At 45.8% G+C, this 115,343-nt stretch carries 95 protein-coding genes, 2 tRNA genes, 1 pseudogene and 1 riboswitch (2 of these 99 cut by a window edge); of the genes and pseudogenes, 68 read left to right on the top strand and 30 right to left on the bottom strand.

Going from position 1 to position 115,343, the window contains the following annotated elements; genetic code table 11:
• The 10 genes and pseudogenes from ABN764_RS24265 to ABN764_RS24215 form a co-directional block, all read left to right on the top strand.
• On the top strand, positions 1-581 hold part of the coding region annotated (locus tag ABN764_RS24265) for an RHS repeat domain-containing protein (protein ID WP_446673341.1) (this coding region is incomplete at its 5' end). The annotated region extends 1,417 nt beyond the left edge of the window; 581 of 1,998 annotated nt are visible.
• A 17-nt stretch (positions 582-598) separates the two neighbouring features.
• A complete protein-coding gene (locus ABN764_RS24260; RefSeq protein WP_090512273.1) occupies positions 599-910 on the top strand; it encodes a hypothetical protein in 312 nt (103 codons plus the stop codon).
• 367 nt (positions 911-1,277) lie between these two features.
• Positions 1,278-1,796 carry a hypothetical protein gene (locus tag ABN764_RS24255; RefSeq protein WP_446673340.1) on the top strand — a complete coding sequence of 173 codons (519 nt, stop codon included), beginning with the start codon at positions 1,278-1,280 and terminating at the stop codon, positions 1,794-1,796.
• 15 nt (positions 1,797-1,811) lie between these two features.
• Entirely contained in the window at positions 1,812-2,078 is a 267-nt protein-coding gene (locus ABN764_RS24250) for a hypothetical protein (RefSeq protein WP_446673339.1), read from the top strand.
• A 337-nt stretch (positions 2,079-2,415) separates the two neighbouring features.
• Positions 2,416-3,627: pseudogene (locus tag ABN764_RS24245) on the top strand (polymorphic toxin-type HINT domain-containing protein); the annotation flags it as partial.
• Positions 3,628-4,201: 574 nt separating this feature from the next.
• Entirely contained in the window at positions 4,202-4,567 is a 366-nt protein-coding gene (locus ABN764_RS24240) for a dihydroorotate dehydrogenase (quinone) (protein WP_174808206.1), read from the top strand.
• Between the two features lie 355 nt (positions 4,568-4,922).
• Positions 4,923-5,252 carry a hypothetical protein gene (locus ABN764_RS24235; RefSeq protein ID WP_174808207.1) on the top strand — a complete coding sequence of 110 codons (330 nt, stop codon included), beginning with the start codon at positions 4,923-4,925 and terminating at the stop codon, positions 5,250-5,252.
• Between the two features lie 785 nt (positions 5,253-6,037).
• On the top strand, positions 6,038-6,643 hold the full coding sequence (locus tag ABN764_RS24230; RefSeq protein ID WP_446673338.1) for a M91 family zinc metallopeptidase: 606 nt from the start codon (positions 6,038-6,040) through the stop codon (positions 6,641-6,643).
• Between the two features lie 4 nt (positions 6,644-6,647).
• Positions 6,648-7,136 (top strand): hypothetical protein, encoded by a 489-nt coding sequence (locus ABN764_RS24225; RefSeq protein ID WP_446673337.1) that lies wholly within the window; start codon positions 6,648-6,650, stop codon positions 7,134-7,136.
• Positions 7,137-7,700: 564 nt separating this feature from the next.
• Positions 7,701-8,708 (top strand): carbon-nitrogen hydrolase family protein, encoded by a 1,008-nt coding sequence (locus ABN764_RS24215; protein ID WP_446673343.1) that lies wholly within the window; start codon positions 7,701-7,703, stop codon positions 8,706-8,708.
• A gap of 771 nt (positions 8,709-9,479) precedes the next feature.
• Here ABN764_RS24215 and ABN764_RS24210 read toward each other — a convergent pair.
• The 4 genes from ABN764_RS24210 to ABN764_RS24195 all read right to left on the bottom strand — a co-directional run bounded on the left by ABN764_RS24210 (position 9,480) and on the right by ABN764_RS24195 (position 13,588).
• A complete protein-coding gene (locus tag ABN764_RS24210) occupies positions 9,480-10,778 on the bottom strand; it encodes a helix-turn-helix domain-containing protein (protein WP_446673342.1) in 1,299 nt (432 codons plus the stop codon).
• 195 nt (positions 10,779-10,973) lie between these two features.
• Complete coding sequence (gene cydS, locus ABN764_RS24205; RefSeq protein ID WP_394358340.1) at positions 10,974-11,078, bottom strand: cytochrome bd oxidase small subunit CydS family protein; 105 nt, start codon at positions 11,076-11,078, stop codon at positions 10,974-10,976.
• Positions 11,079-11,177: 99 nt separating this feature from the next.
• Complete coding sequence (locus tag ABN764_RS24200; protein WP_446673336.1) at positions 11,178-12,230, bottom strand: cytochrome d ubiquinol oxidase subunit II; 1,053 nt, start codon at positions 12,228-12,230, stop codon at positions 11,178-11,180.
• Positions 12,227-13,588, bottom strand: a complete 1,362-nt coding sequence (locus ABN764_RS24195) for a cytochrome ubiquinol oxidase subunit I (protein WP_174808212.1) — start codon at positions 13,586-13,588, stop codon at positions 12,227-12,229. Before ABN764_RS24195 ends, ABN764_RS24200 begins: the two co-directional genes overlap by 4 nt.
• A 408-nt stretch (positions 13,589-13,996) precedes the next feature.
• Here ABN764_RS24195 and ABN764_RS24190 point away from each other — a divergent pair, with 408 nt between their 5' ends.
• The 11 genes from ABN764_RS24190 to ABN764_RS24140 all read left to right on the top strand — a co-directional run bounded on the left by ABN764_RS24190 (position 13,997) and on the right by ABN764_RS24140 (position 25,553).
• Complete coding sequence (locus tag ABN764_RS24190; protein WP_072731437.1) at positions 13,997-15,124, top strand: methyl-accepting chemotaxis protein; 1,128 nt, start codon at positions 13,997-13,999, stop codon at positions 15,122-15,124.
• A 130-nt stretch (positions 15,125-15,254) separates the two neighbouring features.
• Positions 15,255-16,259 carry a PstS family phosphate ABC transporter substrate-binding protein gene (locus ABN764_RS24185; RefSeq protein ID WP_028533816.1) on the top strand — a complete coding sequence of 335 codons (1,005 nt, stop codon included), beginning with the start codon at positions 15,255-15,257 and terminating at the stop codon, positions 16,257-16,259.
• A gap of 148 nt (positions 16,260-16,407) precedes the next feature.
• Entirely contained in the window at positions 16,408-17,334 is a 927-nt protein-coding gene (gene pstC / locus ABN764_RS24180; RefSeq protein ID WP_446673335.1) for a phosphate ABC transporter permease subunit PstC, read from the top strand.
• Between the two features lie 4 nt (positions 17,335-17,338).
• Entirely contained in the window at positions 17,339-18,214 is an 876-nt protein-coding gene (gene pstA / locus ABN764_RS24175; RefSeq protein WP_028533817.1) for a phosphate ABC transporter permease PstA, read from the top strand.
• Between the two features lie 12 nt (positions 18,215-18,226).
• A complete protein-coding gene (gene pstB / locus ABN764_RS24170; protein ID WP_072731436.1) occupies positions 18,227-19,000 on the top strand; it encodes a phosphate ABC transporter ATP-binding protein PstB in 774 nt (257 codons plus the stop codon).
• A gap of 33 nt (positions 19,001-19,033) precedes the next feature.
• Positions 19,034-19,693: a phosphate signaling complex protein PhoU gene (gene phoU, locus ABN764_RS24165; protein WP_072731434.1), complete on the top strand. Its 660-nt coding sequence runs from the start codon at positions 19,034-19,036 to the stop codon at positions 19,691-19,693.
• 160 nt (positions 19,694-19,853) lie between these two features.
• On the top strand, positions 19,854-22,526 hold the full coding sequence (gene polA / locus ABN764_RS24160) for a DNA polymerase I (protein ID WP_446673334.1): 2,673 nt from the start codon (positions 19,854-19,856) through the stop codon (positions 22,524-22,526).
• A 99-nt stretch (positions 22,527-22,625) separates the two neighbouring features.
• A complete protein-coding gene (gene mutM / locus ABN764_RS24155; protein WP_446673333.1) occupies positions 22,626-23,459 on the top strand; it encodes a DNA-formamidopyrimidine glycosylase in 834 nt (277 codons plus the stop codon).
• Between the two features lie 143 nt (positions 23,460-23,602).
• Positions 23,603-24,343 carry an MntP/YtaF family protein gene (locus ABN764_RS24150; protein ID WP_446673332.1) on the top strand — a complete coding sequence of 247 codons (741 nt, stop codon included), beginning with the start codon at positions 23,603-23,605 and terminating at the stop codon, positions 24,341-24,343.
• 29 nt (positions 24,344-24,372) lie between these two features.
• On the top strand, positions 24,373-24,969 hold the full coding sequence (gene coaE / locus ABN764_RS24145) for a dephospho-CoA kinase (RefSeq protein ID WP_446673331.1): 597 nt from the start codon (positions 24,373-24,375) through the stop codon (positions 24,967-24,969).
• Positions 24,966-25,553 carry a lytic transglycosylase domain-containing protein gene (locus ABN764_RS24140; protein ID WP_446673330.1) on the top strand — a complete coding sequence of 196 codons (588 nt, stop codon included), beginning with the start codon at positions 24,966-24,968 and terminating at the stop codon, positions 25,551-25,553. Before coaE ends, ABN764_RS24140 begins: the two co-directional genes overlap by 4 nt.
• A 67-nt stretch (positions 25,554-25,620) precedes the next feature.
• Here ABN764_RS24140 and ABN764_RS24135 read toward each other — a convergent pair whose 3' ends face one another.
• Positions 25,621-25,842 carry an alpha/beta-type small acid-soluble spore protein gene (locus ABN764_RS24135; protein ID WP_021252111.1) on the bottom strand — a complete coding sequence of 74 codons (222 nt, stop codon included), beginning with the start codon at positions 25,840-25,842 and terminating at the stop codon, positions 25,621-25,623.
• Between the two features lie 128 nt (positions 25,843-25,970).
• Between ABN764_RS24135 and nrdR the strand changes: the two genes are divergently transcribed.
• Positions 25,971-26,450, top strand: a complete 480-nt coding sequence (gene nrdR / locus ABN764_RS24130; protein ID WP_005551582.1) for a transcriptional regulator NrdR — start codon at positions 25,971-25,973, stop codon at positions 26,448-26,450.
• A 231-nt stretch (positions 26,451-26,681) separates the two neighbouring features.
• Here nrdR and ABN764_RS24125 read toward each other — a convergent pair whose 3' ends face one another.
• From ABN764_RS24125 to ABN764_RS24075, 11 genes are all read right to left on the bottom strand, one after another.
• A complete protein-coding gene (locus tag ABN764_RS24125; protein ID WP_021252109.1) occupies positions 26,682-26,969 on the bottom strand; it encodes a hypothetical protein in 288 nt (95 codons plus the stop codon).
• 86 nt (positions 26,970-27,055) lie between these two features.
• Positions 27,056-27,841 carry an energy-coupling factor transporter transmembrane component T family protein gene (locus ABN764_RS24120; RefSeq protein WP_142544317.1) on the bottom strand — a complete coding sequence of 262 codons (786 nt, stop codon included), beginning with the start codon at positions 27,839-27,841 and terminating at the stop codon, positions 27,056-27,058.
• Positions 27,828-29,705, bottom strand: a complete 1,878-nt coding sequence (locus tag ABN764_RS24115; RefSeq protein WP_446673329.1) for an ABC transporter ATP-binding protein — start codon at positions 29,703-29,705, stop codon at positions 27,828-27,830. The genes ABN764_RS24120 and ABN764_RS24115 overlap by 14 nt, the downstream gene beginning before the upstream one ends.
• A 1-nt stretch (position 29,706) precedes the next feature.
• Positions 29,707-30,282: an ECF transporter S component gene (locus tag ABN764_RS24110; protein ID WP_446673328.1), complete on the bottom strand. Its 576-nt coding sequence runs from the start codon at positions 30,280-30,282 to the stop codon at positions 29,707-29,709.
• Between the two features lie 85 nt (positions 30,283-30,367).
• A complete protein-coding gene (locus ABN764_RS24105) occupies positions 30,368-30,955 on the bottom strand; it encodes a YkoF family thiamine/hydroxymethylpyrimidine-binding protein (RefSeq protein ID WP_446673327.1) in 588 nt (195 codons plus the stop codon).
• Between the two features lie 145 nt (positions 30,956-31,100).
• Positions 31,101-31,207, bottom strand: a riboswitch (TPP riboswitch).
• 194 nt (positions 31,208-31,401) lie between these two features.
• A complete protein-coding gene (locus ABN764_RS24100) occupies positions 31,402-32,784 on the bottom strand; it encodes a HAMP domain-containing sensor histidine kinase (RefSeq protein ID WP_446673326.1) in 1,383 nt (460 codons plus the stop codon).
• Positions 32,768-33,463, bottom strand: coding sequence for a response regulator transcription factor (locus tag ABN764_RS24095; RefSeq protein ID WP_446673325.1), 696 nt, complete (start codon positions 33,461-33,463; stop codon positions 32,768-32,770). The genes ABN764_RS24100 and ABN764_RS24095 overlap by 17 nt, the downstream gene beginning before the upstream one ends.
• A 90-nt stretch (positions 33,464-33,553) precedes the next feature.
• Positions 33,554-35,560 (bottom strand): serine hydrolase domain-containing protein, encoded by a 2,007-nt coding sequence (locus ABN764_RS24090; RefSeq protein ID WP_446673324.1) that lies wholly within the window; start codon positions 35,558-35,560, stop codon positions 33,554-33,556.
• Between the two features lie 177 nt (positions 35,561-35,737).
• A tRNA-Lys gene (locus ABN764_RS24085) sits at positions 35,738-35,813 on the bottom strand.
• Positions 35,814-36,137: 324 nt separating this feature from the next.
• Positions 36,138-36,953 carry an ABC transporter permease gene (locus ABN764_RS24080; protein ID WP_021252101.1) on the bottom strand — a complete coding sequence of 272 codons (816 nt, stop codon included), beginning with the start codon at positions 36,951-36,953 and terminating at the stop codon, positions 36,138-36,140.
• Complete coding sequence (locus tag ABN764_RS24075; RefSeq protein ID WP_446673323.1) at positions 36,950-37,993, bottom strand: ATP-binding cassette domain-containing protein; 1,044 nt, start codon at positions 37,991-37,993, stop codon at positions 36,950-36,952. Before ABN764_RS24075 ends, ABN764_RS24080 begins: the two co-directional genes overlap by 4 nt.
• A gap of 739 nt (positions 37,994-38,732) precedes the next feature.
• On the opposite strand from ABN764_RS24075, the gene ABN764_RS24070 reads away from it, so the two are divergent.
• The 5 genes from ABN764_RS24070 to ABN764_RS24050 all read left to right on the top strand — a co-directional run bounded on the left by ABN764_RS24070 (position 38,733) and on the right by ABN764_RS24050 (position 43,450).
• Positions 38,733-38,808: transfer RNA gene (locus ABN764_RS24070), tRNA-Ala, on the top strand.
• A 639-nt stretch (positions 38,809-39,447) separates the two neighbouring features.
• The gene (locus tag ABN764_RS24065; protein WP_446673322.1) at positions 39,448-40,518 is read left to right on the top strand and encodes a DUF3810 domain-containing protein; all 1,071 of its coding nucleotides are present in this window, start codon (positions 39,448-39,450) and stop codon (positions 40,516-40,518) included.
• Positions 40,519-40,751: 233 nt separating this feature from the next.
• Positions 40,752-41,465 carry a copper amine oxidase N-terminal domain-containing protein gene (locus ABN764_RS24060; protein ID WP_446673321.1) on the top strand — a complete coding sequence of 238 codons (714 nt, stop codon included), beginning with the start codon at positions 40,752-40,754 and terminating at the stop codon, positions 41,463-41,465.
• Between the two features lie 723 nt (positions 41,466-42,188).
• Positions 42,189-43,304, top strand: coding sequence for a P1 family peptidase (locus ABN764_RS24055; RefSeq protein ID WP_446673320.1), 1,116 nt, complete (start codon positions 42,189-42,191; stop codon positions 43,302-43,304).
• Complete coding sequence (locus tag ABN764_RS24050) at positions 43,265-43,450, top strand: hypothetical protein (RefSeq protein WP_446673319.1); 186 nt, start codon at positions 43,265-43,267, stop codon at positions 43,448-43,450. The genes ABN764_RS24055 and ABN764_RS24050 overlap by 40 nt, the downstream gene beginning before the upstream one ends.
• Before the next feature lie 176 nt (positions 43,451-43,626).
• Here the strand turns inward: ABN764_RS24050 and ABN764_RS24045 are convergent, their stop codons facing one another.
• The 3 genes from ABN764_RS24045 to ABN764_RS24035 form a co-directional block, all read right to left on the bottom strand.
• Positions 43,627-43,839, bottom strand: a complete 213-nt coding sequence (locus ABN764_RS24045) for a hypothetical protein (RefSeq protein WP_021253301.1) — start codon at positions 43,837-43,839, stop codon at positions 43,627-43,629.
• Between the two features lie 151 nt (positions 43,840-43,990).
• A complete protein-coding gene (locus ABN764_RS24040) occupies positions 43,991-45,352 on the bottom strand; it encodes a hypothetical protein (protein WP_446673318.1) in 1,362 nt (453 codons plus the stop codon).
• 52 nt (positions 45,353-45,404) lie between these two features.
• Positions 45,405-45,935 carry a tetratricopeptide repeat protein gene (locus tag ABN764_RS24035; RefSeq protein WP_174808484.1) on the bottom strand — a complete coding sequence of 177 codons (531 nt, stop codon included), beginning with the start codon at positions 45,933-45,935 and terminating at the stop codon, positions 45,405-45,407.
• Between the two features lie 292 nt (positions 45,936-46,227).
• Here ABN764_RS24035 and ABN764_RS24030 point away from each other — a divergent pair, with 292 nt between their 5' ends.
• The 5 genes from ABN764_RS24030 (at position 46,228) to ABN764_RS24010 (ending at position 50,991) form a co-directional block, all read left to right on the top strand.
• A complete protein-coding gene (locus ABN764_RS24030; protein ID WP_446673317.1) occupies positions 46,228-47,571 on the top strand; it encodes a phenylacetate--CoA ligase family protein in 1,344 nt (447 codons plus the stop codon).
• Positions 47,572-47,648: 77 nt separating this feature from the next.
• The gene (locus ABN764_RS24025) at positions 47,649-48,890 is read left to right on the top strand and encodes a phenylacetate--CoA ligase family protein (protein WP_446673316.1); all 1,242 of its coding nucleotides are present in this window, start codon (positions 47,649-47,651) and stop codon (positions 48,888-48,890) included.
• 52 nt (positions 48,891-48,942) lie between these two features.
• Positions 48,943-49,965: a bifunctional 3-deoxy-7-phosphoheptulonate synthase/chorismate mutase gene (locus ABN764_RS24020; RefSeq protein ID WP_446673315.1), complete on the top strand. Its 1,023-nt coding sequence runs from the start codon at positions 48,943-48,945 to the stop codon at positions 49,963-49,965.
• Positions 49,966-50,046: 81 nt separating this feature from the next.
• Complete coding sequence (locus ABN764_RS24015) at positions 50,047-50,649, top strand: 4-hydroxybenzoate synthetase (RefSeq protein ID WP_446673314.1); 603 nt, start codon at positions 50,047-50,049, stop codon at positions 50,647-50,649.
• 3 nt (positions 50,650-50,652) lie between these two features.
• Positions 50,653-50,991 (top strand): hypothetical protein, encoded by a 339-nt coding sequence (locus ABN764_RS24010; RefSeq protein ID WP_268626450.1) that lies wholly within the window; start codon positions 50,653-50,655, stop codon positions 50,989-50,991.
• Positions 50,992-51,201: 210 nt separating this feature from the next.
• Here the strand turns inward: ABN764_RS24010 and ABN764_RS24005 are convergent, their stop codons facing one another.
• Both ABN764_RS24005 and ABN764_RS24000 read right to left on the bottom strand, forming a co-directional pair.
• Positions 51,202-51,492: a hypothetical protein gene (locus ABN764_RS24005; RefSeq protein ID WP_446673313.1), complete on the bottom strand. Its 291-nt coding sequence runs from the start codon at positions 51,490-51,492 to the stop codon at positions 51,202-51,204.
• 26 nt (positions 51,493-51,518) lie between these two features.
• Positions 51,519-51,791 carry a hypothetical protein gene (locus tag ABN764_RS24000; RefSeq protein ID WP_065293616.1) on the bottom strand — a complete coding sequence of 91 codons (273 nt, stop codon included), beginning with the start codon at positions 51,789-51,791 and terminating at the stop codon, positions 51,519-51,521.
• Positions 51,792-51,911: 120 nt separating this feature from the next.
• Between ABN764_RS24000 and ABN764_RS23995 the strand changes: the two genes are divergently transcribed.
• The gene (locus ABN764_RS23995) at positions 51,912-52,697 is read left to right on the top strand and encodes a CPBP family intramembrane glutamic endopeptidase (RefSeq protein WP_446673312.1); all 786 of its coding nucleotides are present in this window, start codon (positions 51,912-51,914) and stop codon (positions 52,695-52,697) included.
• A gap of 251 nt (positions 52,698-52,948) precedes the next feature.
• Here ABN764_RS23995 and ABN764_RS23990 read toward each other — a convergent pair whose 3' ends face one another.
• A complete protein-coding gene (locus ABN764_RS23990) occupies positions 52,949-53,203 on the bottom strand; it encodes a hypothetical protein (protein WP_021253290.1) in 255 nt (84 codons plus the stop codon).
• Positions 53,204-53,392: 189 nt separating this feature from the next.
• Here ABN764_RS23990 and ABN764_RS23985 point away from each other — a divergent pair, with 189 nt between their 5' ends.
• From ABN764_RS23985 to ABN764_RS23955, 7 genes are all read left to right on the top strand, one after another.
• Positions 53,393-53,557, top strand: a complete 165-nt coding sequence (locus tag ABN764_RS23985) for a hypothetical protein (protein WP_155987360.1) — start codon at positions 53,393-53,395, stop codon at positions 53,555-53,557.
• A gap of 70 nt (positions 53,558-53,627) precedes the next feature.
• The gene (locus tag ABN764_RS23980; RefSeq protein WP_446673311.1) at positions 53,628-54,524 is read left to right on the top strand and encodes a helix-turn-helix transcriptional regulator; all 897 of its coding nucleotides are present in this window, start codon (positions 53,628-53,630) and stop codon (positions 54,522-54,524) included.
• Between the two features lie 191 nt (positions 54,525-54,715).
• Entirely contained in the window at positions 54,716-55,093 is a 378-nt protein-coding gene (locus ABN764_RS23975) for a cupredoxin domain-containing protein (protein WP_021253288.1), read from the top strand.
• 179 nt (positions 55,094-55,272) lie between these two features.
• Complete coding sequence (locus ABN764_RS23970; RefSeq protein WP_065293619.1) at positions 55,273-55,701, top strand: DUF86 domain-containing protein; 429 nt, start codon at positions 55,273-55,275, stop codon at positions 55,699-55,701.
• Positions 55,702-55,793: 92 nt separating this feature from the next.
• The gene (locus tag ABN764_RS23965) at positions 55,794-56,441 is read left to right on the top strand and encodes a helix-turn-helix transcriptional regulator (RefSeq protein WP_028533838.1); all 648 of its coding nucleotides are present in this window, start codon (positions 55,794-55,796) and stop codon (positions 56,439-56,441) included.
• Positions 56,442-56,659: 218 nt separating this feature from the next.
• Positions 56,660-57,100 (top strand): DUF948 domain-containing protein, encoded by a 441-nt coding sequence (locus tag ABN764_RS23960; RefSeq protein ID WP_446673310.1) that lies wholly within the window; start codon positions 56,660-56,662, stop codon positions 57,098-57,100.
• Positions 57,101-57,132: 32 nt separating this feature from the next.
• Positions 57,133-57,516: a YtxH domain-containing protein gene (locus ABN764_RS23955; RefSeq protein ID WP_036667669.1), complete on the top strand. Its 384-nt coding sequence runs from the start codon at positions 57,133-57,135 to the stop codon at positions 57,514-57,516.
• A gap of 109 nt (positions 57,517-57,625) precedes the next feature.
• Here the strand turns inward: ABN764_RS23955 and ABN764_RS23950 are convergent, their stop codons facing one another.
• On the bottom strand, positions 57,626-58,798 hold the full coding sequence (locus ABN764_RS23950; RefSeq protein ID WP_021253283.1) for a phosphodiester glycosidase family protein: 1,173 nt from the start codon (positions 58,796-58,798) through the stop codon (positions 57,626-57,628).
• A 197-nt stretch (positions 58,799-58,995) separates the two neighbouring features.
• Here ABN764_RS23950 and racE point away from each other — a divergent pair, with 197 nt between their 5' ends.
• The 6 genes from racE to ABN764_RS23920 all read left to right on the top strand — a co-directional run bounded on the left by racE (position 58,996) and on the right by ABN764_RS23920 (position 63,964).
• Positions 58,996-59,808 carry a glutamate racemase gene (racE, locus tag ABN764_RS23945; RefSeq protein WP_021253282.1) on the top strand — a complete coding sequence of 271 codons (813 nt, stop codon included), beginning with the start codon at positions 58,996-58,998 and terminating at the stop codon, positions 59,806-59,808.
• A gap of 194 nt (positions 59,809-60,002) precedes the next feature.
• Positions 60,003-61,205 carry a M14 family zinc carboxypeptidase gene (locus tag ABN764_RS23940; protein ID WP_446673309.1) on the top strand — a complete coding sequence of 401 codons (1,203 nt, stop codon included), beginning with the start codon at positions 60,003-60,005 and terminating at the stop codon, positions 61,203-61,205.
• 99 nt (positions 61,206-61,304) lie between these two features.
• Positions 61,305-61,583 carry a YkvA family protein gene (locus ABN764_RS23935; protein ID WP_446673308.1) on the top strand — a complete coding sequence of 93 codons (279 nt, stop codon included), beginning with the start codon at positions 61,305-61,307 and terminating at the stop codon, positions 61,581-61,583.
• A 125-nt stretch (positions 61,584-61,708) separates the two neighbouring features.
• The gene (locus ABN764_RS23930; RefSeq protein ID WP_021253279.1) at positions 61,709-61,930 is read left to right on the top strand and encodes a YuzB family protein; all 222 of its coding nucleotides are present in this window, start codon (positions 61,709-61,711) and stop codon (positions 61,928-61,930) included.
• Positions 61,931-62,036: 106 nt separating this feature from the next.
• Entirely contained in the window at positions 62,037-62,318 is a 282-nt protein-coding gene (locus ABN764_RS23925) for a hypothetical protein (RefSeq protein WP_021253278.1), read from the top strand.
• A 116-nt stretch (positions 62,319-62,434) separates the two neighbouring features.
• A complete protein-coding gene (locus ABN764_RS23920; RefSeq protein WP_446673307.1) occupies positions 62,435-63,964 on the top strand; it encodes a glycine betaine uptake BCCT transporter in 1,530 nt (509 codons plus the stop codon).
• 101 nt (positions 63,965-64,065) lie between these two features.
• Here ABN764_RS23920 and ABN764_RS23915 read toward each other — a convergent pair whose 3' ends face one another.
• Positions 64,066-66,048: an LTA synthase family protein gene (locus ABN764_RS23915; RefSeq protein WP_174808466.1), complete on the bottom strand. Its 1,983-nt coding sequence runs from the start codon at positions 66,046-66,048 to the stop codon at positions 64,066-64,068.
• A gap of 245 nt (positions 66,049-66,293) precedes the next feature.
• Positions 66,294-67,454 carry a THUMP domain-containing class I SAM-dependent RNA methyltransferase gene (locus ABN764_RS23910; protein ID WP_174808467.1) on the bottom strand — a complete coding sequence of 387 codons (1,161 nt, stop codon included), beginning with the start codon at positions 67,452-67,454 and terminating at the stop codon, positions 66,294-66,296.
• A gap of 82 nt (positions 67,455-67,536) precedes the next feature.
• Between ABN764_RS23910 and ABN764_RS23905 the strand changes: the two genes are divergently transcribed.
• The 3 genes from ABN764_RS23905 (at position 67,537) to ABN764_RS23895 (ending at position 71,049) form a co-directional block, all read left to right on the top strand.
• Positions 67,537-68,172 carry an O-methyltransferase gene (locus ABN764_RS23905; protein WP_174808468.1) on the top strand — a complete coding sequence of 212 codons (636 nt, stop codon included), beginning with the start codon at positions 67,537-67,539 and terminating at the stop codon, positions 68,170-68,172.
• 113 nt (positions 68,173-68,285) lie between these two features.
• Positions 68,286-69,632: a sodium-dependent transporter gene (locus tag ABN764_RS23900; RefSeq protein WP_446673306.1), complete on the top strand. Its 1,347-nt coding sequence runs from the start codon at positions 68,286-68,288 to the stop codon at positions 69,630-69,632.
• 76 nt (positions 69,633-69,708) lie between these two features.
• Positions 69,709-71,049, top strand: coding sequence for a sodium-dependent transporter (locus ABN764_RS23895; protein ID WP_021260146.1), 1,341 nt, complete (start codon positions 69,709-69,711; stop codon positions 71,047-71,049).
• Between the two features lie 72 nt (positions 71,050-71,121).
• Here ABN764_RS23895 and ABN764_RS23890 read toward each other — a convergent pair whose 3' ends face one another.
• Positions 71,122-71,895 (bottom strand): Cof-type HAD-IIB family hydrolase, encoded by a 774-nt coding sequence (locus ABN764_RS23890; protein ID WP_446673305.1) that lies wholly within the window; start codon positions 71,893-71,895, stop codon positions 71,122-71,124.
• A 243-nt stretch (positions 71,896-72,138) separates the two neighbouring features.
• Between ABN764_RS23890 and ABN764_RS23885 the strand changes: the two genes are divergently transcribed.
• The gene (locus tag ABN764_RS23885) at positions 72,139-73,128 is read left to right on the top strand and encodes a LacI family DNA-binding transcriptional regulator (RefSeq protein ID WP_446673304.1); all 990 of its coding nucleotides are present in this window, start codon (positions 72,139-72,141) and stop codon (positions 73,126-73,128) included.
• 141 nt (positions 73,129-73,269) lie between these two features.
• On the opposite strand, the gene ABN764_RS23880 is transcribed toward ABN764_RS23885, so the two are convergent.
• From ABN764_RS23880 to ABN764_RS23865, 4 genes are all read right to left on the bottom strand, one after another.
• A complete protein-coding gene (locus tag ABN764_RS23880) occupies positions 73,270-74,481 on the bottom strand; it encodes an MFS transporter (RefSeq protein WP_021253269.1) in 1,212 nt (403 codons plus the stop codon).
• Positions 74,482-74,600: 119 nt separating this feature from the next.
• Entirely contained in the window at positions 74,601-75,680 is a 1,080-nt protein-coding gene (locus ABN764_RS23875; RefSeq protein WP_446673303.1) for a Ger(x)C family spore germination protein, read from the bottom strand.
• A 15-nt stretch (positions 75,681-75,695) separates the two neighbouring features.
• A complete protein-coding gene (locus ABN764_RS23870) occupies positions 75,696-76,820 on the bottom strand; it encodes a GerAB/ArcD/ProY family transporter (protein ID WP_174808472.1) in 1,125 nt (374 codons plus the stop codon).
• Positions 76,790-78,235 carry a spore germination protein gene (locus ABN764_RS23865; protein ID WP_446673302.1) on the bottom strand — a complete coding sequence of 482 codons (1,446 nt, stop codon included), beginning with the start codon at positions 78,233-78,235 and terminating at the stop codon, positions 76,790-76,792. Before ABN764_RS23865 ends, ABN764_RS23870 begins: the two co-directional genes overlap by 31 nt.
• Before the next feature lie 319 nt (positions 78,236-78,554).
• On the opposite strand from ABN764_RS23865, the gene hemE reads away from it, so the two are divergent.
• The 18 genes from hemE to ABN764_RS23775 form a co-directional block, all read left to right on the top strand.
• Positions 78,555-79,604 (top strand): uroporphyrinogen decarboxylase, encoded by a 1,050-nt coding sequence (hemE, locus tag ABN764_RS23860; protein ID WP_021253265.1) that lies wholly within the window; start codon positions 78,555-78,557, stop codon positions 79,602-79,604.
• A gap of 32 nt (positions 79,605-79,636) precedes the next feature.
• Positions 79,637-80,581, top strand: coding sequence for a ferrochelatase (gene hemH, locus ABN764_RS23855; protein WP_446673301.1), 945 nt, complete (start codon positions 79,637-79,639; stop codon positions 80,579-80,581).
• Positions 80,582-80,607: 26 nt separating this feature from the next.
• A complete protein-coding gene (hemG, locus tag ABN764_RS23850; protein WP_446673300.1) occupies positions 80,608-82,086 on the top strand; it encodes a protoporphyrinogen oxidase in 1,479 nt (492 codons plus the stop codon).
• 459 nt (positions 82,087-82,545) lie between these two features.
• Positions 82,546-83,799 carry a CapA family protein gene (locus ABN764_RS23845; RefSeq protein WP_446673299.1) on the top strand — a complete coding sequence of 418 codons (1,254 nt, stop codon included), beginning with the start codon at positions 82,546-82,548 and terminating at the stop codon, positions 83,797-83,799.
• Between the two features lie 67 nt (positions 83,800-83,866).
• Entirely contained in the window at positions 83,867-84,550 is a 684-nt protein-coding gene (locus ABN764_RS23840; protein ID WP_446673298.1) for a fumarylacetoacetate hydrolase family protein, read from the top strand.
• Between the two features lie 442 nt (positions 84,551-84,992).
• The gene (gene loaP, locus ABN764_RS23835; protein WP_268626481.1) at positions 84,993-85,532 is read left to right on the top strand and encodes an antiterminator LoaP; all 540 of its coding nucleotides are present in this window, start codon (positions 84,993-84,995) and stop codon (positions 85,530-85,532) included.
• Positions 85,533-85,882: 350 nt separating this feature from the next.
• A complete protein-coding gene (locus ABN764_RS23830) occupies positions 85,883-86,662 on the top strand; it encodes a 4'-phosphopantetheinyl transferase family protein (protein ID WP_446673297.1) in 780 nt (259 codons plus the stop codon).
• On the top strand, positions 86,662-87,339 hold the full coding sequence (locus ABN764_RS23825; protein WP_446673296.1) for an MBL fold metallo-hydrolase: 678 nt from the start codon (positions 86,662-86,664) through the stop codon (positions 87,337-87,339). The genes ABN764_RS23830 and ABN764_RS23825 overlap by 1 nt, the downstream gene beginning before the upstream one ends.
• Before the next feature lie 55 nt (positions 87,340-87,394).
• A complete protein-coding gene (locus tag ABN764_RS23820; protein WP_446673295.1) occupies positions 87,395-88,363 on the top strand; it encodes an acyltransferase domain-containing protein in 969 nt (322 codons plus the stop codon).
• Positions 88,364-88,384: 21 nt separating this feature from the next.
• Positions 88,385-90,697 carry an ACP S-malonyltransferase gene (gene fabD / locus ABN764_RS23815; protein ID WP_446673294.1) on the top strand — a complete coding sequence of 771 codons (2,313 nt, stop codon included), beginning with the start codon at positions 88,385-88,387 and terminating at the stop codon, positions 90,695-90,697.
• A 24-nt stretch (positions 90,698-90,721) separates the two neighbouring features.
• Positions 90,722-90,961: an acyl carrier protein gene (locus ABN764_RS23810; RefSeq protein ID WP_268626484.1), complete on the top strand. Its 240-nt coding sequence runs from the start codon at positions 90,722-90,724 to the stop codon at positions 90,959-90,961.
• Between the two features lie 5 nt (positions 90,962-90,966).
• Complete coding sequence (locus ABN764_RS23805) at positions 90,967-92,232, top strand: beta-ketoacyl synthase N-terminal-like domain-containing protein (protein ID WP_446673293.1); 1,266 nt, start codon at positions 90,967-90,969, stop codon at positions 92,230-92,232.
• Entirely contained in the window at positions 92,229-93,461 is a 1,233-nt protein-coding gene (locus tag ABN764_RS23800) for a hydroxymethylglutaryl-CoA synthase family protein (RefSeq protein WP_268626486.1), read from the top strand. The genes ABN764_RS23805 and ABN764_RS23800 overlap by 4 nt, the downstream gene beginning before the upstream one ends.
• 2 nt (positions 93,462-93,463) lie before the next feature.
• Positions 93,464-94,258, top strand: a complete 795-nt coding sequence (locus ABN764_RS23795; protein ID WP_268626487.1) for an enoyl-CoA hydratase-related protein — start codon at positions 93,464-93,466, stop codon at positions 94,256-94,258.
• Positions 94,259-94,274: 16 nt separating this feature from the next.
• Entirely contained in the window at positions 94,275-98,903 is a 4,629-nt protein-coding gene (locus ABN764_RS23790) for a beta-ketoacyl synthase N-terminal-like domain-containing protein (protein ID WP_446673292.1), read from the top strand.
• Between the two features lie 2 nt (positions 98,904-98,905).
• A complete protein-coding gene (locus tag ABN764_RS23785) occupies positions 98,906-100,348 on the top strand; it encodes a type I polyketide synthase (protein WP_446673291.1) in 1,443 nt (480 codons plus the stop codon).
• A gap of 46 nt (positions 100,349-100,394) precedes the next feature.
• Positions 100,395-113,384, top strand: coding sequence for an SDR family NAD(P)-dependent oxidoreductase (locus ABN764_RS23780; RefSeq protein WP_446673290.1), 12,990 nt, complete (start codon positions 100,395-100,397; stop codon positions 113,382-113,384).
• Between the two features lie 26 nt (positions 113,385-113,410).
• Positions 113,411-115,343 carry the start of an SDR family NAD(P)-dependent oxidoreductase gene (locus ABN764_RS23775; protein ID WP_446673289.1) on the top strand. The gene runs 3,647 nt beyond the window's last position, so only the first 1,933 of its 5,580 coding nucleotides appear in the window; the start codon lies at positions 113,411-113,413; its stop codon lies beyond the right edge, outside the window.

Raw genomic sequence — 115,343 nt, 5'->3', positions numbered from 1 at the left:
CTTCTACCGAAAGTAGAGCATATTCATACGCTTATAACTTGTTAAGTCAAGAGTTCGCAGATGTGTATGATAATAATCGTTTTAATTATTTGTTTGGTTTATTAACGCAAACAAGTGCATACAAGAATAGTGCAGGAAATGCGGACTGGGCAAGAGCGGAGTTAGCCAAGGATTACAGTAAATGGCATCAGGAAATCTCCTTTGCGGAAGCTTTGGCTTCATTGGGACCAATAATCGGGGGCATAGGAAAAGCTAGAGAAGTTGGTGGAAAGGGAAGAGCGGCTGGTGGATACACCAGTATTAAGAATAAAGGATTTAACAAATCATACGATAAACTTTCTAAAAATATACAAGGAAAAGCAGATGCGGCTTTTAAGCAATTCAAGGAGGATCCGGATCATCCAAGTTTGAATTTCGAGTATCTAAATGGTGCTCCAGATGGTAGAAAGTATGTGTCTGCTAGAGTTGATGGTTCTTATCGGGCTTATGGAATAATTCGAAAAAACGGTGTAATTGAATGGGTTGGAATAAACAACCACGACTATAAGGCCGTCATTAGGGAATTAAATACCGCTTATTGAGTGTAAGGAGAAGTCATATGGGATGGAAACATATTGTTCTAGAGGCGAATTGTTTCTATGAAGACAACGAAGAGAATCATGATTCAAAATGCTGTAAGGGGAATATAGGTGTTCATTGTTTAACTTACAACCAAGATGGTCATCAAATTTGTCCCAATTTGGTTTTCGGCAAAAGTAGGACATCTGTTATTGCAACCGATAAAGATGGTAATGCTGTGGACTCTTCTACGTTCTGGACGGACGAAAAATTAAGTTCTGAAGAATGGGTGAGAAGAGAAGAAGAATGGTTAGATGAGAAGAGAAGGCAAATGAATATGAATAGTAAGTAATATTTGGGTATGGGAAAGACCTAGAGAGTATAATGATATGGCTCCTACTTGAAGTAAACAGTTTTATTATTTCGACTGTCCACCGCAAGGCATATCAGAAAACCTCAAGGTCTTTTTTTACCCCATTCCTTGCCGTATGAATCGGGCGGAATGTCTAGAAAGAACCTAATGCTCATCAATGCTGTAGCTGAGATTGAATCTATATACGTATGTACAGAACAATCCGCTGAAATATATTGATCCTAGTGGAAACAGATATATACCCTCAGATATGAATTCCATTCTCGAAGCGACTATGAAGATAACTTCTACCGAAAGTAGAGCATATTCATACGCTTATAACTTGTTAAGTCAAGAGTTCGCAGATGTGTATGATAATAATCGTTTTAATTATTTGTTTGGTTTATTAACGCAAACAAGTGCATACAAGAATAGTGCAGGAAATGCGGACTGGGCAAAAGCGGAGTTAGCCAAGGATTACAGTAAATGGCATCAGGATATCTCTTTTGCGGAAGCTTTGGCTTCATTGGGACCAATAATCGGGGGCATAAGAAAAGGTAAAGAAGTTGGTGGAAAGGCAGTAAAAAATATTAATGGTTTAGATGATATCCTGAATGACCCAAGTAAACTAAAAGGGATTAAACCAGATGAGCTTCATAAGTATCTAAAGGATAACGGGTATAATCCAACAGCGCTAAATAAGAGTGAAAAATATAAAGGAATACCTTTTGAAGAAGGAGGAGGTTTTAGAGTTCACTGGGGAGGAGATAGAATATTACAATATCATCCGGGAAGTAGACATCATGGTGATATTCCTTACTATAAACTATCCTCAGGTAAGTCAGGAACAAAGAGATATGATATGAATGGCCATCTAATTGAATAAATGGCGAGGTGTGAAATGAATTCAATTGAGAAAAAAATTGAGGGGTTATTTAGAGAATTACAATTTGAGAAGGAAATACTCAACAACACAAATGTTTTTGTACATGATGGGAAATACTGTAGAGTAACCTTCATTAAAACACTAGAATCATACGTAATTGAGTATGCGGATAGTTTTGATGAAGCAGAAAAAAATCTATTTGAAGATGGGGATTTGTTCCCATTATCATTAGGTGAGGATGAGCTGATTAATAGAATGAGGTATGAAATAGCTGATTCATAATGTGATCGAACAATATTTGAATGTAATCAATAACATAGAGGAAGATCGTACAATACAACAACTTGACAAACTCTTTCAAAGGCTTATTCCTACTTGAATGATAAGGAGGAATAAGCCTACTTTTGCATTCCTAAATCAAAAGAGGATAAGAAAAATGGAAAAGCATGTACAGGAAGTAGAGAGAACAGCAGGTTTAATTTTACAAGTTCAAGTATAGTATGAATCGGTTAGAGAACAGATAGTTGAGTGTTATTAGCTCGATAGAGAAATAAGAAACAAAGCTGAAAGTGGAAACAGTCAGGACGAACCGACGCACAGGTGCTAAGAAGCATTCGCGAACTACAGCTATGCCTATGATAACAACCGCAACATTGTAGCGAGGAACGACAATGGAGCGGCGTATCAATTTAGCTATGATCCGTTAAATCGGATCAAGACCTCAAGCCAGTTCAATGAGGCATACACATACGATAATCGGGATAACCGCAGAACCCTGCAAAGCGATCAGGTACCGAACATCAAGGGAGCCAGCTACGCGTACGACAGCCGCAACCGTCTGACCCAAGTGACAACGGAAGACGGCAAAGCCGTCAGCTACCGCTATAACGGCGACAACCTTATGGTAGAACGCACCGAAGGGGGCGTCACGACCCGTTTCTACTATGATGATCGGGCAAAGATTGTGGCTGAAGGCAAGTTGGATGGGGACGGCAGCATCACGATTACAGCGTCCTATGTCCATGACGATTACGGCAAGCTGCTGGCTCGTCAGGTTCCAGGACAAGGTATGCAATACTACGTATCCAACGGACACGGAGACATTACCGAAATCCGGGATGCGCAAGGCAATGTCCTGAACCGCTATACGTACGATATCTGGGGCAATCCACTGGTTCAGGAGGAGCGAGTCCCGAACATTTTCCGCTACTCGGGCGAGTATTGGGACGCAGCAACGAATCTGCAATATTTGCGCGCAAGATGGTATGATCCAAGTGTAGGGCGATTTATTAATGAGGATACGTATGAAGGGGAAATCAAGAATCCGCTGAGTTTGAACTTGTATACGTATGTGGAGAATAATCCGTTGACGAAGGTCGATCCGAGCGGAAACAGTGCTACTAATTTATGTATGTACTCGTTCGAGTTCAACTGCTTCTCAGCTGGAACGAAAGTGCAGACGGATGAAGGACTGAAGCCGATTGAAGAAATCCAGGTGGGAGATAAAGTCCAGACACGGGATGAAGAAACCGGGGAGACTGCATACAATCTGGTCGAAGAATTGTTCCAAAGAGAAACAGATGAAACGTATCATGTAAGCGTCAACGGAACCACGATCGTAACAACGGCGGAGCATCCATTCTGGGTATCGGGAGAAGGCTGGGTGGAAGCGCGAGATTTGAAGAAAGGAGATATGCTGGTAGACCTCGACGAAAATGAAGTGCCGATCGAGGAGATCAAAATCAAAAAAGAGCGAACGACGGTATATAATTTTAGAGTACAGAGCGTACACAATTATTTCGTCACGGATTTAAAAATCTGGACGCATAATTGCGGAGGATCATATGGTGGAATGTCCGGAGCGCGGTTATCTTCTTCCTCAAATGGCGCTAGAGTTGGAGGCGTAGGGGGAGGCTATTCGCGTCCAGCGAATGTGAGCCGTGGCACGACCGGCATCCGAATAGAAGTAACGAAAAAAAGCGCAGATCAATTCTATAAGTCCATCATGGATAAGGCATTTAAGCCTAAGGGGACGGGAAATCTTATTGATTCAAGTCCAATAAAGATCCCTGGTAATGCTGTTAAGGTAGAACAGGCTAAGAATGGGTATGATCAAATAAAATATAATTGGTCTGATGGAACTTATAAGTATGAAGCACGTTGGCATACAAGAACTCCTGGTGCACCTGCAGATCAAGGGAATACTTGGGTTGTTACAAGAACAACTCCAGGAAGCCAAACAACAAGAAAGCAACAACATATTTTGACGGGCGATAATCAATGGACATCTATGAAACAGTGGCAGGATGCGGTAAGTGCGAGACAAAATGGAGTAGCGACGCCTGAACAACAAGCGCTCTTAGGTTCAGGTCATTGGTCAGCTCCATAAGTATGGGAGGTGTCAAATGGAAATAATTAAAGACTTTTATACCGGATTTGAGGGTGAACCGGAGATCATCTTCTATTTTGAGAATTCCGAGAATCAAAAAGTTCAGCTTAAGGCTTGGATTGGTTATTTTGATTCAATTATGGCAGCTATACAACCTAATGAAAACGGGTGGAGTGGGCTCTCATATTACTATCATACGGATACCGCTTGGTTTGAAGAGTCGCCATGGAGAATACCTGATTTAGGCGATGCGTTGAACAATCTTCAAAGTGCCAATAAAACAGAATTAGATCAAGAGACACTAACTGTCTATCAAAGCATATTTGAACTATTTCATGAAGCCCAATCCATAGATGGAGAAGTATGGATTGCGTATGACTAAGCCTTGTTGATTACGAAAGACCTTGATTGGTTTCGTGCCTTTCAAGGTTTTTTCTTTGGTGGGGCTACCTAGTGTCGATTTAGCCTATCATTCAACCAATAACACATATTGCCCATGTAATACCCGTATGAAGAATTCGTCACTTCGTTTGTTAAAAGCACCTATCTCAGCAGACTAAGACGGATGTAATAATTGCGGTTTACTTTTTGTTAGCAGGATCGTACAATACAATCAACAAACCAAACACTAAACAACTTGTCAACCACTTAATAAACTTTCAAAAGCTCTTTCCAACTTGAACTATGAGTAGGAATGGGCTTTTTTGCATGCCCAAATTCAAAGGGGGAAAAGGAAAATGGCAAAACAGGCACAGGAAGTAGAGGAGACATTGGGTTTAATTGCTCAGGAACAAGCAGAGTATGAGAGGATAATGGAGGAAGTAAGAGGATACTGTCAGAAAGCACGAGAGTTACTGCAACAGGCGGACGAGTTGAGATGCTCTGGCAGTACAAATCCACAAGTGCCAACAGAGATAAGCAAGCTAATGGAACAGGCTAACTATTTTAAGCATCTAGCAGATCAGAAAGATGGATACCCTAGACTGGAAATACTTCGCCGTATAGGTAGCTTGGAACGTGAAGCATCTGGATTACGGGATTCAATACAGTACAACGAAAACTATTAACTCGTCAATAAATAGAACTAGAAGAAGCAGAACAAGAAGCTGTGTTAATGGTACAACGAGCAAAGGAACAAATACGGAATAGCTATTGGAATCCCAAAACTGGAAAAATCGAGGGGAACGGAGTTGATAGGAAGTTGATAAAAGGATTTGAACTACAAGAAGAGATTATTGAGTTGGAAATCGAAGATGGATTTATTGAGACACGACCTCAAGCTAGTTTGTTTTTGTTGAGACCCATATGATACGTACAATCTACGGCAACAGAACCCTGCAAAGCGATCAGGTACCGAATATCAAGGGAGCCAGCTACACGTATGACAGGCTGCAATCGACTGACCCAAGACACCACAGAAGACGGAAAAGCCGTCAGCTACCGCTACAACGGGGATAACCTATGGTAGAAAGCACCGAAAACGGTGTTACGACCCGCGTTACTACTACGATGATCGGGCAAAGATTGTAGCAGAAGGCAAGGTAGAAGCGAATGGCAGCGTCACGATTACCGCATCCTATGTCCATGACGACTTCGGCAAGCTGCTGCTCGTCAGGTTCCAGGACAAGGTATGCAATATTACGTATCTAACGGACACGGCGACATTACGGAGATTCGGGATGCACAAGGCAATGTATTGAAGCGCTATACGTACGATATCTGGGGCAATCCATTGGTACAATAGGAACAGGTTCCGAACATTTTCCGTTACTCGGGCGAATATTGGGACGCAGCAACGAATCTGCAATATTTGCGTGCAAGATGGTATGATCCAAGTGGTCATATAATAAGGGTGTCTGGATCTGAAAATGATCAGCAAATTATATTAGTACACTTACAACAATTAACTGACCATAAACTAACGATTAAAGATGGTCAAGTTTGGATTGGCGTACTAGGAGATATGGGTAATCTCCGTTATGAACAAGGTAATAAGCTGCTTGATGACAATACGACTACAATAGTGGTTCAAACAAAAGAAGGGAACTATGAGGTAAACGATAATAATAAGAATGCCACAAATGGAGTAGGAAGTGATGCAACAGTCTATTTTAATCCTAAATCTAATCCCACTATACAAACTACAGACCCTGAAACCGGAAATGTTAGTGGGCAAAAACGACCTTCTTATGTTGGTTTAGCTCATGAATTGATTCATGCTGATAGAGCAATGCGTGGAGCGCAATACGATTATAAAAAGATGGGTACTTATATTTATCAGATTGATAAAAAAGCAGGTAGTTTTTTGGGCATGAAATATACGGATACTTGGAGGAAAAGACAGACGATACGGAAAGAGGAATTAGCCACTACCGGGTTAAGATATGTAAGAAATGGTGATATAACTGAAAACAAAATAAGAGCAGAGCATAGATTACCTTTGAGAGGAGCATATTAGTCTAGTGAAAAAGAATATGCTTTTTGGGTTAGTTTTGATTATCGTATGTCTTTTGATAGGATTATATTTTTTAAGGAATACTTCGAAAGATGTTGACGATAATATAATAATGAAAATTTCAATATATCCTACAGCAGCACTCGATGAAACATACTTGTTTGAAGTAAGGTCAGATAAAATGCTCGAGGTATCAAAAGGTGTTCGGAAGCATCAAACGTTTGATTTTCACTTAAGAAAAGTTATAGATATAAAAAGAAGGAAACTGACTGCTGAAGAATCAAAGGTTCTACTCGACGCAGCAAACAGAATCGAAGAAACGAGCGATAATATCACAAAAAAATTAATTGCAGATGGGTGGGATGTGTCCATCTATTACAAAGGAAAAATAATGGATTTGAACTACTATGGTAATGAGTCAGAGGATTTAGATGTATTAGTTAATCAACTAATTTTATTGTCACCAATTACCGTAGATCTGCATGGGTGGTCGTAATTCTCACAGCTCAGTATCTCCTTCAATATTTAAACATTAACTACAGATGATTAAATATGTACTTATTTCTCTTACCACATGCGAGTGTAACTATGAACTGTAACCCGTAAGAGGTCACTTACGGGTTACAAGTTCAACAACTCCATGTGGTTTTCCTTTTTTTGATTGTGATCCACACCCAGTGACGAATGAATCGGTCGTCACGCTCCGAAAGAACTTAACCTTTATTCCCCTCAACCATATGAAAATTTTCTAAAATGGCTGTATGGACTGTCAACACCAAACTAGACAACTTTTTTTAGGGTCAATTTTTTTAATCAACGGGGCTCATATAGCCTAGTGTTCCATGGCTTCGGTGTCTATTGTGCCCGTTCACATAATCATTAACTCCAGTTTCTGCTGAAGGCTATTTGTATTTCTCTTTGATCAATTTAACAAAAATGGAAAGTGGATGGTCAAGGCTATAAATAGTGGATGGTTACAAATGGAATCTTAAGTGTTAATTTGTAGTTAAATAATTATTTGAACTTAAATAATTATAAATAATTACAAAAGGAGAAATTTATTGTGGGAAATTATCCTAAATATCGCGCAGCAGCTGTCCAGGCTGCACCTGTATACTTGGATTTAGATGCAACAGTTGAAAAATCTTGCAAATTGATTGCTGAAGCAGCATCTAATGATGCAAAATTAGTTGCTTTTCCCGAAGCTTTTCTTCCCGGTTATCCTTGGTTTGCATTTATTGGTCATCCAGAATATACAAGAAAATTCTATCATGATCTCTACAAAAATGCAGTTGAGATTCCTAGCTTAGCTATTCAAAAAATAAGTGAAGCAGCTAGAAAACACGAAACTTACGTATGTATTTCTTGTAGTGAAAAAGATGGTGGATCTTTATATTTAACTCAACTATGGTTTAATCCCAAGGGGGATTTAATCGGAAAACATCGAAAAATGAGAGCGTCTGTTGCTGAAAGACTTATATGGGGAGACGGAAGTGGAAGCTTGATGCCAGTATTTAAAACGGAGCTTGGTAATTTGGGTGGACTGATGTGCTGGGAACACCAGGTTCCTTTAAATCTGCTTGCAATGAATTCACAAAATGAACAAGTACATGTAGCCTCCTGGCCAGGGTACTTTGATGATGAAATCTCAAGTCGATACTATGCTATTTCAACTCAAACCTTTGTTTTAATGACATCATCTATATATTCGGAAGAAATGAAAAGTATGATTTGTTTAACACCTGAACAAAAAGAATACTTCGATACATTTAAGAGTGGACATACTTGTATTTATGGACCTGATGGAGAACCAATTAGCGAAATGATCCCTGCAGAAACAGAAGGAATCGCTTATGCTGATATAGATATAGAGAAAATAATTGATTATAAATATTACATCGATCCTGCGGGTCACTATTCTAACCAAAGCTTAAGTATGAATTTTAATCAAAATCCTACACCTGTTGTTCGTAAGTTTGGAGATAACGAGACTAAGAAAATTACTTATGAGGAAATCAATCTGCAGATTGGCAGTCGAAACTTTTCAGGCGAAAATGCTTCCTTTTAATTTTGTCACACTCCCAAAGCAAAGAAGAGCATTAATCTAATAAAGTGAGATGACATGAGAAAGCGTCTTGAACATCCGTCAGATAATGTTCAAGACGCTTCTATTTTCATGCACGTGGCATGGGCAAAAGGGCATGTGGTTATAAATCTCATAATTTTCTGATCGGCCCGCTCATTAGCTGTGGCAGAACCAGACAAGAGTATTGTGAAAATACGTAAAACCCGGCATCTGAACGACGCCGATTTGGCATTATCCTATTTTTCGAACTACTCTGCGATTTGTTCAAGGACAGGTATAATCGCAATTGGCGGAAGCTACTTCGTCATCGCTTTGTAATACACATTTAATTGGTCGCCAACTAAAGCCTTACCTATGCTTTTTTTTCATGCATCTCTTTTGATGTTCCAGTATGTAAATATCTAGAAGTTGGCTAATTTGGACGACTTCGTCATCGTCACGAGGCAGGTTAGTTCTTGCCTGAGTCCATCGATTTTATATAATAGATCATCACAGTATATAATAGTCCGTCACCTCGGATTAAGGGGAATAATGGGGCACCCCTTTCTTTACTATTAGTATACAGTGTGTCTATTGAATTCTAATAAAAGGGATTAAAGGGAAACTTTTTAAATAAAAAGAGTACCAAATCGGTACTCTTACCATACTACCATGGAGTAATTCCATCACTATTACCTAACAAAGCAAACATCGTAGCTTCGCCAATGACGACAGCGCTTAGAAGAGCAATATATGCTTTTGCCACGAAACGCTTCACTGTAATCCCTCCCAATCGGTATGTTTGTAGTAATCCGTTAGTTTTTCCAAAGTTGGTATGGGTATCGGAATATTTTGCGTCAAATGACTTTGCATGATTTGGTGAATGCATTGTTTTTCTTGACGAACGTCGTCCACTCTTGAAAAATGAAGCGCACCTTCGAGAAACCCAGATATGCTTTTCTCAAATTCACCAACAGTTATGAAATATTTTGCTCGATGGTAATAATATTCGGCTAGTTGTGAAATCATGTTGGGATTGCTATAAATGATGTGTTGTGGGTCGATGGGGTAGGAAAGTAAATCTTTGGCTTCTTCTAATCGATGCTCCTGCAAATAAATAATCATTAATTGATTCAAAGCTGACAGAGCTGTATTCTGATCACATTTTTCTAGTAAAGTGGTTAACTGAGCTACAGCTACATCGGTCTTGCCCTTCTTGGAATTAAGTAATGCGTTCATCAGCAGCGTATTTTCTTTGATGTAAGGGCCATCATACTGTGAGTAAAGGTGAGTGTAATATTCGGACTTGTCATAATTCCCGATCTGATAATATGCACCCCTCAATATAAAGAGTGCGTGAACGTAGTACTCATTGTCAGGCTCAGCTTCCTGAACGACATGAAGGGCAAGTTCGATGCTCTCTGGATATAGAAATAAATTATAAGCATGAATACCCAGCTTGTAATAGAACATGATGCGATCTTCCATGCTCAAAAAATGTGCGTACATTACGATATGATTTCCACTTTCATACACTGCTCGCATTCGAGTAAAATCATCTCGTTCAATGAGGTACACCTGGAGCAAGCCTTTAGCCAGAAAAGGCATAATACCGTGATCGCGTGAGTAGTCAACGATCAATTGGTACAAGGCCAATCGAATTTCCTTGTGTTCCACTGAAGCTGTGAAGCTATATAGGCGTTCGACTAAGGAGTGGCTGTCGTCGCTTGGTGATTCCAGAAATTTGGCTCCTACTGTTCGTGCCAGTTCGGCGGAGCCTGAATGTTGGATCACGTCCTGCAGTATATGCAGCCGCATTTCTGCTCGTTTGTCCACGCTTAAGTACAGTTCGACAACCGTATCCAACGGGATGTGCAGTGCTTCGACAAGCGGACGGAGCGTTGTATATTCCGGCCTCTTGACGTCTTCGTTTTCAATTTTGGATATTGTGCCTTTATGAACGCCGGATGTTTCTGATAATTGCGCTAAAGTCATGCCGCTATTACGCCTATAACTATGTATTAATTCGCCGATGGACAATATCTGTGCCATCCTGTATGCACCTACTCTCATTTTCAATCATAACCTCCTATATTTTACCATACAATATGTCGAACGGGAATGTTTGGATTGTCTAAATAGGATCAAAAGTTAAAAAATGTCGAAATGACGATATCTTGCGTAGGGAAACGAATCAGTTCCATTAATGAAAAGAACCTTGCCAGTACGGTGGCAAGGTTCTCCATGGAAGATGCGAGAGACAGCGATCTAAATATCATCCTCATTCATGTCTCGTGAGCCCCAATAAAATAGGGCAATGACGAAAGCAATAACAATAATGAACGGGGCATAAAAGATTAAAAATTGATTCATCTGCTCTGTGCTCCTTTATTTATTTAACATAGCACTGCGCGACATTCATATCTGCCGCTTCATCCGCTGCATGCATTGCATGAATGCCTTCTCATCCTCTTAGATGTGCTTCTTCCCTGTACGCCCGCCTTTTCCGCTTTTAATCCCCTTCACATAGTTCGCGTCGAACAGGAACAAGCGAAGAAGCAGGAAGAGGGAAGGCAGCAGAATGAGCAATCCAAGAACGAATACAACGATCAGCGCATAGGCCATGGCCGGATTCGTGACATGCTCATAGACATTGATGTATGGGTAGAGCACATAAGGCAAATGTGCCGAACCGTATCCGAACCATGCGAATCCGAATTGCAAGATGACACATAGAAACGCTAAGCCATAACGGCGTCTTCTCCATACATAATAGACGGCGATGACGAAGAACAGGAAGGACAGAACGAACATCCATGCCCGATCCAACATATTGGCAAAGTGCTCCGCATTATGACCCTGAATCGCGTAGAACACGAACAAGCTGGCTAGGATAGTGGGCGCGGACCACATCAGGGCGTATTTGCGCACGATGTTGAGTGCCCCTTCATCCTCAGCTTTGGATGCATAGTACGTCAGGAACATGGCGGAAATGTACAATACGCTGACCAGGGCGAGCACGATAACGGAATAGGGGTAGATGTTAGTGAACAGGCTCAGGAACTGGAAGGAAATGCTGCCGTCAGCCCCCTCCGAGATATACCCTCCTTCAGAAATCGCGAGCACGGTGGACAGCGCAGCGGGAATAAGCCATCCACTGACTCCATATAGAAACAGGTAGATACGATTACTCTTAATCCCATATGTGCTAAAGGCATAGTACGATCCTCGTATGGCAAGCAGAATGAGGGCTAGACTGCCTGGGACGAGCAGTGCTGTTCCATAGTAGTACGCGGAATCGGGGAAGAATCCGACCAAGCCGATATAGAAGAAGACTAAGAACACATTCGTCACTTCCCATACAGGGGACAGGTAACGCTCAATCACGTTATGGATAATATGGCGCTTGCCCGTTACCGAGCTGACATAACTGAAGAATCCTGCCCCAAAGTCGATGGACGCAACAAGCAGATAGCCGAACAGGAAGATCCATAGAACGGTGATGCCGACTAATTCGTAACTCATTTCTTCCCTCCTCCTTCCCAGCCAAGTGCCTTAATTTCGTCTTCAGCAGGGTTGTGCTTGAACATGCGAATGAGCACCCGAATGGCTGTCACTGTAATGACAAGATAGAGCAGCGTGAACAGCCACAGCATTGTATCCACGTGATTGGATGTTGTTGCGCCCTCGGCTACGGTCATGACTTTCCATAGAATCCAAGGCTGCCGTCCAATCTCAGCGAACATCCATCCGAATTCGATAGCCAACACCGAGAGCGGGGCGCCAAGCACAACGGCTCTTAGCAGCAGACGATTATGCGGCTTTTTCAGACTTTGCCGGCGATTGCGCATGAACCAGATGACATACCATAGGGACACGACTGTTAAATACATGCCGATAAACACCATGGAGTCGAAGAAGTAGTGGGATGCCTTAAGCGGAGGTCTCTCCTCCACGGGCACTTCGTTCAATCCCTTCACGACAGTATCAGGGGTGCCGCCCGCTAATATGCTCAAGGCAAATGGAATATGAAATCCGTATTTCACCTCATTATTTTCGGTAAGAATGCCGCCGAAGACGAGCTCAGCATGAGACTTCGTCTCGAAGTGCCATTCTGCTGCCGCCAGCTTCTCGGGCTGATATTCATGCAAATACTTGCCTGAGAAGTCGCCGATGACGGCTGTTGCGACAGAGAAGAGCAGGGCGGTCACCATCGACATGCGGAGCGCTTTTTTGTAATACGCGTGAGTGCGGCCGCGCAGCAGAGACATCGCTGAGATGGCTGCCATAATGAAGGCGCAAGTCACATAGGCGGTTGCGAGCACATGTCCAACTTTCGTCGGCATGGCTGGATTGAACATCGCTACGATGGGTTCAATATTCGTCATTTTCCCGTTCACCAAATCAAATCCGCGTGGTGCATTCATAAAGCCGTTAACAGCCGTAATGAAGAAGGCAGAGGCTGAGGAGCCTATAGCGACCGGAACGAGCAGAAGAAAATGATAGATGCGGTTCGGGAAGCGATCCCAGGTGTATAAATAGATGCCTAGAAAGATTGCTTCCACAAAGAACGCGAATGTCTCCATGAATAAAGGCAAAGCGATAGCCTGTCCTGCAACCCTCATAAAGTTCGGCCACAATAAGCTCAATTGTAGACCGATGCATGTCCCTGTTACGACGCCTACAGCTACAGTAACCGTGAACCCGCGAGCCCAGCGGCGCGCCATAAGCAGATAATAAGAGTCGCCTCGCTTAATGCCGATCCATTCCGCAAGTGCAATCATTAACGGCATTCCGACACCAATAGTGGCGTATACGATATGTACGAACAGTGTTAGCCCGGTAAGTATGCGGCTGAAAATAACCGGATCATAGGTGAGCATGTGAGGTCAACACTCCTTCAAATATAAGTTCCGATCGTTCAGAATAGCCTTCGCAAGAAGGACAGCAGCATGATCGCGCCAACAACAAAGCAGACGATGATAAGCATTTTTTCTTGCTTTCTTATTTTTTCAATATGGTTGTTATCAGATCCCATTCATAGTCCCTCCCTTTTATCCCGAGAGAACGATCCCCGAAAAATAGGTTTGCCCTTGAAAAAGCTCCTAGTGAAATGATGCCCGTTTTTTCGATGTCTATGATGAAATCGTGAAAGTTAGTCTTATCAAGATATGAAAATGAGGAAAAGTCGATTTACAAAATCTTAAAACACGCAATATGGCAGCATTAACATTACCGTGCTACATTGGGACTAAAGACCGATAACAGGACTAGAGTAGGAGTGGGAGCTTATGACGATGTTGCTAACGAAGATGGAAGTAAGACGAGAGGGAGCGAATCGACAATCCATAATGAAGAGAGAGTATGAGGATCTCATTCAATTCGCACCGATCATTCTTGCCAGCACCACCATTGAAGAAGCGGATCATCGATTTCGGGAGGATGGCTCGCTGCGCTGCCTTGTCATAGGAAATGAACATTCTGAACCGATTGGCATTGTGATGCGGGAGAGATTCCATGAAAAAATGAGCAAGCGATTCTCTCCTGCACTTTATTACGAAAAACCAATTGTACGCGTAATGGATAATGAGGCACTCATTGTCGAATGCGGTATTGAAACTGAACAACTATTGGATATGTCAGCGTCCCGTTCTGAGGAACGAATGTACGACAGTATTGTGGTCACACGTGGGGGTAAATATGTCGGAATACTCACCTCCAAGCAGCTGTCATCCTTATCCAATCAAATACGACTCGAAGCGAAGCAGAAGGAATCGGAGGTTATTACGTCCACGCGGGGAGCATTGCACAGCATATTAACAGAAACAGAGCATGTCCGCCAAGCTTCAGCAGATGGCAAATCGCACGCAGATCGGATGATCGACGAAACATTGACGGGAAAGACTGTGCTTGATCAGGTATCTTCAGCATTTCAACAGGTGTCAATACGTGTGGAGAGCCAGGCAAGACAAACAAAGAAATTGACAGAGCATACAACAGCGGTGGCGGATGCCGTCAGCGTTATTCGCTCATGGTCGGATTCTTGTCATATGCTGGCGCTCAATGCATCCATTGAAGCTGCGCGTGCAGGGGAGCATGGGCGCGGGTTCGAGGTGGTTGCGTCCGAGGTGCGCAAGTTGGCTTCGTTAACCAAGGCAGCCACGGAGCAAATCGATGAGACGCTCCATCAGATGATGGAAGCTTTAACGCTGACGATTACGACTGGCGATCAAGCTCATTCCGAAGTGAATACGACGCTTGAAGGCTTGAACGCTGCCTTGTCCAAGTTCGAGCAACTGTTCCGTGCCATAGCAGAAAATCGCAATCGATTGGATCAGGTAGATGCTTACGCAGCACGCATGGCTGTGACAGCGAATGAGGCAAATCGACAGTTACAGACAATGTCAGCGCAAGATTGATTTTTTTACATTCCGTTAACAAATAAACCAAACAGTCTTAACAAACAGCCATTAACATACTAGATGTGAGACAAACAACGAATACATTACAACACAACACATGGGAATCAATCAAAAGGAGTGGATTGTCTTGAAAAAATGGGGAAAACAAATCATGATGCTCACGCTCGTAGCAGCGTTGACAGTAGTATTGGCTGCTTGTGGAGGCAAGAAGGATGATGCTTCTGCAAATCAAGGAAACAACGCGGCAACAACGGAAACGAACAATTCGGCGAAGGAAACGACTAGCCCTGAGAAGTTGACAGGCACGATCGAAATAGATGGATCCAGCACAGTATATCCAATCGCAGAAGCGATTGCAGAAGAGTTCGGCAAAGAGAACGGCGAAGTACGCGTATCGGTTGGTACAGCAGGTACAGGCGGCGGTTTCAAACGCTTCATTAATAGTGAGACAGCAATCAGCAACGCTTCTCGTCCAATCAAAGAAAAAGAAGCAGCTGCTGCAAAAGAAAAAGGGATCGACTACTTGGAATTGTCTGTGGCCTATGATGGCTTGTCCATCGTAGTGAATAAGGACAACACTTGGGTGGATCACATTACAACAGATGAACTGAAGAAAATCTATGAGCCTAACTCGAAAGTAAAAACATGGGCTGACGTTCGTGCAGGATGGCCAGCAGAAGATATTAAAATCTATTCGCCGGATACAAACCACGGCACATTCGACTACTTCACTGAAGAAATCAACGGCAAAGCACAAGAGAGCCGCAATGACAAGCAAATCACATTCAGTGCCGATACGAATGCTATCGTGCAAGGGGTATCTGGTGATAAGAACGCTATGGGCTACTTCGGATTCTCTTACTACGAAGAGAACCAAGACAAGCTGAAGCTAATACCAGTTGACGGCGGCAAAGGCGCAATCGCTCCTTCTGAAGAGACAATTAAAGATGGAAGTTATGCACCACTGTCCCGCCCGCTCTTCATCTATGTGAACAAGAAGAAGCTGGAGCAGCCAGAAGTGAAAGCATTCGTTGATTACTATATGAAAAATGTAGGCAACATCGCGAAGGAAGTCGGATACGTTGCACTTCCACAAGAAAAATACGATGAGCAAATGAACTTGTTGAAATAAGAGAAGTACTGACTTCGATTTCGGTTATAGTCAGCATCATACTAGCAGTGAAATGTGATGTCTCTCCAAAAACAGATGTTTGAGGCATCACATTTTCACGAAGTCAATGTTAACGAATTGTAAAAGAACGCAAAGAGAGGTTAGGGCTATGCAGGGTAATCTCCCGCAGCGAGAGACGACGATATCATTCAAAAATGGCAAAGTACATTTAACCGATAAAATTGTTCCGATTTTATTATTTCTATGTGCCGCTTTGTCTGTAGCGACAACCATCGGGATTGTTTACACGCTCTTTTCTGAAACGTTCTCTTTCTTGAAGCAAGTCAAGATTACAGAATTCTTGTTCGGTACAACGTGGAGCCCGCTCATATCACCGAAGTCCTTCGGCATCCTGCCGCTGCTAGGTGGTACGTTAATGATTACGGTTATTGCTTGTCTGGTTGCGATACCGATTGGACTTGCAAGTGCAATCTACTTGAGCGAATATGCACCTACTCGTGTTCGCAAAATTGTGAAGCCGATTCTTGAAGTATTGGCTGGTATCCCAACGATTGTCTACGGTTATTTTGCTCTGACCTTCGTTACGCCATTATTGAAATTTATTTTCCCATCGACGGGAATGTTCAATGCGTTAAGCGCAGGTCTTGTTGTCGGGATTATGATTATTCCGATGGTCTCTTCCTTGTCTGAGGATGCGATGTCGGCAGTACCGCGCAGCTTGCGAAATGGGGCATATGCACTCGGGGCAACAAGATTTGAGGTTGCGTTGAAAATTGTGGTTCCAGCAGCTTTCTCGGGTATCGTATCATCCGCTGTACTTGCCTTCTCGCGCGCAATTGGCGAGACGATGATTGTAACGATTGCTGCAGGTGCAACACCGCATTTGACCTGGAATCCGCTGGAGAGCATCCAGACGATGACGGCTTATATTGTACAGGTCAGCATGGGAGATACACCGCATGGATCCATTGAGTATGGAACGATCTTTGCTGTTGGTATGACCTTGTTCGTGATTACGTTCCTGCTTAATATTTTGGCGCTGTGGGTGGCAAGACGCTTCAGGGAGGAGTACTAAGCTAATGAGTATGTTTCAAGATGCAAACCGCAAACAGATTGGTACCCGCCGGAAGGTAGACCTTGTGCTTCATATCCTGTTCCTAGTGGCAACTTCTATCGGTATTATTGCGCTAATGGCCTTGCTGATTCAGATAATGATGGATGGATTGTCTCGATTGAACCTTGATCTATTTACGAATTACCCTTCGCGAATGGCTGCGAAGGCTGGGATGAAATCAGCAATTGTCGGTTCCATTTACATGGTGCTTATTATGGCTCCTATCTCGTTCGTCCTCGGCGTAGGAGCGGCGATCTATCTTGAGGAATACGCGAAGAAGAATAGGCTAACACGGTTAATTCAACTGAATATTAGTACGTTGGCCGGGGTTCCATCCATTGTGTACGGGATATTGGGATTAACAATTTTCGTACGCGGATTGGCTCTGGAACGCAGCTTGCTCTCCGGAGCGCTTACGATGACGCTGCTCGTGCTGCCGATTATTATCGTGTCTGCACAGGAAGCCATCCGTGCAGTACCTAGGGCGCGCCGGGATGCTTCATTCGCTCTCGGTGCAACGAAATGGCAGACGGTATCCCGTTCTGTGCTTCCGTCTTCGATTTCCAGTATTATGACAGGCGTTATCTTGGCATTGTCCCGGGCAATCGGGGAGACAGCACCGCTCGTTATGATTGGGGCATTGACTTTCGTTGCGTTTCTGCCAGAGAGCATTATGGATCAGTTTACCGTTATGCCGATTCAAATCTTCAACTGGGTATCTAGACCGCAACTTGCATTCCATGAACTGGCTGCAGCAGGCATCATCGTGCTTCTGGCGCTGCTTATCATTATGAATATCTCAGCAGTTATTCTACGCAATAAATATCAGAAACATATTTAAGGAGACGATAGTATGAGCACAGCGACTGCCTTACAGACGTTAATCGACATTAAGAACTTAAACTTGTACTACGGTACGTATCATGCCTTGAAAAATGTCACTATGACGATTCCGGAGAAGGCAGTCACTGCGTTCATCGGGCCGTCCGGCTGCGGGAAATCCACGTTGCTTCGTACATTGAACCGCATGAACGACATGATCATAGGCACGCGTATTGAAGGCACAGTTGCGATTGGCGGGACAGATATCTACAGCAACGAAGTTGATGTAGAAACACTTCGCAAAAAAGTAGGTATGGTATTCCAGCAGCCGAACCCATTTCCGAAGTCGATTTATGACAACATTGCTTACGGCCCGCGTCTTCATGGCATTCGCAGCAAAGCGAAGCTGGATGAGATTGTTGAGCAGAGCTTGAAGCAAGCTGTGCTGTGGGATGAAGTAAAGGACTACTTGAAGCGCTCTGCCTTCGGCTTGTCTGGTGGTCAGCAGCAGCGTCTCTGTATCGCGCGCGCATTGGCAGTCAACCCTGACATTCTGCTGATGGACGAGGCAACTTCGGCCTTGGATCCAATCTCTACGCTGAAGATTGAAGAGCTTGTTCAAGAGCTGAAGCATAAGTACACGATTGTTATGGTTACGCACAATATGCATCAAGCTGCTCGTGTATCGGATCAGACGGTGTTCTTCTTGAACGGAGAAGTCGTTGAATTCGATAATACGGAGAAATTGTTCTCGAATCCTACTGATAAGCGGACAGAGGATTACATTACAGGTCGCTTCGGCTAAATTTGATAAGAAGGATAAGGAGTGTAGCTGCAAATGATCAAGCGGAGAGAGTTCGACTTGGCCTTAGAAGAACTAAGTACATTGCTTGAAGAGATGGGGACGCGAGTAGAGCGTGCCTTGTCGGAATCAATTGAAGCGTTGAAAAATATGGATGTCGAGCGTGCCAAGCGGATCATTTCCGAGGATGTTGAGCTGAATCGCATTGAGGAGAAAATTATCGATCTGGGATCGAAGTTGATTTTGACACAGCAGCCTGTTGCGAAGGATTTGCGCCGCATTCTCGTTTCCTTCCGCATCTCCAATGATCTGGAGCGGATGGGAGATCTGTCGATTGACGTAGCGAAGGTTGTGCTGCGCATGGAAGGCCAGACGCTCATGAAGCCGTTGATCGACTTGCCTCGCATGGCGGAGACGGTACAGCTCATGATCAGGGAGTCGATTCAAGCTTACATTAAGGAAGACGTGAATCTTGCTTACAAAATGGCGAAGGACGATGACCTCGTCGACCAGTTGTACAGCCAGATCTTCCGAGAGCTGTTGACGTACGTTGTGGAGAATCCGCAAAATGCATCTCAGGCGATGCTGCTTACCTTCGTCGGACGCTACATCGAACGGATTGCCGACCATGCGACTAACATCGGTGAGGCGGTCGTCTATCTGGTGACGAACCAACGCCCTGATTTGAATAATTAATCATACGGAATCATTGATGAATATGTCATCTTATTCTCCATCCTCCAACCGACCGCGGCTCACCCGGTCGGTTATTTTTTTCCCATAATATCATCATTTTCTTTTCTAGTACTGGCTATGCTATCATGAAGGTAGAGAATGGATTGAGGTGCATGAATCAATGGATAAATGGATCATTATTGACGGCAACAATATTATTTACCGCGCTTTCTTTGCAATGCCTCCTCTGACGAATGCTCAAGGATTACATACAAATGCTGTATACGGATTCACAACGATGCTTCTTCGCGTTATTGAAGAAGAGAAGCCGACCCACTTGCTGGTTGCATTTGATGCTGGCAAGGAGACATTCCGACATGGAGATTACAAGGACTATAAGGGCGGTCGGGAGAAGACGCCTTCTGAGCTGTCAGAGCAGTTCCCTGTCTTGAAGCAGCTCCTTGATGCGCTTGGTGTTCCTCATTCCGAGATGAGCGGATACGAGGCGGATGATATTATCGGTACCTTGACTCGCGAAGCAAATGAGCAAGGAATTGAGATGGCGGTTGTGAGCGGGGATAAGGACATGCTCCAGCTTGCTTCTGATCAGGTTACGATTCTGCTCACGCGCAAGGGTGTGACGGAGATTGAGAAATATACACCGGCAGCCTTGCAGGAGAAGTATGGCATTGAGCCATTACAAATTATTGATATGAAGGGCCTAATGGGCGATTCCTCGGACAATATTCCGGGTGTGCCGGGCATTGGCGAGAAGACGGCTCTTAAGCTGCTGCATCAATTCGGCAGCGTAGAGAGTGTGCTTGAGCATGTGGACGAGCTGAAGGGCAAGATGAAGGAGAACCTCATTAATCATGCTGAAGACGCACGCATGAGCAAGAAGCTTGCAACGATCTTCCGTGAGGTGCCGCTGGAGAAGAGCCATGAGGAGATGGCGTATCATGGCATTAAGGCGGACACGGCGATTCCGATGCTGCAGAAGCTCGAGTTCAAGTCGATTATTGAGCGTATGGAGAAGATCGGGCTGATCGAGGGCGGCACGGTTGCATCAGCACCTGCTGATGAAGAGCTGTCTGAGGATACATTGAACGTGCAGCTCGTGAATGGCGATTTCAGTGGATTGAAGCAGATAATCGACTCCGCGGATACAATCATCGTGGAAGCGCATGGAGACAATCCACATCAAGCAGAGCTTATTGGTGTGCTTATCGCGGAAGAGGAGTCCAACTGGTTCTTGACCCGTGAGGAGCTTCTATCTGACGAGGCACAGTTCGTACGGGAATGGATCGCGGATCAAGGGAAGCCGAAGAGCGGCTACGATATGCATTACGCGGAATTGGTGCTGCATTGGACAGGTGTTCCCTATGATGGCTCCGCATTCGATGCTCAGCTTGCTTCCTATGTGCTCAACCCGGATGATGCGGCACTGTCCCTTCAAGCGATTGCGGAGAAGTACGGCTTGTCGTCTAGCCCGACGGATGAAGAAGTGTACGGGAAGGGCGCCAAGTTCAAGGTTCCTGAACTTGAGACTGTTGCGCTGCACGCTGCTCGCAAGGGCAAGCTTGTACGCCAGCTGAAGCCTGTGATGGAGCAATTGCTCCAGGAGCAGGAAATGAACCGGCTTTATTTTGACCTGGAGCTTCCATTGTCTCGCGTACTGGCGCAGATGGAGAAGACCGGCATTCAAGTCGATACAGATGCGCTGAATCAATTAGGTACGCAGTTTACAGAACAAATTGAGACGACAATGAAGCGTATTTATGAGCTCGCGGGTACGGAGTTTAATGTTGGATCGCCGAAGCAGCTTGGTGAGATTCTATTCGATAAGCTCGGACTTCCTGTCATCAAGAAGACGAAGACCGGATATTCCACAGATGCGGAAGTATTGGAGAAGCTGGAGCCTTACCACGAGATCATTCCACTGATTCTGCATTACCGTCAAATGACGAAGCTCCAATCGACGTATATTGAAGGATTACTGAAGGAAGTGCGCAAGGAAACGGGCAATGTCCACACTTACTTCCGTCAGACCATTACAGCGACCGGACGGCTAAGCAGCCAATATCCGAACCTGCAGAATATTCCCGTTCGGCTTGAGGAAGGACGCAAGATTCGTCAGGCGTTTGTTCCTTCGGAGAAGGGATGGCATATCGTTGCTGCCGACTACTCTCAGATTGAGCTTCGTGTATTGGCTCATATCTCGGGAGACGAGAAGCTGAAGGAAGCTTTCCTGCATGACATGGACATTCATACGAAGACCGCGATGGACGTATTCGGTGTATCTCCTGAGCAGGTTGATGCGAATATGCGCCGTTCGGCGAAGGCGGTTAACTTCGGGATTGTATACGGGATTAGTGATTACGGATTGTCTCAGAACTTGAATATTACGCGCAAGGAAGCAGCGCAGTTTATCGAGCAGTATTTCGCTGTATTCCAAGGCGTTAAGCAGTATATGGAAGACATCGTGAAGCTCGCTCGCCAAGACGGCTATGTGAAGACAATGCTGGAGCGCAGACGGTACTTGAAGGATATTCATGCTTCCAACTTCAATCTGCGTTCATTCGCAGAGCGGACGGCGATGAATACTCCGATTCAAGGAACAGCCGCAGATATAATTAAACTCGCCATGGTTCAGATGGATGCTCGTATGCGCGAAGCGGGACTGAAGAGCCGCATGCTGCTGCAAGTACACGATGAATTGGTATTCGAGGTTCCAGATGAAGAGATGGAGACGATGTTGAAGCTTGTTCCTGAAGTAATGGAATCGGCTATTGAGCTCTGTGTTCCGCTGCGAGCAGATGTAAACAGCGGCGAGAATTGGTATGAAGCGAAGTAGAACGTAAGCCAAGGCGGTGAGCGAGATCGACGTAATAACCGCCAGCCTACATGAGAGCGGCTTTTTCGGTATAATGAATATATCAAGAGGTGATTGGACATGCCGGAATTGCCGGAAGTAGAAACAGTCAAACAAACATTAAATACATTAGTCGCTGGAAAGCGGATTGAGCGGGTAACGGTTACGCTGCCTCGTATTATCCAGCGGCCGTCAGAAATAGAGCAATTTTGTGATGCATTGAAGGGTCACACGATCGAACGGGTTGAGCGCAGGGGCAAGTTCTTGCGGATCCTGCTGGATGGGCTTGTTCTTGTATCCCATCTGCGTATGGAAGGACGCTACGGCGTATATGCTGCTAATGAGCCAGTTGAGAAGCATACGCATGTTATTTTCCATTTCGATGACGGTACCGAGCTGCGTTATAAGGATGTCCGCCAATTCGGCACGATGCATCTATTCGCAGCAGGTGAGGAATGGGAGCAGCCTCCACTTCATAAGCTGGGAGTAGAACCCTTGTCTCCGGAATTTACCGTCGAACGCTTCGCGGAAGCGATGAGAAGACGGCGCAGCTTTATTAAGCCAGTCCTGCTGAACCAGCACATCGTAGTAGGAATCGGAAATATTTATGTGGATGAAGCTCTGTTCAGAGCAGGCATTCACCCGAATCGTGCGGCAGATGAGCTTACGGATGAAGAGTACGCGCTTCTGCATCGCGCGATTATTGATACCCTTAAGGAAGCGGTTGAAGCTGGCGGCTCCTCTATCAAGTCATATGTGAATGGCCAAGGGGAAATGGGGATGTTCCAGCATCAGCTGCAAATGTATGGACGTCAAGGGCAACCTTGTGTTCAATGCGGCAGTATCATTGAGAAGACAGTAGTCGGCGGTCGGGGTACCCATTACTGCCCGGTATGCCAGCATCATTCTAAGTAATGGAAACCTAGGTAAACTGAAAAGTTGAATAAGCACTCTTATCCACTCTTGCCCATATGATATGGTAAATCGGGATTCCTAAGCTGTGAGTTGTACGCTAGTTTGCACTAGCTTGGGAACTGCCTAGCGGGAGGGAACGGTAGTTGCTTATTCATACAGTATCTTTGTTCATCCTGGCTTTTGCATTGAGTCTGGATAGCTTCGGAGTAGGAATGACCTACGGATTGCGCCGGCTCCGCATCCCTTGGACTTCAATTGCTGTCATTGCATGCTGCTCTGGACTGGTCATTCTACTGTCGATGCAAGTAGGAAACTTGCTTATTCAGTATGTATCTCCTGCTGTAGCTCAATGGATCGGATCACTTATTCTTGTCGGGATTGGCTGTTGGGCTATCCTGCAGCTGCTTCGCTCATCGCACGATGAGGATGCTCGGTTGGATCAGATAGCAAGCAGTGAACATGCGGCAGCAGATCAGATGCATGTATCAGCAGTTGTTCAATCCTCTTCAGTTCCATCTATTCCGATGGGGGATGAGCCGCGGCAAGTGGTGCACATTCAATTGAAGAGCCTTGGCGTTGTCATTCAAATATTGAAGACTCCAAGCGCTGCGGACATGGATCGTTCAGGCACCATTAGTGCAGTAGAGGCTGCATGGCTTGGAGTCGCGTTGTCGTTGGATGCATTTGGAGCGGGTATAGGGGCTGCGCTGTTAGGCTATCCTGCACTCATGACCGCGATTGTTATCGCCTTATTCAGCGGCATATTTCTGCGATTCGGCATTCATATTGGGATTGCATTCGCAGGCGCGCGATGGATTGGGAAGTTGTCATTTGTGCCAGGCCTGATGCTAATTATAATGGGGATTATTAAGCTGCTGACGTAAGCGGCATTATTATAGAATGAGGTGAAGGCATGAACATCGGGTTAACCGGAGGCATCGCTTCCGGCAAGAGCACCGTCTCCCGATTACTAGTGGAGCGAGGCGCTCTGCTGGTTGATGCTGATAAGATTGCCAGGGAAGTCGTTCTCCCTGGCAGTCCCGTGTTGGAACAAATTGCGGTGCATTTCGGATCGGACATGCTGCTTGCGGACGGAACGCTCAATCGGAAGCGATTAGGGGAGGTTGTCTTTGCAGATGAGACAAGTCGCAAAGCGTTAGAAAGCATCACCCACCCGGCTATCCGGAAGGAAATCCAGCGTCAAATGCATCAATATGAGATGGACTATCCAGAACGTCTTGTTGTCGTTGATATTCCGCTCCTGTATGAGTCAGGTCTAAGCGAGATGTTCGATTCGATATTGGTAGTGTATGTTCCAAAAAGTGTTCAATTACAGCGTCTAATGGAACGGGACGGTTGGAGCGAGCGCGAAGCTGAACAGAGGCTGAATGCTCAGTGGAGTATGGAGAAAAAGCGAGAGCTGGCGGACATTATTATCGACAATAGCGGTTCGCTGGAAGATACGATCAAGCAGCTCGACCATTTCTGGTCGGAGAAAGGCTTGCCATGAATCGTATGATGAAAATGCTCCGCAAAAAGAGAGTGCTATTGCTGTTGTTTTTGGGCATGCTGTTCTTGCTGTTCGTTCAGTCGCAATGGCTGGGGAGATGGATGTACCCGATTGCATATGAAGCCGAGATTCGCAAATATGCAGCTCAATATGATGTAGATCCTCTGCTTGTGGCTGCTATCATTCGAGTGGAGACGAACTTCCAAGCGGGGCGCGAATCTCGTAAGGGAGCGATTGGAGTCATGCAGCTGATGCCGGAAACGGCTACATGGGCGATGGAGCAGCTGAAGATGAATAATCGTTGGTCTTTGGACGAATTGAAAAATACGGCCGACCCGAATATTCTTATTGGCACATGGTATCTAAAATCGCTGCATAAGCAATTCAATGAGAATTGGATAGCGGCGATCGCCGCTTACAACGCGGGTCCTGGCAATGTGAACAAATGGATTCGCAACAAAGTATGGGACGGACGCTATGACACAGCCAAGCAGCAAATCCCATATGGGGAAACAAAGTTGTACGTACAGCGTGTTATCCATTATTATGATAAGTATAAAAACATCTACCCGAAAATGAAGTAGAACGAAGAAGAAGCATCGGACAAGCCGATACCGTTATCGCGCATGATGTCCGACGCTTCTTCCGTCATTATTTGTATTGACCTGCAAGAGATTGTTCAGCGATTTGGACAAGGCGCTTCGTGATGTAACCACCGATAGAACCCGTGTCACGAGTTGCCATGTTGCCATAGTATCCGTCAGATGGGATGGCAATGCCCAACTCTTGTGCGATCTCGAACTTCATTTGTTCAAGAGCTGCTGTCGCTTGAGGTACGACCAAGTTGTTGCTGGAACGATTGTTTTGGCTCATTTGATTCACCTCCTTGCGGTTGGTAATTGTATTGTGTGCATTCTTTCAAAGATCATTACAGGTAACCACTGGTAACTTTTTAAAAAGTGAATTGTGATAAACATCAAGAGTAGAACGGAGGAACGAAAATGAAGTGTCCTTATTGTGACCACTTAGGAACAAAGGTACTTGATTCTCGTCCAGCGAACGACAATAAGTCTATTCGCCGCAGGCGGGAGTGCGAGCTGTGTAGCAGACGCTTTACTACATTCGAGATGGTGGAGGAGACTCCGCTCATCGTTATTAAGAAGGATGGAAGCAGGGAAGAGTTCAGTAGGGATAAGATGCTGCGCGGACTTATTCGTGCCTGTGAGAAGCGTCCCGTATCTGTGGAACGGCTGGAGATGATTGCTTCGGAGGTCGAGAAGCAGCTGCGAGATACCGCCCATGCGGAGGTAGACAGCCGTGTCATCGGTGATTTCGTCATGGAGCAGCTCTATCCAGTAGATGAAGTTGCTTATGTGCGGTTCGCATCGGTCTATCGTCAGTTCAAGGATATCAGCATGTTTATGAAGGAACTGAATCATCTTCTGTCGAAGAACGCCCTTGGCGAACATCCAGATAAATAGTTTAAACAAGCTCGGAAAACCCCTCAAGCAGTAAACTGTTTGAGGGGTTCTTTGTATTTTATCGAGCAATCAAGTGTGGATTGATGGATAGGTGCAGATCCACATTGCAGACGACTTTCCATCGTAGCGGGCATTTTCCCCGATTTGAGGAGCCAGAGCGCTATCTTGATATAGTTAGTGAGTTTTTCGTGCAAATAAAAACTCCCTCAAACATTTGAGGGAGAATAGACGTTAAAAAATAATTCTTCTACGGGTATCAAGCAGCACGATAGCAAGGAGATCGAAGAGCACCAACGGCAAGATGAAAGGGAAAAATGAAGTGTGTACTTTTCCCGCATGCTTTACGGAGTTGACCTTTAAGTACACTCTCTTTTTATCTACTTTCACGATGGTGCCTGTATATATGTTACCGTTTTTGGCCTTTATCTTTACGAATTTTTTCAAGAACTTTACACTTTTGGAGTAATGGGGGGATAACGTCTTAGACGTAATCTTCTTAGGCGTGATTTTTTTAGGCATAGAAAGACCTCCTTTTCGCATAATAGCGGAACACACAATGTGCTTAGATATGTTATGCAGGATGTACGAAAAGGGTGTCATATGTGTCACAATTGTCCTTGATACCATTGTACGAACCCGAGTTTCCAGGATACGTAGTAGCATAACGCGATTCCGCCTAGCAGAAGGAAGAGTAAGGCCCAATCCTTCCATGTAACTCGAAGCTTCACATAATAAGCTCTTCCACGTCGGCCTGTGAATCCCTTCGATATCATGGCGGCAGCTACACGCTCCGACTTGCGGATAGCTGAAGCGAGCAGTGGAATTGCATAACGCTTCCATGCCCGCAGCTTGCTCTTCCAGCCACGCTCCCGTTCTATGCCTCGCATGCGGTGGGCATCCTGTATGATGCGCAGTTCTTCCTTGAAGAAGGGGAGGAAGCGATAGCCTGCCAGAATACCGTATGCCCACTTGGGCGACAGCTTGCATTGCTGCATCAGGCTCAGCATGAAGCGAACAGGATCTGTCGTCAAGATGAAGATGAGCGACAAGGCGGAGAAGATAAGCACTCTGAGTCCGAGTGATATTGCCTGCTGGAACGTGGCCTCCGTAATGATGAACGACCCCCACTGCCATAGAATGGCACTTGAAGCGGGATCGGCAGAACGCGGGAAGACGAGAGCCGTCCACACGTAGCCGATGCCCATAATGAGGAAGGGGCAGAAGCTAAGCAGCCATTTACGCCATGATATGTTCCCTAATAGGAATGTAAATAGAACGATGTAGACAAGTGCTGCAAGCGGTGTAACCGGATCGAACGTCAACGACAGCATAATAACCGCTATAATGATCGCAAGCCCCTTAATGCTTGGATTCCAATCACGGAGTATCAGGATGATCTCCTCCTTCGATACCTGTCGTCTGTGCAAGTAAGCGAAATGTCACCGCGAAGTTCATCGGCATACGCAGATGACACTTCTCCACGAGCTCAGGGTGCTCCTTCCACAGCTTGGAAGGGCTGCCGTCAAACTGTATGCAACCTTCATCTAGCACAATAATTCGGTCGGCATAGTTCTGAACCCACTCCATATCATGCGTGATCATCAGGACAGTTGCGCCTGCTTGGGTTCGTGCTTGCAGGGTGTCCATCAGCTGCTTGGATGTATAAGAATCTTGTCCATATGTCGGCTCATCGCATAACAATAGCTGTTGGCTGTCGGTAAGAACGGAAGCGACACTAAGTCTTCGCTTCTGTCCTTGGCTGATGGAGAAGGGATTGGCATTGGCAACCTTGTTCAAGCGGAAGCGTGTCAAGGCTTCTCCGACATGCTGCTGTACTTCTTCTTCGCTCAGAAGCTGCAAGCGCATCCCGAATGCAAGTTCATCGAACACGGTATCAGTAATGAACTGATGCTCTGGATTCTGGAATACATATCCGATGAAGGCTCTCAGCTCCCGCTCTGCATATCGATGAAGAGGCATGCCATTCAGAATGATTTGACCTTCATCCGGCTGTGTCAATCCAGATAAGAGGGAGGCGAGGGTAGATTTCCCAGCTCCGTTTGGACCAACAAGTGCTACCCATTCCCCTGAATGCAGAGTAAGGGACACGTGATCGAGGATTACTCTCCCTTTACGCCGATAGACAAGGTTGTTCGCTTGCAAGACTTCCTCAGGCTTTCGTGGGGAACCGTTCGATTGAGCTGATGTTAGGATGCGCATCACATCCTGCTGTGCTAATTTAGGGAGCGACAGCAGCAGGTTCAGCAGATCCTCGTCGGTTAGTGCGGGTTCTGCGGACTCGAGACGCTGATGAACGGACTGCTCATCATAATTGCTGAAATCGAAAATGTTACTACTATCGTCATCGTTGCTGCTATCGCTACTGTTGCTGCGATTAAACCACTCACGGATGAATTGCTGCAGTTCCAGCGCTTGCGGAAGCCAGATACCGCGTGACTTGGCTTCAGCTGCATGATGCTTGAAGTAGGAGACAGGAAGACCGTCAAAGACGAGGGCTCCATCCTCATCCATCACGAGCAGGCGATCCGTCATGCCGATCCAATCGTCCAATTGATGCTCAATGATGAGCAGAGCCATCCCTTCCCTGCGTGCCAGTTCTGAAATGAGTACAGCAAATTGATGTCTTGTATACGGATCGAGATTCGAGGTGGGCTCATCCAATACAAGCATGTGCACGCGATGGGCTAAAGCGCAGGCGAGGGCCAGCTTCTGCTTCATGCCTCCCGACAGCTCGTGGACATACGCATGACGCCATGCGAGCAATCCTACTTTTTCTAAGACCTCTTGAATCATGGATTCCATCTCAGTTCGAGGGCAATCCCGATTTTCTAGGCAAAAGGCTATTTCTTCTTCTACACGCAGCATACAGAACTGACTTTCGAAATCTTGAAATACAATTCCGATATGCTGGGCCGCTGCACCGGAATCGTACTGTTCAATTGGCTTGCCATACAAATGGACACTGCCATCGACGAGACTATCTATTGCATGTGGATACAGCCCGGCAAGGCAAAAGGCTAGCGAGCTCTTGCCGCATCCGCTTGGGCCTAACAGCAGCACGGTTTCTCCCTCATGCAGGGTGACATTGATGTTGGATAAGACGGGCTCGCCTTCGGTCTCGAAGGCGAGTGTCAGATCAGTGGCTTCCAGTGCAATAAGAGCTCCATGCTCGGCGTCACGTTGTAAGGTCGATTGTGCTGGGTGCTTGGAATTGAGAAGCGCTGGGCTTGCCATGTTACCGCTGCCCCTTTGCAATTGGGAAACTTCTAAGAACTCCTGTATTGGTCAAGGCGTCCGCAATCCATTTGCCAAGCAGACCTGAAATGAGTGCACCGCTTATACAGCGAACGATGAACATCGCGAGGATGAGACCAACAGAGTAGGCCGCATAACCGCTGCGGAAATACCCCCACGCGAAGCTGAATACAGCGGAGCCCACCCCAGCCAGCATGAGCACTTTGGTTGAATAATTCCGATATCTTGTAGCGGCAAATACGGCTTCGGCGCCTAAACCTTGAATAAGGGCGGATACAATCAAAATAGGCCCTACAGCGTTGCCGATTAATACCTCAACCAGTCCAGCGACTGTCTCTGAAATGACGGCAGCCCCCGGTTTGCGGATAATATAGGTGGCGATGATCGATACGATAAACCAAATGCCGAAGATGACTTCATATCCCATCGGCCCCATAAAGCCAACAAGCACATTGCCTATTTGCAAGAAGAGCAGATAAATGACGGCAAACACGACAGATAATGAACTGAGAACGACGATATCTTGTAATTTCCATTGGCTGTTTCGCGAATTCATGAACATTCCTCTTTTCTTAAAACGATGATCGGATGAGTCCGTTGGGTTTGTAGCTTGCATTTTGGAAATTCTTTATCTTCAGCTGCTACCTTGTGGAAGGGCTGTTTGCTGACATCGTAGTTGTCATCACCACATGGGACTTGTCTGATTTTCTCGCCCGATTAAACGCGTTCTCAAGTGTAGCAAATACTCGCTGTGCATCTCCTTCTAAGCGGCTTGCATAATGAGCGCTCTCATCGAAAGTGCCTTCTTCCTTAGCAAGGCCAATGATTTCATAGATCGTATCCATGTAATCTGCCGTTCCAAGCGGGTAGAGCGCAAAATGAGCAGCGACCTTAAGAGGAATCGCTTGTTCCGCATTCATTCGAATTTCGTCCGTATTCATGAAGGCATCTCCTTGTGTGTCACCTGGACAGCCAACAGAGAAGGTAGCATTCAGCGCAACATGCTCTCCACTTGCCGCGCTATGTAAAAAGATTGACTGAACGACATCGAATACATGTTCACTGCGCCCACGAACCCAGGTGCTGACATCATCGGTATGGCACCATACCTTGGACATGTCTGTGTCTCGCAACGCTCCCAAAATAAGTTCAACGAAGCGATTGCTCATCGGATAGATGGAAAATCGACAACCAACGATGCGGCTCGTACCGCAAGATAACTGACTCATAACTTATATCCTCCCTGACGAATCAATATGTGGCCAGCAGACAACAAAAAAACTGCACCGTGAGTCGGTGCAGTTACGCTTGAGGATACAAGGGTATAACATGGCTTCATGCAATGACGAACATGACGAAGCCGCAGCTTATATCAATCAGTCGACTACACTTCCCCACGCTAGTATTATCTAGTTCGGGTTATAAGGGTTAACAGCGTTGCCGCTGTCTCTCAGCTTGTTACAGCACCCCTAGTGTTCGAATTCACTATGCAGTTGTTCCATTGTTCATATGCTTGACAGCTTTCATTATACACGGGATGATCCGTTTGTAAAGGGTGTAACACCAAAAGGAATACTTCAAACTGGAGCTTATTATTGCAATGGGCTAGATCCGGGCATGCAAACGATCCGTGGTATCGAAGCCTGAAGGTGATGCCCGACATCGTGAAGGGACTCTAGTCCTCCGTAATTGTCAACGTGATTTGAAACAAGGTATGGTAACACTGATCCTGCATTAATTCAATCGTGCCATCATGGAGCGTTATGATTTTTTTGCAAATGGCGAGACCTAAGCCTGTACTGTCTTTAATCGGGCCATCGCCGCGGACGAATTCTTCGAAAATATGGTCCTTGATCGGCTCCTGAACGCCAATTCCGTCGTCTCCGATCCACAGTATAACGTTTCCTTCTTGTCGCGCACATGACACATAGAGCACCGTTCCCGCTGGATTATATCGCAGTGCATTGCTGATTAAGTTGGTGATGACGCGACTCATATGAATCTTGTCCATCTTGACATAGAGCGGTTCTTCCGGGATATGTGCTTCAAGCTCAAATCCCTTCTCTTCTATTTCCGGATAAAATTCGACCACGAGCTGTTGGAACCATTTCGTAACGTTCACTTTCTCTTTGCTCAATTCCGTATGCTTGTCATCCAGCTTCGCCAGTTCAAATAAGTCTTTAATCAAATTGGCCATATAAGCTGACTTATCGTAAATGTATTGAATATATTTGCGGGTATCCTTGTCTTCCAATGCCTGATTGTCCAACAGGAGCTGCGAATAACCGTAAATCGAAGTAATCGGCGTCTTCAAATCATGCGATAGATGCAGCAGCATGTTTCGCTTATTGTTCTCGGCAGCTTCCTTCTCGGCAGAAGTACGCTGCAGACGTTCAGCCATGCCGTTAAACGCATCTTGTATTTCCGCGAATTCCTGTTCGGCTGAGTAATGAAGCCGCTTCGTGTAATTGAAGTGCTCCATCTCTTTGATGCCTTCCAAGATTTGCCGCAGCGGCTTTTTCACTTGTCTAACCGAATAGCGGGCGTAAAAGTAAAGCAGGATAAACAATAAAATAGCTAATAATGCAGCAAAGATTGTTGTCGCGGTTGATAATTTCAACAAGCGCTCAGGAATTTTCCACAGCAATACATAAGATTCGCCGTTCGGCCCTTTTGCTTGATAAGCATGATAGGAGATTGCATCATCGTTGCGCTCTACATCCATTTTGGCATACATTTGGCCGTCTTCGTAATGCTTGATGTTGTCCTCTTTGTTTCCTTTGACAAAAATGATTTCGCCTGACTCATTCACGATTTCGAACCAGCCGCCATACTTGTCCAGCAAATGCCCACTGATGTTATGGAAAGGGTACCGATAAATATCCGTTCCATTAATTTGAGCAACGACCAGTTCATCGATATAACGCCTCATAAATAGGTTCGTGCTTAGGAGAGATACAATGATCGCTGCTATCATCAGGACGCAGATCACTGCATAATTTCGAAAAAATACCCGTTTTAAGGGACGTCGACCGGAGAGGTTATTTGCTTTTTTCAAAACGGTAGCCTAACCCCCTAATCGTAATGAGATGAACAGGCTTTCTCGGATTATCCTCAATTTTCTCGCGGATTTTGCTTATGTACACCATAATTAAATTTTCGTCTCCGGTGTATTCCTCGCCCCATACTTGCTCGTAAATATGGGCTTTGGTTAATACTCTGCCAGCCTCTCTCATAAGGAGCTCCACAATCTTGAACTCGTATGATGTCAATTCTTTTTGGATGCCGGACTTGAACAGTTGGCAGCTCCTTATATTCAGCCTCACATCTCCGATTTCGATAAATTCCTGCTCATGGTTATCCACCTTGGCAAAGGAGTCGATTCGTCTGAACAGCGCCTGAACGCGGCTGACGACTTCAAGTGGGTTGAAGGGCTTGCCCACGTAATCGTCCGCCCCGAGCTGCAAGCCGTAGATTTTGTCCATATCGTCTGATTTGGCAGAAATAAAGAGAAACGGAATTTGCGAATTCTGTCGCGTTTTTTTGAGTAATTCCAAGCCATCCATTTGTGGCATCATAATATCGGCTATGACCAAATCGATGGGGTTCTCCTGCAAGATGGTCATCGCTTCGGCACCGTTCCCGGCTGTAATCGCAGCATAGCCGTGATTGGTCAAATAGATGGTCAGCAGTTCCCGGATTTCGGCTTCATCATCAATGATAAGTATGGTTTTCATTTGTTGTTTCACCTCCATGTATGCAACAATAACTCCCGATTCACTTGCGACTAAGCGCAGATGGATCGGGAGTTTTACGAATTGTGCGAATTAGAATAAATTATCGGCGAACTTAGACAACATAGCTGCAGCTTCTTGCTTCAGCATTGGCTGCTTGGATCGGTAGTCGAACGCCCCGTCTTTTCCTTGGACAACTTCAGGCCCATATAATTGCTTGGCGATGATGAACTGAACACCATCCAGCGCCCAGGAATCGGTGTGATCCTGGAGGAAAACTTTTTTCGGCGTTGCTCTTAAATGTTCGACTGCCATACGCCATATAATAGTTGCTGCTTCCTGGCGGGTCAACAATTCCTGCGGATGAAATTTGCCGTTCTCTGGCTTCTGAATGACGCCAAACTCATACGCGGCTTGTATTTCTTTAGCAAACGCACTGTCGGATATATCTATGAAAGCAGGTTTGTTCTTGGATGGAGATACCCCGGCCCATCGAATAAACCAACCGATAAATTGTTCCCGGGTAATTGCTTGTGCAGGCTGAAAGCGGTTGTCTCCGCTTCTGTCATCAATGACTTTCAATTGGTGCAAGTGATAGATATACGGAGCATACGGATGGTCGTCACTAACATCCTGATAATGCTGCGGCGCTGATAATTTTTCGGTCCAACTATCTGATTTCAGGTCGTAATAAAATGCCTTTACCTCGCCGCTGTCATTTAACTTGAATGCAGCTTTTACGCCTTGTTCATCTTGGAAAAGCAGGGGCTCGATTTCACGGAGCACATGCTCTCCTAGCGGATCTTTCACGATAAGCTTGCCATCCTTGGCATGAACGCGAGAGGTCCACATCCGATTCCGCAAGTCACTGTACATGCCTTCAAATTTGTCCAATGATTGTGTCGCTTGCTCATAAGGAGCCTGTGCGCCATCTTTCTTGGGATAATAATGATCCATAAATGCTGCCAACAATTCCTTACGGAATTCAACATCTTTATTTACAGTGACGAAAAAGCCGACCTTTTCATCAGGAATCAACCACATATTGCTGTGATACCCGGCCATATCCCCGGCTTTCTCAATCATATAACGTCCGTTGTATAGCTGCTGATTGGCGTATTCGAAGCCGTATGCCATGTTCGGCAGCTTCTCATGTATGGCAAGCTGAGGCTTATGCATTTCTGCTGCTGATTCTTTCTTAAGAATCGTTGCATCTCCCAGCTTGCCGCCGTTAAGATGGGCGAGCATAAAGTTGGCCATATCAGCGCCAGTAGAGAGCATGCCACCGCCTGGAAGCTCTGTCGGAACCGTTGCGTAGGTGGGAATTGCTTCTCCCATCACGGTATATGGAACGGCCAGGTGCTTCGTGATGTCCGAGGTTAAGCGGAAATCGCTGTTTGTCATACCTAGCGGTTTAAAAATATGCTCCTGCACGTATGCGCCAAATGGCTGTTTGCTCACTTGCTCTACGATGTAACCTTGAATCGTAAAGCCTAGATTGTCATAGCGATAGTACTCGCCAGGCTTGCGGATCACCGTAGGCGTATTGTCCGATACATATTGCTTGATAGATACTTCTCGAGTTAAATCGTCCGTAGATAATTCGGAGCCGTCCCCGAATTCGAATCCGGTCGAATTCGTCATTAAATGCTTCGTGGTTAGGGGAGTGCCAGCCTTATTTGGGATATTAATATCTCCCAGGTATGCAGATACATCTTTGTTCAAATCGATTTTGCCCTGCTCTGCCAATTGCATCACGGCCGTAGCGGTGATCACCTTGGAAATTGAAGCAACGCGGAATACGGTTCGATTCGGATCGACCGGCAGTTTTTTATCCACATCTGCATAGCCGTAGCCTTTCTTCAACAGCACCTTGTCGCCCTTGACGACGACAAACGCAGCTCCTGCCATACTGTCCTTAATTTCTGGACGGCTAAAAAATTCATCGGCAAATTGCTCAACTTCTTTTGGGTCTTGTGGTCCTATGTTTACGGGTGCAGCTGCCGATACTTTCGATAATGTACCCGTACCGCTAAGCAAGCCGGTTACTACGGTGAAGGTCAGTGCGATGGCCGTCACGCGCTTGGAAAACATATTCATTGTTTGCTCTCTCCTCTGTATCATTTTCGTACATCATCAGAATATAGGAGCAAACTTAATCCAGATTCTATGTAACCTTAATGTAAAGTGAAATTTTCGATGAACAACAGCATCTTAGGGGAGGGGACATGGGATGCAACAAAAAAACGGCATTCTCTGCCGTTTTGATCACATAATTGGTGGGTTCTGAGGGGTTCGAACCCTCGACCTGATGATTAAGAGTCAACTGCTCTACCAACTGAGCTAAGAACCCATATGATAACTGGGTTCAAGGGGGATTGAAGCATCCCGATTGAACGAAGCTGTTGTGAATTGCCTTGTTCCTTAACACCCCTTAAGTATAGACCTCTACAGGCGATTCGTAAAATAGAATTAAGGGGGTTATCCGTGGATATTCAAGGATATTCCCTTCTCTGCTAAGGGTGTAGTGTTACTCTGTTAGGAATACTTCCATTTCCCGTATCATGCGATAAGGAGCAGGGATTTAGTTCTCTACTCCTTACCGTACATGTTTACATTTGGGTGTTAAGATGTTTTTTTCAGTTACCCAAATTGTTGAGTGCTGCGTATTTGAAATTTAGGTGCGGCGCATATAAGCCCGAACGGTGAGTGGAGCAAAGATGGCTACAATGACCATAGCGCACAGGAGAGTGAGACCAAATTCAATGCCGATCGTACCTTGATTGGCGAGCTCACGTACAGCACTTACTAAATGGGTGATTGGGTTTATATTCGCAAACCATTGAAGCCAATCTGGCATCGTATTGACCGGTACGTACGCATTAGAGAGAAAGGTGAGCGGGAACAGCACCATCATGGCAATCCCTTGTACGCTAGCGGCTGTACGAGCAATGACGCCGAAGAAGGCAAAAATCCAGCTGACTGCCCAGGAGCATGCAATGACAAGCAAGCCGGCGATTGCGACATAACCTAGGCCTCCGGCTGGGTGATAGCCCATTAAGTAGCCCATCACAAAGGTGAGTACGGTTGCAATGGCAAAGCGGATCGTATCTGCCAGAAGGGCTCCCGCCAAAGGCGCAATACGCGCGATCGGAAGTGACTTGAAGCGGTCGAATACGCCCTTATCCATATCTTCGCGCAATTGGACACCAGTGGCGACGGCGCTCGTGATGACCGTCTGAACAAGAATGCCGGGGATAATGATCGGTAAGTAATCATGTACATTTCCTGAGATTGCCCCGCCAAATATATAGGTGAACATGAGGGTAAACAAAATGGGCTGAATGGTTACATCGAACAATTGCTCGGGGGTACGCTTTATTTTGAGCAGCCCACGATAGGCCATTGTCATTGAATTACGTAGTGACTGACCGAAGCTGGCATAGTTTTTTAATTGCTGGTGGGGGCTCTTATTTACGGTTGCATTGCTCATACTCGTGCCTCCTCTCTAACGTTCATGCGTTCGGTATTGTGGATCGCGTTCGTGTTCTCTATAGCACCCGACGAGCTGTTCCCGGTGATGGTTAGAAATACTTCGTCAAGTGTAGGTTTTTGTACACTGATTTCGGCAAGTCGAATTTCTTGGTTGCGAAAAGCGATCAACAGGTCTGTTACTTGGTCGGCGTCGGCCATCGGTGCAGTAATCGTTCCAGCTTCGGCGGTTACATTGGAGCGGACTTGAAGTACTTGCTCTACGATTGTGCGCGCATCGGCGATATCTTTTTCATGTTGAAGTCTTACATGCAGCGACGACGTTCCAACGGAAGCCTTAAGTTCATCCACGGTGCCTTCTGCGACAACTTGGCCGCGGTCGATAACCGCGATACGATCTGCCAACTGATCGGCTTCATCGAGGTATTGTGTGGTGAGGAGCACGGTTGAGCCTGTGTCGACCAAACGGCGAATCGTATCCCACATCTGTGAGCGCGTACGCGGATCCAGCCCTGTTGTCGGTTCATCCAAAAAGATGAGCGGGGGCTGAGCAATGAGGCTTGCAGCCAAATCAAGTCTGCGTCGCATGCCTCCGGAGAAGTTCTTGAGTGGCCGCTTGGCTGCCTCTGACAAGCCAAACTCCTCTAACAAGTCAGCAGCCTTGCGCCGCGCTTCCGCACGACCTAGACCGAGCAGCCGCGAGAAGATAATGAGGTTCTCGGTAGCGCTTAGGGACTCGTCAACCGATGCGTATTGTCCTGTGACCCCAATTAATTGACGGACGATATGGGATTCCTTCACGACATCGTGTCCGAAGATCCGTGCCTCGCCAGCATCCTGACGCAATAATGTAGCTAACATGCGAATCGTCGTTGTCTTCCCTGCTCCATTCGGACCCAGGACTCCGTATATCGAACCAGCACGAACGTTCAAGTCTACGCCATCGACAGCGCGATTGTCTCCGAATGTTTTGACGAGCCCACGGGCTTGAACAGCCCATTCACTGCTGCTCGAACCTGCTATGTTGAAATTATTGTTCATTTCCATTTCTCCTTACTTCAAGATGGAATGTTTGCACTCGTTTTTTAGTCTATTTGCATTGTAAAAGTAATTTACAGCCTGATAAACCTTCTGTGGAATGGTTTTCCAGTCAGTCTGTAGACCGATAAACAACGGGGAAGATGAAGCCTTGTTATGAGCACAAAGAAACACGCCTAACCAACAGCGTGTTATCTAGGATAAATGTTATTCAATAAGGAGGTAGATAATGAATGGATTAGTGTGCTTGTGTTCGGTATATGCTCGATACGAGCGTATGTCCTAGAATGATGTTCGCAATGATGATGATATGATCATTTTGGAGGATGTATGTATAGACTTCGGGAAAATTGTCATTTGAGAGACTTAATCCAAGAAGTGCTCCTATACCTCCAAAGCATACAATTGGGATGACGATGATGTAGACGAAGTTATACACAAGGGTGTGCTTCGAGGGGGGGGAGAAAAGGGAATATCTTCGTTAGAGAATACAATGATATCCATTTCGAGTCAATTGATAATGAAATCGATGTAACAAAAAACACGACTCAACGGATTATCTACTTTGAACAGTTTAATGAAAAAGAAAGATAAATAGAGAAAAAAGAAGGAATGATGTCTAAGTGCTTCCTATTGCTATGAAATTGTTAAAAAGAAGAAGAAAATAACCTGCCAAGTCCGATAATAGGAATTTGCAGGAAATTGCACAGAGGTAGTATAATGGTTTGGCATACAAAAATATGGGGCCATAGCTCAGCTGGGAGAGCGCTTCGCTGGCAGCGAAGAGGTCAGGGGTTCGATCCCCCTTGGCTCCACCAAATGTATAAATCGTACACGATCCAATGGGTCGTGTTTTTTTGCATTGGTGGAGTATAAGAAGGGGGAGCGAACCCGGGTTCGTCCGCGCGCAGGGAACCGAAGGAGAGAGAGCACGGCGTCCCATTCTACCACTAAGGCAGTCATCGTCGAATCAGCTTCGATAGCAGAACAATCAGGAATGGGACATCCCGTAAAGGATGAAGCGAGCATTGCAAGCGTAATCACCTAGGCTCCACCAAATGTATAAATCGTACACGATCCAATGGGTTGTGTTTTTGCATTGGTGGTAAGAAGGGGGAGCGAACCCCGGGTTCGTCCGCGCGCAAGAGCCAAAGGCGAGAGAGCACGGCGTCCCATTCCACCTCTAAGGTAGTCTAACTACTTGAAGATAAAGAGAAGGAATGGTACTCTAGGATGAAAATCGCGATAATTATACATAGTATGTAGCAATGTACATCAAGATGGAAGGCGCTATTATGTATGAAATTTATTCGATTAACAAGTGCTGACGGCATGTTTTTTAGGGAAGCGATGGACTTATATGGGATGAGTTTTCCTCAGCACGAGCAGAGAATATTAGATGATCAAATTTGATAGGAGGATGTGTTATCAAAAAGCTTTTACTTAAGAGATTGCCATTGATCTCACTTGGAGTTATGGCTTATATACTGACAAAATACGCGCAGAACCATCAGGATTGGGCAGAAAAATATAGTAGGTCTGTATATCCGATATTGTCAAAAACAGTAGGATCTGTACCTTCTTGGGTCAAATTTTCTGTTAGTGAGTGGCTCGTAGTGTTGGTTGTGTTACTTTTGCTATTTTATATAGGTTATTATGTGCGCAAGGTTATCATGGGTAAAGGTACACGTAGGATGGTAGTTTATCGTGGTACTCTAGGAATAGTTGCAATCTTTAGCGTGATATATTTTTGCTATACTGTTTTGGGTGGAATAAACTATCACAGATATTCTTTTTTGTCCTATACCGAATATCAAGAGGGAAACTACAGCGAGGACGAACTAGTGAAATTGTGTAAGTCACTTGCTGTTGAAATGGAATTGGCAAGGGAAAAGTTAGAGGATACTGCTCTTTTGGCTCAAGTACCAGATAATTTTAATTATTATGCACAACACGCAGTGCTGTCGATGCAAATGTTATCAAAGAAATATCCTGTTTTGGAGCATTCTTTATATTCAACACCAAAACCAGTGGTGATGTCAAAACTAATGTCGCGTGCAGGGATACACGGTATTTTTGTCCCTTTTACTTTTGAATCCAATATTAATGTTAATGTGCCAGTTTTCTTAGTGCCTGCTACTATGGCACATGAATTGGCACATCAGAGTGGTTTTATGCATGAGGATGAGGCAAATTTTATAGCTTATCTGGCATGTAAGCAGCAGGATGATCCAATGATACTCTACAGTGGTTTTTTTCTAGCGTTTGATTATTCTATATCAGCACTAAAGAAAGTTGATTCAGATCAGGCGTCTGATATAATGTCCAGTCTGTCCAAGGCGGTGCAGCATGACATAGTACAAAATGAGCAGTATCGGGATAAGTATGAGGGTGTTATTTCGAGTATTTCAAGAATTGTAAATGACTTATATCTGAAGGCGAATAATCAGACAGACGGTTTGAATAGCTATAGTGGTATGGTAAATTTGTTGCTGGCAGAGCAGCGAGGAATAGAGAAGTATCATTAAATAAAGTATAGATATTATTAGGAGTGAAATAAACAAAATAAATCTTCTAAATGCTCTGCCATATTAGGATATTTTGCAGCTATTATACGAACTGAGACGGAGGAACTGGAGTACAAGGACTACGTTATAATAAACGTCCTGAAAACGATGATCGATAAAGATGTAATTTATCAATAAGTGTGATAAGATCATTCTGGGAATTCCGTCCAATAAAATATTTTAGGAGGTTTAAAATGAAGAAAAAGCAGGTCATTGTTTTATCACTTGTTTTTGCTCTTACCTCTTTGTTAATTGGGGGAGCATTTGCTAGTGGGAAAATTTCAATTGTTGTAAACGGTCGAACAGTACCTACTGACGTTTCGCCTCGCAATGTTGATGGAAGAGTCATGGTTCCTATTAGTACGATTTCTAAGGCATTAGGTGCTGATGTGACTTGGGATTCTAAAAAACAAACAGTAATTATTAATCAGAAAAGCGGAACTTCAGTTTCTACTCCTGATCTATGGAATGAAAAATTAAATCTGACTGGGGGAGAATGGGCAGACATCGTATCTTTAATTAATAAGTATTTCGTTACATATGATTCAAGGGATGAAGATGCTTGGAAAAAAACAATAGCCTCTAGTTACTTGAATAACGGTTCAATCGAACTACCAGGAGGAGGAGTATATCCTTCCATTTTAGAGTTGAAAATAGTTGATGCTAAAAAAATAGTAGATGCTAAAAGAAAAGGGGAAGGTAGGAGCGATGGAGATCAATACAAAGTACGTGTAAAAATAGTTCATTACATGAACTTATCCACACCATTTGTGGCTGAATGGGACTTTGATGTAGCTCCATATATGAGCAAGGGATACCTGATAGATTATGCAAACATAATCAGTGATACCCAATTAAAGAATTATACCGTTTTCCCTGGTTTAACATTCCAAGATGTTTCTGAATAAATATTATATTTATGATATGTAATGAAGCCCATAGCTTATCGGGGAATTTCCTATAAGCTATGGGTTTTCCTTTTTTTCAGCGTACTTTCGCTAGTTATTTCTGACAGATTTGGAGCATTTCGCCGCAATGTACAAACTAAAGATCTGCATCAATTTGCCCAAACGGATAAACCCTTGAATGAATAAGATATTACAGGGAGATGACTCTTTTCTTAATATCTAAATCAGCATCAACATAAAAATGCTAGAGTAAGAATCAAAGTGTTTGCATTAAACGGAAAGAAGAAATTGATTCATAACGTTGTATTTACTGTGAAACCGAATGCATCCACATTCAATAGCTTTTTTGTGGGAAATACGAAACAGTATGAAGTTCAATTTATTACAAATCAATCGAAAGTTCAATTTGCATCGTTTGGGATTAGTCCGAAAGATCGTTATGTTGCCGCGCATCGAGTAATTAACAGTGAATTAACAAGAATTGTATGAGGATGACTTCTCATAATTTCTATAAACTTCAATTTCAGCAGTCTCCTGCTAATGTCGCTATTAGTTGATTCGAAGCAGTATATTCGGGCCCGAAACTGAGCCAATCCACCTGACAAGGTGGATTTTTTGGTTTTATCAGAGCACGTTTGTCATCCCAAACATATTATTTATAGATGAATGTCATTAGATGAGGCTTTAAGCAGTACAATTCTGCATGAAATCGGAGTTGAAAAAATGGATAGAAAACAAACAAAATTGACCGCGAAAATCATAAAGCCAGAGGATGCAAGGTATGATGAGAAGCGCGGAAACGCAGACAAAGCTATTCGAAGGGCGAAATATTGGGGTTTTCCAGTTCGAATGAGGGATTCAGGGATTTATCGAGGCAAAGGGGTACCTGAAAAAAACAATAAAATTTTTTTCAATAATGAGAAGAATCCCGTAAAGAAAGTATATCAAGATGAACACAGCATACTTAATCATCCGATTGGACCGAATGCCAACCGATTAATTGGTCAGGGGACAAAAGTTTATGCCAAAGGGAGTATTACAGATGTTCCGGGTATCCTAGTGGGGCGCGCAGAGGATAGAAGCGGTCGTACTGGTTGCACGGTTATTTTGTACCCTGAAGGTGCAGTTCCCGGCGTGGATGTTAGAGGCGGTTATCCGGGTACGGAACAGACAGATGCGATTAAACCCGGAACTTCAACAGACCTTATACAGGGGGTTCTTCTTACGGGCGGCAGCAACTTCGGTCTTGCGGCAACAGCAGGTGTCGTGAACTGGCTTGCAGAGCATGGGTATGGTACCCCGACAGATGTTGGACCGCTTCCTACTGTGCCTGCGGCTGTTATTTTTGACCTTTATTATGCGAAAGGCTCCCGCAGGCCTGACGCACAGTTGGGCTACAAGGCAGCACAAGCTGCGAAGTCTGGTGCCGTGGCGCAAGGCAGTGTTGGTGCTGGGGCGGGTGCGACGGTAGGGAAAATCTACGGTACGCCGATGAAGGGCGGGGTTGGAACCGCCTCTTGGCAAATCCCGGGCGGTCCTATAGTAGCCGCTATTGTAGTCGTCAATGCACTTGGAGATATATGGAATAATGATCATATCATAGCCGGGGCGCTCGAGCCTGATGGTAAATTCGTTAACCAAACTAGGGCAATTCTTGAAGGAATACCACCAATGCCGATCTCGACCCGGAGCAGAAGCACAACCATCGCTGTCATCGCAACCACTGCAAAACTAGACAAAGCCGAGGCAGGGAGGGTTGCGACACTCGCCCATGACGGAATGGCGCGGGCGATTCCCCGGTGCATATTCAAGGTGATGGGGACACTGTATTCTGCATAGCTACTGGAACCGATACCAGCGGGCTTATTGGCAATGCGGCCGTAACCGCAGTCGGCACCGTAGCAGCGGTGGTGCTTGAGCAGGCTATCGTCAGAGGAGTAAAGGCAGCCCAAGCAGAAATTAAACATCAACAAAGTAAGAAGTGAAATGAGGTTTCGATTACTTCCAAACTATTCATTCAAACAGCAAAAATGGGCTGAGGACAAGATCCTCAACCCATTTTGTCAACAACCCCTTCTAGACATGGGACTATTTACGTAAAATTCCTATCACTCTTATCTATTAGTGCAACATTTAGGGAATTCCATGTGATTCAAGTTAACTACTTATCCTGATTAAGTTGAGCTCGCAACACGTCTTGGCCTGTTGCAATGGCACCGTCCCTAAGGGCAGTTACGATTCTCCCCAAAACAATATCAACAGGTTGGTTTTCGTCATTTACTGCATCTAGAAGATGTTTGCCGAAGTTGTTAGCGCCGCTTTTTAAAGCAGAATCAAGGAAACCCTTGAAAAATTCTTTGTGTTTATCAGACATGTATCTCACCCCCTTCCGATAATACGGGTATCCCCCTGAGGTATAGTCTGATGGGGATTCGACATCCTGCTAACGTCGACCAACTAACATCAGGAGTGGTTTAGAAGGAGAGATATTTCTTTTCTTTTTCTAAGGCCATTTCTTGCACCAGCTATTTGGCTTTTTCTTTCGCGCGTCTTTTTGCACGATCCTTCGCGCGTTCTTTCGCGCGTTCTTTCGCGCGTTCTTTCACACGATCCTTCGCACGTTCTTTCACACGTTTTTTCACGCGTTCTTTCACACGTTTTTTCACGCGTTCTTTCGCGCGTTCTTTCACACGATCCTTCGCACGTTCTTTCACACGTTTTTTCACGCGTTCTTTCACACGTTTTTTCACGCGTTCTTTCACACGTTTCTCCGCACGTTCCTTCGCACGTTCCTCCGCACGTACTTCCACATGCTCGTTCACACGTACTTCCACATGCTCATTCACACGTTCTTCCGCATGCTCATTCGCACGTTCTTCCACATGCTCATTCGCACGTTCTTCCACATGTTCCTTCGCATGCTCCTTCTCATGTTCCTTCGCGCGTTCTTCCGCGCGTTCTTTCGCGCGTTCTTCCGCGCGTTCTTTCGCCCGTTCTCTCGCCCGTTCTTCCGCACGCTCTTTCGCCCGTTCTTTTGCCCGTTCTTCTGCCCGTTCTTTCGCCCGTTTTTTCGCGCGTTCTTCCGCCTTTTCTTTCGCTTTTTCATACTCCTTATCATTACCAAACCAAGAAAGGAGGGCGTTGCCTACAGTTCGAGTAGCTTCAATCAAGATGGAAGAAGGGCCTTTGTTTGGTATTTTTTCAACTGCTGGTTTTCCTTCTAGCTCTTGCAGCTTTTGCTTGGATAGCTGCTTCCATGCCGAATTTTGTGTTTGACTCTCCAATTTTCTAAAATACGTAGCCGCGTCTTGGTTCTGGCCTATCTTAATGCAAGCCTCACCGAGTTCATAGATGAGTTCCAATTGTTTTTCAGTGTCAAGCGTGTCAGATGGTGTATTGAGGACGTGGGTGAAATCTTCAATCACCGTCTTCGTCCGATGGAAGTACTGCTCTGGGAGATTGTAAGAGGACTTGCCGCGAAGCAGTCGGATCGTACTGTCGTGTGGGTCGGCGGCTACCGCATTGTCGAGCATTTTCAATCCCTGTTTTGACCATTTCAATTTATCAGATGCCTCTGTTTTATCTCTTGCAATCAATATCATGGTGCTGCCATAGTAAGCACCAACAAGAGGATGATCTGGATCATCGGCGTGCAGCTGTACTAAAATCTGATGTGCTTCTTGAACAGCAGCCGCACTCCCAGCTACGCCATCCAGATAAAGTTGGATAGCTAGGGTAAGTCTTTCATTGAACGGGTCAGACGGAGTAGACACCTGATCTGACACGGAATTTAGAACAGATTCGGTCAATGAAGCATGATCATCGCTCGATGTTGAAGTCTCATTTAAGTCTGAGCCTTCCATATCGCTGGGATTAAGGTTTGTCACTCAATTCATCCTCTCTGTACTCATGCATGAACACATTATCGCTTGCATGATTCTAATCATCTTTTTTCTTTGGATACATGGAGGCAAGACGCTGTGAGACTTCATTCGCCTTGGCGGGATCGCCGCTATTTTGGTAGGCTTTGCTCAGCTTTCGAAGTACTCTTCTGACTTGTTTGTGGGTAAGGTAATTTGAATCTTGTTGATAACGGTCAAGGAGGAATGTGAAGTCCTCGATCGCTATTCTCGAAGAATAGAAATAAGACTCCGGCAGATGCAGGCAGACGCTTCCGCGTAAGAGGCGAATTTCTTTTTCGTTGGGATCCATTTCTACTGCTTGATTCAATACCTCCAAACTCTCGAGTGCTTTTTCTTCTTTCTCAACAAGTTTGACGGCATCACGTGATAAGAGGGCTAATGAACTACCGTAATAGGCTTCAATAAGCGCATGATGAGGCTGGGTCTCACGTAGCCTTAAAAGCTTCTCATGCGCTCTTTTCGCTGCCTGTTTGTCTCCATCAACTCCATCTTGAAGTAGCTTTTTTGCGATCTTGAATTGTTTTTCAGGAGTGCTGTCAGATGACATGTATGCCTAACCTCCAATTTGCTTCGCCATTCATTTGAAAGTCGAGTCCCTCTACGCCAACAACTCATGATTTCGAAGGTTATATAATTGCTACGATATGCGAGTCCCTACTGCATTGATTGGATGAAAAAATCAGTTTTCAGAAGATATACAGTTGTCCGAGTCAAGGGTGACATTGCCTGCATTTCATATAAGGATGACTTGGAGGGATGGGGAGTACAAAAAACATTGAGAGAATGCTAGACGAATAACATGCCGCAGGTGTGGACTGAAAATGGTTAGGAGGATTTTTATGAAAGCACAAACCCATAAAATGAAGGTAACCGTGGACGAACATACATCCCATCTAGAACAATTCAAAGCATTTTTCACGAAATTGGATGAGGATGGAAGCACCATTGAGAAGCTGCCTCGGCAAAAAATCGAAGAGTATCAGTTACAAGCAATTAACGCCACGCTTGCCCATGTTTGGGATCGCAATGAATATTATCGTTCAAAGCTGGAAGAAGCAGGCTTTACAGTGCCGGAGATTGAAAGCCTGGAGCAATTAACAAATGTACCGCTATTGAATAAAGACGTCATTCGAGGCGATAAGCAGAAGATCTTATGTGTAGACCCGAAAGAAATCGGGCAGGTTCACCTTACGAGCGGTACTTCGGGAAAGCCTATTTATACCTCGTACTCGTTAGCTGATCAGTATGTCTATGATTTGCTGCCGAAATATTTGGAATTGTTTAAGGAAACGGATGTTGATGTGGTAGCCGTCGCCTTGCCTTATGAATTTGCTCTGCCTGGTCTTGGGTTTCAGCGGTTGTTTCAGTTTGCATTTGGAACGGCAGTACTGTCACTTGGCAAAGGCGGTTACATGGCTCCCGTCGATAAGTCATTAGAATTGATGAAGGAGTTCCAAGCTACTGTTCTGACTACGACGCCCTCTTATGCGGCGCTTTTGGCTGAAGAAAGCGAGCGGTTCGGCATCAAAATAGGTGAAGACATACGATTGAAAAAAATAGTGCTTACAGGTGAAGGCTGCTCCTATAAATTCCGTGAGCGTTTGGAAAAATGGTGGGGATGCGAAGTATCCTTCTTCTACGGATCGACCGAATGTGGCGTCGTCGCGGTCGAATGCAGTGAGCACAAAGGTTATCACGTGATGGAGGGACATGTAAAAGTCGAAATTATTAATCCAGTTACGCAGGAAAAGCTCCCTTACGGCAAGACGGGAGAAATCGTTGTAACGACGCTGTTGCGCGAGGCCATGCCAATGGTGCGTTATCGCAGTGGGGACATCGGATATTTACAGAAATCCAAATGTGATTGCGGTCTCACGATGGACGTCCTTCATTTGAGAGGAAGAATGGAAAGCATGATTCGATTGGGGGATGAAGACTACTCACCGTTCCTATTAGAACAATTTTTGATGGAAATTCCAGATGTGGGTATGTGGTATCACTTCAAATTGAATCAGGGATCATTCAAGATTGAAGCCGAACCGTTTCGGACGGAATTAACAGATGAGCAATTGGCAACGAAAATCCGGAAGCATATGACGGATCGAATCGGCATTGATTGCGAAGTGGTAATCAGACATGATATTCCTCGGACTTTTGGCAAAGCAACGCGAATATTCACGTAAGACAGCTAGGAGCATGGGGCCAAGGATTCGCATTAACCATCCTAAAGCGCCGTGTTACGCCGAGAGGAGGTGCCCTTATGACCGATATTCAGAGGGAGCGGGAGGAGAAGTTCAAGCATTTATTAGTACGCCTAATGAAATCTCCTCTATATCAGGATCGATTAGCGAACTATAACATCGATGACATCGGGATGGAGCACATTCAAACACTGCCCTTGACAACGAAAGAAGATCTCCGGAATGCCGGTACTTTCGGACACCTAGCTGTCGAAATGAGTAAGATTGCCCAATACCACGAATCCACGGGTACAACCGGCGAACCTTCCGCTTCTTGGTTCACGCATGAAGATATGCGAGTAGGCGGAAGACAGCTTCAGGAATGCGGAGTCCGATTAACAGCGGATGATCTTGTGCTGATTCGATTCCCGTATGCCCTGGCGCTGCCCGCCTTCTTAATGCAGCAAGCTGCTTGGCAGACAGGAGCAGGGGTTGTACCTGCAAGCGGACGTACGGTAGTTACACCATATCCGAGAGTATTAAGTCTTATGAAGCGCCTACAAGTTACCGTATTAGCGGGGCTTCCGCGCGAGATGGAGCTTCTGGCTGAGACAGCGCGTCTCATTGGTTTGGATGTGAACACAGAATTACCAGAGCTACGGGCTATATGCGTTGCTGGTGAGTTAATGAGCGAGAAACGCAAAGAGCATATCGAAAGGCTGTGGGGTGTACCCGTTTTTAATATGTATGGTTCGACTGAAACCGCGAATATTGCAACCATGTGTGAGTATGGATCGATGCATATCGTGGAGCAGGATTTTTACGTGGAAGTGCTGCATGAAGATGGTTCAGGCCCTGTTGCTCAAGGAGAAAGAGGGTTTGCGGCGATAACAACGCTCACACATCAAGCTTCTCCTCTGTTGCGATACTTTAATGAAGATATTATCTCCGTCGAACCTTCCAGGTGTGCTTGTGGGCGAGCAATGGGCAAGTTGGTGCATTACGGTAGAAGTAAGGATCGAATCGTAATCGGTGATACGATTCTAGATGCTTATGACATCCAAGAAGCTATCTATTCGTTGACACCTGCTCCAGATGCATGGAAGGTATTGGAGCAAGAAGAGGGATTGTACGTTCTTCTTGATTCGCACGATGCTGGACAATGGAGTAGGGAGGACATCCAAACTCGGTTAGCTGAAAAGCTTCATTTACCAATCACCCTTCAAATCATTACCGACGCAACGCTTCTCGATCGAGTTGGGCTCGTAAATAACGCGCCATCGACCAAACCGGTATATATCCAGAAGCGAAATAAAATCTAAGCTGATGAGGGAAAGGCTGCAGTCAATTGTGAAAAAGAGGGGTGTACTCGTATTGAGCGACAAATGGAAACAATTAATTACGCAATGGGATGGAATTAATCAACAATTGCTTGATCTGATGAACGAACGTGCACGAATGGCTGCGGAAATCGTTCAAGAAAAGAATAAGCAGGGCATTTCACAAGCGGAACCAGTTGGCAACCAACAACTACTGAAAGAGCTTGCTACCCATTCTTTGGCGAATCCTGAAATAAAAAAAGAGGCTCCTGCCGAGCGCAAGCTTCTCGTTAGCCGCCAGCATAAGAGTGAGGATACCGTTATTCAAGTAAATCATACTAAAATCGGCGGCTCTTCGCCTATTATCGTCGCTGGCCCCTGCTCTATTGAAAGCAGAGATCAGCTGCTTACCGTTGCTTCCGCAATGAGGAATGCCGGCATTACCGTCTTACGAGGAGGCGCGTATAAACCAAGAACATCACCGTATGATTTCCAAGGCCTTGGCGAAGAAGGATTGCAAATCATGAAGGAAGTGGCTGATGAAACGGGGATGGTGACGATCAGTGAGATCATGAGCCCTATGCATATTGACACGGCAGCTCGTTACATTGACATCTTTCAGATTGGTGCCCGCAATATGCATAACTTTGATTTGCTGAAAGCCGTTGGCCAAACTCAAAAGCCTGTCTTGTTGAAACGCGGTCTCTCCGCCACGCTCGAGGAATTCGTATTTGCGGCTGAATATTTGCTATCCAGCGGGAATAACCAAGTTATGATAATTGAGCGCGGAATTCGCACCTACGAGAAATGGACGCGTAATACACTCGATATTTCTGCTGTTCCGATATTGAAACAAGAGACCCATCTCCCCGTTCTCGTGGATGTTACCCATGCGACTGGTCGTAAGGATATTATGCTTCCATGCGCGAAAGCAGCGTTAGCAGCTGGCGCGGACGGTATTATGGTCGAAGTGCATCCGAATCCGCAGGTTGCACTTTCTGATGCGAAGCAGCAGTTGAATCTTGACGAATTTCACATCTTCTTGCAGGGTCTCCGCGATTCCGGTCTCTATCGTTAGCAGCAAGTTATCATACCAGAAGTTGCTGTACACAGGTTATATATCAACACGAGCTGACATACGGCTAATGGAGGTAACTGTATGACAGATACCGATGGCAAGGACTCGCAGTATGCGGGGAAAGCATTGGACTTTATGCAGAAACTGATTTTCGATTTGCTATTAGTGACAGATGGAAGGACAACAGATTTGCTGGAAACCATGTTGAATGAAAAGATGCGCGTAACGGTCATTCGACAAGAGCAATTGAATGAATTACCTGCTGATTATCAAGTGGACTCTTCTGCCGCTCCTTTATATCTGAGAGAATCATTATTGATAAGCGACAAAAGTGATTTTATCGTTTCTCACAATATTGCAATCGTGAATTCAAAGTACGTACCCGCTTCTTTGTTTGAGAGTATTGCTCATAGACAAGAGGGGATTGGCAAAGCAATCAGCTCGATGGGATTACAATCCTACAGGAAAGTGGTTGATTCTGGGCTCAAGGGCAAAGAAGAGGCTGTTGATCTGTTCCAAAAGCCTCTCAATCTTCGTATCCCTGATCTGCACACTAAAATCCCTTATAAGAAATATGACATTTATTTCGAGTTATTGCCAGGGATTCATATGCTTGAATATTTTAATCCAGAAGTCATTAGATACCGTTTGAACAAGGTTTTCAATTCCAATATGGAGGGATAAAACATGAGTGAGGAAACGAAAGAACAGAAATCAACGGACAAAGAGGAAAAAGAAAAGGCGAAAGAGCAAGCTAAACTTGAGAAGAAAGCAAAGAAAAAGGAAGAAAAGAAAGAAAAGGAGAGACTGAAAGAACAGAAGGAGATTGAGAAAAAAGCTAAGAAAAAAGAAGAAGAGCAGGCAAAAGAGCAAGCAAAGAAGCAAGAAAAAGCACAAAAGGAGCAAGAAAAGGCACAAAAGGAACAAGAAAAAGCACAAAAAGAAATTGAGAAAGAGCAGCGTGAAAAAGAAAAAAAGGAAAAAGAAAAAGAAAAAAAAGCAAAAGAGAAGGAAAATAAAGAGTAATAAATACATGAAAATGTAATAGGGACTGCTTTCTTATTATCGTTGAAGGAAGTGGTCCTATGTTTTCTCAATAATTCAAACCATGCTCTCGTAGCAGATGCGTGTCCAACTCAAAAAAACCTCTGGTCAATAACGTACGTTCATCAACCAAGAGGAGAAAACACGAAACAGAGAGTCAACCCTTTTATTTAATTGTAGCGATGGCAAAATTCACTTTCTCTCCATATTGCTTTTCTGACTGTTTTTCATTTGTTCGGCGAATTCCATACCTGAATTCACCAAATGTTCACTGGCATGCTGTACGCCAATTTTAACGGCTGCGAACAGCTTTCCAGCAGGAATATCGGAGGGTTGATCTGTTTCCTCCATCGCTTCAATAATTTGCTTCTCTGCCACATTCGCGCCGTTTTTTACTGCTACGGAATAGGTATTGGCGAAATGTAAAAATCCGTTCTTCACATCACTAAAGAACTTCGACATCCCTTGATTACTCGTTGCCAATTGTGTCAACTCCATTCTAAAATCATTTAATTCGGTGGTCTCTCTTGCTCATCATTGACTTGCAATTCTTTTTCTTCAGATAATTGCTCACTTGTCGAAACACTTTCCAAAGGTGCTTTCGGATCATCCTTTAGCATTGGAGCTGGCTGAACTTGGATGGTTCGTTCCTTTCTATCCATGAAAAATTTTAATATTGCAACAATGACTCCGACCAGAAGGACAAATGTCAGTACACCGGCTAGGGTTAGTCCGAGAATAAAGATTACACGATCAGCAAAGCCCATTTCCTTCCTATCCATGTCAATACTCACATCCTCTCACAATAGTCCAGTATATGTATGGAGTGCCTCGATAATATGGACAGATGGGTACCCTTTAGCGTAATTCCACGATTGTCTATTCCATAAGGAGGATAAAGAATGAATTTCACTTTATTTCGAAATGTAGCTTGTCTGTTCTTGCTTGGATCACTTATGATCTCCCTGCAAACGCAAAACTACATATTGATGAATTTGTGGGTATGCTGTACTGGCTTGCTTTTCATTTACAAGCCAATGCGATCATTTCTCATGACAACGATAGGTTTGGGGGCCGGATTTGCTCTCTATTTATTCATAAACTCAAGTTGGATTCACGATTTGGAGCCCAAAGAATGGCATATCCTTCTCAACAGATTGTCACTGATTTGTATCCTCATTCCCTTGCTTGTCTTAGCGCTTATTCAAAAATTACCTTTTATGCTGTATGCGAAAAGACCGCTTTGGAACGAGCGGATAGATATACCATTTATTTGGTCGGGCTTCCGTCAATCCAAAGTTAAGGTTTTCTTGCTCGTCGCAATTGCAGCGACTTCTGTAGCTTTTATGCCGTTTGTGATTCGAAACGGATGGGGTCACGTGCAAGAGATTTGGTTATTCGCGCTCGCTTTTTCATTCATAAATGTGTTGGAGGAGATCATCTGGCGAGGGGTGCTTCTTAGCCGGTTCTCTGAACAATTAGGTGATAGGTGGGCAGTAATTGTGACTAGCGCAGGGTTTGGTTTACAGCATTATTCCCTTGGATTCCCTTGGGGCGTTTGCATCGCCTTTGCGCTGGGTGGGCTGTATTTCGGAGGAATTACGATCAAATCCAACAGCCTCATTCCTGTCGTGGTCTGGCATACGTGGATGAATGTTCTTATGATTTTCAGTGGTCTGCTCTTATAGCCGCGAGCGGTACTAACATGCGTTCACAGCTAGGAAAGGGAAGATAAAAAAAATTTTAGAAAATGGAGGGTTATTCAAATTTACAATGAATAAATGGTATAATTAGGTTGCTTTGTTGAGAGGAGAAAAAGGACTGGAAGTTTATGCTGCAAGGCATAACAAAAACTCCCTTCCCGCACGAAGCAGTAAGAGAGTTTGTATTTCTGCTTATATTCAGTGAACGAATCCGAACGGATGAATCGTTGTGCGATTTACTTAGCCAGCAGTTCAGGCAAGTTGATCTGCTCGTCAAGTTGGTCAGCGAAGCGACTCATGCATTTGCAAATGAAATCCTTGCGGCAAATCGGGCATGGAATAGTAAGCAGTCTGCTAACATGTTTGGCACCGTGATTATAAAAGACGCGGCATAGCGTACCATCTTGCAATTTTACTTTTACTTGATAAAGGTTATCGGCATCGTTGCGTTCGATTAACGTTTTTTCCTTTACAATCGGTTCATAGGTCACGTTGGCTTCACCTGCATCCTTAAATTTTTTGCAAGTAACATATTATGTTGTTTGGGCTCGTTTGTCAATTTATTTCTTCACGAAGGGTGGAAAATCCATATTCCAAAAATTAAGTATTTTCATTTGTCTTGCAGATGGTGATACATATAGTGAGCGAATGACTTTGAGACAAAATTGGAGGAGCCCACCATGCACGAAGACGACACAGAATTCAAGCATCTTAGTGAACTAATTGAAAAGAGAAACGAACTTCAAAATGAAATTAACTCCATACTTGCGCGAATGACGATGAAGCAGGAGGAGCGGGTGTCCAAACTTGCTGAGAGTATTTCCGCTTCACACAAACGCAAATAAGCCTTTCTCATAATCTTAACCAATGTTCACCTCTATATTCATAGCAGAATGCCAGGAGGTTGATAATTATATGATAAGGTACTCTGACTTAGAATCATCGGGCCACGCTTCAGTTGAAATGGGAGGCGAGCAGCAGAACGTGATGATGCCGAGAATCGAGCAAATAGTGCATGGCAATCATCCAAGGGTGACCCTCGCGCATTGGCACTCGCATTGGGAAATCAATCGTATCGCTGGGGGCAACGGCCTATATATCATTAACGGAACACAGTATACGATCCAGCAGGGCGACATTGTGCTTATCCCACCTCAGCAATTGCATCGGGTATGCGGGACAGATCAGCTGCTGCTGGAAGCGTTTCATCTTGAGACGCCTCACCAGATGAATGGTTGGTGGGCCGAAGATATGAGTTCCGTAATACATCGTATCGGACAAACTGTGCCACATGTCCTGTATAGGTCTATGCCGCAATGCGGATTGCTATCCGAAGTGTTGATGGATGTGAAGCAAGAGCTGGCTCAGAGGGAGTTTGGCTATGTATCTATCGTTCAAGCACAATACATGCGGCTGCTGACGCTGCTTAGCAGATATGCTAGCAAACCCCTCTCTAGCTATACTCCTGCGCCATCTAGAGGTGTGCAGACGGTGAAAGAGGTCATTCGCGTAATGGAAGTTCAACTAGCCTTTCCATGGACGTTGAAGAAGCTCTCTGATTTGGCACATTTGAGCCCATCCCGATTCAGTGCGTTGTTCCAGCAGACGGTAGGCACATCACCACTGGATTATCTCATCAGGCTTCGATTGACATATGCAGCTCAGTTATTAACCTCTTCGAATGAAAAAATCATCGAGATTGCCGCAGAAAGTGGCTTCCGCAACCTGTCCAACTTCAATCGACTATTCAAGGATCACTTCCAAATGTCACCTAGTGAACTGCGAGATACGAATGAACAGCTAGAAGCGTAATATTATTTTTTACATGGATATCTTCTCCTCAAGACACAAGAGATGTCATTTTACACCTATTTGATGTTCATTGAATTGTCACATTTACAAAATTTGCTTCCGAAATTTGCAAGAATGTATTGAGAGAAATAGGAAAGATTTTGTAATATGAGAAGTGATGAATGTAACTGACGAAGGGGCGTAGAACTGTTATGCAGAAATGGGCTATGTTCATTTTGTTCAGCATTGCGTGCCTGCTTGCCGCTGGCTTGATGCTGTTCAATATGCCGAAGCCGGAGGTCGAGGAGGCAGCTCCTGAGGGAGTCACTCTAGTTAAGCTTGTGGCAACGAGTGATTTTAAGTTCGACCAACCGGAGTATAAAGTGAAGGCTGGAGAGAAGGTTCGCATGAAGCTTGTGAACAAATCCGGCTTGCATGGTGCTGAAATTAAAGATTTAGGCATTGATCTGAAGGATGGCCAAATGGAAAAGGACGTTGTATTTGAGAAACCAGGCAAATACGAAATCCAATGTTCGGTTATGTGTGGAACAGGCCATGATGATATGAAATCGGTTCTTATTGTAGAATAATACGTTTCAGTTGAGAGAAGGGGCTGGCAAGCTCCTTTTTTTCATGCCGCAGGCAGGAACAGGAGATTGATCACCTACGCCGAATGTAGTAATGGGACGGAAGACTTAGGCTTTGAGGGATGAAGTAGAAGTCGACATTCCGCGTTATACGCAATACCATCTCAAGGGAGGGCTAACGAATGTATTACGTGAACATGGAGCAGATCGAGCAGCGTCTTGATTTTATACCGAATCTCATACAGACAGTAGAGCAGATTATAGCGAAATGGGACGGAAGTCTACATAGTTCGTTCGCGCAGGAACGTGCGCTGCACATCGCGATCGAGATTATAACCGATGTCGGCAGCTTGCTTATTGACGGATTCTTGATGCGTGATGCGAGCAGCTATGAGGATATCGTCGAGATTATTGCTCAGGAACAAGCGGTATCACCTGAGCTTCATGCGTCATTGCTTCAGCTTGTTGTCTTGCGCAGGGCGCTGGTTCAAGATTATATCGCTTGGGAGAGAGGGGCGATACATCCTCAGCTGTCCAGCCTCCCTGTATGGCTGCCAGAATTCGCTCAATCTGTTCGCCAATTCATAACGAAAGAACTGGCACTGAAATAATTCATGTATGGGATCTTAGGCAAGGTTGTTGTCTGTATGGGAGTGATGCGATACAATGACGATACGATGACAACCAAAGTTAAGGTGGTTACATGAAGCAACCAGTACGCAAATTATCCACACGTGAAGAGATTATGGGCTTACTCAAGACAAATGGAGCTATGTCTGTTGCTCAGCTTGCCAAGCAGCTGGAGATGACAGAGATGGGGGTAAGACGGCACTTATATGCCATGCAGCAGGATCATTTGCTGGACACCGAAATGGTTCGTCAGCAGATGGGTCGTCCCTTGCAAATGTATCGCTTGTCTGATACGGGTGACGAACGATTTCCGAAGCAATATCATCAGCTTATATTAGATCTGCTTCAAGAAATGGAATCTTGGCAGGATGAGAATAGTGTCCAACGTCTGTTCGAAGGCAGAAAACAGTCGATGCTGGAAAAATACACACCCCTTGTCCAAGGCAAGAATTTTGAAGCACGATTAGAAGCGCTTGGTCACATCCAAGACTCAAATGGATATATGGTAGAGACGGAGCAAGCAGACGATGGAAGCTGGCTCCTGCATGAGTACAATTGTCCGATCGCACAAGTCGCTCAGCAATATAAAGAACCGTGTGCTTGTGAACTAGCATTGTTCCGGGATTTACTGGATAGTGATGTAGAACGGACAGAATGCCTTGCTGAGCGGGGTCAGCGCTGTACGTACAAGATTCGTCCTCGAACAGACAAGCAGGAATAAATGGAATGAGTTCAGCGCACACCGTTGCACAGCCGTATTCCTGCATATGTTAGTTAGATGTAGGCAGACCCCTCAGGGGTCTGTCTTTTTGTGCTGCACAGGACAGGCATACCCAAAAAGTACAGGCATGGTTGTGTCAATACGAGCCCAACTTCCTTATACTGTCAATACGACATGGGCATGCGCCCGGTTGATTTCACAGCTAAGGAGGGGAGACGATGACGGAATGGAGCATCTTGTTGGCTGCTATTGCTTGGAGTGCTGTATGTATAGCTGCTATCGTTCTGATTATCCGTGGGATGCGCACATTGGGGAAGGCAGACGCTAGTTTGGATGAAGGGAAGCAATTAGCTCACCAGCTCCAAGTGTTGACGCGTCGTGCTGAGGATGTGCTGAAGGAAACAGAACAGACAGTAGGAACGGTCAAGGAGTGGACACATGAATTGCAGCGTGCCCGGGATATCATTCAACGAGGAAATGATGCATTGGAGCGAATTATATCTCATGCTAGCCAGCAAGGTACGGAATCTGCAGGGAAGCAGCGATTGACGGATATCCTCCAGCTATTCGAGCTAGGATGCTCTATATGGGCCTCCATTCAAGGGAAGCTATCTGGGCGCTCTCCTAGCTCGTCTACATTTCCTAGCTCGGAGAAATAGACCGGGAACTGAGTGATGAGGAGGAAGGAAAGATGAGCAATAAGAAGTTTTGGATAGGGGCATTAATCGGAAGTGTGATTGGATCGGTATCGGCATTGCTGTTCGCACCGAAGAGCGGTCGCGAGCTGCGCAAAGATATTGCAGAGGGTGCACAGCAGGTCAGTGAACGGACACAGGAGTGGGCAAGGCAGGTTGGAGAGCAGACAGACGAGTTGATTTCATCCGCCAAGGGCAAGGTTGCATCCTTCAAGCAAGGCTTCAGCTCATGGAAACAGCGGAATTCAGAAGAGGCGCAAATCGCGGCCATTTCAAGCTTATCTGCTGAACAAACAGCAGAACCGACTGAGGAATGGAATGAGGAAGCAGAGGCGGAAGTGAACGTGCAGGATGGGGAGAATAAGGAAGAAGTACAATAGCCGCAAGGAGACATTAGCAGCGTTTATTGTTAAAAATCCCTACCACTTTATGCGTAAGCAATGAGATGGTAGGGATCATTGTGTTTTCAAATACGTCTAATTACGTTGATTACCACTTGGATGGATCGATATCACCCGGATTCAACCCTTCCCAAATGTTGGGGATGTTCGCTTCTTCAGGATGTTCAAAAATTAAAAATGCAGTAGGCAAGTAACGTTCGCCATATTGGCTTGATGGTGAATTTTTGATGACGCCGTCCTTCTCGACAAGTACAGTAGACGAGCCTCCGTCCAAGTTAGCAGCGATGATTGCGCCATTCTCGAGCATAATTTTTTGGCAGTCGTATAAGTCGGCCCCGATACTATGAGGCTGGCGGCCATCAATAACAAGGAATAAAATTGCTCCATCCTCACGCTGCCCCATTACCGTCCGAGGTGCAATTCCCCAACCGTCCGCATGATTGCGGATTTGCCCCTTGCCGTTCACGATCATGCGAGGCTGGAAGGTAACTGCTTCTTTTACCCCCATGTCGAGCAGCTCGCTCACCGAGAAGTTGCCGGCGACCATTTTCCCATCCTTATCTATCCCTACAATTTGTGTATTTTTCTTGCCTACTCCGTTGTAATATAACTTGCCGTCGTTGATGACGACTCCGATTGGTTTGAAGCCATTGCCTTCCCAGTTCGGATCAGCGAATCCACCGCCATTGACTCCTGCAAGGGCACCAGTACGTTTTACCATGCTGGAGACCTTCTCGCCTCTTCCGGCCTTGCCGGGAACGCCAATTCGAATTTTGGATGGATCGTTCACTATCATCAGATACCCACTGAACGAAGCACCGGTAGCGCCTGTACCACTTACTTCCTTATATTCGATGAGTGGTTTTTTGGTTTGTTCAGCAATGGAAGGCTTCTTGATATCAATCGTGGCTTTCTCATCTCCCATTCGCTCGAAGTTCTTCCAATACTCTTGGACACGCTTGTCTAATTCGGCCTGACCAATAATATACTTGGCCCAATGTCGATGCTGCGTCGTGATTAGTGTATCGGCAATCAAGAACCGCATATCTGTACCGGAAGGGGTCAGGAATAACCATCCGGCGCCAAGGGAGCAAATTAGGATGAAGATAGCCGCAACCATGCGCAGAATGCGCCATACAGATCGTTTCTTCCTCGGCTTCCCTTGCTTGGGATTGCTAGTCCGCTGTTTTGCTCGAATTGCGTGGCGCGGAGGCAACGCTCGATTCTTATTGTGTTTGGAAATAGAACGCTCCGTTTGCATCTTTTTCAACCCTTTCTGATTTGTCTCCACCTATTAATGACGTTTTTTGGAAGCGAAAAGTTTCGCACCGTGTTTTGCCAGTACTAGATGACTTGAACCTTGTCCTTCTTACTGATAAGATCGAGGTACGTTTTATTTAAAGAATACATATGGTAAGTAAGGTCAGTCAATCAAGAGACGAAGGAAGCGGTGTATTCGTGCAGCAAGCTATAGCCATGCTCGATTCGGGTGTCGGTGGGTTGACAGTTGTCAAAGAAGTGATGCGTCAACTGCCGCGGGAGAAAGTCATCTATTTCGGTGATACAGCCCGTTCGCCTTATGGTCCTCGTACTGCCGAGGAAGTAAGGCTGTTCACCCGTCAAATCGTAGATTATCTTATTCAATTTCAACCTAAAATGATCGTAATTGCATGCAATACAGCGACAGCCGTAGCATTGGAATATATTCGAGCTTACGTGTCCATTCCTGTAATCGGAGTCATTCATCCAGGTGCCCGTGCGGCGCTGTCCGCTACCAATAGCGGCTATGTCGGTGTTATCGGAACAGAAGGCACAATCCGCAGTGGCGCATATGAACAAGCATTGAAGCGGCTGTCTCCTCATGTTGAAGTAGTCAGTCAAGCTTGTCCTCGTCTAGCTCCTCTTGTTGAGAGAGGGATGTTCAGAAACAGTGAATCGACCTCTGATGTTGTACGCGAGTCACTCGAACAGTTGCAGAATGTACCTATTGATACTCTCATTTTAGGTTGCACCCATTATCCATTCCTGTCCGATTCTATCCAAGATGCGATTGGGCCTAAGGTACAATTAATAAACTCAGCGGAAGAGACAGCTCGCGAGATCAGTACGATTTTGCAGGACAAAAGCCAGTTGGCGAATACGGAAGCAGTACCGGTTCATCAGTTTTTCTGCAGCGGCGATCCGGAAATATTCCAGAATATCGCCCGCCAGTGGCTTGGCGAGCAGATTCAGGCTACTCCAGTCATTTGGCAAATTCCTAAAATCATGTAATCCAAAATCATTCAATGAGATTCATGAACTTATATATGATCATGATATTTGAGGGCGTTCCTTTGAGCAGATAGTCTGCCAGATAGGAACGCCTTCTCTGTGTTACGACCTAGGGATGATCATCCTTGAAGTTATGAACCTCTATCCCGTCGCATATGCTCAACCAATAACGAATTGGGAGAGGAGCGACAATCGTGGCTGTTCCTTATCTAGTGCAAAAAGGGGATACCTATCTTCGTATATGTGCACGTTACGGCATCCAACTGCATGCGTTGATGAACGCCAACCCTCAGCTGCGCTTAGAGGGATACGCAATTCCCGGACAAGTAATTGATATTCCGGAGCTTCCGTTTAATAAGTATGTTGTGCAGGCAAAAGACACGTTCTATCATATCGCTCAGCGATTCCAAGTATCGACACAGCGACTCGCCGAAGCGAATCCAACCATTGATCCGAGGAGAATCATACAAGGGCAATTGATGCTAATTCCTTTCGAGTGGAGTAGGGAATGGGAGAGGAAGACCACTGAATACGGTTATGGCCAGTTAGTACGAGACATTCATCATTTGCAGAACAGTTATCCCTTCGTCCGCGTTGAGCAGATCGGAATGAGTGTGCTGGGGAAGCCGATTCCCGCAATTGTAATCGGCAACGGTACTGTGCCCGTACATGCGAATGGTTCTGTACATGCGAATGAATGGATTACATCGGCGCTACTGATGCAATTTGCCGAAGATTATGCAAGAGCCTACGACAGTGGCGGGGCATGGAACGGGTGGGATCCCCTTGCTGCGTATGAGCGGACGACATTGTGGATCGTACCGATGACGAATCCTGATGGGGTAGAGCTTGTGCAAGAAGGAATCTCCCCGAATCACCCGTTCTACAATTCGATTATGGAATGGAATCAAGGCTCTCGCAGATTCCATCGTTGGAAAGCCAATATTCGCGGGATTGATCTCAATGATCAGTTCCCTGCCTTTTGGGAGGAAGAACAAGCCCGAAGGGGTGTGTATTCGCCAGCACCTCTCAACTATGGTGGGACGAGACCGTTGTCTGAGCCGGAAGCAGCTGCGCTGGCGGGGTTATCCGAGCGGATTCCATTTGAACTAGCTCTGTCCTTCCATACGCAAGGACAGGAAATATATTGGAACTATCGTGATTTCGAACCAGATGAATCCTTAGCGTGGGCAGAACGATTCCAGAAGGCCAGCGGATATCGGGCAGTGAAGTTGTCAGGCAGCGATGCAGGCTATAAGGATTGGTTCATACAGCGCTACAGGAAGCCTGGTTTCACGATTGAAGTTGGCAACGGTATTAGTCCACTACCGCTCGATGACTTCGATGGAATGTATCGGGAAGTCGCCGCTATCTTGAAGGAAGCGCTGCTTCCATAGCGAAGGCAACGATAATGAAGGACACGCAAGGGCATTGCTGCTTGCTGCTGTATGATCTCTGATTCGCTACGCACACTAACAGCAGGAGGTGTGTAACCATTGGCGAATCCAACTCCACGCAGTCCACAACGGCGACCACGTCCTAAGCGGTCTTGGCAGAGGCTGTGGCTGCTTCTCAGTTCGGTGCCAAGATTACTGGCATCGAAGCGTGTTCCTTTTTGGGAGAAGGCAGTATTTGTAGGTGCAATTGTTATCTACTGGTTGATTCCGGTAGATTTGATTCCATTTATGCCTATTGATGACATTATTCTCACCTTAATTCTGCTGCCTTGGTTTTCCAAACGTGCCCTAAAGTATGAAGATCCGAACCTAAAATGACGGAATGTGACGCAAAAGGTTGCTTCTCGCCCCAGGTTCCCGTACAATGACATAGAGGTTGGCGAACGCAACAATTTCATTGCGAAAGTACAACAAGACAATGGGGTAAAGCGGAGTGAAGAACAATGGCGAACGATATTCGTATTTGTGATAAATGTCGGCATATCAAAATGAAGACTTTTTTGCCGAAAGTCAAAGGTCTAGATCCGGAAGCGGATATCAAGATTGGCTGTAAGTCATACTGTGGGCATTGTGCCAAGCGAGTGTTCATCTTTATCAACGGACGATACGTAATCGCTCCGACGGAGGATGAAGCTATCGAGAAGGCGAAGCCTTTTGTGAAATAGTAAGTTTTTAACCGCATAGAAAAAGCTGCGAAGCGATATCCTAATCGTTGGAGACAACTACTCTCTGTTGGGAACAGTCCATACTCTGGCGCAGGAGGCTCGCAGCATGTCCAAATATGACTCAAGCTTGCAATCGCAAAACCCGATTTCGCAAGCGCAGAACGCAGTCAAGACAGCGCACAACGCTGTATCTCAAGCAATGTCACATCCTTCGGACCAATCCGTCTATCAGGCGGAGCAATCTCTTCAACACGCTGAGCGTGCCGTACTACAGGCCGCAGACAGCGATAATCCACATCCGGTCCAATTAGCTGAAGAAATGCTTGCAGCGGAGCAATCCCGGTTGAATTCCATTGGTGCAGACCAACTGGATTCCTTTGAGGGATAGGTGTACGCAATTTATTGTCTTTATCGTCATGATGTTTGTTCTTGTCCCGGACTATGTCTGGGATTTTTTTGCCCTTCCATCGCCGACATCAAGTCTTAGCATCTGGGAGTGAGGTTATGGTATTTGGTATATCAGTAGTAGTTATTTTAGCGTTTGTTATTTGGGGTTTCCTGTCCCCGGAGAGCTTATCCACGCAATCTAGCGCAGCCTTGTCATTTACGACAGAGCGGTTTGGATGGTTCTACCTGATTACGGCGCTAATCATTTTAGTATTCTGTCTTTATCTTGCATTTGGCAAGTTTGGACATATTACACTAGGCAGTGATGATGATGATCCGGAGTACTCTAATATTTCTTGGTTCGCCATGCTGTTCAGTGCAGGTATGGGGATCGGGCTCGTATTCTGGGGGGTGGCCGAACCCATCAGCCATTACATAAATCCGCCAACGCTGAAAGGAATGACACCTGGTGCTGCGAATGAAGCGCTTCGCTACTCCTTCTTCCATTGGGGATTGCATCCTTGGGGCATTTATACGCTCGTCTCGCTGGGAATCGCCTATTTTACGTTCCGAAAAGGCCATAATGGCTTGATCAGTTGGACTTTTGAGCCATTGCTTGGCGATCGGGTAAAGGGGCCGATCGGTAAGACGATCGACATATTGGCGATTATTGCAACGGCCTTCGGGGTAGCAACATCGCTAGGTCTCGGTGCGATGCAAATTAATGGTGGACTTGCCCACACATTCGGTATTCCGAGCAATGCAACGGTGCAGGTCATCATTATTGCGATTGTAACGGTGTTGTTCCTTGCTTCTGCAGTGTCGGGACTGGACAAGGGAATTCGTATTCTCAGCAATACGAATTTACTTATTGCGTTAGGCTTGCTCTTGTTCACTTTGCTGCTGGGTCCAACATCCTTTATTTTTGATTCCTTTACGACGACGCTTGGCGGTTACTTGCAAAATATTATTCAGATGAGTCTGCGGCTGACGCCGTTCACAGAAGATTCCTGGGTAGCAAGCTGGACCTTGTTCTATTGGTCGTGGTGGATAGCGTGGGCGCCATTTGTTGGTTCCTTTATTGCGCGTGTCTCCAGGGGGAGAACGATTAAGGAATTCGTACTAGGAACGATGCTGTTGCCAAGTGGATTCAGCTTTATTTGGTTCTCGGTATTCGGCGCTACGGGGCTAAAGTTGGAAATGTTCGATGGACTCCCAATCGTAGAGTCGGTCAAAGCGGACATTACGTCAGCATTGTTTGTAACACTGGATGCTCTGCCGTTTGGGAGTTATATTGCCATTCTGGCGACGCTGCTGATTATTACCTTCTTCGTTACATCAGCAGATTCCGCAACCTTCGTGCTCGGCATGATGTCGACGAACGGGAATCCGAATCCAAGTGCGCTGATTAAAATTGCATGGGGTTTATTCCAGTCCCTTATCGCAGTTGTCCTGCTGCTCGGAGGCGGCTTGGAGGCATTGCAGACCGCATCCATTCTTACAGCCCTGCCATTTGCCGTCATTCTGCTCGGGATGTGTCTGTCCATCTCGAAGGCGCTTCGCAAAGAGGAGCGGGACTACCGCTTGAAGGAGAAGCGCAGACGACGCAAGGTTGATAAGCTGTTGGAGCAGGAGGATTTACTGTAAACACTGCACTACATAATGTCTGTGCACCTTGGTTCACGGTCAGCAAGAAGATATAAGAAGAGCCGCTTGCGATGATGCAGCGGCTCTTTTCGTTGTTTATTTTATTTCTTGCGTTCACGCAATTGTTTAATTGCGTTGTTCATAATGATCTGATCTGAGATGTGAAGTCGGTTCTGCGCTTCTGCCGCGAATGGCTGGCACGCAGCTACATCAGTTGGCTGGCGTGTCCCATAATCATAGCAGGTACCGTGTTCGAGCAGTCCGTCAGCTGACGGTACATAATATATATTGCCGTTTGTGAATGAGCCATTACGGAAGACGACTAAGCGATTTGCTGAGTTCAGCAGATTTTGCCCCATGAGGTGCTTATCGCTTGCATCGATTCCGAGCCAATGCAAGAGCGTCGGCTCAACATCTAGCTGACCGCTCACGGTATCATAGGTACCTGCATTTGCTCCATCAGGCAAGTGCACGATAAGTGGCACTTGGTTTTTCATTTCAAGCATATCGAAATCACTGATCTCATGTCCAAGCATGCGAGCAAGCGGTTCGCGATCTTCAATCGAATTATCATGATCCCCGTACATCATCCAAATTGTCTTATCCCATAGACCGCGCTGCTTCAAATCTTCAATCATTTCGCCCAGTGCTGCATCTACGTAATGGATAGCCTGCAAATAGTCGCCAAAGATCGTGTCCTGATATGGCTCGACATTCAGCTCCTGTTTATCTGCTGGCAGCTTGTACGGATGATGGCTGGTCAGCGTAATAAGGAAGCTATAGAATGGAGATTTGCCGTCAGCCATGTGCGCTACGGATTGGTGCAGGAATGACTTATCACCAAGTGACCACCCAAGTGGCTCGTCAATCTTATAATCGGTACGGCTCATAAAGGTGTCGTATCCCATATTGCTGTACATAATATATCGATTCCAGAACCCCGCATCATAGGCATGATATGCACCAGTGGAATATCCTGACGATTTCAGAATAGATGGCAGCGAATCATACGTTTGATCTGGATAACGGATAAAGACAGATCCGGTTGGCAATGGGTGAAGGCTTGCGTTCACTCCAAAGTCTGCATCTGATGTCCGTCCTTGTCCGGTTTGATGGGAGAAACGACTGAAGTACATGCTCTCCTTCAACAGCTTGTTCAAATTCGGTGTAATCTCTTGTCCGTTGAAGGACTTGCCGATAACAAAATTCTCAAAAGCTTCTGCCTGCACAATAATGACATTGCTGCCCTTATATTTTCCGAAAGAGGCAGGCGGGCCTTGCAGCTTCGCACGGTGATCGTCGAACCAATGCTGCGCCTTATCCAGTTCTTCTTCGCTAAGCTTATTTCCGCCGAACCATTTCAATTCCGCATAGCGGTACACATCATATCCATGAAATCCGAACAGCCCTGTTATGTTATAGATGGAAGCATTCCACCAATTGCTCGAGAAGACGCCGGATGCCCATGTTGTCGTTGCTTGATGTATCGGCACAGCCATCATTAATGCGCCTATGACAAGGCTAAGAATATAGGTGATTAAGCGACTCACCCATGCCGGTCGACGGCGCCGTTCACTGCTAAGCGAGTATCCACTCCGATGTTCCCGGCGTTCCTTGGACAGTACTCTGAAATACATGATCGTTAATGGAATAACGATGATCCAATCGATGAATAGCCAGATGTCCCCGATATGGATCAAGGATGCGATACTGTCGCCAAGCGAACTAACTTGTCCAGCTTGCAGCAGAACCGGTACTGTGATGAAGTCTTGAAAATAGCGAAAGTATACCAAGTCGGAAAAGATAAGAATTGTAAGTAGTACATTGAGCACAAGCAGTACTATTGTACGCCAGCGCTTGGACAGCCAGAACGTCCAACCGGCGATAAGGATAACCGCGCCAAGTGCAACGAAAAAGTCAGGCGTGGTCATTGTCATATAGGGAATCGATAGCGTTCGATCGAACCAAAACAGCTTCCACATCATGAAGACAATGAACCATACCATATCGAATCGTCCGAATATGGACGAGAAAGAAAGACGACGGCTTGAGTTGTGGTACGAGCCATACATTGACGAATTCATACTTCCATCCTTTCTGTACTTCTACTTATTCAAACAATCTTCATCATACCAGATTTTACGATAATGTAATAATTGAAAAAGAAGGTACCTGTTACAGTAGTGGACTTCGTTTATATATTTACCAATTATTTAAAAATGGAGGTATTTTCGTCAACGTTTCTATCCGATGGATTCGATAAAAAAAGCCGCCCTATCCTAATCGAGTGATGTACAACTCGATTGGATAGAGCGGCCTCCGATTAAATTTAAGACTGTTGCTCCGGACGCGGCTTGCGTGGTGGGAGCGGGCCCATGTATTGATAGAACTGGCATTCGATATTGCCGTTGAACAGCTTGCGGCGCTTCGTTGCTGGATCGCCGATTCGATGTTCGAACTGGCGGTTTGGACTGATGACGAACATCGACCATGTCGGAAGCGTCTTATAGACGAAGCCGAGCTGGCGGATCATGCGGTCGACTTCTTCCTGCTCACTTAATCGTTCCCCGTACGGCGGGTTCGTCAAAATGACGCCGTAATCTCCGGTAGGCTTAGCCTGTGCAACCGATGCAACACGGAACTGGATCTCACGACCGAAGCCTGCGCTCTTCGCTGCTGCTTCAGCTAGGCGAATCGCTTCCGGATCAATGTCAGAGCCCATGATCTGCAGTTCAATATCGTCCCGAACAGCATCGAATGCTTCATCTCGTGCTTCTTCCCAGTATGATTCGCCGATGACGGACCATGCTTCACTGGAGAAGGTGCGGCGAAGTCCGGGAGCTACATTCCATCCAATCATAGCTGCTTCGATGAGCAGTGTGCCGGAGCCGCAGAATGGGTCATACAGCGGCCGCTCTGGATTCCAGCGGCTAAGCTGAACAAGTGCAGCGGCCATTGTTTCTTTGAGCGGGGCTTTCCCAGTCAGCTGCTTGCGATACCCACGCTTATGGAGTCCAGGCCCTGTTGTGTCTAATGTAATGGTAGCGATATCGTTAAGCAGGGATACCTCAATCCGGTATAACGGCCCTGTTTCCTCAAACCACTCAATATGGTACTGCTGCTTTAATTTATCAACAACTGCCTTCTTCACGATGCCTTGGCAGGCAGGCACACTGGACAGCTGGGATTTGTGTGAGCGTCCATCAACCGGGAATTCGCCGTGAGCCGGAATCCAATCATGCCAGTCAATGGCCTTGGTTCCTTCAAATAGCTCATCGAAGGTGCGGGCAGGGAATTGTCCCATCTTAATAAGTATGCGATCCGCGGAGCGCAGCCATAAATTGGCGCGGCACACATCCAGCGGGCCGCCAGTGAAATTGACGCGTCCGTTCTCGGTTTGGGTTTCATATCCTAGTTGCTGCAATTCGCGTGCGACGACGGATTCCAGTCCCATCGGCGTAGTTGCGATTAACGACCAAGGTCGATTCATTGTTCTCATTCAACTCCGTTTTCTCGTCTGACTTGTACTCATATGGCATTCATCATATCATAAAAAGCAGGAGGTTGTGAAAATGTCTAATGAAGCGGTTGAAACATATTTGGAACAGCTCTATAAGAAGGATCATGAGTTAGAGAAGATTAAGGAAAATATTCGGCAACATGGCTTGCCTGATATATCCGTACACGAAGGGTACGGAAGATTGCTGACCATGCTTGTAAGTATGTCAGGGGGCAAGGATGTACTGGAGATTGGAGCCCTAGGCGGTTATAGCGGCTGCTGTCTGCTTCGCGGAATGCCGTCAGACGGCAAGCTGGTATCGCTTGAATTGCGTCAGGATTATGCGGATATTGCCAAGAACAACTTGATAGAAGCGGGATATGGAAGTCAAGTGGAATATAGAGTCGGTGAAGCGATGAACGCCTTGGCTGAGCTAGAGAAGGAGCAGGCAAGATTTGACTTCTTCTTTATTGATGCGGACAAAGGGAACTACCCGAACTACTTGGAGTATGCAATACGGCTGGCTAGACCGGGCGCCATTATTGCAGGAGATAACTTGATGCTGCGTGGACGCACCCTCGATGAATCCAAGCAAGGGCCAGCTGTACAGGCTATGCGTCTCTTCAATGAGAGAATTGCTCAGGATGAACGCCTGATCAGCACGCTGCTGCCTGCCTATGACGGCTTGGCGCTCGCGATTGTTCGATAACCGTAATTTGGTGTGTGAATTCCGCAGCCGAAGCCCTAAAATCATGCGTGAAGCCGTTCCTTCTTATGTTATAATATGTGACAGCAATTAGACAATGAAGGATGGATCATGATATGAAATCGGGAGAACAATGGACGTCCAAGCTAGGATTCATACTGGCTTCTGCCGGAGCCGCTATTGGTCTCGGGGCAATATGGAAGTTTCCAAATGTAGTCGCAACGAGCGGCGGCGGAGCCTTCTTTCTTGTATTTATTTTGTTTACATTCGGTATCGGTCTTCCGCTGCTCCTTGCCGAATTTCTTATCGGTCGTGGAACAGGCAAGGAAGCCGTGTCCGCTTATCGGGATCTGGCGCCGAACAGCCGTTGGCACTGGATCGGATATCTCGGGATGGCAACATGCTCGCTGCTGCTTTCCTTTTATAGTGTAGTAGGCGGGTGGATTGTACTTTATTTTCTTCGTTCAATGAGCGGCACATTGCTGGAGAACGGACGTGATTATGGGCAGTTATTCTCGCAAACCTCAGCAGATCCGTGGTTTGCGGTGCTGTCACAGGGCGCCTTTATGCTGTTGACGATAATCGTCGTGTCCAAAGGGGTAACGGCGGGCATCGAGCGTGCAAGCCGTATATTAATGCCAGGATTGTTCGTGTTGTTCCTGGTGCTGATTGTGCGTTCCTTGACGCTGCCTGGAATGTATGAAGGTATTGTATACTTTTTGAAGCCTGACTTCAGCAAGCTGTCCTCGGAAGCGCTGCTGAATGCACTAGGGCAGTCGTTCTTCTGCTTGAGCGTAGGCGGATCTTGTATGGTGACCTACAGCTCCTATTTGAAGAAGGGGGAATCGCTTGGCAAGCCTGCACTGTCTGTCGTTGGCCTAAATGTGATGACCTCATTCATGGCGGGAATCGCCATCTTCCCTGCATTGTTCGCGTTGGGGATGAAGCCAGTGGACGGGCCAGGGTTGCTGTTCGTGACTTTGCCAAATGTATTCGAGCAGCTTCCATACGGCAGTATATTTATAGCGGTCTTCCTCGCTTTGTTCCTGTTCGCAACACTAACATCAGCGTTCTCGCTGCTTGAGATCGTTGTCGCTGCCTTCTCGCATCAAGATGCGGTACGTAGAAAGCGAATGTGCTGGTTGTTTGGCACGATTATTTTCTTGCTCGGCGTGCCATCTGCACTGTCGTTCGGAATAGGCAGCGAGCTGACATGGTTGAACAAGAATGTATTCGAGTGGGCAGACTTCGCGGTAACGAATGTGATGCTTCCACTAGGGGTACTGCTTATTTCCTTATTTGTCGGCTTCCGATACCCTCGGGAGCGATTGAAGGAAGAATGGAGTACGATGCCATCAATGTGGCATAAGGGGCTAATGTTATATGTAGTGCTGCTGCGCTACGTTCTGCCAATTATCGTAGGTATTGTGTTTTTGCACGGAATGAATTGGCTTCCGTTCTAAGGTACAACAATCACAGATTAGGCAACAAGCAAGTTGAGATGATGACAACGAGAAAGAACGGTTGCAGGAGGAATTCATGAAGGGTAATGAGCAGTGGACTTCGAAGATTGGATTTATATTGGCCTCGGCGGGATCGGCCATTGGCCTCGGAGCGATATGGAAGTTCCCGAATGTCGTCGCCACTAGCGGTGGCGGGGCATTTTTACTTCTGTTTCTTATTTTTACATTAGGCATTGGCTTGCCGCTGCTCATTGCAGAATTTGTGATCGGTCGTGGAACAGGCAAGGAAGCAATCGGTGCATATAAAGAAATTGCGCCGGGCACGCGTTGGCATTGGACAGGATATTTAGGAATGGGAACTTGTTTCCTGCTGCTCTCCTTCTACAGTGTAGTAGGCGGCTGGATTCTACTTTATTTGGCCCGTGGTATTGTAGGGGGATTGCTCGTAGAAGGCAGAAATTATGATGAGCTGTTTGCACAGACAGTCTCCAATCCATGGACTGCAGTCATGGCGCAGCTATCCTTCATGCTGATTACGATTGTCGTCGTCGGTCAAGGGATTAAATCAGGCATTGAGCGAGCAAGCCGCATCTTGATGCCAGGGCTGTTCATCCTGTTTCTTGTCCTCATTCTTCGATCGCTGACACTTCCGGGTATGACGGAAGGGCTTGAGTACTTCCTTATGCCGGACTTCAGCAAGCTGACCGGACAAGCTATTCTGAATGCGCTGGGACAGTCCTTCTTCTGCCTCAGTGTCGGTGTATCTGTTATGGTCACATACAGCTCTTACCTGAACAAGAAGGAGTCGTTGGTGAAATCTGCGACGTCGGTCGTTAGCTTGAACGTGTTGACTTCGATTATGGCGGGAATCGCGATTTTTCCAGCGTTGTTCGCATTGGGGATGAAGCCGCAGGAAGGTCCAGGTCTGCTGTTTGGCACGCTTCCAGCACTGTTCGAGCAAATGCCTTACGGCGGAATTTTTATTACGTTATTCTTGGCGCTTTTCTTATTCGCGGCATTGACTTCCGCATTTTCGATGTTGGAAATCTTGGTGTCGGGCTTCTCGCGCGGGAATAAAATCAATCGCAAACGGCTAAGTGTGCTGTTCGGTATCTTGATCTTTTTGGCTGGTGTGCCTTCTGCGTTGTCCTTCGGCGTACTGTCCGAAGTTCAGCTATTCGGCTTGACGATCTTCGAAGCTGCTGACTACGCAGTAACGAATATTTTGATGCCGCTCGGCGTACTGCTAATCGCATTATTCGTCGGCTATCGATTCCCTAAGGATCGGTTGAAGGAGGAGTTCCGTACAGAAGCAGCATGGTGGCAGAAGGGGCTTGCCCTATATGTGATGCTGTTGCGTTATGTCATTCCGATTGTCATTCTGCTCGTATTCTTGAACCTGCTGCACATTGTATAAGAAATCATAGTAATCTAAGAACAGAACATACACCCCTCCGGCCTGCATGCCGGAGGGGTGTTCATTTATGTGCTAAATGAGACCAATCGCTTGCAGACCATTCCGAATTCCGTCTTCATTATTTGAGGATGTTACATAATTAGCATGCATCTGAATATCATCGGATGCGTTCCCCATCGCCACACCAGTGCCAACGAATTGTAGCATTTCAATATCGTTCGTGCCGTCGCCAAAAGCATAGCAATGCTCCCGAGAAAATCCGGCATGCTCGATCATCTTTTGCAGCCCAACAGCTTTTGTTGTATCGGCATGTAGAAAGTCTACTGCGTGGGTATGCCAGCGATGCTGCTGATAATCAGGGAAGTGTGCGGCGTATTCCATTCCATCCTGCTCATTGCAGAATAATAAAATTTGGTACACGGGCTTATTTGAATCACTGGCCTGACGAACAGGCAGCCGCTCGATTTGGAACTGCTTCAGCGCCTCGGTAAATGTATTCTGCTTCATGGACTTCTGCATGGCATCTGCCTGCAAGTAGACGAGAGGATGGTTGCGCTCGTCAGCCATTGTAGTTAAGCGGTCAACTTCAGCAGCTGGAATTGGATTATCATGGATAACTTGTCCTTCAAAGACGACATACTGTCCGTTCATGGACACGAAGGATTGGATATTGAGATCCTCGCATACCCACTTGAAGGATGCAGGACAGCGGCCGGTTGCAATCGCTGTATATATGCCGGACTGCTGGAGCTGTGTGATAGCCTGCTTCGTAGAAGGATCGATCCGCTTCTGTTCATTCAATAATGTTCCGTCTATGTCAAAAAATACGATGCTTCTTGTCATCATTTCTCTCTCCTTCTTCATGCTGCTCGGCTGCGAGCCGTTCTGCCGTAACGCCCTCTTCCATGAGACGAAGCAATGCTGTACGTGCTTCATCACATGCATCGGTTACGCCAGCAGATAACGGCTACAGCTATAACGTAACAGATGAAATGCATTTCATAGCAAGCTTTTTTTACTTTTTTTCAGACAACGGTTACCATGCGTTATAATAAAGAGTGCGATGGATGAATGAGGGGGATTACGTATATGGCGAATATTAAGCAGATTGCGGAGCTATCGGGGGTATCCGTCACCACGGTCTCCCGTGTATTGAACAATCATCCCTATGTGAGTCAGGAGAAGCGTGAGGCCGTCATGCAGGTGGTCGAGCAGCTTGATTACAGTCAAAATTTCAATGCGGTTCATCTAGTCAAAGGGAGAACACAGATGATTGGCATCCTGCTTCCGTGCATGGATATGCCTTTCTTCTCCAGTTTCATGACGGGATTGGCAGATGAAGCGCTGAAACATAAATATAACCTCGTATTTTTTCAAACGGATTATAACGAGGAAGAAGAGCTGCGCGCGCTTCATATGTTGAAGCGTAGACAAATTGACGGACTGATTATTGTATCGAAGGATTTATCATGGGATACGATTGAGGAGTACGCACACTATGGGCCGATTGTGTCGTTAGAGCATGCTGGCAATCGCCCGATCAGCTCGATCAGCTTCGATTACTATGGAAGCTACAGCTATGCCATGCGCTATCTAATCGATAAAGGTCATCGACATATCGGGATATCAGTCTGTAGGGAGTATAGCTACAATAGTTCAATCCGCTTGCAGGCCTATATGGATGCCCTGCGGGATGTTGGTGTAACACCTGATGAGGATTGGATGTTCTATCGAAGCAGTAATATACAGCATGGGGCTGAGGTGCTGCAGAGGTGGATTGCCATGGATAATCGTCCGACCGCTATTATTGCTTCTGGCGATGAAGTTGCGGCTGGGATTATATTGGAGGGAAGGAAGCGGGACATTTATGTACCGGAACATCTGTCCCTGATAAGCTGTGAGAACTTCCCTATGGCGGCAGTAATCGGCGTAACTTCGATTGATTATCGCAACGAAGAGGCTGGTGCTGCCATGTTCCAGGCTTGCTATACCCGCATAATGCAGCCAGAAGCGATTCCAGAGCAGCGTACTGCGCGTTTTGAGTTCGTAGAGCGAAGCTCGGTGGCGAGTCTAATATAGAACAAGACCCAGGGCATCCCTGGGTCTTGTTGGCGATATTCGTTATGTCTGAAGCCTATTGAGGTAACTGGCATGCTGCTGTGACCTATTCTTGAGCTGCTTATGAACGACTACTCAAATGGAACACGTGCTTCGCTAACACTACGGACGGACTTGTGCACGTGTACTGCCGTACAACGAGAAGCGAGTCCACACAGTATTGATAAGCAATAACGCTCCCGACATAATAAAGATTCCCTCTATTCCGATCACGCCGGAGACCAGTCCTCCGACGATTGGCCCAACCATATTGCCTAGTGCCAGTGTGCTGCTGTTGAAGCTGTAAGCTCGGCTTTCCATTCCGTCAGGCGTATATTTGCGAATAAGCGAGTTGACGGAAGGGAGAAGACCTCCCATAAATATGCCAAGCACGAATCGTACGGCAGCAAGCTGCCATACTTGATTGACGAATGCCTGAGGGATTAAGGAGCAGGCTGCACCAATAAGACAGACGGTCAAGATGCGATGCGACCCGATCCTATCACTAAGCTTCCCGAGTATTGGCGAGCATATCATATTGGATAGCCCGGTAACCGCACTGACAATGCCCGCGAGCAGCGCAAGATCTTTCTGTGACCCATGCAGCTCTTGTACATAGAGCGGAAGCAGCGACATGGGGCTGAGCATTGCAAATTGAAGTAGGAAGGTTACAGCCAATAACGACTTCAATTGCGGGATGCGAGCCAATTCCTTGAAGCCCTCGAGTACAGACTTTTCGGCTGCGTCGGTTGCCTTCTCGCGATCGAATGATTCCTTCACCATGAACATCGTCAGCAAGGTCGCGAGGAAGAGCAAGGTGCCTGTAATGTAGAAGATAGGGCGATATCCGACCCAATCGGCTAGAACGCCGCCAATCAGTGGACCCAAGATAGATCCGGCAACAACGCCGGATTGAAGCACACCCATTGCGAAGCCCATTCGTTCCTTCGGTGTCGTTGACGATACGAGGGCAACGGCGGCAGGATTGAACCCGGAAATGGTTCCGTTCAGCATGCGCAGCAGCAGGAGGTGCCAAGGTGTCTGCGCTAGCCCCATTAACGCGGTTACTGCCGCCATTCCGAATCCAGAGCGGAGCAGCATTACTTTACGACCGTACTTGTCGGCAAATTTCCCCCAGATTGGCTGGAAGATGAATGAAGTGAAGAAGTTCGCAGCAAATATAAAACCCGACCAGAGTGCGATTTGATGGGTATCGGTTAGCCCGATATCATGCTGCAAATATAAAGCGAGAAACGGTGTTACCATGGTCATTCCCGCCATGGCAAGAAATGAACCGAACCATAAAATGATGAGATTTAGTTTCCATTGCTGCATATATCCTGTTCACCACTTTCTTAGGTCACGGTCCGTCCGATGTGCCAGCAACTGGTATCAGTATACCATATTGTACTATAACAATGTTGTCATATTGAAAGGTGTCGTGCCGATCAATCTTACACCTCGTTAATTTTCGTGAAACTCACTGTGCACCGTATGTTGGATTTCGCAAATCGCTCCGGCCATTCTTCCCCTTTAAAAGCGGGGTACCCGATTTTATTGCGCACATGCATGCCTACTCCGAGGCAATCTGTCCGATTCTCCTGCAGAAAGTGAATGACTTGCTCATACTTGCGCTGAAGCTCTTTGGCAATGTTTGTTGAAGTGCCGACTTTATTGTTGCCGAGCTCGTTCAATGAAGAGGTGGTGGCTCCTTTGATGGTAAGCACGATTTCCACCTCTGGATGGGGATCTGTTCGAAGGACTCGAATTTCCCTTCTGACTTGAGCGTTCTCAATAATAAGCGGCTGGGTGGTGTTAAGATGCTTCTCAGCGATATACAGTGGGGCAGTCATCCGGTTATGACGCATAGTGAGCATAAAGTTGACATCCTCCTCAGGTATGGTTGCGACCCAATTTCCATTACGGAATAATGCCATTCCATGAATAGATACATTATTATTATCGAACCTCGCAATCGAACAGATAGGCTCAATTCCGTCATCCAGATCATCTCGGATAAAGTTGAAGAGCGAGGACAAGGTTAAATTTTTGTTTTTGTGAAGCTTCATCAGCAATTGATATAGTGGCAGATTCAGCTCTTCCTTCGGTGCTTGGAGGATAGAGTTCGCCTTGCCCCGTACCATGAGCAGGTTAGAAGTGAGCGGGAACTTCGAATCATAGACGAGATGTCGAATGGCATTCACCGTTTGTTTCCCGACCTCTTCGCCGAATAAGATGTTGCGTAATTGTCCAACCACGAGCTGAGATTGCGTCAATAAATTGAAATGATTCATTGCTCCTTGGAAGTCCGGTGCTTCCAAAATCGAGTTCCATATGATTGACTTTTTTCCATTGGCTTCTTGAGGAAAGCTGATGCCATATTCGTAGGGCTGTTTCGTTCCGGTGTCGACGGTAATCGTCTGAATGAAACCAGCCTCATTGACAATAATCTTCTGCTGGCATCCGGTTGTTGCAATCCAGGTACTCAAGATGATCCCAGTCAAGACAAGCTTTCTAGTGGGTATAATCTTCATGTGATAACCTCCAGTTCACGGCTGTGGGCAGGCGGATTCGTGCATGGACGTATCTTCGTGCTGCATGGCAGAGCGCGTCTTATCATTCCGGACTGGTAGTATCCAATACAGCATAATGAGGGTGAAAATAAGAATCCAGTCTCCGTAAGCGATGATCTCGTTAACAATGTTGAACTGTTCAACTGAAACGGGAGCAAGCAGAAGCAGCGCACACAACAGTCCTAACAGAAGGAATACTGGCCGTTTGCATTCCTGCAACTGATATTGCATGATGGCTCGCGAGGCGCTCCATATGTACATCGCGGCAGAGACAACAGCTGAGAACATCATGAAAATAAATAGCAAGTCGGTAATGTTCTCTAATGCTGTCAATCGGGAGCCGCCGTATAGTCGAAGCACCGGATATCGCATTGTACTGGATTGATGCAGCGGAAGCATGCCCTGGACTAGCAAGCAGTACATGAGATAGTAGGCAGCTACGAATCCATTGAATAGGAGCACGGATCGGAACCATTTCGTCCTGTTATCCAGCAGCGGAGCCATCATCATTAATAGCTCAAACCCGAAGAACGAACTCATGATTTCTCCGATGCCTTTTGCTGTTGGCTGGGCTTGATAAAAGATAAATGGTGTAAGTCTTGCAATCTGGAAATCGGTGAACTGCAACAGCTCCAATCCGATAGACCAGCATGTCAGCGCCAGAAAAATAATAGAAGCTTTGGACATCGTATAAGGGCCGAGCCATGCACAATATAACGCCGTCCCCAATACGATTAAGCTCAGTGTATTAATGCTCACAGAAGTATCGTTCGTATATTGAAATACAAGGGTGTAGGAGTGAATCACAATATACACGATGCTAATGAACTGGATGCCAATAAAGGTGAGAAGAGGGACAGCCACATACTTAGGCAGCTGCTCCGTTATGAGCTGAGGGATGGATCGAAATTCTTGTCTTCGCATCCCATAGTACATCACGATAATGTGAAGCAGAGACAGCAAGTAAAAAACCGGAATCATAATCCAGCTGTTCGTTCCAAATTGCTGTGCCATAAGGTTAGGCAATTGAAAAAACATAACCCCGCGCTGTGCCATATAGATGAGAATACCTACTCCCCAGGCTTTGCATGTTGGTGACAAGACTGCACCTCCGATTTCATCTCATGTTTACTTCCGTCACCCGCCACAACATCAGTTGCTGGGTGCGCCACAGATTGCGGCATTAGGGATCGGGACAAGAACATATAAAAGGGCACTCCATTTAAGTAGATATACTCCCGATTGATACTGCGCAGATGGCATAGGTGCACAATGAAGACGATGAAGAACACCATCAGCCCGAAGTAGCCAAGAAAGCCGGCTAACAGAATCGCAACAAAGCGCAGCAGGCGCAGTGAGGTCTCCATGGTATAATTCGGCACGATGAAGGAGGACAACGCACCGGCCGCAACAGAGACGATAAGTACATTCCCGGCTAGTCCAGCTTGAACAACGGCTTGTCCAATAACGAGACCGCCTACGATACCGATAGTCTGTCCAATCTTCGTCGGCAGCCGAACTCCTGCTTCTCGAAGCAGCTCGATGACAAATTCCATCAGCAGCGCCTCAATCATCGGGTCAAAGGGAACAGACGAGCGTGAACTAACAATGGTCTTCAGCAACGTAGCCGGAATGAATTGATAGTGATAGGTTGTAACCGCCACATAAAAAGCACTAAACATAATAGAAAGCATGAAGGCAGCTAAACGCAGAAAGCGGATAAAAACGCTGAAATGCCATCTCTCATATGCATCCCCTGTTGATGCGAAAAATTCCAAGAAACGTGCAGGAGCCGCCATCACGGAAGGGCTGTTATCCGTAATTAGCGCGATTTTGCCAAGCGATAGACAACTAGCAATTGCATCAGGCCGTTCTGTATCGTACCACTGTGGGAAAAATGAGTACGGCGAATTCTCCAAATGTTTAGCAACTGTATTTCCATCCATCACTTCATCCATTTGAAGGAACTGCAGTCGGCGATTGATTTCTTCAAGTGCAGACTTATCCACTTTCCCTTCCAAGTAAACCAGGTAAACGTATTGAGTACATTTGTGTCCGATGTCTATTTGCTTCACTTTGAGGTGAGTTGTGCGCAAACGCTGGCGCAAGAGAGCGATGTTGGTGCACGCATCTTCGATGAAGGCGTCGTGTGGGCCCGTGATTAAGGTTTCTCGCTCTGTAGCGCCAACGGGTCTAGTCGGGGCGCCTCCAGAGGCAACGGTATACAGTTTTGAACGGTATACCGCACCAATCTGACCTTCCAATACGGAAGTGATGAAGCAGCGTTCGCTTGCTGCTGGGCTAGGCTCATTGACGGCTTGCCATGTGGACAACATTCGCATAATGCTCACATCCGTTGGATTATCCTCGAAGAAAGAGGTCACAATTTGTTGAAATTGCCTTCCATCAAGTAGGCGATCAAAGTAATATAGCGTTACTTCTCCGTCACCATAAGAACGCACGGTTAAGTCATCGCAATCATGAAATGCGTCATTCAGCTGCTGAAGCCAGTCCATAAGTGCTGTCCCTCCTATGTGTCCCTAATCCATGAGCATATGATGTGCAACATTATAAATTTTATGAAGGTAAGGTTGTCTCGAATGTGTCCATGTTCAAATTTGAATACGCAGAATGAATGCAGAGAAGTGGTGGAATATCGGCAAAGGAGGGGCATGTATGATAAAATGTCAAAGTCTGTTCATTTCCGGACGTCGATTGTCAACAGATTGTCATAGCTTCGAGAGATGGTCTGGTTGTGGTCGTTCTGGAAAACGGGCATAATGGAAGCGTCAGGTTGTAACAATTTGCACAATACCGTTCGTTCGGAGGGTATCTATGACTTATAATGATCGTTTTATCCGCGCATGCCGCAAACAATCAGTAGATCGCTTGCCAGTATGGTATATGCGCCAGGCGGGTCGCTATGATCCGGAGTATCGCAAGATTAAGGAGAAGTACAGCTTACTTGAAATATGCCGCCAGCCTGACTTGGCTGCGGAAGTGACGATGATGCCAGTGAAGAAGCTTGGTGTCGATGCCGCTATCCTCTACTCAGACATCATGAATCCAGTCGCATCGATGGGTATTGATTTCGATATTGTAGCGCAGGTTGGTCCAGTTATTCATAATCCGATCCGCACTGCTAAGGATGTTGAGCGCTTGAAGCCAGTTGATCCAGAAGGAGATCTTGGGCATATTCTCGAGACAATTCGGATACTGGACGCGGAGCTGAACGTACCGTTGATTACATTTACGGGAGCACCGTTCACGATTGCGAGCTATCTCATTGAGGGACGGCCATCGAAGTCCTATATTCGGACGAAGACGATGATGTATGAAGCGCCGGAAGTATGGTTCGCTCTTATGGACAAGCTGGGCGATATGGTTATTCGCTATATTCGTGCTCAGATTGCGAATGGGGGCAAGGCATTCCAGTTATTTGACAGCTGGGTGGGCTCCTTGTCGCCACGTGATTACGTGAGATATGTCCTCCCTGTTATGGAACGAATATATTCTGAATTATCTGATTTGGGTGTGCCAAGCATCTACTTCCCAGGCGTTAGCTCAGGTGAGCTGCTGCCGTATTTGCATGAGCTGAAGGCTGATGTGATCGGACTGGATTGGCGTGTGTCGATTGCAGAAGGTCGCAAGCGCTTGGCTGGCAAATATGCGGTGCAAGGCAATCTTGATCCGTACCTGCTGACCGGTCCGATGGACATTATTCAACGTGAAGCGGCTCATATTATAGACGAAGGCGTGAAGGAGCCAGGTTATATATTCAACCTTGGACACGGACTATTCCCAGAGGCATCACTAGACAAGCTGAAGCAATTAACGGAATTTGTTCACTCGTACTCGGCTGAAGCCATTGCTTCTCGTAAATAGAACTTGGCAGTAAATCACGATGGAGGTGGCGCATGAGTAAGAGAAGAGTAGGCGTCCTCGTCATGTCTTACGGGACACCACGCAGCATGGAAGAAATCGAACCCTATTACACGCACATCCGGAGAGGAAATCCGCCTTCTGCCGAGCAGCTTGCTGAACTACAAGAGCGCTATGAAGCAATTGTAGGCGGTGTATTTCCACTTCGTGAGCATACGGATCGCCAAGTCGCTGGCTTGCAGCTTGCTTTGGATCGACTCACGGAAAATACAAATGTACAGTATATGTGCTATCAAGGGTTGAAGCATGTTCAGCCTTATATAGAAGACGGCGTAGCAGCAATGGCGCACGATGGTATTACGGAGGCCGTCAGTATTGTACTGGCTCCGCATTACTCCGTGATGAGTGTCGGCAGCTACAATAAACGTGCTCAGGAAGAGGCGGAAAAGCACGGTATCCGGATGAAATGTGTGAATAGCTATCATCTGCATCCGGAACTTATTGATGCGCTTGCGAAGCGAGTGAATGAGCAGCTGGATGCATTCGTACAGGAAGGAGTGGATCGTGAAGCGGTTGAGGTGCTGTTCAGTGCCCACAGCTTGCCGGCACGAATACTGGAGATGAACGATCCATATCCAGATGAATTGAATGCAACAGCTGCAGCTATAGCCAAGCAGTGTGGGTTGAAGGATAGCCAATGGCGCTTTACATGGCAAAGTGCAGGCCAGACTGCAACACCATGGCTTGGCCCAGATATATTAGACACGCTGTCCACTGTTGCGGACGAGGGAACCAAGTGGGTGCTGTCTGCACCGATCGGATTCGTATCCGATCATTTGGAAGTCCTGTATGATTTGGACATTGAAGCACTTCAGAATGCACAGAACTTGCAGCTTGGCTTCAAGCGCATTCGCATGTTGAACGACGATCCACAATTCATGTCGGTATTGGCCGACACGATTATGAAATTGGATCAATAGGGAGCTAGAGAAAGAAGGGGCGTAACATGAACTGTTCGCGGGATCTGGTCATCATCGGCGGGGGAATAACGGGGTTGTCCGCTGCCTACTACGCGGCAAAGAAGGCGGTAGAGAACGGACGAACTCTGAATATAACTATCATTGAGCAAGCAACACGACTTGGAGGCAAGATCGAGACGTTGCGCAAGGATGGATGTGTTATCGAGAAGGGACCGGATTCCTTTCTCGCCCGTAAGATGCCGATGATCGATTTAGCACGCGATCTCGGACTGGAGACGGAGCTTGTAGCTACGAATCCACATGCCAAGAAGACATACATTGTAAGGCGGGGGGTTATGCATCGCATGCCGCCAGGCCTTATTCTTGGAATTCCTACTGAGCTTACTCCATTCGCGAAGACAGGCCTTATTTCTGTCATGGGCAAACTCCGAGCGTTGATGGATTTGTTCAAGAAGCCGCGTATGTCGACTGAGGATGAGTCGCTAGGCTCATTCTTGGAGCGGCGATTAGGTCATGAAGTGATGGAGCACATTGCAGAGCCGCTGCTTGCCGGTATTTATGCAGGTGATATGAGCAAGTTGAGCTTGCAGCAGACGTTCCCGCAATTTGCTGAAGTGGAACGGAAGTATGGTAGTCTTATCAAGGGAATGATGGCAAGCCGGAAGGCTGGACAGAATCTCCCTGGATTGCCGGATGTGGCAAGAGGCTCCACCTTCTTAACGTTCCGCAGCGGACTAACCTCACTTGTTGAGCGCTTGGAGGATGTGCTGCGAGAATTGAAGGTGAATGTTCAATTGGGCGTGAGTGCTGACCGATTCGAGAAGATGGAAGATGGCCGCTATCGCATCCATCTCCATGATGGGAGCCAGATAGAGACGTCCTCAATCGTGGTCACAACACCATCGTACCATGCTTCGACCTTCTTAGAGGGACATGTGGATACATCTGCACTACAGGCGATTGAACATGTATCGGTTGCCAATGTTGTCAGTGTATTCGAACGCAGTGTGGTGAAGAAGCCGATGGATGGAACTGGCTTCCTCATCTCACGCAAAGAGAAGCGAGCCATAACGGCTTGCACGTGGACATCGATCAAGTGGCCCCATACTTCAAGAGGGGATAAGCTTATCGTTCGCTGCTACATTGGGCGAGCGGGAGATGAGGAGCGTGTCGACTGGCCGGATGAAGCGCTGAAGCGCACGGTTCGCAATGAATTGCGAGACCTTATGGGAATTACATCCGAGCCGGAGTTCGTAGAGGTTACGAGACTGAAGCACTCGATGCCGCAATATCCGGTAGGACATGTGCAGGCGATTCAGAAGCTGCGCGCGTCCGTTGGAACTCAATTGCCAGGTGTATTTCTTGCGGGTCAACCCTATGAAGGGGTTGGCATGCCAGACTGTATTCACAGCGGGCGAATGGCGGGTGAACAGTCCGTTGCAATCTTAGCTGAGACTGCTTCAGAGAACGGCATGCCGACAGCATGTGCGAGCAGCATGGCCTGAACGCTTGCAGAAGCTTGCAGTTCCTGACATACTGGCATGATAAAATGAGTGCGATATCGTACGTATATAAATAGTTCGTGATAATTAGGAGGTCGTGTATGAACACGGCCTCTTTTTTTGTATTGTTCATGCAGTGCAAATTGGTGCAAAAAGATAGATGTTTGTCCATGAGACTGACTAACATCTGCTGGAACTAGAACTAGAACTAGAACTAGAACTAGAACTAGAACTAGAACTAGAACTAGAACTAGAACTAGAACTAGAACTGGAACTGGAACTGGAACTGGAACTGGAACTGGTTGGACTTAGAATGTAGTTCATTCGTTCCTCGTTTGGGTATAGGCAGAGTAGAGGGAGTTGAAAATGCTTCTTTGCCGAGGCTATCGTACCCTTGTTATAATAGAATTAGCATGTATTGGATCTAACCATACAAAAAAATGAACATACGAAGGAGGGCTTATGGAGCTATCAAGAACGGAACGTCACAAGCAGCAGCGAGAGCAGCGTCAGAACAGGAAGCGGAAAGCTGTATGGGGATACAGTGTTCTAGGTATTATCATCATTGCAGCGGCGCTGTTTGCATGGCAGGGGAAGTTGTTCGATTTGGGTGGAACGGAAGCACAGGATGGAATAACAGCTCCTGTCGGAGATAAGTCAGGGACAGGCGGACAAGATCAGACCGCAGAAGGTGCGGATGACTCGAAGGATTCTAAGGACGCCAATGCGGATGATGCAACAGCAGTGCCGGATGATAAGAAGGAGCCGACAGTTCGTCTAGCCTTCGTAGGTGACATGATGATGTCAGGTCGCGTTGAGGATGTTGTGAAGGATAAAGGGTATGACTTCCCTTATTATTATGCGAAGTCACTGCTGCAGGATGCGGATCTTGCGATTGGAAATTTGGAGACGCCGCTCACGACTGGTGGTTCTCCAGCAGACAACAAACTGTTTGTATACAAATCGTCTCCGAAGATGGCACAGGCAATGGCTGAGGCGGGAATCGATATTGTCAATTTGGCCAATAATCATTCGATGGATCAAGGTGAAGAAGGGCTGCTTGATACATTTAAAGCATTAAAATCTGCTAACATTGCTTACATAGGAGCTGGAAGCAATTCCAAAGAAGCCTATACGCCGCATATTGTAGAGCGCAATGGCATTACATTGGCATTCTTGGGACTTAGTCGAGTCATTCCGGACGACACCTGGTATGCGTGGAAGAACAAGCCTGGAGTAGCGACAACCTATGAAGGGACGAAGGAGCGGGCGGCAGAAGCAATCAAGTCCGCCAAGAAGGAAGCGGATATTGTTGTCGTGATTGCACATTGGGGAGAAGAACGGACGGACGAGCCGAATGCGAAGCAGAAGGAGCTGGCGAAGCTGTTCGTGGATTCCGGAGCAGACCTCATCGTTGGCGGCCATCCCCATGTCGTGCAGGGCTTCGAGCAGCAAAAAAACAGCTGGATTGCATACTCAATGGGCAACTTTATTTTTACGCAAGCAGAAAACCCAAAAACCTGGGAAACGATGGCGCTTCAAGCGGAATGCAAGAAGGATGGGAAGTGCGAGCTTAAGATGACCCCGTTCTTTACAAACGTAGGGCAAGCTATTCCACTCGAAGGTGAACGAGGGCAGAAGCTAATGAAGCGGGTGCAGGAAATATCCCCGGGCGTCCAGATCGATCAGGGCGGGAACATACGCAAAAAGCAATAATTCATAATTATTCAAATTTAAATTAATACGGACAGGAAAACACCGAACATTTATGGGGGAGAAAAGCATGAATCCGAATTTAAGTACGCAAAGCTTTGACAAAAGTAATTATTCATTCATTCGAAATGTATATTGCATAGGCCGCAATTACCGCCTTCACGCTGCCGAGCTTGGCAATGAGGTTCCTCAGGAGCCTATGGTATTCATGAAGCCCTCTCACGCGGTTACGGATATTTCAGAGATGATCGATCTGCCGCTGCCGCTACATCTTGGAGCCGTACATCATGAGCTCGAGCTGGTACTTCGAATCGGGAAGCCTGTACAGAAGGGAATGAATGCCGACGAGGTAGTTGATGCCTACGCACTTGGAATCGATTTTACGCTGCGCGATGTTCAGGATGCGCTCAAGCGCAAGGGGCATCCGTGGATGGCCGCAAAAGGAGTCTTGAACTCCGCGCCGATTACGTCTTTCCGTCCTTATCCGGGAACAGAGGCATTGTTGCATTCCCCATTTAGCCTGCGTAACAATGGTAAGGAAGTGCAATCAGGTTCGGCGGGTGATATGATCTTCTCGTTTGATGCCCTTATTTCCTATATTGCCGATCATTATGGGCTGGGGGTAGGAGATCTGGTGTTTACTGGAACGCCTGCAGGTGTGGGATCTGTACAGGCTAATGACGAGCTTTCGCTCATTATGGATGGTGAAATGCTTGGCAGATGCCGCATATGCGCTATGGATCAGGCCATTTAAACGATTTGGATGTTAACTCGATTTGTTGAAAATAGCATGGATAAAAACCATAAATAGTTTCATTTTTTAAAGCCCGTTTTCGGGCTTTTTATTATGTTTGGGAGAACAAAATGATACTTTTATACAATCAAAAGCAGGAATTGACAATATCTTGGATAATATGTATTTGAACTTAAGAAAAATAGGGAAAGGAGGAGATTGCATGAATGTCTATAAGATTGAAGAGCATTGACTACATAAAGATGTAGTTACATTTACTACGTCTCGAGTAATTTTCAGCACCGACTCCGCAGAATGATATCAACAAACTTCAAATGAACTCTCCTACAAACTAGACATCATGCGTGTTGAGTTACCGATTTCGCAGTAGAACGTTTTATTCTGTGTCTTTCATTTTGATACAGATACTGTCATGATTCATATTGTTGTGAGGGGACTAAAAATGAAATGGTATGCATTAAGTGTTGAAACGGGTTGTGAAGAGATTGTTCGAGCAATTATACGTCGTGATTTTGATCCGTCCATATTACATGCGATTGTTCCTAAGAGAAGATTATGTGAAAAAAAACAAGGCCATATTCATTATGTTGTCAAAACGATGTTTCCCGGTTATCTTCTCATACGAACTGCAATGAATACAAAAACATACTACAAGCTTCGAGAGGTGCCGAAGGTTTACAGTATTCTAAATAATTCTCAAATACAACGTAAGATATATTGTAGCGATGATATTGTTTCTATTTCCAATATTCCTGAAGAAGAAGTCTCTATTTTATTTCAATTGCTTGATAGAAATCATATTATTAATTTATCGGGCGCAATTGTCATAAATTCACGAGTTCAAGTAAAATGTGGTCCGCTAAAGGGGATGGAAGGTATTATTCGGAAAGTGGACAAACGGAAAAATCGAGCTAAAATCTCATTAAGCTTTCTTGGAAGTGAAAGGCTTATCGATGTAGGACTAGAAATACTTCAACAATAGGCAGAGTTTTAAGCTAAGGGCATGTCGCTTCTGTACTTCTAGAAAAAAATGATATGTTTAATATCGTAAGTTTATAGACATTGTCGAAATTTGCAAAATGTCATTCCTCTTTTAATTGGGGAATGACATTTTATAGTGCTGAAGAACAATAAGGTAATGGTAGATTTTACATAAGAAAAATGTTCCATTTTCAAAAAAGCTGTGATATACTGTTGTATAAGATGGTATTTTGTATATATTTGTCAATGTGTGTAAAAAATTTGCTGAAAATCAACCGTTGTTTCGGCACGTTGATAGGTAGGCAAATAATATAAGGAACCTCAAAATCTTGTTTAATGGTGGCTGATGCTATGAGCTATGCATCATTTGGACAACGGATTGATTTACGCAGAGACATGGTTAAGTTAAATGCTGCGTTAAGTGTTGTCCACATTGGAAACAGTGAGAGTGGGGTTGAACTAGCAAAACGTGTCCTTCACCCAAATGAAAGCGCTTACCTAGAGGAGCTGCGCTTTGATCGCCGTAAAAAAAGCTACATAGCGGGGAGATATAGCGCAAAGCGGGCCGTAACAGAGCTGATGCCTACCTTAAGATATCAAAGTATTTTTGTCGAATCGGGTGTATTTGGGCAGCCTTTTCTAGTGTTGGAGCAAGCGTCTAATTTGCAAGTAAGCATCACGCATAGCGGATGTGTTGGAGCGGCAATTGCTTTTCCAGAATCTCACCCAATGGGGATCGATCTAGAGTTTATGAATGACGACAAGCTCGGAATCATGGAAAGGCATATGACGGCACAAGAGAGAGGATTCATTAACAGGGTAAACTGCTCATATCCATTACTGGTTACTATGCTTTGGACGTCGAAGGAAGCATTGTCCAAAGTGTTGAGGACAGGCCTGACTGTGTCTATGGGACTGTTAGAGATACAAGAGATCAAGGAATGTAACGGAGTTATTCGGTGTACCTATTCCCAATTTCCACAATATGCTTCAAGTTCTTATGTGTTAGGGCATTATGTATGTACGATTGTGTCGCCGAGAAATACAAAATTTGATGTGAATTTGGCTTCGTTGCAGGGAATTGACTCTATTTTATCCTGCTCCTGCCATACAGAGGGAATGAATACATAGTGGGGAATCGATATCAGGTTTATCAGTTTAAGGTTCGCAGGTATCCGTTCATCAATTATTGCTATTTGGTAGTTGATGTGGCAACGAAGCAATGCTTGCTAATTGATCCTGCTTGGGAGCCTGTAACGATTGAACAGGCTATTGCAAATTTGGGTGTCGATTTGGTCTATGTTCTGCTTACTCATTCCCATAAGGATCATGTCGATTTGGCTGAATGGTTTGCAGTTGGCCATCATGCGGAAGTGTGCATGCTTCATGAAGAGATTTCCTATTATCGGTTTTCTTGCACGAACTTAAAATCATTGCAAGACGGAGAGCGATTGTGGTTGGGAGAGACGGAAATTAGAACACTCCATACCCCTGGTCACACAATAGGAAGCGCATGCTATCTGCTAGAAGATTGCCTATTTACTGGCGATACGATTTTTATTGAAGGCTGCGGTACTTGTGATACGGATGGAGGAGATGCATCCGCTATGTACGACAGCATACAACGCATCAAACGAGAAGTCCCGCCACGGGCGCGCATTTACCCAGGGCATTCCTATGGGAAGGAACCCGGTTATCCTCTCAGTTATTTATTGCAGAACAATATCTATTTTCAAATTTCAAACAAAGAGCAGCTTGTGAAATTCAGGATGAGAAGAAATCAAGATCATTTGTTACATTTCAAATAAGCTCTATATTTCTAAAAGTCTGAAATGTCGAAAATCGATTTGAGGGTGATATCCGGTGGCTTCAAAAAAAGTAGTGTTTATGTTTTCAGGGCAGGGTTCCCAATATTACCAGATGGGGAAGCAACTGTATCATGAATACGGGGTGTTTCGAAGATGGCTCGACCACTTTAATGAATCTGCAATTAAATTTAGCGGAATTTCAATTTTGGCAGAGTGGTTTGCAACTGACAAAAAGATAAGCGATTCATTTGACCGGACGATTTATACGCATCCGGCCATTTTTATGTTTCAGCTTGCTTTATCAAAATTGCTGCAATCTTTCACAATTCATCCAGATGAAGTTATTGGAAGCAGCCTGGGAGAGTTCGTAGCTGCAGCCACCGCGGGGACGTGCGACGAGGATATGGCATTCGAAATGGTGCTTAGACAAGCGCATTGCCTGGAATCCAATTGTGCACAAGGTGGAATGATGGCGGTGATCTCAAATGAACAGGACGCTTTTGATCCTGTTATTCGGTACAATTCCGAGCTTGTTTCCCTGAACGGAAATCATTTTGTTATCTCCGGCGATAGAAGGGGGCTAGCGGAAATTGAATGGAAGTTGAAACAGCGAAATATTTCATGTCAGATGCTTCCCGTTAGCTATGGCTTTCACTCGAAGCATGTAGATGAAGCGGCATCCGATTATCTAGCCTATCTGAGGACATTGGACTTTATCTTCCCAAGAGTTGATTTTATTTCTGGTTGTGAAGGGGGAAGAAAAAAGCGATTCGAACATGATTACTTTTGGAGAGTAGTCCGTGATCCCATTTTATTTCCAGATGCCATTCGTAACTTGGAACGAGAAGGAGAGCATCTTTATTTAGATCTAAGTCCCTCGGGATCGCTCGTTAATGTCGTGAAGCAGTGCCTATCAAGTTTATCCCGATCGGAATGTATAGCAGTGTGGACGCCTTATCGTCAGATTGAATCGTTTCCAGAACAATTGGACTCGCTCTCTTTCAAGCTGTCTCAATTTAAATGATTATTGAAAAGGTGGGGTATAATGGCGGTTTATTTATTTCCAGGTCAAGGTTCCCAACATATCGGGATGGGTAAAGATCTTTTTGACCAGTTTCCTGACATTACTTCCTGCACAGACGATATATTGGGTTATTCCATTCGAACGTTATGCTTGGAGGATCCTGACCGGCAATTAGGACAAACACAATATACGCAGCCAGCTTTATATACAGTAAACGCATTAAGCTATCTCCGTCGGTTGCAAGAGTCGGAACAAGAACCGCGCTATTTGGCAGGACATAGTTTAGGGGAATACAACGCACTTTTTGCTTCTGGGGCTATCGATTTTGCTACAGGTCTTCGTCTAGTTAAGAAAAGAGGCGAGCTTATGAGTCAGGTTTCCGGTGGAGGCATGCTTGCCGTAATCGGGCTCAATGCTGATCAAGTCGAAGCGGTAATCAAGGAGAACCGCCTGTATTCCATTGAAATATCGAATTATAATGCTGATTCCCAAATCGTCGTAGGAGGACCGCAGGGCGAGATAGAGCGTGCGCTCCCGCTATTTGAAGCGCGTGCCAAAATGTGCATTCGGTTAAAGGTTAGTGGAGCATTCCACACCAGCTATATGAATGGAGCAAAAGAGCAATTCAAGCGCTATATGGAATCTTTTGAGTTTGGCCAGATACGAATACCCGTCATATCCAATCTGACGGCAAAACCGTACGGACAGGATGAAATCAAAGCGAATCTAGCCGAGCAAATTACGGCTTCGGTAAGATGGAATGACAGTATTCGATATCTTATGAGGCTTGGAGAAACTGAATTTTCGGAAGTTGGGCCGGGAAATGTGCTCACGAAGTTAATCGGAAAAATTCGTGAGGAAGAAAAGACTGCAAATACAGCGGAGGGGGTCGGGAGATCATTCTCAGCAGAAACTGTTACCGTTCAGCCGATCGAATGGGAGCGAGGATCCAAGCCTTCTTATGCTGCGTTGCCACAAACTCACCGAATAACGGCAGAAATGTTAGGGAGCAGCGAATTCAAGCAAGACTATAAATTGAAATATGCGTATTTGTCCGGAGCCATGTATAAAGGGATCGCATCTCCTGAAATGGTCATAAAAATGGGCAAGTCCGGAATGATGGGTTTTCTCGGTACAGGCGGGCTGACGCTAACGGAAATCGAGGCCGCAATCCGGAAAATCCAGAGCGAATTGACGGAAGGGCAATCATACGGGGTAAATTTGCTACATAATCCGGCAAACCCGAATGCAGAGGAAGAGGCATGCCGGATATACATGAATTGCGGCGTAAAGACGATTGATGCATCAGCTTTTATGAGCATTACGCCGGCTTTGGTATTATTCAAAGCACGAGGATTTCATTATGCCCCAACGGGAGAACTTGTCAGCAGCAACAAAATAATAGCCAAAATATCTAGGCCAGAGGTTGCCGAAGCGTTCCTTAGTCCGGCTCCTGAGCGTATCGTCAAAAAGCTGCTTCAAGAAGGTAAAATTAGTCTGGAGCAAGCAGAGAAAGTAAGCATGATGCCGATGGCGGATGATATATGCGTGGAAGCGGATTCCGGTGGACATACCGATCAAGGAGTCGCCTATGCGCTTATGCCTGCAATTATCAAACTTAGAGACCGGATGATGGAAAAGTATCAATACCGAAAAAAAGTCAGGGTTGGTGCAGCAGGAGGAATCGGTACACCGGAAGCCGCAGCCGCAGCTTTTATCTTAGGTGCGGACTTCATCATGACGGGTTCCATTAATCAATGCACGGTAGAGGCTAAGACCAGTTCTTCTGTTAAGGAACTGTTGAGCAGTATTAACGTTCAGGATACGGATTATGCTCCAGCCGGGGACATGTTCGAGATAGGCGCGAAGGTGCAAGTGCTGAAGCGGGGGGTGCTTTTTCCAGCCCGAGCGAATAAGTTGTACGACTTGTATCAAAAGTATTCATCTTTGGATGATATTGACGATAAAACAAGGAATCAAATTCAAGAAAAGTATTTCAAAAGGTCTTTTGATCAAGTTTATAACGATTGCAAGCAGTATTATCCTCCACAAGAGATTGAAAGGGCAGAGCGAAATCCTAAGTATAAAATGGCCATGGTTTTTAAGTGGTACTTTGCATATTCCACACGATTGGCACTGCAAGGGATAGAGGAGATGAAGGTTGATTACCAGGTACATTGCGGCCCTGCGCTAGGTTCCTTCAACCAATGGGTCAAGGGAACTTCGTTAGAGAATTGGCGGAATCGCCATGTTGATGAGATCGGCCATATGATGATGAAGGAGACAGCGCAGTTGCTGCAGTCTCGATTCAATCAATTAACAAATGTTCTGTAACGATGGAATGAGGAGGGGTTATAGTTGACACGAGAGTCGATATTTCAAATCATTGTGGAGCATATCCGCGAAGTGTTGCCTGAATTAGCCGGGGAACAAATTACTCAGGAAGACTCGCTGCGGGAACTAGGGGCGAATTCCGTGGACCGAATGGAAATCCTGGTGTCTGTCATGCAAACCTTGGGTGTTAAAATCCCTATGATTAAATTCGGAAAAGCATCGAATATTGGCGATTTGGTGCATATCTTCCAGGAAGGCAATTAAATCTAATGACGCAGATCGTAATAACCGGGATGGGGGTTGTAAGCTCTATCGGTCATCAAGTGGACGACTTTAGAGCTGGGTTATCTGAAGGTAAATGCGGTATTGATTTTTTGGATGAGATGGATTCTGCCAGTATCGGAGCTATGATTCGAAATTTCGATTTTCATGCTCTTTTCGATAAGTATCAATCTTGTTTGCCGGAAGATATGATTCAACGGGTTCAACTTGCGGTGAGAAGAACATCACTTGCCATGCAGACGGTCATTCTCAGCTCTATAGAAGCATGGTATGGCGCGCAGCTTCATGAATCACAGATTGATCCTCATCGTAGAGGCCTGATTGTAGCAGGAAGTAATCTTACTCAGCAAATTTCTTATTCGTTGTATGACCTGTTTCAAAGAGAACCCGAATATATATCACCGTCGTATGCATTACGTTTCATGGATACGAATTATGTTGGTGTATTGAGCGAAATATTCCAAATCTACGGTGAGGGATTTTCATTAGGAGCAGCTTCCGCGAGCGGTAATGCTGCGATTATTAAAGGCTGCCAACTCGTTAAATCGGGAGAAGTGGATGCATGCCTAATCGTGGCCCCGGTCGCGGATCTATCTCCGATGGAAATGAGAGCCTTTTTCAATATTGGAGCGTTAGGAGGAAGGACTTTTCAAAGTACGCCGAATCTTGCTTGCCGCCCCTTCGACTCCGAGCATGAGGGATTTATTTACGGCCAAGCTTCGGCGGCACTTATCGTGGAGAGCTTGGAGTCTGCTTTATCACGCAATGCCCCTATCCTTGGCTATATTTTGGGAGGGGCTTTTCATTTGGATGGAAATCGTCTGTCAAACCCTAGCGTCGAAGGGGAAGCACAGGTCATGGAACAGGCAATTAAGCGAGCAGGTGTTTCGCTGGACGACATTGGTTACATTAATACGCACGGAACATCGTCCCCGCTTGGAGATGTAACGGAACTGTTGGCGATACGAACTACCTTTGGGGATCGTGTATCTGACATATGGCTTAACGCTACCAAATCGCTAACAGGTCATTGTTTATTCAGTTCTGGCGTTGTGGAGGCAATCGCGTCTGTAATTCAAATGAACGAAGACTTTGTTCATCCGACATTGAACTTGAGCAGCCCAATAGAATCCGGCTTTCGGTTCTGCGTTGGAGCTTCTGCATCAGCTCGGCTGGATACCGTTATGAGTAATTCGTTCGGGTTTGGTGGAATCAACACGAGTATTATCTTTGGAAAGAGGCGGGGGCAATGAAAGTCGGAATTGAGGCAATCAACTTTTTTGGAGGGTCAGCCTGCATAGATGTCCGCTCTATTTTTGAAAAGAGGGGACTGGATTCGGGGCGTTACGACAATCTGATGTTAGATGCGAAGTCTGTTGCAATCCCCTGCGAAGATCCCGTTACGTATGCAGTGAATGCCGCCAAACCATTAGTGGATCGGCTGTCAGATAAAGAAAAGAAAATGATCGATTTATTAATTACTACTACCGAATCCGGAATCGATTTTGGCAAATCCATAAGTACATATGTACACGACTATTTAACTTTAAGCAATAATTGTCGGGTATTTGAACTCAAGCAAGCCTGTTATGGCGGAACAGCCGCACTGCAAATGGCAGCCAGCTATATTGTGGCTAGCTGTTTCCCAGGAAGAAAAGCGTTAGTCATTGCGACGGATATGGCGAAGCTGTCCGAAGATATGGATTATTTCGAAGCGTCCCAAGGTGTTGGAGCAGTAGCGATGCTTATTAGCGATCGGCCGGACATCATGGAATTGGATTTAGGAGCTTCAGGATACTATAGCTTTGAGGTCATGGATACGTGCAGACCGCTACCGGATATGGAAACCGGAGATTCAGATCTTTCGCTCCTTTCTTACCTGGACTGCTTTGAACAATGTTTTCGAGATTATGAAGATAAAGTAGAGAAGGTTGATTTTATGACCACCTTCGATAGCTTGGCATTTCATACGCCATTTGGAGGGATGGTTAAAGGAGCTCATCGGAAACTGATGAGAGAACTGTACCGTGCGACTTCTGAGGAAATCGAGAGTGATTTCCAAACACGTGTTATGCCTTCCCTAACTTATTGCTCAAAGGTTGGCAATGTCTATTCGGCAAGCTTGTATTTGTCATTATGCGGCTTAATCGAATACACGGCAATCCATGAAGAGAAGCGGATAGGGTTGTTCTCTTACGGTTCGGGCTGCTCGTCCGAATTTTTCAGCGGTCTTGTAGGACCAGGTTCCAAGCAAGAGTTGATGGAGATGAATATCGAGCAGCTTTTATCGAAAAGGCATAAATTATCAATAGACGAGTATGAGCGTTTATTGCTTCTAAATAAGGAGATTCCATTTGGAACGAGAAACCATCGCGTCGCTTTTGATGATTTTAATACAATTTACAGTCATTTTTATAAGGGAAGCGGATTTTTGGTTCTTCACGAGATCAATGAATACCACAGAGAGTATAGATGGAGCTGATCATGGAAAAAGGAAAATCCTACACCACTATCTCTTTACGTTCGTTGGCAGGTTGGCTTAGGGTAACTTTGGATCGGCCCTTGCAAAGGAATAGTCTGAATGCAACAGTGCTTCATGAAATGCATTCAATGTTGGATGATGCAGAGCAAGATCCCAGTTGCCGGATTATCCTCATCGAAGGACGTGAAGGGTTTTTTTGTACCGGAATGGATTTAAAATCGATCGTAGAAGAATCGGAAGCGGACACGGATGCGGGAAAAGAGTTCTGCGAGTTGTTCATGCATTTACTAAAACGGATCTCTACCAGTCCCAAAATCGTGGTAGCGTTTACTGATGGTGCGGTTATGGCGGGCGGCGTTGGCGTTGCTGCAGCATGCGACTTCGTGCTGGCTACTTCGCGCGCCAAGTTTAATTTGTCCGAATTATTATGGGGGCTTTTGCCGTCCATGGTTATCCCTTATTTGATAAGGCGAATCGGCTACCAGCGCGCATATACAATGACCTTGTCTACGCTGCCAGTCAGTGCCGAACAAGCATGCGGCTGGGGCTTGGTGGATGAAGTTACGGATCGTCCTGAGGAATACATCCATAAATTGTTCCAAAGAGTTGTAAAAATGGAAGAAGGATCGATTAAGAACGCAAAAGAATACTTTAGAAAAATGTGGTTGATATCCGACTCGATGGAACAAACAGCCATTGCTGCTACTAGCGGCTTATTGCAGCAGGGCAACGTAATGCAGGCGCTTTACAATTATGTACGGCATGATCGATTTCCGTGGGAAAAGCACGATCATTAATATAAAGGGTGATAAGATGAAAACAGTATCCTCCGTTAAGCATGCGCAGCAAGCAAAACGGCAAATTGCTGTAATTGGAATGTCATGCAGGTTCCCTTCGGCTCGCAACAAGGATGAATATTGGAGCAATTTGGTTCGCGGTGTGAACAGTATACAAGAGGTTCCGTCTGATCGCTGGAATATCCACGATGTTTATTCGACTGACATCGACGTTCCCAACAAGACCGTGAGCAAATGGTGCGGTGTTGTGGACGGTATATTCGACTTCGATAATTCGTTTTTTAATATTTCTCCCCGTGAAGCCCGCAACATGGATCCACAGCAAAGGCTTCTGCTTGAAGAAGTATGGCGATGCATAGAAGACTCAGGAATTCCTCTTCACGAACTTCAACAGAAGAAGACGGGCGTATATGTCGGGGTAATGACGACCGACTATCGCCAGGAAACATTTCAACGAACTGATGGGATTGAGCCTTACGCCTGCTTAGGCAATTTTGAAGCTATCGCGGCGAATCGATTATCGTACGCGTTCGATTTGAACGGTCCAAGCCACACAATAAATGTGGCATGTGCCTCTTCTCTTGTCGCTATTCATGAAGCGAAGCGGTCTTTGCTATCGGGGGATTGCGATTATGCGATTGCCGGCGGCGTAAACGCAAATCTTCATCCAGCAAAATATATTGCTTTCTCTCAATCCAGAATGTTGAGCCCTGACGGGCAGTGCAAGACATTCGACCTCGACGCCGACGGTTATGTTCCCGGGGATGGAGTGGGAGTCATTCTGCTTCAACGTTTGGATCGAGCCATACAATGCGATAGTCATATATATGGTGTTATCAAGGGATCGAGCGTCAATCACGGAGGGACAGCTTTATCGATGACGGCGCCGCAAGTTCGGGCACAAAGAGAAGTTATAGAATCAGCTTTACGTGAAGCTAATGTAGATCCGTCAACTGTTACATACATAGAAGCACATGGAACGGGCACGTCACTCGGCGATCCGATCGAAATGGAGGCATTGACACAGGCTTTCCGATCATGGACAGATAGGAAAGAATTTTGTGGGGTAGCTTCGGTTAAGACCAATATAGGACATCTTGAAGCAGCTGCAGGAATTGCCGGTATTATCAAAATTTTAATGATGATGCAGCACCGACAAATTCCGCCCCATATCAATTTAAAAACAATAAATCCTTTAATTCGCCTGAGCGGCTCTCCCTTTTTCATTCCGGAGCGAACTATGGATTGGACAGCAGGCGGGGCGTCTCTACCGTTAAGAGCTGGAATTAGTTCATTTGGTTTTGGTGGAGTGAACTCTCATGTTATTGTCGAATCGTATGAAGAAAAAAAGAGAGAGTCAAATAGCAATGAATGGTCAGGTCTGTTTACTATCTCCGCAAAATCGAAACAAAGCTTAGAGGGCTTGATCAAAAAGTGGAAGGCTTTTGTTCAGACGGATTCATTCAACCTTATGCATGTGCGCGACATTTGCTTAACACTTCTTGGTGGGCGATCATCGCTACCGTTCCGATGCGGAGTCCGGGTTAGATCACGCAGTGACATAGAGGCCTACTTATCTTCACCTACCATCATCGAAGCATCAAGTCAGCATAATTCGATTGGACTATACGCTGGTACAGTAACTATTCAAGGTTACAGTGAATTTGCTCCTTTTGCGGAGTTGTGTCCGTCGGCAAAAGAAAAGGTAATGAAGGTATTGGCGGAGGCGGAGAGAGTATTAGGACAGTCCAGAATAAAATCGGGATTTCTCCAAACAAAGTGGCCGGTGAAGCACCTAAGATTATACCAATTTGCCGTGGGATATGTATTGGCAGCGACCCTTAACGATTTAGACTGCACAATTAGTATAACTGCCGGTGAAAGAGAAGGAGTATGGGTAGCACTTGCACTGTCGGGGATTGTATCATTAACCGATGTTGTAAGCATGTTGTACGGCAAAATAGCGGTTAGTGACATTCAACTGAAGCGTCCCGAACTCCCATTCTATGACCATGCAGCAAAAAAAATAAGGAAACCATTTACGATAGATGAAGAATATATGAAGTTGCTGATGAATCTGGAATATCCTGATCCTGTAATATTGCAATATTATGCGCAGCAGGCGGAATTGCTGCTTAATAAACAGTTTACTTTTAAAAAAGTGTGGCGCGAGTGGGGCCAGGTAATCGAGGATGCCGTCGGATTAGACATAACGACGATTCTTCACGACTATGTTAGAATCGGCACAGAGGAACGCGACGTGACGAACGACAGCCTTTTATTTGTAGTTTTGCTGGATTGCTTCCGCCATCTTAACCGTAAATGGGATTTGACGGAACGGGAATTGATTCGTCAATCTGCGTATAGTGAGACTAGGGAGCTGCTTGCGGATGGTATTTTTGACAAGCAACAGGTCGTTTATCTAATCTGTGCCCCGGAATCCAAAGAGAAAGAGTTGCTTGACGCATTGCTGCGGGCAAAGGTTGAAACCCTAACAACAGGAAACTACGATCTACTGAAGAACTGTGGAAATCCGTTCTTGGACATTGCCGACTCTCAGGAGTGGTTAACCAAGCTAACAGGGGTGCAGCAATCGTTTGATTTAGAAGGACACGATATGATCTTGCTGGGGAGCTCGGAATCCTTGTCTTCTGGCTCATTCCGCCATATATTGCAGACTGTCGACTTGCAGCAGGATTTCACTGATCTGCTGCTTACTTTATGGCTGGAAGGCAAGTCCATTGATTGGCGAATGATTGCCGCAGAAGGGCAATACAATAAACTGCCGCTGCCGACCACTGTTTATGAGCGTACCAGATTCAGAATTGATGAATGTGCTGCGGGAAATCAGAGTCAAATATCCAAAGGGCCGGAGTCTATGAACGTATTGAATACAGACAAGAGCCTTCGTCAGGTTCGAAATTCGAATGATGAGGAGTATAACATGGGAATGTCTGACAAGACCGTTTCGTTGCAGAAAGTCGATACCCATATTGCACTGATTGCGATGCAGGACAGATTACATAGGAATATGTTCTCCGAAGAGCTTTTAACAGGCTTAGCGGAAGCTTTTGACGCCGTTCGGGAAGATAAAGAAATTAAGGTTGTGATTTTGACCGGTTATGAAAATGTATTCTCGATGGGGGGCACACAGGGGCAACTGACTGATATTGCTAATCGTGTGAATGAATTCACAAAACTATCAGTCGTATACAAAAGCGCGTTGTCTTGTCCAGTTCCTGTTATTTCAGCTATTCAGGGACACGCGATCGGTGGCGGACTAACGCTTGGCCTCTACGGAGATTTGATTATTATGGCTAATGAAGGAGTCTATACAGCGAACTATGTGAACTATGGATTTACACCAGGTCTTGGTTCTACCTATATTCTTCGGGAGAAATTGGGTCCGGTGTTGGCGACCGAGATGATGCTAACAGCAGGTGAATATCGCGGCGAGGAGTTGAAGCAGCGCGGCTGCTCCATAATTTTCAAGGATCAGCGGGAAGTGCTCCCGGAAGCCGTTAGACTGGCGCGGACTATAGCTTCAAAACCTATACAGGCAGTTCGCACCTTGAAAGAAGAACTAGCGAGGCGCTCGTTAAACGAACTGTTGCCGATTATCGATCGCGAAGTGAAGATGCATGGAGTTGTATTTAATCATCCAGAAGTCCAAGATGTCAAAGATCGCATTCAATATTATTTCAGCAAATCGGATAATCATCGTGCAGAATCTCGACCGAATCATTCTGCTTCGTCAGACTCGAGTAAACCGATAGGCACTCCTCAAGAGCTGCTGCGGGAGGAACGGGAACATGTTGCCCGCACCGTTATGAGCACGATATGCAGAACATTACATTTACCTGCAGATGAGGTTACTCCAGAGGATTCTTTTAAAGAATTGGGCGTGGATTCTATTGCAAGCGTCGAGATCATCAGGGATATCAATAAAGCGCTCAACATTCGATTAGAGGCAGTCACCATTTATGATCATCCACTGGTCGGATCGTTAATCAATTGTGTAGAGCGCGAATGCCTCAAAGAGCTGGGATCCATCCAGCCACATAATAGGCTTGAATCCGAGAGAAGAGGGAATGCAGGGAAGGAAGAGTTGCTCGAAGAAAGAGTTCGTCTCAAGATTCAATTGCGCAGTCCGATAAAAAACAATGCGGATAGCTGCTCGCCGATTATCAATTCCACTCAGAAAGAGTGCATTGGCACGGATGAAAATTCCGACGGGCTTAATCAGATAAAGAATAACCTAGTACATCTATTGAGCCGCATTTTGATGATGCCTTCTGCCGATATTCGGCTGGATCAGGATTTACGTTCAATGGGGGTCGATTCGATCGGTGGCGTTGAATTCATTCGGGACATTAATAAACATTATGAATTGAATCTTGAAACAGTTTCCATATATGATTTTACGACAATTAACGAATTGGCGGCATTGATAATGTCACAGCTTCAAATCGGCGTTAATAACGTCAAAAAGCAATTTTTACGGGAACAAGAACCTGTCCGTGTCGCTTCACCGACACAGTTCGAATCTCCGCCAGTGAAAGCTGAAGATGCAATGTATTTGCTGCAGCAATTAAGTAAAGGACATATAGATGTGGATGAAATATTGAAGCTGACGGGGGATTGAATATGGACGCTCGGCACAATAAAAAGGTTATTCTGGAGAAGATCAGGACGGGACAAATCACACCTGAGGAAGGATACCAGCTTCTATACTCATATTTCGAAGCTGCTGCTGTCGAAAATGCAAAAGAAAAAAAACATCAGCTTTCAGAAATCCGTTCGACGGATATAGCGGTAATCGGTATAAGTGGGCGATTTGCCGGGGCAGAAAATATCTTTCAATTGTGGGGTAACCTTGCAGCAGGCACTGACAGCATAACGGAAATTCCAAATTACCGATGGAATATGGAAAAGTATTATCATCCGTCTTCCGCTCCGAATAAGTCATATTCTAATTGGGCCGGATTATTATCAGATATCGAGCATTTTGATCCTTTATTTTTCAAGATCGCTCCGAAGGAAGCTGAAATGATGGATCCACAGCATAAATTGTTTCTCGAAGAATCCTGGAGGGCACTGGAAGATGCGGGTTATCCTCCTTCTACGCTATCAAGTAAGCGATTTGGCGTATTTGTGGGAGTATTGCCGAACGGATATGAACTCAATTTGAAGGCTAGCGGTAAGGAACTTGATTCTAACATGCTGACTGGCATGGGATGCGCTTATTTGCCTGGGAGAGTCTCTTATTGCCTCAATTTGACCGGTCCGTGCATGGCTATTGATACGGCCTGCTCCTCCTCGCTAGTTGCCGTGCATCAAGCTTGCCAAAGCCTTCGCAGCGGGGAGAGCGAAATGGCTTTAGCGGGAGGAGTCAACATTCTCGTATCCCCTGAAATTCATATTATGACCAGCCAAGGCGGAATGCTGGCCAAAGACGGGAAGTGTAAAACGTTCGACGATTCTGCAGATGGGTTCGTTCCGGGTGAGGCAGTATGCGCAGTTGTCCTGAAGCCGATGGAAAAGGCTGTCCATGATGGCGATTATATATACGGCGTAATTAAAGGTTCTGGCATTAATCAGGATGGTAAAACGAACGGGCTAACTGCGCCAAGCAGGCAGGCTCAATGTAATTTGGAAACGTACGTATATGATATGTACGGCATCGATCCGGCTGTCATTACATATGTAGAGGCTCATGGCACAGGGACAAAACTGGGAGATCCAATCGAGGTATCGGCTTTAACAGAAGCATTTAGAAAATATACGGTTAAGCGGCAATATTGTGCTATAGGCTCGGTAAAAACGAATATTGGGCACACGCTGGCAGCAGCAGGAATTGCCGGATTGATTAAAGTATTGCTGTGTATGAAGTACAAGACGCTCGTGCCATCATTGCATTTTAATCGAGAGAATGAACATCTAAATCTTAAAGAAAGCCCTTTCTTCGTAAATACAGAGAAAAGGCAATGGAACACTGCGGGAGAAGAACGGAGAACTGCAGCCTTGAGCTCCTTCGGTTTAAGCGGAACAAATTGTCATATGGTGATACAGGAGTGGTGCAACGAATAAACAGCAGGTAGGAGATTTTGCGAATTTATGTAGGGAGGCATCAGTCATGGCGCAGGAGAAGGAATTATATCTTATTCCTCTTTCGGCACGAACGAAAGACGCGTTAAACCGGAGACTTTCAGATTTGCTAGATTGGCTGGGCAGAAATGAAGAACAGGCGAGCATCGGGGATATCGCCTATACGTTGGCGATTGGAAGAGAGCACTTTGCTGAGCGCTGTATATTGGCTGCAAGCGATACCGAGGATTTAAAGACTAAGCTTCAACAAATGGTTAGCACAGGACAGGCGTCGGGACACATCGTTCCAGGGACGCAAGAAGGTGCAGGTGAGTTTCCTCTTATGAAGCTTGGGCGGCTGTATATCGAAGGCCGTGATCTGGATTGGCCGCGCTTGTATGCTAACGCCGGATTCCGCAAAATTCCACTCCCGGTTTATTCTTTTGCCAGAGAGAGAGTTCCTGTCGCAACTCCGGTACAGGTTCAGCTTCGCCAGCATGAATCGGAGGTATCAGCTAATTCGAAAGCAGCTTTATTTTATGTTCCTAATTGGGTCCCTGCGGATTTGAAATCGTATGAAGGGCAGAAACCGACCGAAGGAAATACCGTGATTGTTTTCCATGTCGGCACTCCTTTGGCAACAGAGTTGGCGAACTTGCTGGGCAACGGGAATAGATGTATTCTTGTCAAGGCTGGCGACGGCTTTCAATGTATAGGGGATGAAGAATATAAGCTGGTTCCCGGCAATTTCGATCATTGCCGTCAACTGCTGCTTATGCTTTATGATAAAGGCATATTTCCCAATCAAGCGGTCTTTATTGAATCGGCGCATGATGATATGGAGGATGGTAAGCCACGAATTGCGTGGGGAGGCAGTTCCGTTTTTGCGTTCAGTAAGGTTTTGATGCAGCAGGGACAGAGACACGGTATTCGTTTGTTGTATGTATATATGAATAACAAAAACAATTCTCCCCTGCATGCGGCAGTGGGAGCTTTTTGTAGGACAATACATCAAGAGAACCCTCATTATCGTTATAGTTCGATTGAAATTGATCCGACATTCACGGCAGCAGAGGCTTCTAGACTAATTCGCAATGAGTTGGTGGGAGTTTACGCTGAGTTGGAGATTAAGTTTGCCTTACAGCAGAGATTTGTGAAGCGTTATCGAGAAATAGATGTGTCCAATACTGGGCTTCCATACAGAGAACGTGGGGTCTATTTGATCAGCGGCGGTCTTGGTGGCCTAGGCATTATTATATCACGTTTTTTGGCGGAAAAGTTTCGGGCGAAGCTCATCCTTATCGGGCGCTCAGAGCTTGATGACAAGCGGATGAATGTCATTCGGGCACTTGAAGAAGCGGGTTCAGAAGTTTTCTACCTCCGTGCGGATATGTCCGATTATAAACAGGTTAATGAGGGAGTAAAAGATGCTAAACGCCGCTTCGGTCGAATCGACGGTGTTTTTCATGCGGCTGGAATTTACCGAAACGGGTTTATTTTACACAAATCGGAAGAGGATTTCTTGGATGTGCTGTCACCTAAATTAAATGGCGCTATTCACTTGGATCGCGTGCTTATTGACGAGCCTTTGCAATTTTTTGCACTGTTTTCCTCTACCGCATCCGTATTCGGAAAGGTAGGACAATCCGATTATGCTTATGCCAACAGCTTTTTGGATCATTTTGCTATTAGTCGGCAAAAAATGGTTCAGGAAGGGGAACGCTTCGGCAATACCGTCTCAGTAAACTGGCCATTATGGGAAGACGGCGGCATGCAGATATCTGCTCTGGAAAGGACAAGTCTTATCGAGCAAGGTGGCATTTATCCTTTGCCAAGTGATAAAGGAATTGAGGCACTGTCCGCTGGTCTGCTGCAAAATAAGGGTCAACTGATGGTGCTGTACGGTACCAAGACCCAGACGAGTGTTTATGTGGAAAGGAAAATAACCCCTGACGGAAGGGGCGATGAGTATTCTAGCAAAAATAGTGATGTAAATTGCGAGATACATGAGCCGCCTAAATCGGTAAAGGAAACCTGCATTGAATCCCGGGAAGATTTGCTGCATAAAGTGGAGCAATGGTTGGCCGCCATTATTGCTGAAGAAATTGGACTTTCCCCTGAAAGGGTCGAAGCTCAGATTCCCTTTGAAAATTACGGCATAGATTCAATCATCATCAATCGCTTTAATGCAGTAATGGAGGAGAAATTTCTTGCGCTGCCCAAAACGCTTCTCTTCGAATATCGCAATATTCGTGAGGTAGCCAATTATTTGTTAGCCTCTTATCATGAACAATTGCTGGAAGTATTGAATATAGCTGGCATGGATCAAGCTCGGCAGCACTGGCAAGGGGAATACTCTCAAGAAATGAAAATGCCAAGCATACCTCGGGATGTCGACATCCCGCAGACTGTCTCCATGAATCCTTCCGATTCTGAAGACCAGATTGCCATTATCGGGGTTGTTGGCCGTTATCCTCAAGCGAAAAACTTGGATGAATTCTGGAGGAACCTGAAGGAAGGGAGGGACTGCATTACTGAAATACCTCCCGGGCGGTGGGATTGTTCTGATATATACGATCCGAATCCTGAAATGGCAAGATTAGGTAAAATATATTGCAAATGGGGAGGGTTTATCGATGACATTGATCGATTCGATCCTCTATTTTTTAATATTTCCCCGAAGGAAGCTGAAACCATGGATCCTCAGGAACGAATGTTTCTGGAGACCGTGTGGGCATTGTTTGAAGATGCCGGTTATACAAAAGAGCGGCTAATGGAATATATTCGTCATGAGAGTAGTCCGGATATTGGCGTTTTTGTAGGTACGACTACAAGCTCTTACAATATGCTGGGTCAAGCAGTGAATGAGGATGGAGAAATGGTCATCCCGAATGCAATGCCATGGTCGATAGCCAATCGTGTCTCCTATGTATTCAACTTCTGCGGGCCTAGCATGCCGGTGGATACAGCTTGCTCTTCATCGCTGACGGCAGTTCATTTGGCCTGTGAAAGCTTAAAGAAAAGGGAATGCCGAATGGCGGTAGCAGGTGGAGTCAATATCTATTTGCATCCCTCTAAATATGCAACCATGTGTCAGCTTCGCATGTTGAGCAAAGACGGAAAATGCCGCAGCTTCGGACTCGGAGGGAATGGATTTGTCCCCGGCGAAGGGGTAGGGGCGATTCTGCTTAAACCGTTAAGCCAAGCGATTAGGGACGGAGATCATATTTATGCGGTTATTAAATCCAGCTCGATAAACCATGGCGGTCGAACGAACGGATATACAGTTCCGAATCCGAACGCTCAAGCTGCTTTAGTCACAGATGCGATCAGGAAGGCCGGTATTGATCCTAGAACGCTCGGTTACATTGAGGCCCACGGAACAGGGACGGCGTTAGGTGATCCGATTGAAATCTCTGGATTAACAAAAGCGTTTCGATCATTTACTGATGAAAGGCAATTCTGTTCCATTGGTTCTGTTAAATCGAACATTGGCCATTTGGAATCGGCGGCGGGCATTGCCGGAATAACAAAGATATTGCTGCAAATGAAGCATCGGTATCTAGTTCCTTCGCTGCATGTGCAGCAAGAAAATCCGAATATTGAATTTGAAGATACGCCATTTTATGTTCAAAAAGAAGCAGCAGAGTGGAAACCGAGTATTTTTGCAAATGAGGAGAAAAATTCTATACCTAGAAGAGCGTCCGTCAGCTCGTTTGGAGCAGGGGGCGTTAACGTACATATCATTTTGGAGGAGTACTCGGCGAATACAGCTATGTCAACGAATGCTGCGGATGATAGGAAGCAGTTACTCGTTTTTTCTGCACGAAATCAGGATCGGTTACAGCAATATGCTGGCATATGGATGCGCTATTTAAATTCTGTTTTAGAGGAAGAGGAATCCGATTCGAAAACAGCAATAGACGATGCAGAACCGTCGCAATGGTTGAGAGCCTTATTCAACAAAATCAAGGACGTTCCATCTGGTGCACGTGGCCTTTCTGCCACAGCAATGAAGCATTTCGTAGAAGGACGTGCTGAGCTTATCGCCGAAGTTAGGCTTCATTTACTGTGCCAACTTCAATTGAAGGGCCTGTTTACAGTGGAAGGTGAGCAGGCGAACACAGATCGAGTATATAACGTACTAGGTGCTTTGCCCGGGTACCGCAAGCTGATTGTCAGTATGCTTGAACTTTTGACGCAAGGAGGATTCCTACAGAAGGAACAGCAGTTATTTACGGCTACTAATGCAGTTACAGATTGGAACATTCGTTCATTTCGGGATAATGGATACTATCCCCACTTGTCGAGTTTTTGCAGCCGGTACCCGGAGCTGGAGGCATGGGCTCATTTGGCGCATGATTGCATAAGTGCTCTTCCTAAGGTTATTTCGGGAAAGGAAAAGTATACGGATATTCTATTCCCGAATAGCTCTATGGAGAAGGTTGAACCTGTTTATCGAGGAAACGAGATTACGGATTATTACAATAGGCTGGTAGCCATATGTGTGCTCCAACATGTGGAGGAAATGCTCCGCAAATGCCCGGATACTAAAATCCGGATATTAGAAATCGGTGCCGGTACTGGGGGAACCAGCAGGCATGTAATGGAATCGCTTGTTCGGGTTAAGGAGCATGTCCATTATTTTTACACGGATGTTTCAGCGGGTTTTACCCAATATGGAAAGAGAACCCATCATTCCTTGGGGCTCCCTTATATAGATTATCAAGTATTAAACATTGAGAAATCACCTGAACATCAAGGTTTCGACTTGAACAGTATGGACATTGTTTTTGCAACCAATGCACTTCATGCAACTAGAAATATGAGGAGGACGCTTAAGCATGCTAAGTCATTGCTGAAGCCGAGCGGCTTGTTCATTGTAAATGAAGTGACTAGAAGATTGGATTATGCCACATTATCTTTCGGCCTTACAGACGGTTGGTGGCTGTACGAAGAAGAGGAGGGTAGAATTGATCATTCTCCTTTGCTAACTGTCACACGGTGGAAGGATTTATTGATGGATGTTGGGTTTGGCGCGGCTCATGCCTTCGGCTTGCCAGAACCTTATTTGCACGAATCTGATCAGCATGTGATTGTGTCTGGAGCTGTTCTTCGTACACAGAATGATGATGCTCTTGCTGTTCCTTGTTTACGGGATATTGCATTTACGCTGCAGACTGGTCGGGAGGCAATGGAGGAACGTCTAGCCGTAGTTGGTTCTGACATAAGACATTTGCGGGACAAGCTGCAGGCATTTATTGTGGGGAAGCGCGAAGAAGAAGACATTTATGTGGGAAATGCAAGGCGGTCACGAGAACTGGCAGACCCTTTCTTTAAAGGAAAAGAGGGAGAGGGATTTATTCACACTGCTATCCAAGACAATCGGTTGGACACATTAGCGCGCCTATGGGTGATGGGAGCGGAAGTGGACTGGACTCTATTGTGGAACGGAGAGGCAAAACGCATTTCACTGCCTACCTATCCTTTCGAACGCGGGCAATATTGGATTCCCCAATCCAATCCGGGTACGATTCCATCCGAAGTAGTGCGCGAAGACAGTTGTATTTCCCTAAAGTCGCCTATGAATTCCGCAAATCAATCGGGAAAGAACGAGACCCTGTTCTATTACTGGGATTGGATCAAAGACGGGGAATCTTCAGAGAATACAGTTGCAGGGCTGCAAGAAGATTTACTTGTTTTTTGCAATCAGCTGGAGGATGGTTTGAAAGTCCGCCATATGGTCGATGCAGGATCCGGGAACGCAAGAGTGTTTATCGTGATTCGGCATAACGATTTTAATCGGATTGACGACAAACATTATGAAATGAATATCGAACGGGAGCATGATTTTACACGATTGTTCGAACAATTGAGTCTTAGCGGTTTCCGTCCCGGGCATGTACTGCACTTATTATCTTTTGGCAGCAGCATACGTTGCAGCGATGGATACCAAGCAGACTTGGAAACCGGATTTTATTCAGTGGTTTCCCTTTGCCGACAATGGTACACATCATTTCCTGAGCATAGCCTGAACATGGCCTACGCTTATCCGGGGGATTTGATGACGTCTCACCCTGAATTTTCAGCTATTGCTGGATTTGCAAGAAGCCTAACTATGGAACAACATCGATTTTCCTGTGTGATAGCTGGGTTTACGTCTCAAAATGTTGATCTTGCTGCACGTTGTCTATTAAGTGAACTTGGACGAAGCTTACCAGATGTGAGGGAACTTTTGTATGCGCAAGGAGTGCGCTATACAAGAAAAAGACTTGAATATGCGCTTCTAGATGTAGAGACCTCTACAACATGCTCTATAAAATCAGACGGGATATATTTAATCACCGGAGGCGCGGGCGGTTTAGGGCTCATGATGGCACGTTACTTTGCCCAGCAAGGGGTACGCCAGCTCCTATTGACGGGGCGTTCGAAGTTGCAGCAGGAGCAGCGGGAGCAGATTCAAGAGATTGCCAAGTTGGGGTGCAGAGTAGAGTATTGGATGGCGGATATTGGATGCAGGTCAGAAGTCGAACGCCTAATTACGAATATGAAGGAACGCTTCGGAGCTATCAATGGAATCATTCATGCAGCCGGTGTTGTACGGGATTGCGCGTTGATCAACAAAGACAGAAAGCAGGCGGAGCAAGTCATCCATCCAAAAGTCTATGGAACGATTTTTCTCGATGAGGTGACAAGAAACGAGACGCTGGATTTCTTCGTCATGTTTTCATCATTAGCCTCCGTTCTCGGAAATTCCGGTCAGACAGACTACGCTTTCGCTAATTCGTTCATGGATTTTTATGCGGAATACCGTCATACAATGGAACGGAAGGGAGAACGAAGTGGCAAAACTTTAGCCATACAATGGCCGTACTGGCAGCATGGAGGCATGAGGATGAATCCCCAGGCAGAGCAATGGTTTACAAATGCGATGGGATTTCGTCCCATGCCGTCCGAGTGCGGGTGGCAGTCGTTTCTGCTCGGATTGCAGGCACCTTGCTCACAATTGGCGGTCATGCACGGGGATGCGCAAGCGATAAGACAAAGAATCGAGCTGCCCCAACAAACGGCATCGTTCATAACGGGAAGCGTCGACGTGAATGGTATGTCAGAATATGTGCATCAAACCATTACCGACATGACAGGGAAAATTGTGAAAATCCGTTCGGATTCTCTCGATCCTGATGCGGAGTTCGGGCATTACGGCTTTGATTCCAATTCACTCATGCAGCTAATCAATTCGTTGAATGCTGAGTTCGAACTGCAACTAATGCCATCTTTCTTGTACGAGTACACAACGATTCGTCGCGTCAGCGATTACATTGTCACCCACTATGGGGAAAATGTTCAGCAGTCAATGAACAAATTAACGGATTATCAGCAGCTTCTAGTGCCATTTCCGCATATTCAGAAAGACTGCGAGTCTGAATCAGCGAAAAAAACTAGTGACCCGAACGATACGAACGATGCTAGTAAGAAAGAAGGATTAAAGCCGATTGCCATCATCGGAGTAAGTGGCGTATTTCCTCATGCGGAAAATACGGAAGTTTTTTGGAACAACTTGATCAATGGAATTGATTGCATTGGAGAAGTACCGAACCATAGATGGGATTGGAAAGCTTATTATGGCGATCCTTTATCGGAAACCAATAAAACGAATATCAAATGGGGCGGATTTATCGAGGATGAGGATAAATTCGATTCTTTATTTTTTCGCATTTCACCGCGCGAAGCAGCATGGATGGATCCACAGCAGCGTCTGTTTTTAGAAACGGTGTGGAAGACCATTGAGGATGCTGGTTATCGGGCCGATCGATTATCAGGCTCGCGAACAGGGCTGTTTGTTGGCGTTTCCGGAAGCGACTATCATGATTTGATCAAAAAATCGGGAATCGAGACAGTTTCCCATTCTGCTACTGGGACTGCACATTCGATTTTGGCGAATCGCATATCCTATCTTCTGGATTGGCGAGGACCCAGCGAACCGATCGATACGGCCTGCTCCAGTTCGCTGGTGGCGATAAAGCGGGCAGTCGATGCGATCCGCCACGATGAGTGCGACATGGCGATCGCTGGAGGAGTAAATTTGCTGCTTGATCCGGAATTATATGTTTCTTTGAGCAAAGCGGGGATGCTCTCTGGAACGGGGAGATGCAGAACCTTCGACGAAGGAGCAAACGGATATGCACGCAGTGAGGGTGCAGCGGCGATCCTCTTGAAACCATTGGAACGGGCGGTGGCGGACGGGGATCAGATCTATGCTGTTATTAGAGGAATCGACGTCAATCATGGGGGAAGCGCCCACTCCTTGACAGCGCCCAATCCTGCAGCGCAAGCGGAGGTTATTGAGAGAGCTTGGATACAATCGGGCATTGATCCAAGCACAGTGTCCTATATCGAAACTCATGGCACGGGAACCAAGCTTGGCGATCCTGTTGAGATTGAAGGGTTGAAACTGGCGTTCAAGCATCTTTATGAACGTTGGGGGATAGTTTACCCAGGGAACACCGCATGTGGATTGGGTTCAGTAAAAACAAGCATAGGACATTTGGAACCGGCAGCCGGAATTGCCAGTGTTGTAAAGGTAATGATGGCGATGAAGCATGGCAAGCTTCCAGGGAATATTCACTTTCAAAAATTGAACCCTTATATTGAGCTTGGTGGTTCTCCGTTCTATATCGTAGCGAAGAACAAGGATTGGATATCCGCAACAGACCATAATGGAAACCATATGCTACGCCGAGCAGGCATCAGTTCTTTCGGATTTGGCGGCGTTAATGCTCATTTAGTATTGGAGGAGCATGTTAAATCTTCGGTCGTTCATATGCAATCGGATGCTCAAGAGCAGATTGTCGTGCTGTCAGCAAAAGATGAAAAGCGGCTCAAGTGCTATGCAGAGCAACTGCTAATACATCTTAACAGCTTCTTCAGTCAGTTATCAGACAAATGCATAGTGATGGAACGTATTCAGGAGGAACTGTTGACGATGTGCGCCACGACGCTTGACATGGACAGAGCTTACATCGGGGCAGACGAGGGGATTGATCATCTGGGAGCTGAGCCTATTCATTTGTTACGACTTATGGAAAAAATTAATGAGAAGTATCAACTGAATTTGAATCATATGCAGTTAGATGGTTACCCTTCTGTTGCCCAATTGTCTAAGCGAATAGTTGAGCAGAATACATCCAGTGGTTCCCTTTCTCGTGAATTCTCCACAGAGGAGCGGGAAAAAGAGAAAAATGCGATTCCATCCCTTGCTTCTCTTGCGTACACACTGCAGGTTGGCAGGGTTCCAATGGAGGAGAGGGTCGCGTTCGTTGTTTCCTCCGTAGAGGATCTGTGTCATAAATTGCAGCAATTCATAACTGGAGGAGCGGTAACGGGCATATACAGAGGGAAGCAAAGCAAGGCAGGGCATGCTTCAGCAGCTTCAGCAACCCGGAATCACTTCTCCCAACTTGAAACTGAGGATCCTCGTCTTTTGGCAGAACAATGGGCAGCGGGGGCAGAGATAGATTGGGAGAATTTTAATGGTGAGATCAGCCCAGCCAAAGTATCGTTGCCAACGTATCCCTTTATGCGACAGTCCCATTGGATTTTACCCCGGAAATCATCTGCATGTCAGCAAGCGCCGAGTTCCGCTGCGGAGAAGAGTGATCGGCTCTTATTAAGCAAGGTGTGGAAAAGATGCCGGGTAGAGAGTATCGAAGAAAGTCCTCTGCTGTCACCAATTCTGATCATAGCCAACAAAGATACCGAAAAACTGGCAGAATGGATAGCGAAAAGGACAGAAGTTGTTCTGGTGACGGATGGAAATATTTACAGTGAGATTGGCAAGGATCGGTTCTCAGCTGACCTGCAGGAAGAAAGTCATGCCTTACTAATTATGGAGAAATTGGAGGCTGCAGGACATGTCTTTTCTGCATTTGTAGATATATCCGATCTTCACCGCGATGAGCTTCACGTTTCAGCGATTAACTGGGGGAAAATCTCCTTGTTGCAATGGTTTGTTAAACGATCAATGAGTGTAGGAGCTCAAGTGCTACATTTTACTCAAGATTTGCAGGCATTTGCTTCGACTCGACATACGTTAGCTGGAGCTAACTTTGCTGGAATTGTTAAGATGTTAAGCTCGGAATATCGAAAAGTAGCAAGTAAAACGATCGACCTCGATCGTTTCCCGATCAACGAGAATGCAATGCTGGAACTTATTCGGCGCGAGTTGAAAGTGGAGGACAACGTAAGTGAGATTTGCTATCGAGACGGAGAACGATATTACCCAGAAATGATGGAAGTGGGTAAAGCGGACACAGGAGAAAAGTTGGAATTCTCTTCCGATCAGGTTTATGTCATTACGGGTGGAACTAGAGGCATCGGAGCTGAGTTGGCGCGACATTTTGTCAAATTAGGTGCAACTAAGCTCGTTATCATGGGAAAGAGTTATCTTCCAGATCGAAGCAAGTGGGAAATGCTAATGCAGCAATCCGATAATGTCGGAATCCGAGAACGCGAGTCCATCAGACTGATCTTAGAGTTGGAGGGTATGGGGGCCTCAATCCGTTACTATTGCGGATCGCTTACAGACAAAACCGGATTGCGTTCGTTTTTTGATGGGATTCGGAGCAGCTTCGGGGAGATTGCCGGCGTGGTTCATTGTGCCGGAGCACGCGATGATACGAATGTAGCTTTCATTCATAAACAGGCGGGCGACATGCAGAAGGTGTTCGAACCGAAAATTGACGGCTTGCAGCTTCTTCATGAAATATTGAGTTCATGTTCCTTGCAATTTTTCGTATTATTCTCCTCGGTTGCCGGGACGGTTCCTACCTTAGCAGCGGCATCCAGCGATTATGCCAATGCGAATGCCTTTATGGACTATTTTGCTGAATACCAGCATAAGCGGGGAAATACCTATTATCTTTCGCTGGCATGGCCTAGTTGGAAGGAAACGGGGATGGGGGAAGTACGTACACCTGCTTATACACAGATGGGGTTCAATTCCCTTTCTACTGCAGAAGGACTTCGCTTGTTTGAATGGGCGCTGAGAAATAGAGAAGCTTATTCGCTGCTCTTGCCGTGTACGGTACAGCGACAATTCGATCAAGCGTCCTTGTTACGGATTTCTACGTTTTTGACAAATACGACGGCTAGCAATGCTGTACATGATAGCTCAACGCAAGAGAAACGAAATGAGCGGAGCAATTGCATTGGTAGGAACGAGCCGGAATCGGACATAAAAGGGAAACTTAAACGACTGTTCGCAGCAGAATTGAATTTGGAAGAAGAGCAGATTGATGATGATGTTCATTTCAGCGAATATGGAGTAGATTCAATTTTGTTGTCCGAATTGGTTAAGAAAGCGGAGATGCTCGTCGGCGGAAAGCTTGAACCATCGATAATATTGGAATATCCAACGATTGCAGCGCTAAGCGAGCAGCTTGCCGTACAGAATGCGAGGAACGGTTTTGCCAGACGAAACGAGTTAGTACAAGAGGGAAAAGCACCACTTAAGCTGTCAATGGAAAAGAGCAATGAAAGCCAAAAGGAAGACAGCATTGGACGCAAAATTGCAGTGATTGGCATGGCGTGTCAGTTTCCCCAATCACCTGACCTGGAAACATTTTGGCAGCGACTAATTGAGGGTGCCGACTGTATAACCGAGGTTCCGAAGGAACGATGGGATACGGAAAAATTGTACTCCAAGGATGCGCGTAGCGGTAAGAGTATCAGCAAATGGGGAGGATTTTTGCAGGATATTGAGAGCTTCGATCCTCGCTATTTTAAAATTCGCGAGGAGCTTGCAGCCCAAATCGATCCTGGAATCAGGAAGTTTTTAGAGGTTTGCGATCAAGCGCTCAGAGATGCAGGCTATCTGCAGCAAGAACTATCCGGCCGCAACGTCGGTGTATATGCGGGGGCCAGAATGAGTTCATATTGCGGAAGGATTAAGGAGCCGCTAGCCGATACAGTCACAGGTAGCGGTCAAAACTTTATTGCTGGTCATGTGTCTCACTTTTTTAATTTCAAGGGTCCGAACGTTGTTGTGGATTCGGCCTGTTCCTCTTCACTAGTTAGTCTTCATTTGGCATGTCAAAGCTTGTTGGCCGGGGAATCGGAGATGGCTTTGGCCGGGGGAGTCGATATATTGTTGGACGAGCAACCTTATCTCATGTTGAGTCAAGGCAGGGCGCTGTCTCCGGATGGAAGATGCCGCACTTTTGATGAGGGAGCGAACGGATTTGTGCCTGGGGAGGGCTGCGGTGCAGTTTTGTTGAAGCCACTCCGGCAAGCCGTATCAGACGGCGACAGAATCTATGCCGTTATTGAAGCTACGGCAGTTAATAATGACGGACATACAATGGGAATAACGACACCTAATCCGGAAGCGCAAATGGAAGTTATCGAAAAGGCTCTTGATGTGGCTGGAGTATCACCGGAATCCATTACTTATATAGAAACACACGGCACAGGAACGATGATTGGCGATCCAATTGAGCTGCGTGCTTTAACCAATACCTTTCGTAAATATACAAATGCCTTGCAATATTGCGGTGTTGGCAGCGTCAAAACCAATATCGGCCATTTATTGAGCGCCGCAGGAATTGCTAGCTTCATCAAAACGGCTTTGGCGATTCATAACGGGCATCTTCCGCCAACGCTTCATTGCTCTACGCCGAATCCAAGGTTCCAATTCAGTAGTTCTCCATTCTATCCTGTTACCGAAGCGAAGGAGTGGATGCCACCGCATGGTGTCCGAATGGCTGGAATTAGTTCCTTTGGATTCGGGGGTACTAATGCCCATGTCATACTAAGTTCATGGAATAACGAGGGCATTTGCGTACGCTCCCCGCTTCCGAAAGCGAGTTTCAATAAGGGACGCTACTGGATCGAGGCTGAAATACAGACAGACGAGCATTTCAGATCGAGCGAAGCGAAAGAGAATACATGCGAGCTGCCTTTATTTTTGCAAATCATCGATGAGTCTGGTGAAAACTCCGATACAGAACGGCTGGAAGAAAAAAGTGTTGTCATCTAGCCGGCAGTTAGAAAGGAGCGGCGAAATTGAACGTTTATAAATGCAGCCTGATCGTTAGAAACGACGATTTCATAGTCAAGGATCATCGGGTTCATCAAATTCCCATCATGCCAGGCGTCACGTTTTTGGACATACTGTACCGTTTTCTCATATCCAAAGGCTATAGTCCCGAGCAGTTGGAAGTTCGCAACATTTTGTTTATGGAGCCGGTTGCGACGAGTGATCATTTCGATAAAAAGATAGAAATAACGTTGGAACCGCAGGGAGATTATTGGAAAGTGGTTGCTAAGAGCAAAAGGGTGGTCGGCGACAAGGTTATTGATTCGGAGGTATCTGATAACTTGCAGTGCGAAATTCATCTGCGGACTGACCCAGTTGAAGCGCAAGGAGCGGCATCGCTTGACATAGATGCTCTGAAGCATCGAGCCGAGTCGGTGAGAGACTTGGAAAGCGTCTATGAAGTGATTCGGAATTCGGATATTCACCATGATGACTTTATGAAGCTGCGCGGACAAGTATATGAATCGAAGGCTTATATTTTGGCTGAAGTGGAATTGGGGGATACGGCTCGACCGTATCTCCATTTTTTTCATTTTCATCCTGCTTATTTGGATGGAGCTACATGTATGCTTGGCGTTCTTATGTCCTCTTACATGAATGAAACTCCAGACGGCGCAAAGCCGTTTATTCCTTTGCATATGGCATCATTTAAGACGCAAGGCCAAATGGGAGAGAAGGGATACTTTCTTGTCCGCAAGGACTCATTTACGATTTCAGCCACTGGTGATATTACATACGTTGATATCGAAGTGCTTAATAAGGAAGGCTTGCCAATAGCTTTCTATAACAGGCTGGGTACAAAAAGGGTTCGTTCCGACAACTTGCTGCAGAGCTTGCTTCGGACGACAGCTGCCAAGCCGGAAGAATTGTCATGGAATTCATCAAAGGACTCTTTTCTACAGATCACTCAAAATGAACTGGCTACTGCCGCCGGAGAAAAGCAAACTACGCCTACTGAACGGAGGCTTCGGACAATCGTGGCTCAGTTCCTGCAGCAGCCGGAATCATCAATCGACCTGAACCGGGGCTTCTATGATCAAGGACTAAACTCAAGAGATCTCTTGGATATTGTAGCTCTGCTTGAGCAGAGGTTTGATTGTTCTCTTTACCCTACGCTTTTGTTTGAATATGCGAATATAAAAGATTTGGCACAGTACATGGATCATAACCACGGCGATTTGATGGAACGGGTCGAGTGCTGTGAATTGGAAAGTGGAATGATGGAAATCGAGGATAGTGGGGAACATTCTGAATCCGAAACAGTTTTTTATAGACCGGTATGGAAGGCGGAAGAAACCCCTGCAAATAGAGAACGAAACATTCGTCGAATATTGGTATTCGATATTGATAATGTCCATGCAGATGCGCTCGTAAAGGAACAGTACGATGTAGTCTTGGTTAAGCAGGGAGATGTGTTCGAACAAGTGTACAGCGATAGGTTTACGATTTCTCCTAGGAATGCTGCTGATTATTTCGCTTTGATTGAGAATTTGAAACATGCAGGCTGGTATCCCGAAGCAGTTCTTCATTTCTGGTCTCGGATAGGGATCGACAAACATGTTAAGGGAAATCCTTCTGAAATAAAACTTTGCGCTTATTCCGTGTTGCAGCTCACTTTAGCTTTGTCATACTTGAGACTCGAACAGCCAACTTCTTTTATTTGCGGGTTGAACGCGGTAACGGATTGGACAGAGCCGCAACTGCTGGCAGTAAGCGGCATGACTCGAGTGCTGCAGAAGGAACATCCGAAGCTGCGGTTCACCATAGCGCATATTTCTGAATCAGCCAAGACTGGAGCTTGGATTAGACTTCTATCTAAAGAATGGACGGCAATCAAGGAGAGGCATGAAGAAGTACTTTTTATGGATAATCGAAGGCATCTAAAAGTCTTGCAAAGAG

Origin of the sequence: Paenibacillus wuxiensis, from assembly GCF_040195695.1 — a bacterium.
Taxonomy (GTDB): Bacteria; Bacillota; Bacilli; order Paenibacillales; family Paenibacillaceae; genus Paenibacillus_B; species Paenibacillus_B suaedae.
Note: the sequence above shows the minus strand (reverse complement) of the source record. Positions and strands in the feature narration are given on the sequence as shown.

What these genes read in the sequence shown, in the direction of transcription:
- ABN764_RS23925 (WP_021253278.1), top strand. Translation starts at nt 62,037, where the DNA reads ATGTCCAAATATGACTCAAGCTTGCAATCGCAAAACCCGATTTCGCAA.
- ABN764_RS23985 (WP_155987360.1), top strand. Translation starts at nt 53,393, where the DNA reads ATGCACGAAGACGACACAGAATTCAAGCATCTTAGTGAACTAATTGAA.
- ABN764_RS23795 (WP_268626487.1), top strand. Translation starts at nt 93,464, where the DNA reads ATGGAAAAAGGAAAATCCTACACCACTATCTCTTTACGTTCGTTGGCA.
- ABN764_RS24235 (WP_174808207.1), top strand. Translation starts at nt 4,923, where the DNA reads ATGGCAAAACAGGCACAGGAAGTAGAGGAGACATTGGGTTTAATTGCT.
- ABN764_RS24030 (WP_446673317.1), top strand. Translation starts at nt 46,228, where the DNA reads ATGAAAGCACAAACCCATAAAATGAAGGTAACCGTGGACGAACATACA.
- polA (WP_446673334.1), top strand. Translation starts at nt 19,854, where the DNA reads ATGGATAAATGGATCATTATTGACGGCAACAATATTATTTACCGCGCT.
- ABN764_RS24105 (WP_446673327.1), bottom strand. Translation starts at nt 30,955, where the DNA reads ATGAGTCAGTTATCTTGCGGTACGAGCCGCATCGTTGGTTGTCGATTT.
- ABN764_RS24250 (WP_446673339.1), top strand. Translation starts at nt 1,812, where the DNA reads ATGAATTCAATTGAGAAAAAAATTGAGGGGTTATTTAGAGAATTACAA.
- ABN764_RS24210 (WP_446673342.1), bottom strand. Translation starts at nt 10,778, where the DNA reads ATGAGAGTAGGTGCATACAGGATGGCACAGATATTGTCCATCGGCGAA.
- ABN764_RS24015 (WP_446673314.1), top strand. Translation starts at nt 50,047, where the DNA reads ATGACAGATACCGATGGCAAGGACTCGCAGTATGCGGGGAAAGCATTG.
- mutM (WP_446673333.1), top strand. Translation starts at nt 22,626, where the DNA reads ATGCCGGAATTGCCGGAAGTAGAAACAGTCAAACAAACATTAAATACA.
- ABN764_RS24095 (WP_446673325.1), bottom strand. Translation starts at nt 33,463, where the DNA reads ATGAAAACCATACTTATCATTGATGATGAAGCCGAAATCCGGGAACTG.
- ABN764_RS24195 (WP_174808212.1), bottom strand. Translation starts at nt 13,588, where the DNA reads ATGCTCACCTATGATCCGGTTATTTTCAGCCGCATACTTACCGGGCTA.
- phoU (WP_072731434.1), top strand. Translation starts at nt 19,034, where the DNA reads ATGATCAAGCGGAGAGAGTTCGACTTGGCCTTAGAAGAACTAAGTACA.
- ABN764_RS23790 (WP_446673292.1), top strand. Translation starts at nt 94,275, where the DNA reads ATGAAAACAGTATCCTCCGTTAAGCATGCGCAGCAAGCAAAACGGCAA.
- ABN764_RS24035 (WP_174808484.1), bottom strand. Translation starts at nt 45,935, where the DNA reads ATGTCATCTGACAGCACTCCTGAAAAACAATTCAAGATCGCAAAAAAG.
- ABN764_RS23875 (WP_446673303.1), bottom strand. Translation starts at nt 75,680, where the DNA reads ATGAAGATTATACCCACTAGAAAGCTTGTCTTGACTGGGATCATCTTG.
- ABN764_RS24140 (WP_446673330.1), top strand. Translation starts at nt 24,966, where the DNA reads ATGAATCGTATGATGAAAATGCTCCGCAAAAAGAGAGTGCTATTGCTG.
- ABN764_RS23910 (WP_174808467.1), bottom strand. Translation starts at nt 67,454, where the DNA reads ATGAATCGACCTTGGTCGTTAATCGCAACTACGCCGATGGGACTGGAA.
- ABN764_RS24240 (WP_174808206.1), top strand. Translation starts at nt 4,202, where the DNA reads ATGGAAATAATTAAAGACTTTTATACCGGATTTGAGGGTGAACCGGAG.
- ABN764_RS24000 (WP_065293616.1), bottom strand. Translation starts at nt 51,791, where the DNA reads ATGGATAGGAAGGAAATGGGCTTTGCTGATCGTGTAATCTTTATTCTC.
- ABN764_RS23915 (WP_174808466.1), bottom strand. Translation starts at nt 66,048, where the DNA reads ATGAATTCGTCAATGTATGGCTCGTACCACAACTCAAGCCGTCGTCTT.
- ABN764_RS24200 (WP_446673336.1), bottom strand. Translation starts at nt 12,230, where the DNA reads ATGAGTTACGAATTAGTCGGCATCACCGTTCTATGGATCTTCCTGTTC.
- fabD (WP_446673294.1), top strand. Translation starts at nt 88,385, where the DNA reads ATGGCGGTTTATTTATTTCCAGGTCAAGGTTCCCAACATATCGGGATG.
- ABN764_RS23995 (WP_446673312.1), top strand. Translation starts at nt 51,912, where the DNA reads ATGAATTTCACTTTATTTCGAAATGTAGCTTGTCTGTTCTTGCTTGGA.
- ABN764_RS24115 (WP_446673329.1), bottom strand. Translation starts at nt 29,705, where the DNA reads ATGGCAAGCCCAGCGCTTCTCAATTCCAAGCACCCAGCACAATCGACC.
- ABN764_RS23975 (WP_021253288.1), top strand. Translation starts at nt 54,716, where the DNA reads ATGCAGAAATGGGCTATGTTCATTTTGTTCAGCATTGCGTGCCTGCTT.
- ABN764_RS23845 (WP_446673299.1), top strand. Translation starts at nt 82,546, where the DNA reads ATGGAGCTATCAAGAACGGAACGTCACAAGCAGCAGCGAGAGCAGCGT.
- ABN764_RS23885 (WP_446673304.1), top strand. Translation starts at nt 72,139, where the DNA reads ATGGCGAATATTAAGCAGATTGCGGAGCTATCGGGGGTATCCGTCACC.
- ABN764_RS24075 (WP_446673323.1), bottom strand. Translation starts at nt 37,993, where the DNA reads ATGAACAATAATTTCAACATAGCAGGTTCGAGCAGCAGTGAATGGGCT.
- pstB (WP_072731436.1), top strand. Translation starts at nt 18,227, where the DNA reads ATGAGCACAGCGACTGCCTTACAGACGTTAATCGACATTAAGAACTTA.
- ABN764_RS24090 (WP_446673324.1), bottom strand. Translation starts at nt 35,560, where the DNA reads ATGAATATGTTTTCCAAGCGCGTGACGGCCATCGCACTGACCTTCACC.
- ABN764_RS23950 (WP_021253283.1), bottom strand. Translation starts at nt 58,798, where the DNA reads ATGCAAACGGAGCGTTCTATTTCCAAACACAATAAGAATCGAGCGTTG.
- ABN764_RS24110 (WP_446673328.1), bottom strand. Translation starts at nt 30,282, where the DNA reads ATGAATTCGCGAAACAGCCAATGGAAATTACAAGATATCGTCGTTCTC.
- pstA (WP_028533817.1), top strand. Translation starts at nt 17,339, where the DNA reads ATGAGTATGTTTCAAGATGCAAACCGCAAACAGATTGGTACCCGCCGG.
- ABN764_RS23880 (WP_021253269.1), bottom strand. Translation starts at nt 74,481, where the DNA reads ATGCAGCAATGGAAACTAAATCTCATCATTTTATGGTTCGGTTCATTT.
- ABN764_RS23930 (WP_021253279.1), top strand. Translation starts at nt 61,709, where the DNA reads ATGGCGAACGATATTCGTATTTGTGATAAATGTCGGCATATCAAAATG.
- ABN764_RS23785 (WP_446673291.1), top strand. Translation starts at nt 98,906, where the DNA reads ATGGACGCTCGGCACAATAAAAAGGTTATTCTGGAGAAGATCAGGACG.
- ABN764_RS24125 (WP_021252109.1), bottom strand. Translation starts at nt 26,969, where the DNA reads ATGCCTAAAAAAATCACGCCTAAGAAGATTACGTCTAAGACGTTATCC.
- ABN764_RS23900 (WP_446673306.1), top strand. Translation starts at nt 68,286, where the DNA reads ATGAAATCGGGAGAACAATGGACGTCCAAGCTAGGATTCATACTGGCT.
- ABN764_RS24025 (WP_446673316.1), top strand. Translation starts at nt 47,649, where the DNA reads ATGACCGATATTCAGAGGGAGCGGGAGGAGAAGTTCAAGCATTTATTA.
- ABN764_RS23920 (WP_446673307.1), top strand. Translation starts at nt 62,435, where the DNA reads ATGGTATTTGGTATATCAGTAGTAGTTATTTTAGCGTTTGTTATTTGG.
- ABN764_RS23805 (WP_446673293.1), top strand. Translation starts at nt 90,967, where the DNA reads ATGACGCAGATCGTAATAACCGGGATGGGGGTTGTAAGCTCTATCGGT.
- ABN764_RS23890 (WP_446673305.1), bottom strand. Translation starts at nt 71,895, where the DNA reads ATGATGACAAGAAGCATCGTATTTTTTGACATAGACGGAACATTATTG.
- ABN764_RS23800 (WP_268626486.1), top strand. Translation starts at nt 92,229, where the DNA reads ATGAAAGTCGGAATTGAGGCAATCAACTTTTTTGGAGGGTCAGCCTGC.
- ABN764_RS24260 (WP_090512273.1), top strand. Translation starts at nt 599, where the DNA reads ATGGGATGGAAACATATTGTTCTAGAGGCGAATTGTTTCTATGAAGAC.
- ABN764_RS23960 (WP_446673310.1), top strand. Translation starts at nt 56,660, where the DNA reads ATGACGGAATGGAGCATCTTGTTGGCTGCTATTGCTTGGAGTGCTGTA.
- ABN764_RS23780 (WP_446673290.1), top strand. Translation starts at nt 100,395, where the DNA reads ATGGCGCAGGAGAAGGAATTATATCTTATTCCTCTTTCGGCACGAACG.
- ABN764_RS24055 (WP_446673320.1), top strand. Translation starts at nt 42,189, where the DNA reads ATGGATAGAAAACAAACAAAATTGACCGCGAAAATCATAAAGCCAGAG.
- ABN764_RS24045 (WP_021253301.1), bottom strand. Translation starts at nt 43,839, where the DNA reads ATGTCTGATAAACACAAAGAATTTTTCAAGGGTTTCCTTGATTCTGCT.
- loaP (WP_268626481.1), top strand. Translation starts at nt 84,993, where the DNA reads ATGAAATGGTATGCATTAAGTGTTGAAACGGGTTGTGAAGAGATTGTT.
- ABN764_RS23865 (WP_446673302.1), bottom strand. Translation starts at nt 78,235, where the DNA reads ATGGACTGGCTTCAGCAGCTGAATGACGCATTTCATGATTGCGATGAC.
- ABN764_RS23905 (WP_174808468.1), top strand. Translation starts at nt 67,537, where the DNA reads ATGTCTAATGAAGCGGTTGAAACATATTTGGAACAGCTCTATAAGAAG.
- ABN764_RS24135 (WP_021252111.1), bottom strand. Translation starts at nt 25,842, where the DNA reads ATGAGCCAAAACAATCGTTCCAGCAACAACTTGGTCGTACCTCAAGCG.
- coaE (WP_446673331.1), top strand. Translation starts at nt 24,373, where the DNA reads ATGAACATCGGGTTAACCGGAGGCATCGCTTCCGGCAAGAGCACCGTC.
- cydS (WP_394358340.1), bottom strand. Translation starts at nt 11,078, where the DNA reads ATGAATCAATTTTTAATCTTTTATGCCCCGTTCATTATTGTTATTGCT.
- ABN764_RS24010 (WP_268626450.1), top strand. Translation starts at nt 50,653, where the DNA reads ATGAGTGAGGAAACGAAAGAACAGAAATCAACGGACAAAGAGGAAAAA.
- ABN764_RS23830 (WP_446673297.1), top strand. Translation starts at nt 85,883, where the DNA reads ATGAGCTATGCATCATTTGGACAACGGATTGATTTACGCAGAGACATG.
- ABN764_RS23980 (WP_446673311.1), top strand. Translation starts at nt 53,628, where the DNA reads ATGATAAGGTACTCTGACTTAGAATCATCGGGCCACGCTTCAGTTGAA.
- ABN764_RS24190 (WP_072731437.1), top strand. Translation starts at nt 13,997, where the DNA reads ATGACGATGTTGCTAACGAAGATGGAAGTAAGACGAGAGGGAGCGAAT.
- nrdR (WP_005551582.1), top strand. Translation starts at nt 25,971, where the DNA reads ATGAAGTGTCCTTATTGTGACCACTTAGGAACAAAGGTACTTGATTCT.
- ABN764_RS23840 (WP_446673298.1), top strand. Translation starts at nt 83,867, where the DNA reads ATGAATCCGAATTTAAGTACGCAAAGCTTTGACAAAAGTAATTATTCA.
- ABN764_RS23895 (WP_021260146.1), top strand. Translation starts at nt 69,709, where the DNA reads ATGAAGGGTAATGAGCAGTGGACTTCGAAGATTGGATTTATATTGGCC.
- pstC (WP_446673335.1), top strand. Translation starts at nt 16,408, where the DNA reads ATGCAGGGTAATCTCCCGCAGCGAGAGACGACGATATCATTCAAAAAT.
- ABN764_RS24060 (WP_446673321.1), top strand. Translation starts at nt 40,752, where the DNA reads ATGAAGAAAAAGCAGGTCATTGTTTTATCACTTGTTTTTGCTCTTACC.
- ABN764_RS23970 (WP_065293619.1), top strand. Translation starts at nt 55,273, where the DNA reads ATGTATTACGTGAACATGGAGCAGATCGAGCAGCGTCTTGATTTTATA.
- hemH (WP_446673301.1), top strand. Translation starts at nt 79,637, where the DNA reads ATGAGTAAGAGAAGAGTAGGCGTCCTCGTCATGTCTTACGGGACACCA.
- ABN764_RS23955 (WP_036667669.1), top strand. Translation starts at nt 57,133, where the DNA reads ATGAGCAATAAGAAGTTTTGGATAGGGGCATTAATCGGAAGTGTGATT.
- hemE (WP_021253265.1), top strand. Translation starts at nt 78,555, where the DNA reads ATGACTTATAATGATCGTTTTATCCGCGCATGCCGCAAACAATCAGTA.
- ABN764_RS23965 (WP_028533838.1), top strand. Translation starts at nt 55,794, where the DNA reads ATGAAGCAACCAGTACGCAAATTATCCACACGTGAAGAGATTATGGGC.
- hemG (WP_446673300.1), top strand. Translation starts at nt 80,608, where the DNA reads ATGAACTGTTCGCGGGATCTGGTCATCATCGGCGGGGGAATAACGGGG.
- ABN764_RS24080 (WP_021252101.1), bottom strand. Translation starts at nt 36,953, where the DNA reads ATGAGCAATGCAACCGTAAATAAGAGCCCCCACCAGCAATTAAAAAAC.